Consider the following 109813-nt stretch of genomic DNA (forward strand, 5'->3'; position numbering starts at 1 on the left):
CGCAGGTAGAGGCGCATCGGGCCGGAGTCGTCGACCCCCAGCCCGAGTTCGTGGTGACCGCGTGCTCTCGCCTCCTCCTCGAGCAGACCGAGCATCTGCGTCCCGATCCCCTGGGACTGGAGGCGTTCTGGCCATACCTGCAGGCCGTTGACCTCGGGGCAGCGCGGCACCTCGGTCGCCGCGCATCCGGACCACCGGATCTCGCAGGAGCCGACAAAGGTGTCCGGGTCCTGTCGGCAGGCAGCTAGGAAGTATGTGCTGGTGCCGGCCTCCTGGTGGGAGAACCTCTTCGCATGGGTCCGGCTGTTGCCCGTGGGCGCCCAGGCCTCCAGGGCGGGCAGGTCGGCGGCGGTGCACGGGTGGAGGGCGACGTCGCAGGTCTGCATGCGGTTCATCGTCCGGGATCCATCGCGGCGGGGCCAGGCAATATCCGGTTACTCCGGGATTCGTCCGGCGACGGACGTCGGGGTCGGGCGTGGTCGTCCTCGGCCTCCGGACGACGGCCCTGGTGCCCCGCGGTGACCAGCAGTACGCTCTGGTCGCCACGCACCCCATTCCGGGTGCCCCGTCGAAGAAGGCGCCATGCACGTCCGCCAGTTCCAGGACATCGGCCGCGACGACATCGCCGAGGTGGGCGGCAAGACCGCGAACCTCGGCGAGCTCACCCGGGCGGGGCTCCCGGTACCCCCGGGCTTCGTGCTCACCACCGGCGCCTACCGACGATTCGTCGAGGTCGCGGGGATCCGGGAGCACCTGTTGGATCGGGTGCGCGACCTCGACCCGGAGGACACCGAGGCCGCCGACCACGCCGCGCAGGCCATCGCCGAGCTGTTCACGGGCACGGAGATCCCGGAGGATCTGCGCCGCGAGCTCCTCACGGCACGAGCTGGTCTCGGGGACACCCCCGTGGCGGTCCGCTCCTCCGCCACGGCCGAGGACCTCGAGGACGCGAGCTTCGCGGGCCAGCAGGAGACGTTCCTGCACGTGGTCGGTGACGCGCACCTGTTCGAGGCGGTGCGCGGATGTTGGGCCTCCCTGTGGTCCGCCCGCGCCCTCGCCTATCGCGCACGGCGCGGCATCGACCCGGCCGACGTCGCGCTCGCCGTCGTCATCCAGGAGATGGTGCCGGCGGACGCCGCCGGGGTGCTGTTCACCGCCGATCCCGCCACCGGGCGCCGCACGGAGACCGTGATCAGCGCGGCCTGGGGGCTCGGCGAGGCCGTGGTCGCCGGAATGGTCGACACCGCTCGCGGCCGCATCGCCTCGCGCACCACGGCGGACAAGGCCGTGATGGTGGTCCCCGCCGAGCACGGCACCACCACGGTGGAGGTTCCGTCGCAGCGTCGCCGCGTCCCCGTGCTCAGCGACGCGCAGGCGCTCGACCTCGCCCGCTGGGGCACCCGGATCGCCACGCACTACGGAGCGCCGCAGGATGTGGAATGGGCGCTGGTGGGCACCGGATTCGTCATCACCCAGGCGCGTCCCATCGTCGCCCTGCCGGAACCGGCCGGCCCCGCGCCCGAGAGCTGGGAGGTGCCGCACCGGCATGCCGGCTACTTCCGGGCGAGCATCGTCGAGCAGATGCCCGACCCGCTCACGCCGCTGTTCGCGGACCTCACCGCCGCGCACGTCATCGAGGCGATGATCTCGACGATCACCGACGCCTCCGGCCGCGACGATGTGTTCACCGACCGCGGCGTCGAGTTCGTGACCATCAACGGCTACGCCTACTACTGCTACGCCAACACCACTATGGCGGCGATCTCCGCGAAGTCCGTGCTGTTCGTGCCGCGACTGCTCGGCAAGGGCATCGGCGGGCCGCGGTACTGGCGCGAGACCGCGCTGCCGCAGTATCAGCGAGTCGTCGAGCAGGAGACGGCCGGCGACGTCGCGGACCGGCCGGCGGGCGAGCTGCTCGCCTCCGCAGAGCGCCTGGTCACGGAAGGATTCGCGTACTAAACGTCGGTGCAGACGGTGATCCCACCGGTGGTGATCGCCGAATCCGTCTACACCGCGTTCTGCCGACGGGTCGCGAAGCCCGGCGACCCGAGCCCGGAGACGCTGCTGTTCGGCTACGAGAGCGCACCGATCCGCGCCGAGGAGTCGCTCTACGGCCTGGCCCGCTGGGCTCGCGAGAGGGAGGGGCTGGCGCAGGCGCTCACGGCCTCGGAGACCGTTCTCGAACAGCGACCCGACGGGGTCGACGACGCGGTGTCGCAGGAGTGGCGCGAGCGCTTCGCGGCGCACCTGGCGGAGCACGGCCACGCGATCTACACGCTGGACGTCGTCCAGCCCGTCGCCGCCGATGCCCCGGAGCTGCTGTGGGACGTGCTGCGAATGTACCTGCGCGGCGAGTGCACCGATCCGGGGGTTCGGCGCGCGGCCGCCGTCCGGGCCCGCGAGGAGGGCGCCGACCGGATCCGGGCGCACCTGCGCAGGCCGCTGCGGCGGGTCTTCGATCGCCCGCTGCGTCGGGCCCAGGAGCTCACCCCGATCCGGGAGGATGCCCTGGCCGGAGTGGGGCTGGGCTGGCCCGCGGCCCGTCGGGCCCTACGCGAGCTCGGGCGTCGCCTCACGGCCGCCGGGGCTCTCGATGCGGCCGACGACGTGTTCTGGCTGCGCCGCGACGAGCTCGTCGACCTCGCCGAACAGCTCGACGGCTCCGGACAGCTCGACCTCGCCGGACACCCCGACGGCTCCGGACAGCTCGACCTCGCCGGACACCCCGACGGCGACGGACAGTTCGATGGCGGCGGTCGCCGACTGCCCACACGGGCCGGCCTCGTCGAGGAGCGGCGTGTGATCTGGCGCGGCCAGAAGCTCGCCACCCCGCCCCAGCTGCTGCCCCAGCGCTCCGTGTGGCGGGCCTTCGACCGCTTCATGCCCTCGGCCGGAGAGGGCGGGGACGGCGAGGTGCTCACCGGGATCGGCGGCAGCGGAGGCGCCGTCACCGCGACCGTGCGCGTGCTGAGCGGACCCGAGCAGTTCCGCGACTTCCGGCCCGGTGAGATCCTCGTCGCCGCGATCACCACCCCGGCCTGGACCCCGCTGTTCGCCATGGCCGCCGGCGTGGTGACCGACGTGGGCGGTCCGCTCAGCCACAGCTCGATCGTGGCTCGCGAGCACGGCATCCCTGCTGTGCTCGGCACTGGCACGGCGACCCGGCGCCTGCGCACCGGCCAGCGGGTCACTCTCGACGGATCCGCCGGAACGGTGCGCCTCGCGGACGAGGAGGACTACGGTGACGAGGACGATGGTGACGACGGAGCGACGGGGCCCGCCGCCGCCCGTATATGACGACCCCGACGGGCTTCCGAGCTGGCTGCTCCCCGGTCGAGCCGGCGGCTCCCGACGAAAGGCACGTCATGACCGATCCCGCACAGCTCCTCGCCGCCGCCCATCACGTGCTGCTGCACAACTGGCCCTCGACCGATGTGCCGCACACCCTCGCCCGCGCCGGCTTCGCCGTGACCGTCTTCGGCGGCCCCGCGCCCGACGACGTCTCGGTGACCGAGCTGGTCGACGGACAGATCCTCGACCGCTGGACTGGGGTGAGGCCGGAATCGGCCGACGTCCTGTACGTCTACCCCTGGCCCGGTTTCGAGCTCGAGCGGGATCTGCCGGACGTGGCCCGCACCGCCCGCGAGCTCGGCGCCGGCACGCTCTGGTTCCAATCGGCCCTCACCGAGGACGGGTCGCAGGACGACCACGGTACCTGGGTTCCCGAGGACGACGCCGCACGGATCGACGAGATCGGGGAGGCCGAGGGCCTCAGCGTCGTTCGCGATGCCTACATCGCCGACGTTGCGCGGGAACTCGGGGCAGGACGCGGCTGACCGGAATCGGCCTCGAGCGAGGAGGACCCGGGGTGGTGCATCCACTGGCGCATAGCGTGCAGGCATGCCACTGGGGGAGCTGGCTGCGCGTATGACGCCAGTGGATGCGTTGCCCTCAGCGTCACCCTGGGTCACCACGGGTCACCCTGGGTCACCCTGGGTCACCACGGGTCACCAGGAACGGATCCGGGCCATCTCGTGCGACGACGCCGGGGTCACCAGGCGTAGGCCTCCGGGGCTGGCCCGCCGGGACCGGGGAAGATCTCGTCGAGCGTTGCGAGGTCCTCGTCGGACAGCGTGATGTCGACGGCGTCGATCGCCGAGTCCAGCTGCTCCATCGTGCGCGGGCCGATGATCGGGCCGAGCACGCCGGGCCGGTGCAGCAGCCACGCGAGGGCCGCCTGGCCGGGTGCCAGATCGCGCTCCGCGCAGAACGCCTCCCAGCGGTCCAGCTGCGCGGTGAGGTCAGCCGGGTTGTGGCGGCGGTCGGCGGTGCCGCGGCGCACGCCCGTCTCCGAGCGACCGCCGAGCTTGCCACCGGAGAGCGGTGACCAGGCGATGACGCCCATCCCGTAGTGCTCCGCGGCGGGGAGCACCTCGAGCTCGATGTCGCGGGTGAACAGGTTGTACAGCGACTGCTCGGAGACCAGGCCCAGCGAGTGGCGGGCGCGGGCGGCCTCGTTCGCCTGGGCGAGGTGCCAGCCGGCGAAGTTCGAGGAGCCCACGTAGGTGATCTTCCCCTGGGCGACCAGCAGCTCCATGGCCTGCCAGATCTCCTCCCACGGGGCGGAGCGGTCCACGTGATGCATCTGGTAGAGGTCGATGTGGTCGGTCTGCAGGCGGCGCAGGGACGCGTCGACCGCGCGGCGGATGTTCAGCGCCGAGAGCCCGCGGTCGTTCTTGCCCGGGCCCATCTCGCCGAACACCTTGGTCGCGAGCACAATCTCCTCGCGGCGGCCGCGGGAGGCCAGCCAGCGGCCGATGATCTCCTCGGTCCAGCCGCGACGATCCGCGCCGCCGTAGCCGTTGGCCGTGTCGAAGAAGGTCGCGCCCTGGTCGAGGGCGCGGTCCATGATCGCGAAGGCATCCTCCTCCGCGGTGTGCGGGCCGAAGTTCATGGTGCCGAGGACGAGCCGGGAGACGGTCGCTCCGGTGCGTCCGAGCTGGGAGTACTGCATCGTGATGAGCTCCTCGTGTCGTGGTGTCCCCGCGCCAGGAGCCCGGGGTCCGCCGCCGGAAAGCGTACGTCCGCCGGCGAGCCGTGACCAGGGGAGCTCAGCGCCAGGCCGCGGTGATCTCCGCGACGTGGTCGGCCAGGGCGGCCTGCAGCAGCGGCCCGAAGCTGACCCGATGCACGCCGAGCTCCGTGAGCCGCGCGAGGTCGAGTCCCTCCGGGATCGCGCCGTTCACCGGGTGGGCGGTGACGTTCAGCGGGGTGCTGACCGCGGCGAGCAGTGCTTCGAGCGTCGCGACGTCGGGGACGCCGACGGGGTACAGCGAGTCGGCGCCGGCGGCCTCGAGCAGGGTCAGGCGGGTGATCGCCTCGGCCAGCCGGTCGGGGATCTCCTCCTTGGTCTTGAACACGTCGGTGCGCCCGTTGATGACCAGGTGCACTCCGGACGTATCGGCCGCCCGGCGGATCCCGGCGATGTAGTCGGCGTGCTCCTGCGCCCCGCGCAGCCTGCCCTCGGAGTGCACGGTGTCCTCGATGTTGACGCCGACGGCTCCCGCGTCCAGCACGCGGTCGACGAGCTCGGCGGCAGCGGTGTCGTAGCCGGATTCCACATCGGCGGAGACCGGGACGTCGACCGCGCGGGTGACACGGGCGATGCCTGCGAGGGCATCCTCGAGGCTCATGTCCTCACCATCACCGGCCCCTACGGAGTTCGCGACGGGATGGCTGCCGACGGTCAGCGCTTCGAAGCCGGCGGAGACCGCAGCCTGGGCGGACCAGGCGTCCCACACAGTAGGAAGCACCACCGGGGTGGACCGGTGGTGCAAGGCGAGAAGGGCTTCGGCGCGTTCGCTCAAGGAGGTCATGGGCCCATCACACTCGGGTTCCGTGACCTGGTCAAGGAATCGGGCGCCGGGCCGACATCGACACCCCGTCGTCGCGGTGGGCCGACTCGTCCGTTCAGCGGTCGTACACGTCGCGGCGGTGTCCGAGCGTGACGACGACGACGAGCAGGCGAGTGTCTTCGACGGTGTAGATGATGCGGTAGGCGCCGACGCGTATGCGCAAGCCATCTCGACCCTGTAACGCCTTCGCGCCCGGGGGTCGGGGTTCGGCGGCGAGCAGTGCGATCGCGCCCTGAATGCGGCGACGATCCTGGTGGTCGATGCACTTCAGCGCGCGCAACGCCGCGGGGCGTACCTCGATCTCGTAGGGCACGTAGTCACCACCCGAGATCGCTCTTGACCTGCTCCCAGGGGATGTTCGGTCCCTCCTCGGCCATGGCCGCGTCGAAGGCTCGGGCGTCCTCGGACTCCTCGGCGGCGTCCTTGAGCCGTTCGTACTCCGCTGGACTGAGAACGACCGCCTGGACCTCGCCTCGACGCTCGACGAGGACCGCCTCATGCTGGGCGGTCTCGATGACGGCTGCGAAGCTCTTGCGTGCGTCGGAAGCGCTGATGGTCGACATGTTCTGATTGTACATTTGGACCGACGAAACGTACATGACCTGTGTGGCAAGAGCCTTCCGGACACGCCCTGGACGACATCGCGTACCGCCTCTCGATCTATCGGCCGAGCACGGCTAGAGCTGCATGCTGCTGCGAGGAGCGTCGTACAGCGCGAGCTCGTCGGCCGTCGGAACCTCGAACGCCGCTCTGTAGGCGGCGAGGTGCTCCCGGGTGATCGGCGGGTCCTCCGCGGCGCGAGCGCTGATGCGTCGCCACAGCTCGTCGTCGTCGGCGTCCAGGACGAGGAGTTCGACGCGGGCGCCGAGCGCTCGGGCGCCCTCGCGCAGGCGGTCGCGCTCCTCGCGCCCCCAGGTGCCCCACTCGATGACCACGTCCACTCGCTCCTGGAGCAGCTCCTGAGCGATCCGCCACTGCAGCTGTTCGATGCGCTCGCGCAGGCTCTCGTCCCACTGCGAGCTGCCCAGCCGGGACATCCAGTCGTCGGGGCTGAACCGCGCCGCCCCGGTGGCCTCGACGATCTGGTTTGCGGCGGTGGTCTTCCCGGTGCCGGGGAGCCCGCAGATGATCGTGAGCGTGGGGGGAGCTGCTTCCGGCCTGCGGCGATGGGTCATGAGCACTCGTACCTGGTCGAGCCAGCCGATGCCCAGCAGCTGCCCGTCCGGCAGGGAGTCCTCGTGGTCCCAGCGCCAGGTCGTCACCAGGGCGCGGGACAGGATCCGGCAGTCCTCGAGCAGCTCGAGGTCGACGTTCGGGTAGTTCGCCGCGACCGGCGCCGGCGCGTGGGCGAGGTCGAACTCGACCGGCCCTAGGCAGCAGGTCTCGAGGTCGATGAACAGCGGCCCTCCCACGGCGTCGAGCACATTGCCCGGATGGGGTTCCCCGTGAAGCACCTGCTGGGGCCCGCGCTGACTCACCTCCTCGCCGAGGCTCTGCAGGGTCCCGCGCAGGAACACACGGTCGGCCTCGGGGAGGCGCGGGGTGCGCACCGGGTCGTCGACGAGGGCGAGCGCCTCGGCGACCCGGTCTCCCACTGGCGAGACGTCGAGATCTGCGGCGCGCATCGCGGCATGCAGGCGGGCGAGGGCGCTCGCGTACTCGGCCGCGGGGAGCGCCCGGTCCTCGTGCGGTGCGTAGTGGGTCCACAGGGTGATCTCGAAGCCGTCGCGCGAGTGCACCTGCGGGGGAGTGCGCGGATCGAGTCGGCCGACGGGCGCCCCCGCCGCCGCCAGTCGCAGCACCCGATCCACCTCGATCCGCGCCCCGGTGTGATCAGCGGGCGCGATGCGGGCGACGAGATCGCAGGGCAGTACCCGCACGGTGAGCCGGTTGGAGTCCTGGAGGTCGACGATCTCGTCGGCCTCGAGCCCGAGGGATCGCACCACCTCCATCGCGGCGAGACGGGCGCGGGCTGCCGCGTGAGGATGCATCCGGCTGACGCTAGAGCGGTGGGCGCACGCGCGCAACGCCTTACTCGCTTCCGGTCTCGATCCAGATGTTCGCGGGGTCGCTAGTGCCGCAGACGGTCGGCGAACTCGGCAGAGCCTGCAGGGATCAGCCCGGCGGGGAGCGGAGTTGGCGCAGGACCGCCTGGCACGGGGATTCCGACGATCGCGGTCCAGGTGTCCTGCGGGTGGGGTGCGGGGCCGGGCACGTCGCGCATCATCGCGGACTCCAGCTCCTCGGTGGCGTGCGAGTCGATCAGCAGCACGTCGCCGTCGGCGCTGCGGTCGATGACCGCGGCAAGGCAGGCCTCCATGTCCTCCCGTGCCGTCCGTCCCTCGTGCGGCGTGGACTGAAGGGTGATCTCGATGCCTCCGTCGGGCTCGGGCGGCCAGGCCAGGGCCTGGGCGACGATCACGCCGTCGCGCTCCAGCGCCACGCTGCGATCGGGGTCGAAGCTGCCCTCACCGCCCGGCACGAAGTCCGGGGCGTTCTCTGCTCGCAGCTCCGTCGGGGCAGCCGCCGGGGACCAGCGGGCGTGCTGCGCGGTGTAGTGCTCGACGTACAGATCGAGCATCTCCTCGCGGCGTGCGTCGACCACGCGGCCGGCGTGAAGGCCGTCGCTCGTCGTGCGATGCTCCGCAGCCCAGGCGCGCATCGCATCATCGACCACGTAGCGCCAGGGTGGCATGAGCTGCACGAGCACGCCGCCGTGGCGGGCGCAAAGGTCCAGCAGCTCCGGCTCGTGGGCCGCCGGCTTCAGCCGCAGCGGCAGGGTCGAGACCGCGATCTGGGCCTCGAGCAGCACGTCGGCGACCTCGTCCCACGGCTCGCCGTCCAGGACCTCGAGCACGAGCGAGCGGGAGTCGGGATGGAAGCTGTTGTCGATGCCGCGACAGTGCCCGAGCAGACGGCCCGCCGAGTCGGTGGCGACCACCGAGCGGCAGTTGTCACCCTCCCGCCAGCGATCCGGGAGCAGATCCTCGAAAGCAGGGTCCGCGGAGTCGGCCGGCGTGGCAGGTCGGGTGGTCAGGGTGGGCATGGGCTCAGGGTATCGACGCCCCGACCACTACCCTGGCGCGATGGACACTGATGTCAGGCAGCAGCTGGAGGCGATCCCGGGCCCAGCTGGGGAGAGCATCGTGATCCCGCACCCCGTCGGCACGGCGGTCGCGATCCGCAGCATCCGGGACTTTCCGGATCGGGAGCCGGCAGTCAGCTTCGCCGTCGCCGGAACGGTCCTGCAGGACGACGAGGACCTGATCGTCGTGATGACGTCGCCCGGCTCCGACCGTGCCGCCCGCGCCGGCCGACGGACCGGCCCGCGCGGACGCAATGTCGTCGTGACCGGGTGGGACGGCACCCATGATGTCGCCACCTGGGAGGGGCCGACGGTGGTTCGCGTGCATCCGCGCGGGAGCTGCTGGTCGCTCTGGCGCTGGCACGACGGCGAGAACTGGGTCGGGGACTGGTACGGCAACCTCGAATCTCCCTGGCGGCGCAGCGCCGTCGGCTACGACACCCAGGACTGGGCGCTCGATGTGGTCGGCGAGGGAGTCCCGGGCGCTGAGGGACTGGCCGTCCGGTTCAAAGACGAGGACGAGCTGGACTGGTACGTCGAGCAGGGTGCCTTCAGCCCCGAGCGTGCCGCCTACTTCCGGTCCGTCGGCGCGGAGCTCGCGGAGCTGCTTCGTCGCGGAGGGGGTCTGGTCGGCGCCGACTGGTCCCGGTGGATCCCGCCCCGCGATACGTCGCCCGTGCCGCTTCCGGAGGGCTGGCGCCACCTCGCGGACTGAGCAATGCGCGATGATGTCCTGGTGCCGACGGCGACACCTCGCTCGCCACCCCGATCACAGGAGATCCCATGGCCCACTCGCTCGATCCCACCAAGGCGCTGCACACCTGGTCCGTGTTCCGGACCATGGGGCGGTACGTCGCGCCCGGCTCGGCCCCGTCGGGCGTGCTCACGGAGAACACCTCCGGTGGGGGACTGGACCTGCTCGAGCTGCCCGCTCAGCTCGCCGCGCACGGTTTCACGAGCGCACAGCTGTGCCACTTCTACCTGCCCCGCACCGACACCGCCTACCTCACCGAGGTGCGCGCCGCCTTCGACGCGGCCGGCGTGGACATCGAGTGTCTCCTCGTGGACGACGGGGACGTGACCCATCCCGAGCAGGGCGAGGAGCAGCAGCGCTGGCTGTCGGGCTGGATCGGCGTGGCCGAGCAGCTCGGTGCGCCGCGCGTACGGGTCCCCGCCGGGGACCAGGCCCCGACGCCGGAAACGATCGCGCTCAGCGCCCGCCGGCTCCGGGAGCTCGCCGCCGAGCATCCGGACATCCGGGTGATCACCGAGAACTGGAAGTCGCTGCTGATCGATGCGGCGACCACGCGCCAGCTGTTCGACCAGCTGGGCGGCGAGGTCGGCTTCCTCATCGACACCGGCAACTGGACGGGTGAGGACAAGTACGACCAGATCGCGCAGGTCGCCGGCATGGCGGAATGCTCGCAGGTCAAGGCCCGCGAATCCTCCCCGGGTGTGCTCGACGCCGAGGACCTCACCCGCGCGCTCACCGTGCTGCGCGACGTCGGCTACGCCGGGCGGATCTCCTACGTCTACGCCGGCAGCGACGACGACGAATGGGCCCGCCTCGACGAGATGCACGAGATCGCCAGCACCGTCACCGGCTGAACGCCGATTCCCGCGCTGCCGAGTGGCCCGAGCCGGGCCAGGGGTAGCGTGGCGGCCATGATCGTGATCGGAAACAGAGGAATCACTCTGATCGTGGGAGTGCTCGTCGTGGCGACGATGCTCGTCGCGTACAGCTCCCTCGTCTCGGGCAATGACAAGGTGACCGTCACTCTGGTCGGGATGCTCATCTCCCTGCTGACCGCGGAGTACCTGAAATCCCGTCTGCGCCGCCAGGCCCTGTCTGACGAGGGTGCTGGCGCGCGCGACGGGGCCGAGCCGGCGAAGTAACGCCGCCCGCTCCGACCGGACCCGACCGGACCGGACTGACCCAGCTCGACCTGGCACGCCCCGCCGTCAGCGGCTCAGGGTCAGATCCGCGGCGGTCGTGCGGTCTGTGCCGTCGTCGGCCGCTGTCGGATCCTGCATCGGCGCAGCCGGATCTGCCGTCGGCCCCGCCGGATCCTGCGCCGACCAGTTCGGTCGACGCAGCCCGATCGCCACGAACATCAGGCACAGCGCGCAGATCCCGGCGACGATCACGAGCCCGCCCGTGTAGGGCAGCACCGGGGTGAGTGCGGCGAGGATCGTGGGCAGCAGGAACCCCAGGTAGGACAGTGAATAGTAGACGCCGGTGATCCCGGCGAGGTCGCGCGGGGTGGCGAGGGACTGGGCGATGATCAGCCCGGCCACGACGCACACCCCGTAGGAGGCGCCCAGCAGCGCGGCGACGCCCACGACCATCACGGGGCTGTGCAGGTCGCTCGCCACGGCGGCGAGGATCATCCCCGCGGTCATCCCGCTCATGCCCACCAGCAGGGCGCGTCCGCGGGTGAGCCGGTTCAGCAGTCCGACGGTGCCCTGCGCGAGGGCGCCGATGCCGAGGGTGAGCACGGTCAGCGCGGTCGCGTAGATCGTGGCCGAGTCCCCGATCCGGTCCTCGACGGTGCTGGGCAGGATCGCGTAGGCGACGCCCGCCGCGGCGAACACCCACGGCGCGGCCGGCAGCACGAGGCGCATGAAGACGGGATGCGCGGCCGAGGGGACCCGCAGGTCATCACGCAGCGAGCCCCGGGCGCGCAGCTCACGCGGCAGGCTCTCCGGGGCGGTGAGCAGCGCGGCCGCCGCGAGCAGGCACAGCAGCAGATGGGCGGCGTAGGGCAGCTGGCCGGGCAGCGGCGCGAACTGGGCGAGGGAGCCGGTCACCCCGGCGCCGATCGCGAAGCCCAGGGTGAGGGTGAGCGAGGACCGCTTCGCGCCGGAGATCGCCGTGGCTGTCGCGTCGTGCGCCGGATCGGACAGCTCCTTGATCCAGCTCGAGCCCACCGACATCCCGACCCCCACGCCGATCCCGGCGAGGACGCGGCCTGCGCACAGCACCACGAAGCTCCCCATCCCGGCCGCGAGCAGGGAGCTGGCGATCATGGCGGCGAGGAGTCCGGCGATGGTGAGGGGCTTGCGCCCGTAGCGGTCCGACAGGGCCGCGGCCAGCAGCATGCCCGGCACGATCCCCAGCACATACATCCCCAGCAGCAGGTTCGCCTGCCACGGGGCGTAGCCGCCGAGCGTCTCGTACACGTGCAGCAGCGGGGTGAAGTGGTTGCCGCCCCAGGCGAGCACGAAGCCGGTGGGGGCGACCCGCAGCCAGGAGGCCACCGGCCTGCGACCGTCGCCGTGGCCCGCGGCGTTGTGCACGGCGCGGCTCACGGCGTGACCTCGTAGTGCTCGTGCCCGGAGGTGAGATGGCGCTCGATGAGCGCACGGAAGGTGTTGGTGTCCTGGCGGCGCACGGCGTCGGCGAGTTCCACGTGCTCACGGTGCAGGGCCGGCAGATCGGCCGACGGGGCCGTCACCGCGAGGCGGGAGAGGCGGTAGAGCCGCGGGGCGAGGGAGCCGATGATCCCCTCGACGACGCTGTTGCCCTCGTGACGGATGATCCGCAGGTGGAAGGCGTGATCGTGGACGGCGAACTCCGCGGGGCGGCCGACGGAGCCGGCCTGCTCGGCGAGGGACTCGTCGAGCGCGGCGAGCAGGCTCGTGCGCAGCTCGTCGTCGCTCACGATCCGGGAGACCGCATGGCTCTCGAGCATCGAGCGCACCGACAGCAGCTCGCGCCGCTCCCGCGCCGTCGGGCTCGTGACCAGCGATCCCTTCTTCGGTACCAGGCGCACGAGGCCCCAGCTCGACAGGGTCAGCATCGCTTCGCGGGTGGGGGTGCGGCTCGCGCCGTGCTGCGCGGCGATCTCGACCTCGGTGAGCAGCTCACCGGGTTCGATGTCGCCGTCGGCGATGCGGCGGGCCACGGAGGCGGCGATGCGATCGGCGAGCGGGCGGCTCGGGGACTCGTCATGCCAGGGCAGTTCGAGGGGGTCCATGAGCTCCACCCTAATGCATGCATCAATGGATGCAAGACGATCGGGGTGTGGCTCGGAACTCTCTCGGGGGTGCCATCGCCCGAGTAGGCGAGGGTTCTGGACGCGCTCGCCCCGCTCGCCCCGCTCGCTCTAGTTGGTCTGGTCGCGCTGGTGCGCCCCGCTCCGGTGGACTAGCATCCTCTAATATTCGACAAGGCGAACATTGTGAAGCAGATGATGCGAAGAAAGATGTGTGAGCATGCGTAGACGATGGTGGACGGCGATGGCGAGCGTCTTGGCGGGGGCCCTCGTGCTCGCCGGCTGCGGGCATGACCCCCGCGGCGAGGAGAGCGGGAAGCCGGTCGTGCTCACCACCTTCACCGTGCTCGCGGACATCGCGCAGAACGTCGCCGGGGACGATCTCGAGGTCGAGTCGATCACCAAGGTGGGCGCCGAGATCCACGGGTACGAACCCACTCCTCGCGACATCGCCAAGGCGTCCCGAGCGGATCTCGTCGTGGACAACGGGCTCGGCCTCGAGCTGTGGTTCGAGCAGTTCATGGAGTCCGTCGACGCACCACACGTCGTCGTCTCGGAGGGGGTGGATGTCCTCGACATCACCGGAGATGCCGATGCCGGGAAGCCGAACCCGCATGCCTGGATGAGCCCGGTGAATGTGCAGATCTACGTGGACAACCTGGTCACTGCGTTCAGCGAGCTCGATCCAGAGCACGCCGAGGAGTATGCGGCTCGCGGTGAGGAGTACAGCGCGCAGCTGCAGGACGTCCAGGACGATCTCGTGGCGGAGCTGGAGACCCTGCCGGAGGCGCATCGGGCCCTGGTCACGTGCGAGGGCGCGTTCTCCTACCTCGCCCGGGACGCCGGGCTGACGGAGCACTACATCTGGCCCGTCAACGCCGAGCAGCAGGCGACGCCGCAGCAGATCGCGTCCGTGATCGACGTCGTCGGCGCCCGCGGGATCCCGGCGGTGTTCTGCGAGTCGACCGTCTCGGACAAGCCGATGCAGCAGGTGGTCGCGGCCACAGGGGCGGACTTCGGAGGCACGCTCTACGTCGACTCCCTGTCCGGGCCCGACGGCCCCGTGCCCACGTACCTCGATCTGCTCCGCCATGATGCGGACACGATCGTCGGCGCGCTCGCCGGGGATCCGGCGTGAGCGCGGCGATCAGCGTGCAGGGCATCGTGGTGCGCTACGGCGAGGTCCTCGCGCTCGACGGGGCGAGCATCGAGGTGCCCGCAGGGAGGGTCACGGGACTGGTGGGTATGAACGGCTCGGGGAAGTCGACCCTGTTCAAGGCGATCATGGGCATGGTGCGGCCGGAGGCCGGGGACGTCCGGATCGAGGGGAAGGACCCCCGCGTCGCCCGCCGGGCCGGCCTGGTCGGCTACGTGCCGCAGAGCGAGGACGTGGACTGGACGTTCCCCGTCTCCGTGCGGGATGTGGTGATGATGGGCCGTTACGGACTGCAGGGTGCCACCCGACGGGTGCGACCCGTCGATCGCCGGGCCGTCCAGGAGGCGCTGGAGCGGGTGGAGCTGGCCGACTTCTCCGCCCGCCAGATCGGTCAGCTCTCCGGGGGTCAGAGGAAGCGGGCGTTCGTGGCCCGGGGCATCGCCCAGCAGGCCCGGGTGCTGCTGCTGGACGAGCCGTTCGCCGGCGTCGACAAGCGCAGCGAGGCCACGATGGTCGCGCTTCTGCGGGGCCTCGCCGCCGAAGGGCGCACGATCCTCATCTCCACCCATGACCTGCACGCCCTGCCGCAGCTCGCCGACGAGACCGTGCTGCTGCAGCGCAGGGTCCTCTTCCACGGCCCGGTCGCCGAGGCCCTCGCTCCCGACCGGCTCGCGGAGGCCTTCGGCCTCGATCCGCTCGGCACCCTCGATCGCCCCGGCACCGCGGATCCGCTCGGCATGTCCGGGACGGGAGGCCCCGCATGAGCCCCCTCGACCTGATCCTCGAGCCCCTGCAGTACGACTTCATGGTGCGGGCCCTCGTGGCGACCGTGGCGGCGGCGATCGTGTGCGCCCTGCTCTCGTGCTGGCTGGTGCTGGTCGGCTGGTCGCTCATGGGGGACGCCGTCTCCCATGCCGTGCTGCCCGGCGTGGTGCTCGCCTACGTGCTCGGTGCCCCGTTCGCGCTCGGTGCACTCATCTTCGGCGTGCTGGCCGTGGTGCTCATCGGGGCGATCCGAGGCACGAGCCGGGTCAAGGAGGACGCCGCGATCGGGATCGTCTTCACCACTCTGTTCGCGCTCGGGCTGGTCCTGATCTCGGTCACGCCCAGCCAGACCGATCTGAACCACATCGTCGTCGGGAACATCCTGGGGGTCGGCACGGGGGACCTGTTCCAGATCTGCCTCCTGGCCGCGGTCGCCTTCGTGGTGCTGGTCCTGAAGCGCCGGGACCTCACGCTCTACGCCTTCGATCCCCTCCACGCCCAGGCGATCGGCCTGTCGCCCCGGGTCCTCGGCGGTGTGCTCCTGGGCGTCCTCGCCCTGACCTCCGTCGTCGCGCTCCAGGTGGTCGGGGTCGTCCTGGTGGTGGCGATGCTCATCGTCCCCGGTGCCACCGCGCATCTGCTCACCGATCGCTTCGGACGGATGCTCCTCCTCGCCCCGTCGATCTCGGTGAGCTCCTCCGTGCTGGGGATCCTCCTCAGCTTCTGGCTCGACGCCGCCTCCGGGGGACTCATCGTGCTGGTCCAGGGCGGGGTGTTCGCCCTCGTCTATCTGCTCGAGCCCCGACGCGGGCTGCTGGGGCGCGGGCTCACCGCCCGTCGGCGCCGCGAGCAGAGGCAGTGCGCCGGGTCGCCCGAGCGAGAAGCTCCCGGTGATGGCGCGGCCGTCCTCCCGCGAGGTTCATGAGATCGCGGGCTGCGCGATGACCGAGACCCAGACGGAGCTCGTCGCGGATCGTCCGAGGGACAGGCCCGCAGCGACCCCGCTGAGGGCCACCTCGATCGCCTCGGAGTACGGAGCCCCGGGGCGCACCTCCAGCTCCGTGCCCACCCCGATGCCCTGCTCGGCGAAGTAGGTGAGCAGGTGGGGGTCGTCGTCGGAGATGCGCTCCACCCTGGCGGTCGACCCGATGGGGACCGCGGCGAGCAGCATCGCATCCGGACGGTCCACGCGACCGTCGGAGGTCGGGATGGGGTCGCCGTGGGGATCGCGGGCGGGGTGTCCCAGGTGCTGGTCGATCCGCTCGATGAGGAAATCGGAGACCGCGTGCTCGAGGTGCTCGGCCTCGTCGTGCACCTGGTCCCAGCTGTACTCGAGGACCTCGACGAGGAACGTCTCGAGCAGACGGTGGCGGCGCACCATGGCCAGCGCGTACTCGTGCCCCAGCGCGCTGAGCGCGATGGCGCCGTAGCGGGTGTGCTCCAGCAGGCCCTGCTCGGTCAGCTTTCGCACCGCGTCCGAGACGGTCGAGAGCCGCACCCCGACGCGCGCGGCCAGCGCGGAGGCGGAGACGGGGTCCGCCGACCATTCCCCGAGGCTCCAGATCGCCTTGAGGTAGTTCTGGGTGCTCGTCGAGAGCGTGGAGACTGACATGCTCGAACGCTAGCAAACGGTGGAGTTCGGTCGGACGAACGTGCTCGTCGGATACGATGCACCGTCGGTGCGACGAACAGGGGATGCTCGATGACGACCTGGTGGCCCTGCGTTCGACTGATCGCCGCGGCGCTCGCGCTCGCTGCGATCCTCCGGCAGCTCTCCCTCGCGATCAGCAATGCCCGCGCGGCGGGAACCGCCTGGGGATCCGATGTGCCGACGGTGGTCGCGAACTTCTTCAGCTACTTCACGATCCTGTCGAACGTGAGCTGCGTGGTCGCGCTCGTGCTCGGAGGTGTGTGGCTGCTGCGCCATCGCCGCGGCACCGCGGTGGAGCCCGCCTGGCTCACGACCCTGTTCGCGTGCGCGAGCACGTACATCGTCGTCACCGGGATCGTCTACAACCTGCTGCTGCGGTCGATCTCGATCGCCGGGATCTCGGACGTGTGGACGAACGAGACGCTGCACGTGGTGATCCCGCTCGTGCTCCTGGTCGATGCCGTGATCGCGCCGCGGCGCGGCCCCCTCCCGTGGCGCACGATCGGTGTGGTGGTCGTGTTCCCGATCCTCTGGGCCCTGTACACGATGATCAGGGCGAACCTCGTCACCGGACCGGCGACGGGCGACCCCTGGTGGTACCCGTACCCCTTCCTCGATCCGCACCTCGTCGCAGGCGGCTACCTGGGCGTGGCCGGGTACATCGTCGGTATCGCGGTCGTGATCACAGCGGTGGCCGCGGGCGTGGTGTGGATCGGCCGACGGCGCTCCCGCGACGACGGCTCGGAACACACGGGGCGCTCTGGGCTCGCGGGCCATTCGGGGCCTCCTGAGGTGCGCCCGTGAGCGGCCGCCCGCAGGCTCCTCGCGAGACCCGACGGCTGCAGCTCGACGCTCCTCGCGAGGCAGATCTCGAGGATCTCCACCGCATCTACTCCGACGCCCGTACCTGGACCCACCTGCCCAACGGACGCTTCGCCGACCTCGCGACGACGCGAGGCGCCCTGGACAGGTGGCGGGAGGACTGGCGGGCGCATGGACTCGGCGCCTGGGTCGCTCGGGAGGGCGGCGTGCTGGTGGGGCACGGCGGATGCGCCGTGCGGCAGGACGTGTTCTGGAACCTCGGGTACCGCTTCGCCCCCGAGGCGCAGGGGAGGGGTCTCGCCACGGAGCTGTCCCACGCGGCGATCGCCGCTGCCAGGGAGGTGCATCCTGAGCTCCCTGTCGTCGCGTACCTGCTCGAGCACAACGCGGCTTCCGCCGTGGTCGCCGAGAAGGTGGGGCTCACCCTGCGCCATCGCGGCCCCGATGCCGGCAACCCGGATCCGTCGGCCGTGCGGCTCGTGTACTCCGATCGGGAGCTCAGCGACCAGGAGCTTTCAGCGACGATGCGCTGATCGCGCTGATCGCTCTGATTCCTTGGGTCAGCTCGATCGTTCAGTCGGCCGACGGGACGCCCAGGTGGAAGTCCTGACGGCCAGAGGCGACCCCGTTGATCTGGAGGGAGATCGCGTGCGGCCCGTCGTAGTAGCGGCGGGTGGTGATCGGGCGGAACGAGTGGGCCTTCCGCACCGCGAGCTCCTGCCCGGGGTCGAGGAAGGCCGTGGTGAGCTTGAACGTCTTCGTGCTCTGCGTGCCTCCCGCGGTGGCGTGGTGCACGACGTAGTCGATCATCAGGCGCACCGGCTCTGCGCCGGTGTTGCGCACGCTCGCCCGCAGCTCGATCGTCTCGCCCATCTCGACTCGCTCCTGATCCAGGTGCGGTCCGTCCACCTCGAGGGTGCCGGCGGGGTCCGGGTACCCGAGCAGTGCGAGGGCGGAGGGGTCGCCCCGCTTGAGGAGGGTGCGCAGCGCATGGCGGACGAGCTTCTGCGTCGTCCGTGTCGTCTGCGCCGTCTGCCCTGTCGGCGCATCGGGCCCGCCGGCCTCATCCGTCGCGCCGAGCCACCGGGCGGCCGTGGCCACGACGAGCGCCGGATCGTCGCGGCTGAGATCGTTGAGATGGTTCGCGACGGAGCGTCGCACGTACTCCGACGGGTCGCGGTGGAGGCGGTCGAGGATCGGGATGGTCCGGCCGGGATCCGCGGTCAGGCGCGGAACACGCACCGCCCACGGCAGATACGGACGGGTGCCCTCGGAGGCGAGGCGCCGCACGTGCTCATCCTCCGAGCCCGTCCACACCAGTGCCCGCTCCAGGACCTGCTCGAGGTCATGGCGCATCAGGATCCGCAGCGCGAACTCCGAGCTCAGCAGTCCGGTGAGTTCGGCGAGCAGGTCGAGGGCGTCGGAGGTCGCCTCCGGGCCGCCGTCGGCCGCCGCGGACTCGGCGACGGCGGTCGAGGCCGGCCAGATCATCCAGCCGCGGAACGTCGGCGCATCGCGGATCGCCCGCCGGACCACCGTGGCGAGGTCCGGGTAGGAGTCGCCGAGGTCCTGGAGCATCGCCGCGCGGAGCGCATCGACCCGTTCGCGAAGGCTCAGCGCCGACAGGGACTCGGCGGTCTCGCGGAGGCGGTCCGGCGGCGTGCCGGGGGCGGCCGTCTCGAGCGCGTCGGCGAGATCGAGGGCGGTACGTCGATCGATCATCTCGTCAGCGAACGGCACGGCGCTCCTCGGGTGCAGTGGCGGCGGTGGACCCGGCGTCGGGGCGCTCCCACTTCGCGGCAGGGGCGAACCAGCTGCTCAGCTCGCTGATCAGCTGCTCGGGCTCCGACGCGACGACCAGGGAGGCGCGGAGCTGCGTCGAGAGGAATCCTGCCGCGGTCATCTCGTCGAGGGCGGTCAGCAGCGGCTGCCAGTAGCCCGCGACGTCGTAGAGCGCGACCGGCTTGGCATGGATGCCCAGCTGCTGCCAGGTCCAGACCTCGAACAGCTCCTCGAGCCTGCCCGCGCCGCCGGGGAGAGCGACGAAGGCATCGCCGAGCTCGGCCATGCGCAGCTTGCGCGCGTGCATGTCCGGGACCACCTCGAGGTGCGTGAGGCCCTGGTGGGCGATCTCGCCGTCCACCAGCGACTGGGGCATCACTCCGAGCACCTCCCCGCCGGCCTCCAGCGCGGCGTCGGCGAGGGTCCCCATCAGGCCGACGCGGCCACCCCCGCACGCGATCCCGATACCGGCCTCGGCGAGCCCGCGCGCCAGTCGCGCGGTCTCCTCGGCGTAGACGGGCGAGTTCTCGTGCGCGGAGCCGCTGAAGAGCGTGACTCGTGACAGGTCACGCTCCGCGACGGGCTGTTCTCCGTGGGCGTCGGGCATGGGGTCCTCCGAAGGGTCGGGCAGTCGTGGCAGACGACGAGCCTGCCATGTCCGTCGTCGGCCGTGAGGAGCCCGCCACGATCAGAGCGACCCGTGCCGCCGTGCTGAGTCGCCGATCGGGTCCTCCACCAGGCGACGCAGCGTCGAGCGGCCCAGTGCGGCCATCGGGGGATTCGAGGTGTCGTAGCACCAGACCAGTCCGATGGCCTGCTCGAACGCCCAGGCGGCGCCGCGCTCCCACTCCAGATCGGAGCTGCCCAGATGCTTCCGCAGCAGGTCCCGACGAGGCCCATCGAGCAGGTGCCACGCCGGGACCAGATCGACGGACGGATCCGCCGGGCAGAACCCTCCGGTGTCGAGCACCCCGGTGAGCCGGCCGTCGGCGCAGAGCAGATTCATGGGGGTGAGGTCGCGATGGCACATGACGTCGGGCCCGGACCTGCCCAGTGACCGCCAGCGTGACCAGCGCGCCGCCAGCTCGTCGAGGTCGGCAGCACAGATGTGCTCGGCGTGCCCAGGGGTTTCGGTCTGCTCCAGCAGCTCGTGGGTCCGCTCCAGGCACTGCTGCACCCAGTGGTCATGCGCGGCGAGGTCGCCTCCCCGGCCGAGCGCCGTGAAGCGGCGTCCCCGGGTCGGGGTGGCGTGCAGGGCGGCGAGGAGCTCGGCGAGGTCCCCGGCGGCGGCGTCCGAGCTCGCGACGGAGTCGGGGTCCGCCACGTCGCCGGGAACCCACGTCTGCACGGACCAGGGCATCGGGTACTCCGGGTCGGGATCCCCGATCGCCACTGGCTCCGGGGCGGGCAGAGGGCTGGCGGCAGCGAACTCCGCCATCGCCCGGTGCTCGACCTCGATCGCCGTGCGGGCGTCGCGGGGGTCGGTCAGCACGATCGGGAATCGCGCCGTCAGATCCGGTCCGATGCGGACGATGTGGCTGGTCGTCGCCGTGCTCGCCACCGAACGGACGTCGGAGGGGGTGACCCCCGGGAGCAGGGCGACGAGGAGCCGCTCGGCGACCTCGGGGGAGAGGTCGAGCTCGTTCTCATGCATGGCCATCGGGCGAGCGTACGGCGCAGCGGACCCATGGGGCCACGAGAATTCGCGGCCGATGCAGAGCCCGAGGGCCGCCGCCGGAGCGGAGGGGCTGGCGTGGGGACGGAGGGGCCGACGCGGGGACGGGTGGCCGGCCGTCGGCCCGTGGCTCAGCGGGTGATCGTGACCTGGCCGACCGAGGTGATCGGCGAGACCCGGCCGTCGGCGAGGCGGTACTGGCAGCCGACGATGCCGAGCGCGCCCTCGGCGACCGCGTCGCTGATGACCTTGGACTGGCGCATGAGGGCGTTGATCGTCTCGTCCAGGTGGCGCCTGCCCACGGCGTCGGCATCGATCAGCTCGGGATCCACGTAGGGGCTGATCCGCTGGGAGGCGAACCATTCCTGCTGGACGGCGGGCTGGATCGCCTCGAGCTCCTTCTTGATCGCGGGAGTCGTGGGGCTCGGCGAGGCCGTGGTCTGGTCGATGGCTGCCTTCACCGCACCGCAGGAGCCGTGGGCGAGCACGACGATCACGGCGACGCCGAGCTCGGCGACGGCGAACTCCATGGTCGCCGTCGTGTTCTCGTTGGCGATCTGGCCGATGTTGCGCACCACGAACAGATCGCCGAGACCGCAGTCGAAGAGGATCTCTGCTGCGACCCGGGAGTCCGAGCAGCCCAGGAACGCGGCGTTCGGGGCCTGGCTGCCGGCTAGTTCGCTGCGACGGGCGGCGTTCTGCTGCGGGTGGAGCAGGCGACCCTCCATGAATCGTTCGTTCCCGTGTGCGAGCTCATCCCAGGCCTGCTGGACGGTGACGCGCGAGGTAGTCATGGAGAAAGTCCTCAAGATAGTGCGGGGGTGGCGCGGACGGCCGGGAGGGAGCGGGCTATCGGCCGCGCTCCACCCGCACAATAGACCTGACGACCTCCCGGGCGATCGCGAGGTCCAGCGGAGCATGCGGCTCCGGAACCGCCTCGAGGGGGAACCAGCGCACGTCGACCAGTTCGTCGGAGGGGCCAGCTGCGGGGCGTTCGACGAGGTCAGCGAGGTATACGGCCGCCTGTTCGTGCCGGGGAGGGTTCAGCAGAGAGAACGTGGCGCTGCCACCCCACCGCAGGGTGGCGGGAGTCACCAGCACGCCGGTTCACTCGTCAATGGCCTCGCCCCCACCCGGGAAGCAGAACGGGCTGCTCGGCGTTGCACCGTCCATGACAACACTGGGAATCATCGGCGCAGGACACATCGGCAGCCAGATCGCACGGGCCGCCCTCACGGCAGGGTATGACGTGGTGATCGCGAACTCGCGGGGCCCGGAGACCCTCGCCGACCTCGTGGAGGAGCTCGGCCCGAAGGCTCGCGCCGCGACGGCGGAGGAGGCCGGCTCGGCAGGGGACGTCGTCGTGGTGACGGTGCCGCTGAAGGCACTCCAGCAGATCCCCGTCGAGCCGCTCGCCGGCAAGATCGTGCTGGACACCAACAACTACTACTTCGAGCGTGACGGCCACATCGACGCGCTGGACGCGGGCGAGACGACCACCTCGCAGATGCTGCAGGAGCACCTCCCCACCTCCAAGGTGGTCAAGGCGTTCAACCACATCTTCTCCGCGGACATCACCACGGACACTGCTCCGGCGGGGACCACGAACCGGCGTGCTCTCGCCACCTCGAGCGACTTCCCCGAAGCGGTGGAGCTCGTGACGAGGCTCTACGACGAGATCGGCTTCGACACGGTCGACGTGAGCCCGCTGAGCGAGTCCTGGCGCGTGGAGCGCGACCGTCCCGCCTACGTGGTGCGGCAGACGGCCGACGAGCTGCGCGCGAACCTCGCCACGGCGAACCGCCTGCCCTGAGAATCGAGGTGGGTCGGGCAGTGCCCGAAGGCCCCGCCGCCGGTCAGTTGGTGCTCATGAGGGGCTCCCGTGACCGGCGTCGGGGCCCTCGGCGTCCGGGGCGGGCACCGGCGGCGTCGTCCAGGCCACTGCCACGGAAAGGACGCAGCCCAAGCATCCGGTGACGACCGTCGGGATCGTTCCGATCAGAGCCGCTGAGAGGGCACCGGTCAGGGCACCGAGAGCCTCGCCGCTGCGGGAACAGAACAAGAAGAGTCCCTGAATGCGACCGAGCCTCTCCTCGGGGGATCGCAGCTGTGTCTCGGTGCGCTTGCGAACTTCCCAGAGCGTCCAACCGAATGAATTGAGAAATCGTGCGCCGGCCAAGAAGTACACCTCCTGTCCATCCATGAACACTGCGAGAGGCATGAGGGCCAAGCCGAGCGCTCTCACGGTCGATCCGACGATCAGGTGCTGTCTGAGGGGCAGATGACTCAGGTGGACGGACACCACGCCGGAGAGGATTCCTCCGACGCTTCCTGCTGCGAATATCAACCCCACGAGCATCGCGGTCATGCCGAGTTCACGGACGAAGAAGACCATGATCACCGCGAACGCGATATTGAAGAAATAGAGGTATCCGACCTCCGAGAGGAGCATCGCCCGGACGGTCTTCTCTCCCCACAGGAAGGACGCGGTCCCGCGCAACGACCCTGTGCTTAGGCGTCGACGCTCCCCGCGCTGCCCGTCGGCCGGTGTCATGCATGCCGTAGCGACTCCGGCCAGGGCGTACCCGGCCGATTGCGTGAGGAGCGCGGCGGAGCTCGAGAGAGCGTCGACGACATAGCCCGCCAGGGATGGGCCCGCAGTGCGCGAGAGCCCGTCCGTCACGGCAAGCTTCCCGTTGCGCGGCCCCAGTTCGTCTCGTGCGGACATGGTGGGCAGCAATGCCTGGTAAGCCGTCTCAAACACCATGCTGAGGGCGCCCACCGCGAAGACCGCGCAATAGAGGTAGGCCATGCCGAGCGTGCCGGACATCGCAAGGACGGCAACCGAGGCCAGGAGCGCGGCTCTCAGGACATGGCTGAAGATGATGGACCGCCGGAAGGGGACATGATCGACCAACGGGCTGACGAACACCCCGAGAACGAGCCACGATGCCGAACTGAGGCTGGTCAGGAGACCGACCTGGGCTGGTGACGCATCCAGCGTCAGGACCGCGGTCAGAGGGATGGCGACGATCCCGAACTGGACGCCTGTCAACGATGACGTCTGGGCGAGCCAGAGGAGCCTGAAGTCGCGTGACGAGCTCGACCGGCCGGGTGCGATGGGCATGGGTGTCTCCCGATGCCCACCCTTTCCCTGTTGATGACGAGCGTATTCAGTTGTGTGCAGTCACGGCGCTTCCCTCGCTGCCTGGACCTCAGGTGGTTGCCGAGGCCGTTACGGAGAGGGTAGCTCGCGGAGCATCCCTCGGACCGTGGAACGGCGCTGCCGACCCTAGGGAGGATTCCGCCGTGCAGGTACGTGGACTCCAGCGGATCTCTGGCCGCCCCTCACAGGAGACGAGGGAATGCTGCCACTGCTCCTGCAGAAGCAGCGCGTCTCGCCGGGCGTCAGGCGCGGGCCGCGCGGCGACCGATCGTCACGGCGTACAGGAGCGACATGACGGCCAGGAACCCTGCGCCCACCAGCAGCGCCGTGTGATAGTCGGGCTGCCACACCATGATGCCGAAGGTGAACACGATGAAGACGATCGCGAAGACCTGGCCGACCGGCCACAGCGGCACCGGGAAGGCAAGCTCCGCGCGCTCCTGGCGGGACATGCCGCGCCGGGAGGCGACCTGCGCGAGCAGGATCATCAGCCACACGAAGATCGTGGCGAAGGTGGCCAGGGACGCGACGATCGTGAAGACCTCCGCAGGCAGCGCGTAGTTCAGCACCACACCGACCACCAGCACGCCGAGCAGCGAGAGGGTCGTGACCACGGGGACACCGCGCACCGTCGTCGCCATCACGCGCGGGGCGAGCCGCTCGCGGGCCATCCCTGCCACGACCCGGCCCGCGCCGAAGAGGTCCGCGTTGATCGCGGACAGCGCCGCGGTGAGCACCACGACGTTGAGCAGGGCGGCAGCCCAGTTCACGCCGAGGGTGTCGAAGATCTGCACGAACGGCGACACCTCGCCGGTGATCGATCGCCACGGGTTGATCAGCAGGATCACACCGATCGCGAGCACGTAGAACAGCAGGATCCGCACGGGCACCGTGTTGACGGCCTTGGGGATCGCCGTGGCCGGGTCCTCCGCCTCGGTGCCCGCCACACCGATGATCTCGGTGCCGCCGAAGGCGAACAGCACCAGGATGAACGCGGAGATCATGCCGCCGGCGCCGTGCGGGAAGAAGCCGCCGTCGGCCGTGAGGTTCGCCAGCGGATCCCCGCCGCCGCCCTCGCCGAGGCCGAGCACGAGGATCGCGGCGCCGCCCACGATCATCCCGATCACCGCGGCGACCTTGATGATCGTGAAGACGAACTCGAGCTCCCCGAACCAGCGCACGCTGGCGAGGTTCGCGGCCCCCACGATCAGCAGCGTGAGGATCACCCAGATCCACTGCGCGGTGTCGGGGAACCAGAAGCGCATATAGATAGCGATCGCCGTGAGGTCCGCGAGGCACACGATGAGCATCTCGAAGGCGAACATCCAGCCGGTGATGTACCCGGCCCAGCCGCCCAGGAACCGCCGGGTGTACTCGGCGAACGAGCCCGAGATCGGCATCCGCACCGCCATCTCCCCGAGCGCCCGCAGCATGAAGTACACGACCGCGCCGCCCAGCAGATAGACCAGCAGGACCGACGGCCCGGCCGCCTGGATCGCCCCGGCGGAGCCGTAGAACAGTCCGGTGCCGATCGCGGAGCCGAGCGCGATGAAGTGGATGTGCCGCGCCTTCAGCCCCGGTGCCCGTCGCGTGGTGTCGGGGGCAGTGGAGGTGTTCGTGATCGTGCTCATCGAGGGAGAGTGCTCCGGGAGATTCTGCGCTCGCCGATGGTCGGATCACGCGGTGCGGAGGCGGGGATCCGCCGCGATCACGGTACGTCCGCAGGTCGTCGCGGGCCGCGGATGCCCGGCCTCGTGGGGTGCGAATCACGCTTGGAGTGATCGCCGGTACGGTGATCACCCTGGTCGTCCTCGGCTACCGCATTGGGCGGTGACGGCGCTTCTCGGGGCCCTGCACGGGTCTGCCCCGCTGCTCGGCCGGCGGGTCGACACCGCCGGTGCGTACGGAGTCCTGACCGCCGCCGTCCTCGTTCTCGTCCACTGATACGGGACCGGCCGCATGCCGCGTCGCAAGCCGGGAGCCCCGCAGCCCTGCTGATCGACGGGTGACGACGGCCTCATGACTCGCGTCGCCGAGCGACGATCGGCGGCCACGGGATTAGAGTCGGTGCTCGATGATGGCCTCGTCCCGAGTGGACACGCCGACCCAGTCAGGACCGTCCGATCGCCCGCCGAGGGCACGTCGCACGCACCGTCGAGAGCCGACCCCGATGTCACGTCCAGAGCACGCCGCGACCGAAGACCGCGCCGCAGCGCCCCGAGCCGAACGACGCCTGGTGTGGCTTCTCGGCCCGGCCTTCGTCGCCGCGATCGCCTATGTCGACCCCGGCAACGTCGCGGCGAACCTCACCGCGGGTGCTGACTACGGATATCTGCTGGTCTGGGTGCTCGTCCTCGCGAACGCGATCGCCGTCATCGTCCAGTACCTCTCGGCCAAGCTCGGCCTCGTCACGGGTCGGAGCCTCCCGGAGCTGCTCGGGGACCGTCTCCCCCGCACCGGCCGGCTACTCTACTGGGCACAGGCCGAGATCGTCGCGGCCGCCACCGACCTGGCAGAGGTCATCGGCGGTGCGATCGCCCTGCAGATCCTCTTCGACCTGCCCCTCCTCGTGGGCGGACTCATCGTGGGCATGGTCTCGATGCTCCTGCTCGGCATCCAATCCCGCCGCGGGCAGCGCCCCTTCGAGTTCGTCATCGTCGCGCTGCTCGCCATCATCACCATCGGCTTCGTGGCGGGTCTCCTGATCAGTCCCCTCGACTGGACGGGCGTCGCCCAGGGACTCGTCCCACGTTTTCAGAACACCGAGACGGTGCTGCTCGCAGCGAGCATGCTCGGCGCCACGGTCATGCCCCACGCCATCTATCTGCACTCCAGCCTCGCCCGAGATCGTCACGGTGTCACCACGGATCGGGACAGGATCCGCCGGCTCCTGGTCGCGACCCGGTGGGACGTGCTGATCGCCCTGTTCATCGCCGGGTCCGTGAACATCTCGATGCTGCTGCTCGCCGCAGCGAGCCTCCCGGGAGTCGACGGCACGGACACCATCGAAGGTGCGCATCGCGCGATCACCGGTGCCCTCGGGCCCGTCGTCGGCGTGATCTTCGGTATCGGGCTGCTCGCCTCGGGACTGGCCTCGACCTCGGTGGGCTGCTACGCAGGGGCCACCATCATGGGTGGGCTCCTCCACGTTCGCATCCCGCTCCTCCTGCGACGGGTGATCACCCTCGCGCCGGCTCTGGTCGTCCTCGGCATCGGCGTCGACCCCACCCGCGCGCTCGTCCTCTCGCAGGTGTTCCTCAGTCTGGGCATCCCGTTCGCTCTGATCCCGCTCGCCGTCTACACCGCGAGGCGGAGCATCATGGGGGCCTTCGTCAACTCCCGCGCGCTCACCCTCGCCGCCGGCATCATCACGGTGCTCGTCATCGTGCTGAACATCGCCCTCGTCGCGCTCACCCTCGGCGGCACGCCGTAGCGGGCTGTGCAGGGATCATGTCTGCGATGTGCTGACCGCGTCCGCAGGCCGCCCGGCCGCGCAGGACGCGGCCCTGCGGGGGGCTCTCAGAAGTCCCAGTCCGCATCGCTGGTGTGCTCGGCCGTGCCGATCACGTAGGAGGACCCGGAGCCGCTGAAGAAGTCGTGGTTCTCGTCGGCCCCCGGGGAGAGGGCTGCGAGGATCTCCGGATTCACCCTGGTCTCGTCCGCACCGAATCGAGCCGGGTATCCCAGGTTCATCAGCGCCTTGTTCGCGTTGTAGCGCACGAACGCCGCGACATCCTCCATCAGACCCAGCGGCTCGTACAGCTCGCCCGAATACTGCAGTTCAAGGGTGTACAGCTCCTCGAGCAGAGCGCCGGTGAACTCCTGCATCTCCTCCTGCCTCGCAGCGGTGGCCGCGGCGAGGCCGCGCTGGTACTTGTACCCGGAGTAATAGCCGTGCACCGCTTTGTCCCGCAGGATCAGGCGGATCATGTCGGCGGTGTTCGTCAGCGTCGCCCGGACGGAGAAGTGTAGGGGCAGGTAGAACCCGGCGTAGAGAAGGAGCGAGGACAGCAGGGTCGAGGCGACCTTCCGCTTCAGCGGGTCGTCCCCGTAGTAATGGCGCAGGACCGTTGTGCATCGCTTCTGCAGGAGCTCGTTGTTCACGGCCCACAGGTATGCGCTGTCGATCTCGGGCGTGCTGGTCAGTGTCGAGAAGACGGAGGAGTAGGACCGTGCATGCACGGACTGCATGAAGGCGATGTTCGTGTAGACGGCCTCTTCGTGCTCGGTGCGTGCGTCCTGGATCTGGCAGATCTCGCCGACGGTGGCCTGGACCGTGTCCAGCATCGTCAGGCCGGTGAACACTCGCATCGTCAGGGTGCGATGGTGCTCGGGCAGCTGTCGCCATGCCTGGAGGTCGTTGGACAGCGGGACCTTCTCCGGCAGCCAGAAGTTCGCGGTCAGACGGTTCCAGACCTCGAGGTCCTTGTCGTCCCCGATCCGGTTCCAGTTGATCGGGCGGAGCGGCGTCGAGGGGTCGTGGCGGTATGAGGGGGGTGTCACGGAATCGTCGATCGAGATGCGGGTGGTCGGACGATCAGTCATGTCGATCCTTTGTGGGGTGCGTGGGGTGCGTGGGGTGCGTGTGGTGCAGCAGGACGGGGTCGTGGCGGAGCGTGGGATCCAGCTCTTCCCAGAAGCGGGCCAGGCCCTCGTCGACCTGGGCGACGTCGCTGGCAGTGCCGAGCAGCTCGAACCGGTAGAGGACGGGGACCTGGCATTTCTCGGAGATGACCGGGCCGGCGAGGCAGTAGTCCGCGCCGAAGTTCGTGTTCCCTGCGGCGATCACCCCGCACAGGAGGTGACGGTTCTCGGGGATGTTGAGGAAGCGGATCACCTGCTTCGGGACGGCGGTGCCGGGGTGTCCGCCGCCGTAGGTGGGGACCATCAGCACGAACGGTCGGGCGGCGCGCAGCGTGCCCTCGAGGCGGGGCCGCAGAGGGATCCGGGCGGCGGGCCGATCGAGCTTCTCGGCGAACCGTCTCGTGTTGCCCGAGACGCTGGAGAAGTACACGAGATCTACGTCATCCGGCGCTGGCACCTCCTCCGCTGCGTTCTGCGGCTCAGTCCTGTCGATCCCGGCGGGCATTGAATTTCTCCTCCCTCGCACTGAGGCACTACATCTTGTGCTGCCAGTCCGGCGGGACGGCACATCTAGTAGTAGCACGAGATCCCGTCGAGTACGTAGCAACGACACACCGAAGTTCGTGTCAACGAAGTACTTGCCGCCTCCCCCTCGTGTCGGAGTACCGCAGGGCCCTCTTCCGGGGCGTATGATCACAAAGTTCGTACACACGAACATTACGATGCGTAGAGACGGAGTGTGGTGGGATGAAGCGCCGCGTTGACCGGATGGTGTCGGCCCTGGGCGGAGCTCTGGCGGTCGCAGTGGTCCTGGCCGGATGTGCTGGGGCGGAGCTCGGCGGGAGCCCGACGGACCGACCCGTGGTCCTGACGACGTTCACCGTGCTCCAGGACATCGCGCAGAATGTTGCCGGCGACCACCTCGTCGTCGAATCGATCACGAAGACCGGAGCGGAGATCCATGGCTATGAACCCACTCCGAAGGACATCGCGAAGGCCACCGACGCCGATCTGATCCTCGACAACGGACTCGGTCTCGAGCTCTGGTTCGAGAAGTTCGTCGAGTCGGTCGACGTGCCGCACGTGGTGGTCTCGGACGGGGTCGAGATCCTGGACATCACCGGCGATTCCTCCGCGGGAAAACCCAACCCGCACGCCTGGATGAGCCCGGTCAACGTGCAGATCTATGTGGACAACATGGTCGGTGCGTTCAGCGAGCTGGACCCGGCGCATGCAGCGGACTTCGAGGTCAATGCGGCGACCTACCAGCAGGAGCTGCAGGACATCCAGGACGGCCTCGTCGCGGAGCTCGCAACCCTGCCCGACGACCAGCGGGCGCTGGTGAGCTGCGAGGGCGCCTTCTCCTATCTGGCGCGGGACGTGGGCCTGAGCGAGCACTACATCTGGCCCGTCAACGCCGAACAGCAGGCCACCCCGCAGCAGATCGCCGGAGTGATCGAGACCGTGCGGACGCAGCAGGTCCCCGCCGTGTTCTGCGAATCCACGGTGTCGGACAAGCCCATGCAGCAGGTCGTCGAGGCGACGGACGCGCAATTCGGCGGCGTGCTCTACGTGGACTCCCTCTCGGAGGCCGACGGCCCGGTCCCCACCTACCTCGACCTGGTCCGCTACGACGCGGACACCATCGTCACCGGACTCACGGGGGAGGGCTCATGACCGCCGCGATCGACGTGAGGGATCTGGTCGTGCGATACGGCGAGGTCACTGCCCTGGACGGGGCGAGCCTCGACATCGCGCACGGCCGAGTGACCGGCCTGATCGGGATGAACGGCTCGGGGAAGTCGACCCTGTTCAAGGCGATCATGGGCATGGTCCAGCCGACGGCCGGCAGCATCCGCATCGACGGGGCGGATCCTGCCCTCGCCCGCCTTCGCGGCGTGGTGGGCTACGTTCCCCAGAGCGAGGAGGTGGATTGGTCCTTCCCCGTCTCGGTCCGGGATGTGGTGATGATGGGTCGCTACGGGCACCAGGGCCTGACCAGACGACCGCGCGCCGCGGACCGGGCGGCAGTCGCGGAAGCCCTGGACCGCGTGGAGCTCACCGAGTACGCGGACAGGCAGATCGGCCAGCTCTCCGGCGGGCAGAAGAAGAGAGCCTTCGTCGCCCGTGGGATCGCGCAGGAGGCCCGCATCCTCCTGCTGGACGAGCCGTTCGCCGGGGTGGACAAGCGCAGCGAGGCCACCATCGTCGGACTCCTGCGCGATCTCGCCTCGGACGGCTGCACAGTCCTGGTCTCCACCCATGATCTGCAGGCGCTGCCGCAGCTCGCCGATTCCGCCGTGCTGCTGCTGCGCCGGGTGCTCTTCCACGGACCCGTGAGCGCGGCGCTCGAGCCCGAGATGCTGGCTCAGACCTTCGGCCTGGACCCCCTTGCCCGGGGAGGTGCTCGATGAATCTGCTGGATCTGATCCTCGAGCCCCTGCAGTACGACTTCATGGTCCGGGCACTGGTCGCCACCGTGGTCGCGGCGCTCGTCTGCGCGCTGCTGTCCTGCTGGTTGGTGCTGGTGGGCTGGTCCCTGATGGGAGATGCGGTGTCCCACGCGGTCCTGCCCGGCGTGGTGATCGCCTACATCCTCGGCGCCCCGTTCGCCGTCGGCGCTCTGGTCTTCGGGGTGCTCGCAGTGGTGCTGATCGGGGTGGTCCGCGGCACCAGCCGGGTGAAGGAGGATGCCGCCATCGGGATCGTGTTCACCACGCTGTTCGCCCTCGGGCTGGTGCTGATCTCGGTCACACCGAGCCATACGGATCTGAACCACATCATCTTCGGGAACATCCTGGGGGTCTCGAATGCCGACCTCATCCAGATCGCTCTGCTCGCAGCCGCAGCCTTCGTGCTGCTCGTGCTCAAGCGGCGGGACCTCACCCTGTTCGCCTTCGATCCTGTCCATGCCCAGGCCATCGGCCTGTCCCCGCGTCGGCTCGGCGCCCTGCTGCTGGGCCTGCTGGCCGTGACGGCAGTCGTCGCCCTGCAGGTGGTGGGCGTGATCCTCGTGGTCGCCCTGCTCATCATCCCCGGCGCGACCGCTCACCTGCTCACCGACCGGTTCTCCCGGATGCTCCTGATCGCCCCGACGTTCTCGGTGGCCGCCTCGGTGCTCGGGATCGTCATCAGCTACTGGGTGGACGCCGCCTCCGGCGGCCTCATCGTGCTCGTCCAGGGGGCGATATTCACGCTCGTCTACCTCCTGGCACCGCGGTACGGACTCCTCCCGCGGATGATCAGGGCCCGGCCGGCGACGGTCCGGGCTGCGCCGGAGGTCGGCTCCCGCTCGCCCTCGGCGCCGTAGAGGTCACGTGGAGGGGGCGGGCGGCGGGGTCGAGACCCAGATCGAGTCCGTCGCCGAGCGGCCCAGCGGGACGCGGACGTCCGAGCCGTTCACGACGATCTCCAGCGAGTCCGAGAACGGCGGGCCAGCATGGACGTCGAGCATCGTGCCGACCGTCAGGCCGTGCCCGGCGCAGAACGTGAGGAGCTGCGGGTCGGCGTCGGAGATGCGTTCCACGCGGCCCCGGGCCCCGTCCGGCAGGACGGACAGTGGACGGGCATCGGGACGTTCCACCGCTCCGTCGGCGGTCGGGATGGGATCTCCGTGCGGGTCCCGTCGTGGGTGACCGAGATACCCGTCGATGCGATCGACCATGAAGTCGGAGACGGCGTGCTCGAGGTGCTCCGCCTCGTCATGCACCTGATCCCACCCGTAGTCGAGGACCTCGACGAGGAAGGTCTCCAGGAGCCGGTGCCGGCGCACCATCGCGACCGCGTGCTCCTGGCCCTGCGCGCTCAGCGTGATCGCCCCGTACGGTGCGTGCTCGAGAAGTCCCTGCTCGGTGAGCTTCCTGACGGCATCGGACACCGTGGACAGCTTGACCCCGACGCGGGCGGCCAGCGCCGAGGTCGTGACCGGCTCCTCGGTCCATTCGCGCAGGGACCAGATCGCCTTCACGTAGTTCTGCGTGCTCGGGGTGAGCTGGGATACCGACATGCTCCGCACAGTATCAATCTCCGAACTTCGCAGTCACGAACTCCGAGGTGCCGCCGGCCAGGACGGTCTCACGAGGCGGCGCGGCCGAACCGTTCCGCCTGCCGTGTCGGTCCGGTGACCAGGATGATGTCCCCGGCGTGCAGCACGGTGTCCGCCGTGGCGGCCTGCCAGGGCTCCCCGCGGTGCTTGACGGAGCTGACGGTGACACCGAACCTGCGCCGGATGCCGCTGTCTCCGAGGCGCACACCGGTGTGCTCGGGGCTGACCTCCGTCTTGACCATCGCGAAATCGGTATCGATCTCGATGAAGTCCTGCATGCTGCCGAGCACGATGTGGGCGACGCGGCGGCCCATGTCCTTCTCGGGATAGACGACATGGGGGATTCCGAGCTGTTCGAGGATCATCCCGTGCGCATCGCTGACGGCCTTCGCCCAGATGTGGGGGACGGAGAAGCGCAGGAGGAGGGACGTGACCAGGATGCTGGCCTGGATGTCGCTGCCGATCGCGATCACCACCCGATCGAAGTCGGGGATCGACAGCTGGCGAAGAACGTCTTCGTTCGTGGCGTCCGCGGCGACGACATGGGTCAGCTGCCCGTTGAGGGACTGGACGACCTCCTCGCGGGTGTCGATCCCCAGGACCTCGGCGCCATCGTTCATGAGCTCGAGCGCGAGCGATTGGCCGAAGCGTCCCAATCCGATCACCGCCACCGCGTTCCGGGAGGCGGCACGGGACGGTGTCCTGGTGCCGAAGAGCCTGTGCTTAGCCAATGATCGGCCTTTCCTTGGGGAGGTCGTAGAGAAGGGTGCGCTGTCGCAGCGCGAGCGCGGTGGAGGCGGTGATGGGGCCCAGCCGGCCGATGAACATCAGCACGACGAGCACCAGCTGCGCGGCGACGGGAAGATCCGCCGTGATCCCCGTGGACAGGCCCACGGTGGCGAACGCGGAGACGACCTCGAACAGGACCTCGTCGAGCGAGAAGTCGGTCAGGAGCATGAGCGTGATGGTCGCCGCGGCGACGAGCCCGATGGCCAGCACGATGACGGTGATCGCCTGGCGATGCACGGCCCGGGAGAGCCGTTTGCCGAAGACGGTGACGGCTCCCGCCCCCCGCAGTTCGCTGAGCATGAGGAAGAACAGCACGGCGAACGTGGTGACCTTGATGCCGCCCGCTGTGCCGGCAGGACCGCCACCGATGAACATCAGCAGGTCCATGCCGAGCCAGGTCGCGGGATCCATCGCGCCCGTGTCGACGGAGTTGAACCCGGACGTGCGGGTCTGGACCGACATCGTGAAGCCGTTGAGCAGCCGCAGAGACGGGGCCATGCCTCCCAGTCCGTGGGTTGCTCCATTCCAGGGCCGTGACATACACGGCGCCGGCCGCGAGCAGCAGTGGGGTCGCGGCGACGACGATGCGGGTGTTCATCGTCCAGAGCCGAGGGGTGCCCAGGTGCTTCTTCAGCTGCACCAGCACGGGGAAGCCGACTCCACCGAGCACGGTGGCGATGCTCGCCGTCAGCAGCACGACGGGGTCGTCGTGGAAGGACATGAGGCTGTCGCTGAACAGGGCGAACCCGGCATTGTTGAAGGCGGAGGCCGCATGGAACACCCCCAGCCAGAGGGCGTCCGCCCACGGTTCGTCGTACGTCAGGGCGAAGCGCACGGTGAGGATCGCCGCCGCCACGGCTTCGATCGTGAGGGATATCCGCACGACGCCCAGCACGAGGGCACGCACATCCTCGATGCCGAAGCTCTTGACCTCGGCGGCTGCCGTGAGCTTGGACCGCAGGGAGAGTTTGCGGATCACGGCGATGCCGACCACGGAGGCGAAGGTCATCACCCCGAACCCGCCGATCTGGATGAGCGCGAGGATCACGACCTGCCCGAAGCCGGTCCAATGGGTGGGTGTATCGACCACGACCAGGCCCGTCACGCACAGCGCAGAGACCGCGGTGAAGAGCGCCTCTACGACCGTCGTCCGGCCGGGAGCGTGGGTCGCGGCCGGATGCAGGAGCGCGACGGTGCCGAGGAGCGCGACGACGGCGAACGCGAGGAAGACGGTACGTGCAGGCCGTGGGCGCCGGTCGGAGGCACGGGCCCGGTGATGACCGAGTGATGGCACGCGCGGAATAGTACGCCTCCGCCAGGGGAGGAGCGACGGGGGCGTGTCGAAGTCAGCAGCAGTGGCCGGGTTCGTCGTTCTCGCTCACCAGGGCCGAGACCGGTTGCTTGCAGGCGTCGCCCCTCCAGGCCTCGAGTCCTTCGCGCAGCGCGAAGGCGGCGATGACGAGTGCCGCGAGAGGGTCCGCCCAGGACCATCCCAGGAGGCTGTTGAGCAGCAGTCCCACGAGGAGCGCCGCCGAGAGGTACGAGCAGATCAGGGTCTGTTTCGAGTCGGCGATCGCGGAGGCGGAGCCCAGCTCCCGGCCGGTGCGGCGCTCGAACCAGGAGAACGCCGGCATGATCGCCACGCTCACCGCGGCCAGCGCGATCCCCACCGGGGAATGATCGGCCTCGGCGGCACCGAGCAGGGAGCGCAGTGCATCGATGGTCACGAAGGCGGCGAGCCCGAAGAACGACAGTGCGATGACGCGCAGGGCGACCTTCTCACGTCGGTGCGGGTCGGGGCTCGCGAACTGCCAGGCGACCGCGGCGGCGGAGAGCACCTCGACGATCGAATCGAGCCCGAAGCCGATCAGGGCGGAGGAGGAGGCCACGCGGCCCGCGGCCAGGGCGATCACCGCTTCGAGCACGTTGTAGGTGATCGTCGCGGCGACGATCCAGCGGATCCGCCGCTGCAGAACCAGCTGACGTTCGGGGGAGGCGGAGACGTGAGGGTCGGCGATGTTCATGCGCATCGGCACTCCTGGCCGGTGCAGCAGTCCGGGTCGACCACGAGCATCAGACGCATCAGATCGTCCAGCGCCGATGCGAGATGGGGATCGCTGAGCCGGTACCACGTGTTCCTGCCGTCCTTCACGCCCTCGACCAGGCCGCACCCGCGCAGGCAGGTGAGGTGGTTGGACAGCTTCTGGCGCGAGACCCCGAGGGACTCGGCGAGCTCGGAGGGGAGGGCGGGGGCGCTGCGCAGCGCCAGCAGGATCCGGGCGCGGGTCTCGCCGGACAGGGCGTAGCCCAGGCGGGAGAGGGACGCCGTATGGCTGAGGGTCACGGTCTCGGACATGCATTAAACGATACAGACAAATCTGTACTGTGCAAGATCTGTGGCGTCGGCCCGCCCTCGGATCCGTGGAGTCCTCGCCATGATCCCCGACTCGACGGGCGGGAGTGCTCGATGCAGAACGTGCTCACCATCCCGCGCGGAGCATCATCAGGCCATCGCGAGATGGCGGGACGGCCAGCGGGATCGACGGGTTCGTTTCTGCTCGCCGCTCATTCTCACCGAGGAAGTGTCACCACCAAGAGCCCCGGAAGTGTCACCGATGTCCTGAGGCAGAACCGTCACCGAAGTCCTGCGACACAACGCTGCCGAATGAAGCCCAAGGTCCCGAAAGTGCTCCACGCTCCCCCTTGACGAAGACCATAGGGACACCGCCCGTCGCGTAGGCCGGGGACCTTCGTCACGGGCGTCCGAAATGCCCGAGTGTAGGGTGAATGCATTGGCGGAGGTCTCGAGTTCGGAGGCTCCACCGTCGATCACCGAAGGCCTCCGGCATAGGAGGTTGTGATGCACGACGAAGAGCTCACCCTGGACTCCCCCGTCCCGTATGACCCGGAGTCCCGACAGCTCGGGGTGCTGGTCGGCTACGACGGCTCCGAGCAGTCCATCCAGGCCCTCCACTACGCGGCGCGGGCCGCGCAGCGCCTCGGCACCACCCTGTCGGTGGTCACCGCCTACACGGTCCCGGTGATGATCTACCCCAACATGGCCTCGTTCCCGCCCGAGCCCGACGACGTGGCCAGCCAGGCGGCCGCCGAGATGCTGCTGGAAGAGGCCACGCCTCACCTGCGCGGCTATCCCGGGAAGGTCCAGCTGCGCACCGAGCATGGCGATGCCGCCGGCGTCATGGTGCGACTCTCCGGCCAGGCGCGCCTGGCCGTGGTCGGGGCCCGTGGCCGGGGCGGATTCCTCGGCCTGCTGCTCGGATCCGTCTCCTCGGCGCTGCCCGCCCACTCCCACTGCCCCACCGTGGTCGTTCCCCGCCAGTACGAGATCGGGCAGAGCGAGGGCGCCGCACGCTTCGCCCCGGTGGCGGATGACGCCCCAGTGGTGGCCGGAGTGGACGACTCACCGCGCAGCCAGGCCGTGATCGCCCTCGCTGCGGAGGCGGCGCAGGGGCGCGGGGCGCCGCTGCACCTGCTGATGGTCATGCCCGCCCCGGAGACCTGGGGCGGCATGTACGCGTCGATGCTCCCCGCCGAGGTGCTCATCGAGCGCAAGCGCGCGGCACTCGCTGCCGACCTGGAGGAAACGGCCGCGAAGGTGCGCACACAGTTCCCCGAGATCACAGTGACCAGCGAGGTGCTGCTCTCCGATCCGGCGACCGAGCTGGTGCAGCGGTCGGCCGACGCCCAGCTGACCGTGGTCGGCACCCGGGGCCACGGACGCGTCGCCGGCACCCTGATGGGCTCCGTCTCCCGGTCCGTGCTGCATCGGGCCACCGGACCGGTGCTGGTGGTGCCCGATCTGGACCCAGAGCGGATCACGGCAGGCTCCCACCGGCCGCGCTGAACCCGGCCGCGCTGAACATAGTGAGGAGATCGGACATCGTGTATGGCGTCTTCAGGAGCGTCACGCCCTCGTCAAAGACCGTGTGACGGCGCGGGAAGGGGTCTGTCGAGAAGCACTCCCCTCCCAGCGCGGTCTCGTTCTGCTCTGCCCCGCGCCGATGACCGTCCGCTGTGATCAGCGCGTCGATGGCCGTCCGTCCCTGTGGCATCCTCCGCCCCCGCACGTAGAGTGCTGATGATGCTCTCTTCTCCGGACCCCACCTCGACCTCGCCCCGTGTGCTCGCGGAGGCGACGCGACGCCGCACGTTCGCGGTGATCTCGCACCCGGACGCGGGCAAGTCGACTCTCACCGAGGCGCTGGCGCTGCACGCCCGCCTGGTGGACAAGGCCGGCGCGACCCATGGCAAGGCGAGCCGTGCCGCGAGCCTCTCCGACTGGGGCGAGGTCGAGCGCGAGCGAGGCATCTCGATCACCTCGACCGCTCTGCGCTTCGACTACCACGACGTCGTCGTCAACCTGCTGGACACCCCCGGGCACTCGGACTTCTCCGAGGACACCTTCCGGGTGCTGACCGCGGTGGACTTCGCCGTCATGCTCGTCGACGCCGCCAAGGGCATGGAGACCCAGACCCGCAAGCTCTTCGATGCCTGCCGGCGGCTCGGGCTCCCCGTGGTGACCGTGATCAACAAGTGGGACCGACCGGGCCTGGAGGCCCTCGAGCTCTTCGACGACATCCAGGAGGCCACGGGTCGCACACCGGTCGCCGTGAACTGGCCGGTGGGATATGCCGGGGAGTTCCGCGGGCTGCTGGAGCCCGGGGCAACGGACTACCTGCGGCATGAGGTCGTCGCCTCCGGGGCGCGCCTGGCCCGCGAGGAGATGGTCGACGGCGCCACCGACAGCGGGCTGGGCGAGGAGCTCTGGCGCGAGGCGGTCGAGGGTGCCGGGGTCGCGGCCGAGCTGAACGGGACGTTCGAGGCCCAGCCGTTCCTCGACGGCGAGCAGACCCCGGTGCTGTTCACCGCCGCCGCGGGGAACGTCGGCGTGCGCTACCTGCTGGACTTCCTCCTCGACCACGCGCCGGCACCTCGCCCGCGGCCCGACGACGCGGGGGCGCCCCGGCCCCTCGACGCGGAGTTCTCCGGCTACGTGTTCAAGATCCAGGCGGGCATGAACCCTGCCCACCGCGACCAGATCGCGTTCGTCCGGGTGAACTCCGGCGTGTTCAGCCGAGGCATGGACCTGAAGCATGCGCAGTCCGGTCGCCCGGTGTCCTCGAAGTACGCCCATCACCTCGTCGGACGGAGCCGAGCCACCGTCGATGAATCCTGGCCCGGCGACGTCGTCGGCTTCGTCAACACCACCGGCCTGCACGTCGGGGACACCCTCCATGAGGGCGGCCGCGTCGTCTTCCCGGGCATGCCCCGCTTCGACCCGGAGCGCTTCCGCGTGGCCCGGTCCCTGGACACCGCACGCCACAAGCGCTTCACCAAGGGCCTCGCCCAGCTCGAGGAGGAGGGCGCCATCCAGCTGCTCCGGGACTCGAACGGCAGCCCCGGCGGGCCGGTGCTCGCGGCGGTCGGCGAACTGCAGTTCGAGGTCGTCTACGAGCGGATGCGTCGTGAGTTCGGGGTCGAGATCGCGCTCGATCCGCCGATGCCGTACAGCCTGTCGCGCCCCTTCGCGCGCTCCGAGGTCTCCACGATCGCGTCGATCAGCGGGGTCGAGGTGCTCTACCGGCCCAGCGGCGAGCCCGTCGCGCTCTTCCCGGACCGCTGGCGGCTCTCGCGGGTGATGGAGAACCATCCGGACGTCTTCCCGGAGCAGGTCTCGCGCGTCTGATCCGTGCGGAGCGCCCTCGAGGGTGCTCGAACGATCGGGCGGTGCGCGTCAGACGATGATCGTCCGGCCGGTGTCGACGCCGTCGACCGCGCGGACGAACGCCCTGGCCACCTCGTCGTCGGAGACAGGCCGGCGGCCGGGGAACGTCGCGTGGAAGTGCGGGGAGTTCTCGAGCACGTCGGGGGAGACGACGTTCAGACGGATGCCGCGCGGGGCCTCGGTCGCCGCAGTGGTCACGAAGGATTCGATCGCGCCGTTGGCCGCCGCGGCGGCCGCCGCCGTCGCGATCGGTTCGCGGGACAGGACCCCGGACGTGAGCGTGACCGAGCCGCCGTCGCTGAGGTGCTCGAAGGCGTGGCGGACCACGTCGAGCTGCCCGAGAGTCTTCACGGCGAACGCATCCGCATAGTCCTCGCGCGTGAGCTCGGTGACCGGCTTGAAGGGCACACCACCAGCGGTGACGACCACGGCGTCCAACGGACCGACCGCCTCGAACAGCGCGGCGATCGACGCTGAGTCGGCCAGATCGACCGACGGCTCGCTCGAGCGGGAGGCGCGGACGACCTCGTGCCCCTGCTTCTCGAGCGCGGACGCTGCGACGCGACCGATGTTCCCGGTCGCCCCGATGACGAGCACCTTCATGACGAGCTCCTTCCGATGAGCCGATGGACGGCGCCGGCCCTGTGAGGACGACCGACGTCGGTGAAGCTATCACCGCAGGGGTGCGCGCCGTGTCGGTGGGTGGCGCCGGTCCTCAGGCGAGAGTCTGCGTCAGGCGGGATGTCGTGGCCGAGTGCTCGACGCGGCACAGGGCCCCGTTCACCAGCGGCATGTACGGCGCGACGTGGCCGCATTCGACGTCGGCGAGGAGCGGCACCCCCAGAGATTCCAGGGCGTCGATCACCGCCTCGTGCTGGGTGAGGGTCTCGAGGGACGCAGCGGATGTGCGTCCGACGAGGATGGCCGTCGCGGCGTCGAAGAACCCGCTGAGCCGCATGCCGTGGAGGTTCCGACAGATCTCGGCCGCGTCGTCCCCGGAGGCTTCCACGTAGAGGATCAGGCCGTCGCCGTCCGCGGCCAGCGGCGCGGGGTCGAGATAGCGGGTGCCGGAGAGGTTCGAGAGGGTCTCGATGCAGCCGCCGAGGAGGCGGCCCTCCACGTCGACGTCGCCGCCCAGGGCGTCCAGTCGGCACCAGCTGCCGGGGGTGTCGAGCACGTACTCGTCGACCTCCGGATGCTCGACGTAGTCCACGAACCCGGGCCGATAGGCACCGGGGAAGGACTGCGTGAACGTCGCTCCGGCGGGCAGCTGCACGAGGTTCAGCCACCCGAGCAGACCCTCGGGGATCGCGTACGGGGTGTCCAGGAGGTTCTGACCGTGGATCGTGGCCCATCCCGCCAGCAGGGTCAGCGGGGTGATGAGCGTGGAGATGTCGGAGAACCCGACGACCCACGTCGGCTCCGCCGCAGCGATCGCCTGCCAGTCGAGCAGCGGGATGACGTCGATGGCCAGCTCGCCGCCCCAGGGCGGGACGATCGCCCGGACCGACGGGTCCACCAGCATCCGCTGGAACTCCGCAGCCCGCTGTGCGGCCGGCGCGCTCACGAGTCCCGAGCCGTCCATGCAGGAACCCATCTGCACCTCGAAGCCGGCGTCCCGAACCACCTGCACGGCGACGTCCAGGCGGGGCTGCAGCTCAGCGGGGACACCGGAGGACGGGCTCGTCACGCCGACGACGTCGCCCGGCATCAGCGGGGCGGGAAAGGTTGGACTCATCCGGCTGATCCTACTGAGGCGCGGACGCTGTGCCCCGTGCCCACGGATTCCCGGCTCTCGGATCCCGGAATGATCGAGTCAAGCGGCCGCGACCTGCCGGGCCGCACGACCGCAGTCATCGCGTTGGGTGGTCAGGCTTCAGCGCTTCCGTGGCACAAGCCGCAGCATCTCGAGGACGAGCGGGTGCCGAGCCGGACGACCGGTTCACTCCGCAGCGTCGACCGGTCTTTCGGCGTCGACCGGCCTTTCGACGATGATTCTCGACGCCGCGAAGCCCTGCTCCTCGAAGAAATGATGGGCGTCCGTGTTGAAAGACCACGAGTCCAGGCGCACCGTCGTGGCCGACGCCCGTCGGGCCCGCTCGACGACCTCGTCCATCAGGAGCTCGCCCACGCGCTGGCGGCGGGTCGTCGAATCCACCGCGATGTGATGGACGTACATGGCCGTGTGCGCGAGCTGGAAGGGGGATTCGGGTCGCGAGGTCACCTCCGCCAGCAGGTATCCGAGAGCGTGACCGTCGAGGTCCTCTGCGATGAGCACGATGGCGTGATCGGCGAGGCGCGCGGCCAGGAACTCACGCAGCGCATCGCCGTCCGGCGGGCGGAACAGATCCGGTCGACCCTCGGCGTGGAGAGTCTGCACCTGGGCGGCGAGACCGGTCAGCGCCTCGACGTCGTCGCAGGTGGCATCGCGTGCTCGGATCATCGGACTCTGCATGGCTCGAGGGTAGTGGTGCGCTCAGCGCTCGCGCGCCGCCCCCAGCCAGGACGGGTCACGGCCGGTCAGGCCGAGGAGGCGGTCCATCGGTGGTGCCGTCTCCGGTACCGGCTCGCGCGGGGCGAAGAGCCCCTCGCCCTCCGGCATCGGCGGTAGTGAGGACAGGAAGTCGATGAGGGCGAGCACGTCGTCCTCGGGGGCGTCGAACGGCTGGCCGGTGGCGCGGGCGAGCTCCCAGCCGTGGATCACGAGCTCGTCGAGCACGAACATCCCTGCCGCGGAGGCCAGCAGCGGCACTCCGCCCTCGACCGTCTCCCCCTGCCACGCGGAGGGCGGCGCCCAGGCACGGGCCAAGTCGGCCAGCTGCACGGGGATGCGCTCGCGCCAGTCTGAACGCAGCAGGGCCGCGTCCCCGTCACGCAGCTCGGAGTCGGGCACGGGCTGTTTCCGGGCCGCCGCCTGCAATCCGGTGGACAGGCCGTCGATGTGCTCGAGGAGATCGCCGACGAGGTACTCGGTCGACGGGGTCGGGTGCGTCAGGGCCCCTGCGGGCACGCCCTCGACGATGGAGGCGATCGCGTCGGCGGCGGGGCGGAGGTCTCGCGGTTCAGCCATGGTGACATCGTGGCAGAAGCCGTCGCGGTGCGCGGCGACCTTCCCCGTTCAGGGCAGGGAACCCCGGGAAAGTCAACGTTGTGCATCGGCGTCTGGGTCCCCATAGTTGGTGGGGGTCAGAACGGCGGGGTGCATGGGGGAGCAGATGAGCATGGCAGGTCAGAACGAGGATCAGGCGATCCAGACAGAGGTCGAGCAGCGCGCGCTGGAGGGGATGTACGCGCATCTCGACGCCGATCTGCAGGCACGGGAGACGGCGCGGGACCGCGTGCTGGCAGAACCGGTGGAGAGCCCCGCGGGCACTCACGCGCGGGACCTCGAGTTCCATCGCCTGCAGGACAGGATCGGTCAGCTGCGCGCTGCCGAGCAGGGCCTGTGCTTCGGACGCATCGACCGTGCGGAGAATGGCGACAGCCTGCACATCGGGCGGATCGGTATGCGGACGGACGCCGGGGAGATCCTCCTGGTGGATTGGCGCGCGGAGGCCGCGCGGCCCTTCTACGCGGCGACGATGGCGCATCCGATGGGTGTGCGGAAGCGCCGCCACCTGCGGGTGCAGCAGCGCACGATCGTCGACCTCAGCGACGAGATCCTCGACGGCAGCTCGCCGCTCCCGGAGGACATCGTGGGCGACGGTCCGCTCGTCGCCGCGCTCGGCGGGGCGCGTACCGGGCGCATGCGTGAAGCGGCCTCGACCCTCCAGACGGAGCAGGACCGGATCGTCCGCTCACCGCATCGCGGGATCATGGTCGTCGACGGCGGCCCCGGGACGGGCAAGACCATCGTGGCCCTCCATCGCGCCGCCTATGTGCTCTACGCGTGGCCGTCGGTCGCCGGTCACGGGGTGCTCGTGCACGGACCGAACCAGCGGTTCCTGACCTACATCTCCGACGTGCTGCCCTCGCTCGGCGAGAACGACGTGCAGCTGTCGACCCTGTCGGACCTCGTGCAGGCGGACGCGCGGCGCACCGAACCCGATCACCTGGCGCGGCTCAAGGGCCGCGCCGAGCTCGCGGACGCCCTGGCGACGTGGGTGCGCGACCGGGAGCCGCACGGTGTGCCGCTCGAGCTGCGCACCGCGCACGACGCCCTCGTGCTGGACCCCGCCGTGGTCGACGCGGCCCGGCGCTTCGCGCTGCAGGGCGGGATCGGCCACAACCCCGCCCGCGAGCTGTTCACCGAGGCCATCGTCGAGGACCTCGTCACCGAGCTGGAAGCGCGCGCGATGCAGGAGGACGCCGACTTCGAGCACGAGGCCGAGGCGCTGCTCGGCATCAGCTTCGACCGCCTGGCCGCGAAGGACCTCGGACGCTCCGGGGCGGGCGGCGCGAGCAGCTCGACCGCCGTCATCGACATCGACTGGGAGGCGATCCGCGACGAGCTGCTCGAGGATCCCGGCATCGACCGCGCCGTGGAGCAGATCTGGCCGCGGCTGGAGGCCGAGCACGTGGTGCGCGGCGTGCTCAGGGACCCCTCCGCTCTCGCGACGGTGCTGCCGGATGCCACGGCCGAGGAGCTCGAGATGATCGCGGACGGCGCCCCGGAGGAGTGGTCCACTGCCGATCTCGCCCTGCTCGACGAAGCGCGAGCCCTCGTGGACGGACCGCCCGGCGAGACGTTCGGCCACGTGGTCGTCGACGAGGCCCAGCAGCTCTCCCCGATGCACTGGAGAGTGCTGATGCGCCGCTGCCCGGCGCGCTCGATGACAGTGGTGGGCGACCTCGCCCAGGCGGGCCTGACCACGACGGTGCGGACCTGGGCCGACGCTCTGGAGCCGTTCGTCCAGGACCGGTTCCTCCACCACACCCTGACGATCAACTACCGCACCACGGCCGAGATCCTGGAGACGACCCGGCCGCTGCTGGCGAGGATCGCCCCGGACCAGCAGCTGTCCCGCTCCATCCGCCACGGCGAACCGCCACGGACCGTCACCACGGAGCACGGCGACGTCGTGGCCACGCTGCGCACGCTCATCGGCGAGCTCGGTGCGTCGCACCAGGGTGAGCTGATCGGGGTCGTCGCGACCGCCGCCGAGGCGCCGGCGCTCGAGGCGGCGCTGAGCTCCACGGGGGTCACGGTGCTCGGCGCCCCGGAGGCCCGCGGCCTGGAGTTCGACACCGTGCTCATCGTCGACCCGGCCGCTATGGAGAACGCCGGGGACGCGGGCCTGCGCGACCTGTACGTCGCGCAGACCCGCGCCACCCAGCGTCTGGTCACGATCGTGCCGTGACCCCCACCGTCACAGTGCGTAGGCGTACTGCTCGATGAACCGCGGGGTCGTGCCGAGCTCACGGGCCGCGTGGTTGGCCCAGGAGGGGTCGCGCAGCATCTCGCGCCCCACGAACACGGCGTCGGCCTCGCCGTCGCGGAGGAGCTGGTCGGCGCGTTCGGCGTTCTTCACCCGGCCGACGGCTGCGACCTGCACCGCGGTGTCGCGGCTCAGGCGCGCGGCGTAGCGGGTCTGGTAGTCCTCATCGTGCGGGATCGGGACGACGTCGGAGCCGCCCGAGGAGGCGTCGACGAGGTCCACGCCGTGCTCGCCGGCCCATGTGGCCAGCTGGGCGGACTGCTCGTAGGTCCAGCTCTCGCGGGCGTCCTCGGGGTTCTCCTCCACCCAGTCGGTCGTGGAGATGCGCAGGAAGACGGGCTGGTCCTGCGGCCAGACCTCGCGGACGGCGTCGATGACCTCGAGCACGAGCCGCGCCCGGCCGGCGAGGTCGCCGCCGTACTCGTCGGTGCGCTCATTGGCGAGCGGGGACAGGAACGAGTGCAGCAGATAGCCGTGCGCCGCGTGGATCTCGGCCACCTGGAAGCCGGCCTCGAGGGCGCGGCGCGCCGCCTCGGCGAACGAGGTCACGACCGCGGCGATGTCCTCCCGGCTCATCTCCTGGGGGACGGGACCGCCGGGGAACGCGACGGGGCTGGCCCCGTGCGGCGTCCACCCCAGGGCGTCGGCACCGAGCCAGGCGCCGCCCTCCCAGGGGCGCCCGGTGGAGGCCTTGCGCCCGGCGTGCGCGAGCTGGATCCCGGCGACGGCGCCCTGGGCGCGGATCGCGGAGGCGACCCGGGCGAAGTCGGGGATCTGCGAGTCGTCCCACAGGCCCAGGTCGAACGGGGAGATCCGCCCCTCGGGGGCCACGCCCGTGGCCTCCAGCACCACCAGGCCCGCACCACCGGCGGCGCGAGCGGAGTAATGGGCGAGGTGGAAGTCCGTCGGACGGCCGGCGGCGGTGGCCGACGGGTCCGCGCTGTAGGTGCACATGGGAGACATCCAGGCCCGATTGGGGATCTCGAGGCCGCGGAGCTGGATGGGGGTGAACAGGGTCGTCACGGGAGACGCCTCCAGGGGATTGCCGGTTAGTACGACAGAAAGCGTACTACGAGAAGACTAGTACTATGAGAAGTCGTCCCGACCGACCAGGAGGCGGCAGTGCGTACCCTCGATCACCCCGACGTCCAGGAGATCGCCCTCGACCAGGTGCTCTCCGCGCTCGCGGACCCGATCCGGCGCACGATCGTCGCCCAGCTCGCCGACGGGCACGACGACCAGGCCTGCATCGCCTTCGAGCTCCCGGTCACCAAATCGACCTCCACCCATCACTTCCGCGTGCTGCGAGAAGCCGGCGTGATCTCGCAGCGCTACCGGGGGACTGCCATCCTCAACTGCCTGCGCGAGGACGACCTCGCCCAGCGGTTCCCAGGCCTGCTCGACGCCGTGCTCGCCGCGGAGGCGCCCCGCGTCGGCATCTCAGTGCGGTAGGCAGATCCGATCAGACCACTACAGGGGTTCGCCCCCAGTCGTCTGCATGCGGGAAACAGACGCGCCTGATGGGTGCAGGTCAGCGCCGCCGAGGTCTCGTCGTAGTGGCAGTCTGAGTGGCGGCAGCGACGATCCGATTGTCCTGACTGCCCCGCGGTGCAAAGCTCTTGGCATGCCATCCCTCGTCGAGTCGACCATTGCAGCAGGCTCTCTGTCGGTCACTACGCAGCCTGTTCTCGTCGCGGGGTCGATCACGCTGCGACCCTGGGCAGGCAACGATCTTCCCGCGCTGGTCTCGGCGTATGCGGAGCCTGAGATACAGCGCTGGCATGCCCGTTCGATGTCGCCCGATGAGGCCAGCAGCTGGATCGCGGAGGCCGGTGACGCGTGGATGTCGGAGACTGCAGCGAGCTGGGCTGTCGACGTCGAGGGAACGTTGGAGGGGCGTATGACGCTCAAGCTCGACCTCGTTGATGGAGTCGCGGAGGCGGCGTACTGGACGAGGGCCGCTGCCAGCGGTCGAGGAATCGCGTCCGGTGCGCTGCGCCGGGCGACCACGTGGGCTTTCGAAGTCGGACTGCACCGGGTCGAGCTCGAGCACTCGACGCGGAACCCTGCGTCGTGCCGCGTCGCGACCAAGGCGGGATTCTCCTCAGAGGGGACGCGCCGGGGCAGCGCTCTGCACGCCGACGGCTGGCATGACATGCACGTTCACGGGAGGATCTCAGGCGAAACGTCGCTCGAGCTGGGCGGATAGTTCGAGCTGTCGAGGAGCCGTCGCCAGACGTTCAGTCGATCTGCGAGGCCGCGTCAGGAGCCTCGTCCTGGTTCGGCCGTCTCCACCTGCAGCACCGCCTCAGCGACAAGGCCCGGCTGCGAGATGTACGGCGAATGACTCGTGGCGACCGTCTGATTGGACGTGCAGCGCTCCGCCATGAGGCGCTGCAGGGCTGGATCCACGGCGCGATCCTCCGAGCAGACGATGTAGTGGCTCGGAGCGCTTTTCCATGTCGCGTCCTGAACGATCCCCCGACCGTGGCCGCCTGCCTGGGGCACGAGCAGCGCGGCGGCTCGTTCAGCGTCGCGACGAGAGCAGTCGGCATAGAACAGCTCGATCGCGTCCTCAGGATCGATGCAGGAACCGCCCGACGGATGCGGGCTAACCCACGGGTTGATGAGAGCGTCCGGGCCGCCCAGCTCTGCGCAGGACTCGCCCGCATCGGGGACGAACGCCGCGACGAAGACCTGCGCACACCCGCCATGAACATCCGCGATGACGGCGCCGCCGTAGCTGTGGCCTAGGAGGACGGGTGCGCTCTCGCAGCCGTCGACCACCGCCTGGACCGCAGCGACGTCCTCGGCGAGGGAGCCGCGATGCAGGCGCGGGGTATGGACGATCGCTCCCTCGCGCCGCAGCACGCCGGCGAGCTCCTCCATGTGGGCGGGCTGATGGAAGAGGCCATGCACCAGGACGACGTCGGGCGGGTTCATGAGTTGCAGTAGACCACGGTCCTTTGACGGTCGCTCCGGCCGATGACCGATCGAGGTCAGCGCACGACGTCGTAGACGAGCTTCACCACGCCGTTGGAGTAGGTGGCGCTGTCGCGCAGCTTCAGATCCCGTCGCTCGTGCTCCGAGGTGGGCAGGGCCCGCTTCCCCGTGCCCAGCAGCACCGGGAACAGCAGCAGGTGGTAGCGGTCGATGAGATCCGCTTCGGCGAGACGGCGGGCGAGCTCGGCGCTGCCGTGGATGAAGATCGCGCCACCAGCGCCGTGCTCGTCCCGCTTCACCTCCGCGACGTCCTCGGTGCTGCGGAGGATCCGGGTCTCGCCCCAGCCGTCGACAGGATCCGCCTCGTCGAGCGAGCTCGAGACGACGAGCTTCGGGATGTCCTGGTAGGCGGCGTGATCCGGGGAGCCGTTCCACTCCGGCGCGAAGTCCTCGTAGCTGCGCCGGCCGAACATGAGTGTTGACGTCTCGGCGATCTCCTCGCCCTTCAGGGAGAAGGCCTCGGGGTCCATCGGTGTGCTGAGGACCCAGCCGCCCTGCGGATGCCCCTCGACCACGCCGCCGGGGGAGTCGACGATGCCGTCGAGCGTCATGAAGCCGGTCCAGACCAGTTCGCGAGCCATGATGTTCCCTTGGGGGTCGTGATGGCCGGAGGGCGTCCTCGCCCGGGCGTTCGATGCGCCGAGGCCATCACGTGCACAGTAGTCTCCGTCGGTCGCTGACGCACGCGTCGACGAGCTCGAGGGAAGGGCCGGCTGGTCGGGCAGAGGGGCACACTGGGCCCATGGATGATCGCCCGCAGAACGCCGACATGGCCCGGGATCGCGCCGCGCAGCTCGCCTCGCGCCGCCGCGAGGTGCAGGCGCAGCTGGACGAGGTCGAGCGGGAGCTCGCAGCGCTGCGTCGCACCCGCGAGGGTGCGTCGGACGACGACGAGCACGACCCCGACGGGGTGCCGTTGTCGGAGCAGTGGTCTCGCCTGGAAGGGCTGCGGCTCGCACGGACCGAGGCGCTCGCCGGGATCGACGAGGCGGAGGGGCGCCTGGGACGGGGCGAGGACGGGCGCTGCCGACGCTGCGGAGCCCCGATCGCCCCGGCCCGGCTGGCAGCCCGTCCTGAGGCCACGACCTGCATCGACTGCGCCTCGTGAGCCGCTGCTGAGTATCAGCGAGCGAACGGATGCTCCCGGCGCAGAGCCGCGGAGCAGAACGTCGCCCGGCGCAGGTGCTCGACGTTGTCGGAGACGCCGTGGTGCCGCGCCTCCCAGTAGAAGGAGGCGACGAACCGGGCGTGGGAGATGTCGAGGGCGAGAGCCGTCTCCGCGCCCGCCGCGGTACAGAACGCCCGCACGACGTCCGCCATCGCACCGGTCGGGTCCGGGGCGCTCAGGAGCGACGGCAGCAGGCTGCGCAGTACGGTGTGCGCCTCGTGCTCGAGGGGCCCGGCGACGAAGCAGGGATCGATCGCGATCCACGCGCCGTCGGCGCGGCGCATGATGTTCTCGAAGCTCAGGTCCCCGTGAGTCAGCGTTGCGGAGTGGCATGTGCTCAGCTGCGCGATCCCTTCGACGGCGGCGTCGAAGCTCGCCTCGTCGAGCGCGTGGCCGAGCCGCCTCGCGGTGTCGTGCTGCTGCTCGAGCTGTGCGCGCCAGGCCGCAGTCCCTTCGGCGAGCTGTTGTGCGTCGGTCGGTGCCGGGACGTCCGCGATCCGACAGCTGACGCGCCCGGCGACCGCCGCCGCCTCGACGGCGTCCCAGGACGCGCTCGCCGCGGCGAGCGTCGGACCGGGGACGAGCTCGAGAAGCAGCGCACCGCATGCGAGGTCGGCGTCGAGGAGCCGGACCGCACCGTGCCCGTCCAGCACGGTAAGAGCTCGGTGCTCCGCAGAGGCGTCGGCGATCGGGGAAGCCAGCTTGAGGGCGGCGGGACGGCCATCCCGCCTGGTCACGGGGAGCACGATGCCGGCGCCGCCGTAGGAAGGCGGCCCCGACGACTCAAGCTGCCAGCGGGCTGTCACCTCGTCGCAGAGTGCAGGAAGTGCCTCCAGCCAGGGCCGGCAGGCGGCGTCGTCCTGCGCGAGCAGTCGGGCGCGGAACGTTTCGTCCGGTCCGGGGGCGACGGGCGTCATGCCCGTTCCGGCCTCGCGGGGTCGCTCGGCCCCGGAACGGACGCGGGCTCCTTCCACGGCACGGGGGTCGTCGTCCCCGACTCCCAGTCCCGGCGCAGGATCGCGTAGGCGACCGACGCCAGTGGTGCCCCGCCCTCGACGGGCCAGGACTCGCGGTAGTGCGCCTCCTTCACCCAGCCGCAGTGCAGGAAGGTGCGTCGCATCGCGAGATTGTCCTCGCGGGTCTGTCCCTCGAAGCGCGTCACCTCGGCGAAGTGCTCGAAGACATGGCGCGTGGTCGCGGCGAGGGCCGCGGCGCCCAGCCCCTGGCCGCGGAACTCCTCGGCCAGGCGCAGGTCGAGCATCGGGGTGGGGTCCTCGAGGTCCTCGAGACGCACCAGACCGATGCGGCCCAGTTCCGCATGCTCGAGCCAGAAGCTCCGGGTCTCCTCGCTCTCGTACGCACCGTTGTCGATCGCAGTGGCGACCTCCTCGCGGGTGCGCCGCATCAGCACATGGAAAGGGAAGGAGTGCGAGGTGAGGAAGGCGAGCAGGTCCTCACGATCCGCGCCGCGCGGGGAAAGCCTCCGCACGGTGATGGGCGGGGTGACGGGCAGGGCCGCGGCGCGATCGGTCATCTGTCGACCCTAGAGCTCTTCGGGGCGTTCGGGCTCGTGAATATCGGTGCCGTGACCAGAAGGGGATGGCAGGGAGCGGGACATCTCCTCCGGTGCGGGTCGCTCCACGGCGAAGAGGAAGCAGCCGTACTCGAGGGCGCGGACATGCACGAGCTCGACGGCGGGATCGGCGAAGGCATCGTCGAGCCCGCTGTCGAGCCCGGCGGTGGCATCGGCCGGGATCTCCAGTAGGGCGCCGCTGTGGATGACGCCTCGAGCGTCGTAGCGACGCAGGGTGCGCAGCGCACCAGGACGTGCGTGGGGATAGGTCTCCGCTCCGCCGGGCCTCTCGGGGCCGGAGCACGGATCTGCATGGAGGAAGACCGGGCCGACCTCGTCGTAGGCGCCCGGATCGACCTGCTGAGCGGTCGCCCATCGCCGAAGCGGCGCGTAGCTGACCAGGGCGATGTGCTCTCCGGCCCGGGCGGAGCGGAGGCAGCAGCGCAGCGGGCTGCCCTCCGCGTCGAGCGGAGCGGACGGATCGGAGACGACGAAGGAACGCATCGTCCTGCCTGCATCGTCCCGGTGCCGGAGCTCGGACAGCGCGGCCGGTGGGATCGCTCGAGGGAGGTACCGGGGTGCGGTCGGGCACCTGCCAGGCGGAGTCACTCGCGCGGCGACACGGCGCTCCGATGACTCGGCACGATCATGTCCCGGCCGCGAGTGGCCGGCGAGCAGCCGGGCGCGGAACTCCTCGGACGGCCTCCTGTGCGCACCGGGGACGTGATGGTGAAGGTCTGCTCGACGTGTCCGTCCGGGTGCACGACCTCGTCGAAGTGCACGGGGATCGCGCGCCGCCAGAATCGTGTCGCGGGCGCGTTGGTGGCGAGCTGGGTGATCGACCAGGGTCCCGGGAACGCCTCGAGGATCGTGCGCGCCGCCTGGGTTCCCACGCCGGTCCGACGGTGCTTTCGCAGCACGAAGAACTCCGCCATGCGTGACGGGTTCCCGCTGCGGACCAGCGCGAAGCCCGCGGGGTGGCCGCCCACGCGAATCAGGAAGGCGTGGCGGTCCGACGCGCGCCAGTACTCCTCCAGCCAGGCGTAGTGGAACTCGCCGCGCTCGTCGACGTCGTACCCCGCATGGTCGGAGAAGTCGTAGAGGTAGAGCTGGAGCAGGCGCGCCAGCAGCTCGTGATCCGCCTCGACGGCGCGCGCGATGACCAGGGAGTTCGGGGCGTCCGGAGAGGTCATCCGGTCATGGTAGGTCCGGCCTGCTACGGCCGCACCGGAGTTTCCAGGGCTTCGACGGGCCTGACACGGCGCATCGACACCTCCGTCGGGGGAGCGCATTGATCGCACGCCGTATCGGGAGTGTCGCCGCGGACGAGAAGTTCACGCACTGTTCACGGAGCGCCCGGACGGCAGCGGCACGGCGCGGTCGGACCGATAGCCAGCCGTCAGAGAGGTCTCTCTGCAGGTCACAGATTCGCGAGGTCCACTGGAGCGACTCGTCGGGAGTGGCTCGCCGAGCCGACCTGCGCACTTGTGATCTGCCCGACACCGCGCATAACGTTTCGGTCACGGGCAGATTGCTCGGTCGGCGTGCGGCCGACGGACACGATGGGAGTTCCGTCATGACTGAACAGAACAACTCCGGACAGTTCGGCGCTCAGGACGAGGGGCAGCAGGGCGGCGGCTTCGGCGGCGGCCAGGACCAGCAGGGTCAGCAGAGCCAGCAGAGCCAGAGCCAGGGGGGCCAGGGCGGCTTCGGCGGTGCCGATTCCGGCCAGGAGCGCGACCAGGGCCAGGGCGGTGGCTTCGGCGGCGCCGGCCAGAACCAGGACCAGGGCGGCGGCCAAGGTGGTCAGGGCGGTATCGGTGGCGCGGACGCCGGCCAGGGCCAGCAGAGCCAGGGTGGCGGCCAGGGCGGCCAGGACCAGAACCAGCAGGGCCGGGGGCAAGGCCGGAGTGACAGCCAGGGCGGGTCCTCCCAGCAGGGACAGGGCGGCTTCGGCGGTGTCGACTCCGGTCAGGAGCGCGATCAGGGTCAGGGTGGTGGCTTCGGCGGTGCCGGCCAGAACCAGGATCAGGGCGGCGGCCAGGGTGGTCAGGGCGGCGTCGGCGGTTCCGACTCCGGTCAGGGCCAGCAGGGTCAGGGCGGCTTCTGACGACGAGCCGACGGGCGCCGAGAGCGCTCGCGTGACGACGAGGGGCGGCCCGCAGGCCGCCCCTCGTCGTGTTGCAGCTCTGCCCGCCCGAGATCACCCGTCCTGGCGAGCATCCAGCGCGCGCTGGTGCTCCTGGTAGAACTCGGTCTCGGCCGGCTCGGGGCGGTCCTGACCGTTGAGCAGGCGATGCCACAGCGGGTAGTACGCCGGCTGCTGCGAGGCCAGGGTGATCCGGTCCCGGGCCTCCTGGGGGAGCGTGAGGTCGGCGGCGGCGAGATCCTCCTGGAAATGCTCGAAGGACCGCGCCGCGATCACGGTGCCATCCACCCCGGGGCGATCGAAGATCCACGAGATGACCACCTGGGGGATCGTCCACCCCAGGTCACCGGCGATCTCGTCGAACAGCTCGATGAGGTCGTAGGCGCGACCCCAGTCCGTCACGTGCGGCTCGGGCCAGCCCGCGCCCTGCCGCGTATCGGACGGAGTCTCCTTGCCTCGGCGTACCTTGCCGTTCAGCAGTCCCTCGCCCAGCGGGCTCCACCCGAACGTGGCGACGCCCAGGTCGCGGGCGGCCGGGATGATCTCGTACTCGATCTCCCGCGCCTCGGGCGTGTAGTAGACCTGCTGCGCGACGGGGGCCTCGAGCCCCGCCTGCCGTGCCTCGTAGACCGTCTTGGTCAGCTGCCAGGCGCTGTAGTTCGACACTCCCCAGTAACGCACCTTGCCGGCGCGGATCAGATCGGTGACGGCTGAGATGGTCTCGAGGATCGGGGTCTGCCCGTCCCACTGGTGCATGTACAGCAGGTCGAGATGGTCGGTGCCCAGTCGCTGCAGGCTCTCCTCGACCGCACGGGTCAGGTGATACCTGCTCGCTCCGGACTGATTGGGTCCGTCGCCCGTGGCCGTGCGGGCCTTCGACGTGAGGATGATGTCGTCCCGGCGCGTCCCCAGAGCCTTCCCCAGGACGCGTTCGGCGTCGCCGGCCGAATAGATGTTCGCCGTGTCGACGAAGTTCACGCCGTGGGCGATGGCCTCGTCGATCTGCCGACGGGCGTCGTCCACCGTGAGCCCGGCGATCTTCTCGAAGCCTCCTCCCGAGCCGTAGGGCACGGTCCCCAGAGCCACACGGGAGACGTAGAGACCGGAGTGACCAAGACGGACGTAATCCATGGGAGGCATTCCTCTCGCGCAGTCGCAGGTGACCGTCCCGTGCGGAACGACCAGCGTGCCTGCGACGGTACGTCACCGAGTGCGCCCGGGGAAAGCGGTCTCTCCGACAGGAATCGGCACGACGCGATAGCTCGGTTGCAGCCCTGTTCGGGGACTTCGAGCTGCGGCCCGCGACACTCTCACCGATTCCCCCGATCCGCCCCACCTACGGGCCAAACCGGGGGAATCGCGCCGGCGGGCCCGTCAGATCTCGGGCCGCAGCTCGAACTCCCAAGCGACGACTGCCGATTGCCCGGCCTCGGCGGCGTGGGCGGCGCTGGACGCCCAGGGGTGCAGCTCCCAGATGGTCGGCGGACCGGGGGGCAGTGGCGCGGCCTCAGCGTCGGGCGTGACGATGGCGTCGCCGAGGTACGTCTCGGTGCAGGCTCGCACCACGAACCCGTGCGGCAGGGCGGCCCGCAGGTAGGCGCTGAGGCCATGGCTGTGGCCTGTGATGTGGCCGGTGCGTCCGTCGGGCGACTGCTTGATCAGGGGGAAGCGCGGTGAGCCGATGAAGTGGCCTCGGGTGTCGAGCACCAGCAGATGGCCCCCGGGTCGCATATCCCGCGCCACCTCGGCGAAGAACGGCTCCAGGTCGCTGAGGTGGGTGAGCGCCAGGCTGCACACGACGTGGTCGACGTCGTCGTCGGGCAGCGGCAGACCCGTGAGTTCGCCGCGCAGGAACCGGGCGTCGGGAACGGCCGTGCGGGCGCGAGACAGCATGGCCTCAGAGAGGTCGACGCCGACGACGTCGTGACCGCGGTCCACCAGCTGCTGGGTGACTGCGCCGGTGCCGCAGGCGGCATCCACCACGCGACCCGGTGTCAGGGCATCGAGCATCGGAGCGAGCACGTCGTCGCGCATCGGAAAGGAGCCGTTGTCCTCGCAGCCATAGGTCTCTGCCCAGCCGTCGTACCCGCCGACGACCGGCAGGGGAGGGACGTCGGCCCCGGGTCCGAGCTCGTCGGCGCGGTCGAGGAGGTCGCGCACCTCAGCGATCCGGGCCTCGGTGAACGCCCGGTCGTACTCGCCCGCGAAGGCACGCATGAGGGCCACGCCGTCGAGCCCCAGCAAGTAGGCGAGCGGGTGCTGGTGGATGGTCGCGTCGGTTCGCTCGTCGGGCACGGGGCCATCGTTCGGGGTCGCCCGGCATCGGGCAATCGAGTTATTGCTGCCGCGAGCACCGCGCCAGGTCGAGGAGCATCGCGCGCTGTCGAACTGGGCGTCGAGAACGTCGTCGTGGCTGACCACGGTCACGCCCTCGGGGCCACGTCGAGGTCATGTGTCACCGGGCCAGGGTCCCTTGACAGAATTAGTGAGGGAACTCAGAATTGAGTGCACTCGTGAGGCGTGCAGGGAGGCGGTCAGGCCGTCACCGCCTTCATCGACACCGCACTTCGCCGCTGACCATCGCGGCGACTTCCCCCTTCGCCGACTTCCCGAGGAGAGAGACCATGCGAGCCTTCGCCGTCGACACCTACAAGCAGCCCATCCACGAGGTCGACGTACCCGAGCCCGCCGTAGGCGCCCGGGATGTGCTGATCGAGGTCGCCGCCGCCGGGGTGAACCAGCTCGACGAGAAGATCCGGATGGGCGAGTTCACAGCCATCCTTCCCTACAAGACCCCGCTGGTCCTCGGGCACGACGTCGCCGGGACCGTCGTCCGCACCGGTGCGCAGGTGCAGGGCTTCACGCCCGGTGACCAGGTGTTCGCCCGCCCCCGCGACCATCGGATCGGGACCTTCGCTGAGCGCATCGCCGTCGATCAGGCCGACGTCGCCCCCGCGCCGACCTCGATCACCCCCCTCGAGGCGGCCTCCCTGCCGCTGGTGGCCCTGACGGCGTGGCAGGCACTCGTGATCCGAGGGAACGTGCAGCCGGGCCAGAGGGTCCTCCTCCACGCCGGGGCCGGCGGCGTCGGGTCGATCATGATCCAGCTCGCCAAGCACCTCGGAGCCCACGTCGCCACGACCGCCTCCGGGAAGAACGCGGACTTCGTGCGCGACCTCGGGGCCGACGTCGTGGTCGACTACCGCACCCAGGACTTCGAGAAGGAACTCTCCGGCTACGACCTGGTGCTGGACAGCCTCGGCGGGGAGAACCTCGAGAAGTCCCTGCGGGTGCTGCGCCCCGGCGGGACGGCGATCGGGATCTCCGGCCCGCCCGACCCCGTCTTCGCGAAGAAGGCCGGTCTGAGCCCTGTCGTGCGCCTGGCCGTCGCGGGGCTCAGCGCCAAGATCCGCCCGCAGGCGAAGAAGCTCGGCGTCACCTACGAGTTCCTTCTCATGCAGGCCAGCAGCGAGCAGCTCCGCACGATCGCCGCCCTCGTCGACGACGGCACCCTGCGGCCCGTCGTCGGCAGGACGTACTCCTTCGACGAGACCCCGCAGGCCCTCGAGTCCCTCGCGAAGGGCGGATCGCGCGGGAAGACCGTCATCGCCGTCCCCTGATCCACCTCGCCGAGGACATCCTGGGCCGACGGCCCGGCAGGCTCCGGCGCCCGCGCTCAGATCACGGGGCGGGCTCCGGACGCACCACCAGGCAGGTGCTGGATGCGGTCGCGAGGATGCGCCCCTCGCTGTCCCGGATGTCGGCCTCGGCGAACGCGGCGCTGCGGCCGGCGCGGGTGACCCAGCCGTGGGCGGTGACGGTGCCGGTCTCCGCCGTGATCGGGCGCAGGAACGACACCTTGAGCTCGAGGCTGGTGTATCCCACCCCGGCCGGGAGAGTGGAGTGGACCGCGCACCCGCACACGGAGTCCAGGACGGTGGCGAAGAACCCGCCGTGCACGGAGCCGATGGGGTTGTAGTGCGACTCGTCGGGCTCCGCCGTCATCACCGCGTCTCCCTCGGTCACGGAGACGAATTCGAGCCCGATATGGCTGCTGATCGGCGGGGCCGGGGCCTCGCCCGCGGCGACGGCGCGCAGCTGCTCGAGCCCGGACCGGGCGAACAGTGCCTGCTTGTCCTTCCCGGGGACCTGGTAATGGAGAGTGCGCGACCGCCCCTCGGTCGCTCCCTGCTCGGGCGTCGTCATCATCGCCTCAGGCCTCCTGGGCCGCGGGAAGGATTGCGGCAACCTGCGCCCGGATGCTCGCGACGAGCTCTTCGGTGCTCGATCCGGCGTTGATGGTCGCGCCCAGTTCCATGAGCAGGATGGCCGAGACCACGTGGGCGAGCGTCGCCGCGTCGTCGGCGGAGATCCCTGTCCTCTCGGCCAGGATGCCGGCGGTGGCCTCCTCGGTCTGCGCGACGATGGACAGCGCCTCCGCGTGGTGGGGTTCGGTGGGGTCTGCGAAGGTCATCTCCCGCAGGTAGGTGCGACCGTTGTCGACCTGGACCCGGTTGCAGTGCACCACAGGGGTGAGCAGTGCCATCAGGCCGTCCAGCGCCGTCGTCGCTGCCTCAGCCGCGGTGCGCCCACGTTCCAGCGCCGCGGCGTAGTGGGTGTTCTGCACCAGGAGCAGCAGCTCGCCCTTGGTCCGTGCGTACAGGAACAGGGTTCCGGTGCCGATGTCCGCCGCGTCGGCGATCTGCTGGGTGGTGACCTCATCGACGCCGTGCTCGGCGAACAGTTCGCTCGCGGCCGCGGTGATGCGTTCGAGCTTGGCCTGCTTGTTGCGCTCGCGCCGCCCGAGCGGCGAGGTCACCCCTGACATCGTTCTCCCCCTGGAATAAACTCTGACTCTTCTCAGTTCTGAGTGTAGTCACTGTTGTGTGGACTCGGACGTGCGAGAGCTCATCCTCCCACCTCGGGGCCCGGCCACCCGGCCGCGCACCGGATGCAGCGGCGATCCGTTCGACGTCGAGGAGTCCCCCACTCATGACCACCGCTTCACTCTGGCAGCCGCTCACCCTCGGCCGGGTCGAGCTCCCGCACCGCCTCGCGCTGTCACCCATGACCCGCAATCGGGCGAACCCCGACGGCACCCCCGGTGAGCACACCGCGACCTACTACCGCCAACGCGCCTCGCTCGGGCTGCTGATCAGCGAGGGAACCCAGCCGTCGGCCGACGGGCAGGGGTACCTCAACACCCCGGGGATCCACACGCCCGAGCAGGTCGAGGGATGGCGGGAAGTCGCCGACGCCGTCCACGACGAGGGCGGACACCTCTTCATCCAGCTGATGCACGCCGGCCGGATCTCCCACCCGGACAACACCCCGCACCACCGCCAGCCCGTCGCCCCGTCGGCCCTCTCCGCTGAGCAAGATATGCACACCGCCCACGGGGTCGAGAAGACGCCCGTTCCCCGCGAGCTCGGCACCGAGGAGATCCAGGACGTGATCGGCGAGTTCCGGCACGCAGCCGCCTCCGCGATCGCCGCCGGGGCGGACGGCGTGGAGATCCACGCCGCCAACGGTTACCTCCTGCACCAGTTCCTCGCGCCGAACGCGAACCAGCGCACCGACCAGTACGGCGGCTCGATCGAGAACCGGGCCCGGTTCACCCTCGAGGTCGCCCAGGCCGTCGCCGACGAGATCGGCGCGGACCGCACCGGCATCCGCATCTCCCCGGCCTTCCCACTCGGCGGGCTCGACGAGGGCGACGCCGAGACCGTGCGGGCCCAGTACCGCTACCTGGTGGGCGAGCTCGCCCTGCTGAACCTCGCCTACCTGCACGTTCACCACCTCGGCGACGACGAGCTGCTGCGCTCCTTCCGCGAGATGTGGCCCACCGCGCTGCTCGTCGTCCGCTATGGGCGCGACCGCGACGCGATCGCCGCGGACATCGACGCCGGCCTGGCCGACATGGCGCCGCTGGGACGATTCGCCCTCGCCAACCCTGATGTCGTCGAGCGGCTGCGCAACGATGAGCCGTTCAACGACGTCGACCCCGCCACCCTCTACGTCGGCGGCGCGAACGGGTACATCGACTACCCGGCCCTCGCTCGCGCCTGACCCCACCAGTCCAGTCCAGACCAGATACTGATCGAAAGAGAAGAGCTCATGACTTCACTGAACGGCGCCATCGTCCTCGTCACCGGTGCGAACGGCGGCATCGGCACCCACTTCGTCCGAGAGGCGCTCGCCCGCGGGGCCGCCAAGGTCTACGCCACGGCCCGGAATCCGCGTGAGTGGGACGACGAGCGGATCGTGCCCCTCGCTCTGGACGTCACCGATTCCTCGTCCATCCAGGCCGTGGTCGAGGCCGCGTCCGACGTGACAGTGCTGATCAACAACGCCGGGATCTCCGTGCCCAGCACGGGCCTGCTCACCCACACCGACGAGGAGATCCGCGGCAGCGTCGAGACCAACTTCCTCGGCCCGCTCTTCCTCACCCGCGCCTTCGCCCCGCTGCTCTCCGCGAAGCAGGGCAACACCGCGATCGTCAACCTCCACTCGGCGCTCTCCTGGTACGCCGTCGCCGGGATCTACTCGGCCACCAAGGCCGCCCTGTGGTCGTCGACGAACTCGCTGCGACTGGAGCTGCAGCCTGCCGGTGTCCAGGTCGTCGGAGTGCACGTGGGGTGGGTGGACACCGCCATGGCCGCGCACACCACCGACGAGAAGGTCGATCCCGCAGTGCTCGTCGCCGCAGTGTTCGACGCGACCGAGGCGGGGAAGCACGAAGTCCTGGCCGACGAGACCTCGGTGCAGGCCAAGGCAGGGCTGTCGGCTCCGCTCGAGGTCGTGTACCCGCAGCTCGCCGTCTGACACAGGTCCCGCGCGGGCGGGGAGGCCGGTGCGCGCGAGGCGCCGGCGGCCTCCCCGTCCGTCGAGCTGTCCGGATAGCCGGGTCGGAGCGTCGGACCGGTCGCCGGTCACTTCGGCTCCCTCCATGGGCGCAGTCTTCGACGCTATCGATCCCACCCTGCGGTCATGGATCGAGGATCAGCCCATGTGGTTCGTCGCCACTGCGCCCCTCGGTGCCGATGGCCACGTGAACGTGTCACCCCTCGGGCACGGCACCTTCTCCGTCCTGGACTCCCACAGGGTCGCCTGGGTCGACTTCACCGGCAGCGGCGTCGAGACCATCGCGCACATACGGGAGAACGGCCGCGTGTGCCTCATGTTCACCTCCTTCGACAAGCGGCCGCGCATCGCGTCCGCCTGCACGGCACGGGCACGGTGTCCCTCCCCGGCGACGCGGCGTTCGAAGACGTCATCGCTCGGCATCCCGAGAGCCCGAGCACCCGAGCAGTGATCACCGTGGACGTGACCCGCATCAGCGACTCCTGCGGCTGGGGCGTTCCGATCATGGAAAAGACGGGCGAGCGCGATCTTCTCCGCCTCCAGGCTGAGAAGAAGGGCGTGGCCGGCATGGCCCAGTACCGTGCCCAGCGGAACGCCTGGAGCATCGACGGACTGCCTTGACCGCCCCTGGGTGAAGCGGACGCCCCAGGAGAATCCTCGCGCTGACGGCTTCGTCAGGTGAGCGCAGGCCGAGGCTTCGGATTTCTCGCGATGCTGCTGCGCGAGCGTCCGCGGCGGTCTAGATTCGCCGCATGGGTCTTCTGACATTCAGCATCAACGTCACTCTGGATGGCTGCGTCGATCACCAGGAGGGGATCGCCGACGAGGAGACGCACGCCTACTTCACCCGCCTCATGGACGAGAGCGGCGCGATGCTCTGGGGTCGCACCACCGACGAGAAGATGGAGGACTACTGGCCCGCGGTCGCCCGCGGCGAGGTCGACGCACCACCGGCGCTGCTGGCCTGGGCGCGCCCGCTGGAGGACAAGCCGAAGTACGTCGTCTCGGCGACGCGCAGCGACTTCTCGTGGACCAACAGCCACCACCTCGTCGGCGACCTGCGCACGGCGGTGCAGGAGCTCAAGGATCGAACGCCCGCCGGCGTGCTCGTCGGCAGCGGCACGCTCGCGACGGAGCTGGACCGGCTCGATCTGATCGATGAGTACCGATTCCTCGTCCATCCGATGATCGCCGGCCACGGCCCCACCCTGTACCAGGGCGGGCTGCACAGCACCCGGCGACTCGAGCTGATCTCAGCGGATCCGCTGAGCAACGGCGCGATCACCACGCACTATCGACGGACGGATTGAGGCCCCGTCGCGCGGACGCGTCGCGGCGGCAGGGAGCCAGCGGCGGACGGCACGGAGCCAGCAGCGAGAGGCGTCGTGCGGGCCCTGAGGATGCGGGCGCGGAGCGGCTCGGTCCCGTCGTCCCGACCCCGTGGCAACCAGCTGGCCATCCTTGGCGTTCCCTGGTCAGGCGGCGCATCATGGAGCCATGAGCGAGACGACAACGGCGACGCAGCCCACCATCGACCCGATCCCCGAGGGCCTCGCGGAACGCGCAGCCCTGCTCGGAGGCCCGGAGGGCGTGCTCACCGACGAGCAGATCCACGAGTTCGTCACCGAGCAGATCGCCGGCACCGACTACGACGGCAAGAGCGTCTGCGTGATCATCCCTGACGGCACCCGCTCCGTCCCGCTGCCCAAGGTGCTGCCCGCGATCCACGACGCCCTCGCCGGCCGTGCCAGCTCGGTGACCGTGCTGATCGCGCTGGGCACCCACGCCGCGATGGGCGAGGAGGCGATCGACAAGCTGCTCGGTTCCACCGAGCGCGGGGCGCAGGCCACCTACCCCGAGTGGACCGTCGTCAACCACGCCTGGGACGACCCGGATCAGATCGCCGACCTCGGCGAGATCTCCGCGGAGCGCATCGGCCAGCTCACCGGCGGCCTGCTCACCGACGTCCCGATGCGCGTGCAGATCAACAAGCTGTGCGTCGAGTCCGACGTCAACCTGATCGTGGGCCCCGTGTTCCCGCACGAGGTCGTGGGCTTCTCCGGCGGCAACAAGTACTTCTTCCCCGGCTGCTCGGTGCACGACGTCATCGACATCTCCCACTGGGTGGGCGCGCTCATCACCGCCAGCCGCATCATCGGCGCCCTCGGCATCACCCCGGTGCGCCAGCTCGTCGACGCCGCGAGCGATCTCATCGAGGCCGAGAAGCTCTGCTTCACCATGGACGTCAAAGAGGGCGGCGCGGATCTCGGCGCGATCGCCTACGGCGACCCGCAGGCCGCCTGGGCCGCGTGCGCGAAGATCTCCGCGCTCACCCACATCACCTACGTCGAGAAGCCGTACAAGCGGATCGTCGCACTGGTCCCGGAGATGTACGACGACATGTGGACAGGCGCCAAGGGCTTCTACAAGTCCGAGCCCGTGTGCGCAGACGGAGGTGAGGTCATCATCTACGCCCCGCACATCACCGAGGTCGCCGCGATGCACCCCGGGATCCGCGATATCGGATACCACAACATCGAGTACTTCACGAAGCAGTGGGACCGGTTCAAGGACCATCCCTGGGGCGAGCTCGCCCACTCCACGCACGTCACCGGTCTGGGGACCTACGACCCCGAGACCGGCGTCGAGGAGCAGCGCGTGCACCGCTACTTCGCCACGTCGATCTCCCGAGAGGAGTGCGAGGCGCACAACGTCCTCTACATGGACCCCGCCTCCCTCGACCTCGAGGCGCTGCGCAAGGATCCCGACACCCTCGTGATCGACCACGCCGGCGAAGTCCTGTTCCGCCTGGCCGCAGAACGCGACGGCGCCGCGGACCATGACGGCGCGACGGAGCAGGGCCGATGACCACCACCGACCGCCGCTCCGGCCACCTGACCCTGACGACCACCCCGCGGGACGACACCGACTCCGCGGCGAGGGAACCCGGCTCCACCTCGTCGGCCGCCGGTCCGTCGGCTGTCGATCCGGCGGGCGGGGGCCCTGCGGTGCATCCGGCGTCCCTGTTCGCTCCCGGGCGGCCCGCCTTCGACGTCACCGAGATGACGGTCGGGGCACTCGCCGGGGAGGAGCTCGCCCTGGCCGATGAGGTCTCCGCCCAGCTCGCGGGCGTCGGCCGCCTCGGCGTCGCCTACTCCGGCGGCGTCGACTCCGCGACCCTCCTGGCCCTGGCCGTGCGCGCGCTCGGCGCCGAGAACGTGGTGGCGCTGCTGGGTGTCTCCCCGTCGCTGGCCCGCCGGGAGCGCCGCCTCGCCCACCAGGTCGCCTCGGTGATCGGGGCGGACGTGGTCGAGGTGCACACCCATGAGGGCGAGAACCCCGACTACCAGAAGAACGACGGCACGCGCTGCTTCCACTGCAAGAACGAGCTGTTCACGCGTATCGGTGAGGACATCGTCGGCGCGCACCAGCTCGATGCGGTCGCCTACGGGGAGAACGCCGACGACGCCACCCGGCACGACCGTCCCGGCGCCGGCGCCGCCACCCGGCACCAGGTGCTGCGCCCGCTCTCCACCGCGGGCGTGACGAAGGCGCAGGTGCGGAGCATGGCCCGCGCGCTCTCGCTGCCCGTCGCCGACAAGCCCGCCGCGCCCTGCCTGGCCTCCCGGGTCCCCTTCGGCCAGAGCGTCACCCCGGAGAAGCTGCGCCAGATCGACGATCTCGAGGACGCCGTCTACGAGCAGGGCTTCAGCGACTGCCGTGTGCGCCACCACGGCGCGGTGGGCCGCATCGAGCTGCCCACCGACGAGCTCGCGCGCGCCATGGAGCCGCAGATCCGCGCCGCACTGGTCGCCGCCGGCAAGGAGACCGGGTTCTCGCACGTGACCATCGACCTCGACGGCATCCGCTCGGGCCTGTTTTCCCTGCAGATCCTCAACTCGGGCTCCCGTGGCTGAGAACGCCCAGGGCGCCGGCGGAGATCCGGCCGACGGGCAGATCTCTCCCGCCGACGGGCAGATCGACGGCGTGCTCGAGCTCGACCTCGACCGGGCCCGTCGTCGCGGCGCTCCCGAGGCCGTGCTGTGCGACGCCAAGAGCGTGGACCAGGTCGCCGCGATCGCCCAGGAGTACGCCCGCCTGGCCGCGACCGGTCGCGAGGACCTCGGGCCGGTGCTGTTCACCCGCGCCGACGTGGCCCGCGCCGAGGCGATCCGCGCCGCCCTGCCCGGCGCCTTCCACGACGCGGACTCGCGCCTCCTCGCCTGGCCCGCGGAACTCCCCGAGCCGACGGGAGGCCTGGTCATCGTGGCCTGCGCGGGGACCAGCGACCTGCCCGCGGCCCGCGAGGCCGAGCTGACCGCCCGCTACCTCGGCCGCCCCACGCGGCTCATCGCCGACATCGGCATCGCCGGGCTGCACCGTCTGCTCTCCCGGCTTCCCGAGCTGCGCGACGCGGCCTGTGTGGTGGTCGCCGCCGGGATGGACGGGGCTCTGCCCACCGTGGTCGCCGGCCAGATCAGCGCCCCTGTGGTCGCGCTGCCCACGTCCGTGGGCTACGGCGTCGCGAGCGGCGGAGTCACCGCAGCGCTCACCATGCTCTCGGCCTGCGCGCCGGGCATCGGCGTGGTCAACATCGACAACGGCTACGGCGCCGGCCACCTCGCCGCCCAGATCGCCCGCTGGGCGCCGGAGGCGGGGGAGTAGTCCCTTGCGGTGGGATCAATGCCACCTGGAGAGGCTGTCGGCGGAGTCTTCCGCCGCGGTGGAGCCGGTTGCCACGGCGATCACGAGATCGTAGGCCTTGGCGTAGTCGTGGTGAGGAAGACTGTCACTGGCCGAGTCGATCGAGAAGATCCGCATACCGGGTGCGTCCCGTGGCAGACAGCTCGCTGACCTGCTGCTGGTGTCCGTGTCGGGCTGCGACCTCGCGGATGGCGCGAACGGCTGCCTCCTGGTGGCTCACCCCATCCTTCTCGGCCAGCTCCGCCAGAATCTTCTCGTCAGCGTCGGTCAGATGCAGCGTCATCGCCATAGCCGCAACGGTACCGCTGCAGTACCACGCGCGGACTTCCGGTCGTGACCGCGTCCTCCCGGTGCAGTCCGATGACTTGCATTACTTGTCTGACTGGTTGGTAAAGTAACGAGCATGCCCAGCTTTCGCTCCACTGCTTCCGGGGTGCCCACTGCCCGCTCCGCGTCCACCCGCCCCGCGCATCGTCCGTCCGCCCGCGAGGCGATGCTCGATGCCGTCGAGGCGCACCTGGGGGCGGACGGCACGCTGAGTCTGGACTCCGCCGCCCGCGCGGCCGGGGTCACCAAGCCTGGGCTCATGTACCACTTCGCCACGAAGGAACAGCTGCTCACGGCCATCCTCGACCGCCTCGCGGACCGCTACGAGCGGGAGATGGCGGACGCGGTGTCGGCGCTGACGGGGACGGTGTCGGCCGAGAAGACTGGAGCTGGAGCTGGAGCTGGAGCTGGAGCTGCGCCCGCGAGCAGCGTTCCCGCGGGCCGGGTCATCGCCGAGGCGACCGCCTCGCAGCGTTTCCTGGCCTACCTCGACTGGGCCTGCCAGGCCCCGCTCGGCCCCGCCGACCTCGTGATCTTCGCCGATCCCAAACTGCGGGTCGCGCTCACCGAGCGCTGGCGGGATCAGCTGGATCGCTGGCTCGACGTTCCCGCGGGAACGCCTTCTGGCCGTCGGCGCCGGCTGCTCGCCGTGCGCCTCATGGCCGACGGGCTCTGGTTCGACCGTGCCAGCGGACTGCTCGAGACCACCGCCGCAGAGGCCGATGCCCTGAACGCCATCGCTCAGGATCTGCTCGGAGGTGACGCATGACCGCCTGGCTGCTGCTGGTCGGCGCGATCCTCAGCGAGGTGTCCGCGACGCTATCGCTGCGCGGGGCCCTCGACCAGCCCGCGCTGTACGGAGTGGTCGTGCTCGGCTACGGACTGTCGTTCGCGTTCCTCGCGCTGGTGCTGCGCCGGGGGATGCCCCTGGGGGTCGCCTACGGGATCTGGGCCGCATGCGGCGTGGTGCTCACGGCGATCCTCTCCGCGCTGCTGTTCGGCGAGGCGTTCACGCTGATGAAGGCCAGCGGCGTCGTGCTGATCGCGGCGGGCGTCGCGGTCGTCGAGATCGGCTCGCATCGGGCACGCGGCGCGACGCTCGAGCGACGGGCGGAGGGCGCATGAGCTGGCTCCTGCTCGGCGGCGCGGTCGTGAGCGAAGTGGTCTCGACGCTCGCGCTGCGAGTGGCCTCGGGCGGCCGACGGTCCTGGTACGCCCTGGTCATCGTCGGCTACACCTTCGCCTTCGCGCTGCTGTCCGGATCGCTGCAGGCGGGCATGCCCCTCGGGGTGGCCTACGGAGTGTGGGCCGCGGCCGGCATCGTGCTGACCGCTCTGCTCTCCCGGCTGCTGTTCCGGGAGGCCCTCACGCCGGTGATGATGGGTGGGATGGGACTGATCGTGGCCGGCGTGCTGCTCATCGAGCTCGGCGGTGCGCACTGACGGCGGGGCGCACTGACGCGGCAGGCCCGAGGTCCCGGGGACCACGTGGATCTGGCACAGTGGCCGCGTGACCGGCCCGCCCGTCGGCAGGCGCCGGATGAGCGTGATCACGCAGGAGAGGAGGCGACGTGACCGGAGCGCAGACACCGGACCCTGAAGCGGGCCGGCAGGCTCCGCCGCGGCGACGCCTCCTCGTCCCGATGACGATCCTGCTCGTGACGGCGCTGCTCATCGCGGCCGTCCTCTGGCTCCGGCCGGGCACCGAGGACGACAGCAGCGATCCCCGGAGCGCGACGGAGACGGCCCCTGTCGCCGCGGACCTCCCGCAGCCCTCCGAGGTCGCCCAGCCGGACCTCAGCAGCGCCGAGACCCGCGACCCGGAGGATCTGCTGGCCGACGGCCCGGTCGATGCCCCCGTGGCCCTCGTCGTCTTCACCGACTACCAGTGTCCGTACTGCGCCCAGTGGACCGACGAGACCCTGCCCGCCCTGCAGGAGTACGTCGAGCGCGGGGAGCTGCGCATCGAATGGCGCGACGTGAACGTCTACGGGGAGGATTCCACGCGGGCGGCACGTGCGGCCCTGGCCGCGGCCCGGCAGGGCAAGCACGGCGAGTACCAGCAGGCGCTGTTCGACGGGGGCGAGATCCGTTCCTCCGCGCAGCTCAGCGAGAAGTCGCTGATCGAGCTCGCCGAGCAGCTGGGCCTGGACGTCGAGCAGTTCACGGAGGATCTGCACTCCGAGGAGGTCGCGCGGATTATCTCGGACAATGCCCGGAGCGGCATCGAGCTGGGCGCCATGACGACCCCGTCGTTCGTCCTGGCCGGGACGCCGAGCGTCGGAGCGCAGCCCACCGAGGTGTTCACTGACCACATCGACGACGCTCTCGCGGGGGAGGAGTTCTGACATGGAGATCGGCCTGCTCACGGCGTTCCTCGGCGGCGCTCTCGCCCTGCTCAGCCCGTGCGGCGCCCTGCTGCTGCCCGGATTCTTCGCCTCGACCGTGACCACCCGCGCCGGGCTCGCCGTGCACGGCGCCGTGTTCTACCTGGGGCTCGTGCTCACCCTGGTCCCACTCGGCATCGGCGCGGGCGCTCTGGGCTCCCTGCTCGTGGACCACCGTTCGACGCTGGTCACCGTGACCTCGCTCGTGCTGATCGTGCTCGGAGTGATGCACGCCCTCGGGATCGGTGTCGACCTCGGGCGCCTCGTCCCGGGCATGCGGCGCGCCCAGCAGGCGTCCTCCCGGGGCGTCGGCCTGCCGCGCACGTTCCTGCTGGGCGCCGTCGGCGGCGTGGCAGGGTTCTGCGCGGGCCCGATCCTCGGAGCCGTGCTCACCCTGGCCGCGGGGCAGGGGAGCGTGGTTCGCGCCGGTGTGCTGCTGGCCGTCTACGGCGCCGGCATGGTCGTCCCGCTGCTCGTGCTCGCCGCGCTGTGGGACCGCCTCAGCCCCCGGACGCTGACGATGCTGCGGGGCCGGACCCTCACCGTGCTGGGCCGCCCCCTGCACACCACGGCCCTGGTTACCGGCATCGTGATCATCGCCCTCGGGATCCTGTTCTGGGCCACGAACGGCCTGGTCACGATGCCGTCACTGGTGCCCACCCGGGTACTCGCCCAGTGGCAGGCGAACGCCGCCGTGCTGTCCGACACCGGGATCCAGATCGCCGTCATCCTCGCTCTCGGTGCGCTCGCCCTGTCGCTGTGGTGGTGGAGCGACCGCCGCCGACGCCGCCCCGCCTCCCCGCGCTCCCAGACCCCTCAGGGCTCTGAGGCCTCCCTGGCTTCCGAGACCTCTCAGGGCTCCGAGACTTCTGAGGGCTCCCGTGGCGCTACCGAGGCGCGTCGGCCGGGACCCGGAGGCCGACGATGAGACGCCGCAGCCTCCTCCTGGCGCTCCCGCTCGGTGCGCTCACGCTCAGCGCCTGCGATGCCGAGCCCCCCGGCCCGTCGGAGCCCGAGCCCTCCATCCGGCCGGACCTCGCCGTCGATCCCGCTCCGACCCTGATCGGGGAGAGCGCGGATGTCGTCGACCCCACCACCCTGCGTCTGCCGCTCGAGATGACCGTGATGATCGTGGTGGATCCCGGCTGGACCGCGACACCCCAGGTCATGGACGGGATCTTCCTCGGCTATGACAGCAGCGGGGACCGCCTCCGGTACACCGCCGTCGATCAGGACGGCACCGCACTGTGGTCCGCGCAGCGGCCGCTGAGCTGCACGGACTTCGCCCTGTCCCGGGACGCCGGGGGTCGGGCCGTCGCAGTGCTCACCGACACGACACCGCCGGGCGCAGCGGCCGACGGGACGGCCGACGGGACTGCCGACGGGACGGCCGACGGGACCGCCGACGGGGCTGCCTCGGACGGCGGGGGCTCGACGGACGCGCCGCCGATCGAGGGAGACGCCGAGAGAACGGCGACCGGCTACGACCTGCGCACCGCGGAGACGCTCTGGGGACCGGTCTCCGTGCCCGGCCCGCGGGCGGCCCCCGGGCTGGTCTACGCCGCCGCCGACACCGCCGCCACCACCGACACTGCCGACGCGGGCTCGGCGGACGCTGGCCCGCGCATCGTGCTGTCCGCGGACACCGGTGAGGTGCTGTTCACGGAGAGGGACCTCGACGACGGCCGGATCCTCGCCGAGCACGCCGGCGTCGTGCTCCGCACCGCCGGGACCGACGTGGTCGCCGGCCTCTGGCGCGTCCCCCTCCCGGACGGCGTGGCCCCGTCGGCCGCCCGCATCGCCGGAGCGATCGACGAGTCCACGGGGCAGGCGGTCCTCGTCGGCGAGGAGGGCGTCGGGATCCTCCTGGACATCGCCGACGGGAGCGTCCTCGCCGAGGGCGTCCGGGCCGCCGCCTACGACCACGGCCTGGACGTCACCGTGGTCGCCGCGGGCAGCACCGTCCGAGGCCTCGACGAGGACGGCGAGGAGACCTGGCGGCACGAGGACCCCGAGCAGCTCGTGTTCCTCACCGCCGGGGAGCGCCTCGCCTACGCCCAGCGCCCCGAGGAGGGCACGCTCGTGGTGCTGGACACCTCCCAGGGGCTCATGGTCCAGCCCTACGATGCTGACCTCACCGGGCCGCTCGCCGTCCCCGAGCTCTTCTCCGCGGACGCCGCGACCTCGGTGTACGTCGAGGACACCCGGTACCTCGTGACGACCACACTCGATGAGGAGTACGGCCTGCGCGACTGACCGGTTGCCCGGACGGCCGGTGCTCGACCAGCCGGCGCTCGATAGGCTCAACGCCGATGACGGGCCGAGACGCGGCCCCACCGAGGAGCCCCGTGCCGCACAGACCCCGCACCCGCGCCGCTGATCCCGCAGCGGTCGACGGCGACGTCGTCGGCGACGCCGCCCGGTCGGCGCAAGGTGACATCGCCGGGGCTGCGCCAGGTGACCTCGCCGGGGCTGCGCCAGGTGACCTCGCGATCACCCCTGGGGCCGACGGCGGTCCGCAGCGCGCCGCGATCCGGGACCGCGCCGCGATCCAGCGCCGCACCCTGCACACCCTGATCCTCATGCAGGTCATCGGCACCATCGGGGTCGGAGTCGCCCCGTCCATCGGGGTGCTCCTGGCCGGCGAGGTCACCCAGAACGAGGCCTGGGCAGGCCTGGCCCGCACGGCCAGCACCCTCGGTGCCGCCCTCCTCGGCCTCCCGCTGGGGAATCTGGCCGCCCGGTACGGACGACGGATCGCCCTGGCCACCGGCTGGTGGACCGCCGCCGCCGGTGGCGCCCTGCTCGTGGTCGCCGCCCAGGCGAGCCTGGTCGTCCCGCTGTTCGTGGGTCTGCTGCTGATCGGCGCCGGCAGCGCGGTGAGCCTGCAGGCGCGCTTCGCCGCCACCGACCTCGCCGCCCCCGCCCAGCGTGCCCGCGCCCTGTCGATGGTGGTGTGGGTCGGGATGCTGGGCTCCGTCCTCGGCCCGAACCTCGGCATCCCCGGGCAGTGGATCGGGGACCGCATCGGGCTGAACGTCTACGCCGCGTCCTTCCTGATCGCCGCGGTGGCGCTGGCAGCAGCCGGCCTCGTCGTGGTGGTGCGCCTGCGACCGGACCCTCTGCTCCTGCTCGAGGCCGACGCCCCGGACCCGCAGGCCGTCGCCATGGCGCGCGGCGTCGGCCCCCGCACCGGTCGCCCGGGCACCGGTCGTTCCCGCGCTGACCGCCCCCGCGCAGGTCGCCCCCGCGCCGGCCGCACCCGCCTCATGCTCGCCGAGCTGCGCACCAACGCCCCCGCCCGCTTCGCCGTGGTGGCGCTGCTGACCGCGCAGATCGTCATGGTCTCGGTGATGACCATGACCCCGGTGCACCTGGCCGGGCACGGCGACTCGATCGCGGTGATCGGCCTGACCATCAGCCTCCACGTGGTGGGCATGTTCGCCCTCGCCCCGCTGGTGGGCCTCCTCGCCGACCGGCGCGGCGTGCGCTTCACGATCGTGGTGGGGATCCTCGTGCTGCTGGTCTCGCTGCTGATCGGGATCCTGCGGCCCGACGCGACGGGGTGGGTGATCGCCTCCCTGATCCTGCTGGGCCTGGGCTGGTCGTTCGTGAACGTCTCCGCCTCCGCCCTGTTCAGCACCGTCGTCCCGCCGACGGTGCGGGCCTCCGCCCAGGGCGGCGTCGATGCCCTCGCGAACCTCTGCGGGGCGACCGCAGCCTTCCTGGCCGGTCCGCTGCTGGTCGCGACCAGCTTCGCAACGCTGTCCGCGCTGGCGATCGTGGTGCTCATCCCGCTGACCGTGATGGTCGTGGGCCCCGCCCGGCTGCGCGGCGCAGCGCCCGTGGGCTGATACCGCTCCCTCGCCGCGGCGCGTCCAGGACCGGCAGGGTTGCCGCCGGTTGCCCCACGCCCCGGGGTAGGATCGTCCCTCAGAGAGGGGGCGCGGACGACCCTGCCGGCGCATGACCGGCACGGAGGGGGCGCCCCATCGACAGGCAGCGCCGAGCAGGCGGGGACGGAGCCGGCCAGGTGGCAGACAAGCGTGTGACCATCTACGACGTCGCGAAGACGGCAGGGGTCGCCCCGTCGACCGTGTCCCGCGCCTTCTCCCGGCCCGGCCGCGTCAGCGCCTCCACCCACGCGAAGGTGATGGCCGCCGCCAAGGAGCTCGACTACCGCACCGCCGCCCCGGACTCCCAGGAGCGCGGGCAGCGCCACCATCGTCTGGGCATCGAGATCGCCGACCTCACCAACCCCTACTTCGCCGAGCTGGTCTCCGGCATGCAGGAATCCGCCCATGAGCAGGACTTCCTGCTCCTCCTGCTCGACACCGTCGAGGACGAGGTGCGCGAACGCTCCAGCCTCGAGAGCGCGATCAGCGTGGTCGACGGCCTCGTGCTGTCCGGGACGCGGCTGTCGGACGCGACCCTGAACCACCTCACCAAGCGCATCCCGCTGGTGGTCCTGAACCGCCGCGTCGCCGGCCTGGACTCCGTGACCCCCGACTACGAGCACGGGATGCAGCAGGCCATGGCGCACCTCGCCGAGAACGGCATCCACACCGTCACCTACGTCGCGGGCCCCGTGAACTCGTGGTCCGACGGCGAACGGTGGCGCGCCGCCCGCTCGGCGGCCCGCACCCACGGCCTCGCCGTCCAGCGCCACGGCCCCTTCGCCCCCACCACCGCCGGCGGCGAGCAGGCCTTCGAGGAGCTGCGCGACTCCCTGCCCCACGCCGTGATCTGCTACAACGACCTGGTCGCCTTCGGCTTCCTGGTCTCCGCCCTGCGCGCCGGCGTGCGGGTGCCCTCCGAGCTGTCCGTCATGGGGCACGACGACATCCCCCTGTCGCGGTTCATCGGCGGCGGCCTCACCACCGTGGTCACCCCGAAGCGCGCCCAGGGCCGCGCCGCCGTCGAACGGCTCGTGCGCCGCATCGAGAACCCGTCGGCCCATCGCACCCCGGTCGAGGGTTCGCTCCCGGTGCGCCTCGTGCCGCGTGGCACGACCGGCCCACGTGAGAAGCGCTGAGGCTGTGACCTGCCGATTCGGCCCGTCGGCCGCTGTCAGGATCGGCAACCCGTGACAACCCGTCGGCGGCCCGCGCCCCGTCGCGCCATCATGAGGGCATGAGCAACGACGCCTTTGTGCCGCACCCCGATCGCCTGCTTCCCTCCGACCCCGCCGTGCGGGACATCGCGCGTGGGCTCTATACCGAGATGAAGGATCAGCCGATCGTCTCGCCGCATGGCCACGTCGATCCCCGCCTGCTGCTCGACGACGAGCCGTTCCGCGACCCGACCTCGCTGTTCATCACCCCTGATCACTACGTGAACCGGCTGCTGCACGCCCGCGGCGTGGACCTCGCGGACCTCGGCGTGGGCCGCGGCCCGCTGGACGAGAAGGACTCCCGGAAGGCGTGGCGCCTGCTCGCCGAGCACTGGCACGCCTACGCCGGCACCCCCTCGCGCTACTGGATGGAGCACGAGTTCTCCGAGGTCTTCGGCCTGAAGACCGTGCTGAACCCGCGCACCGCCGACGCGATGTACGACGAGCTCGTCGAGAAGCTCGCGCAGCCCGAGTTCCGGCCGCGTGCGCTCTTCGACCAGTTCAAGATCCAGGTCATGGCCACCACCGACGACCCGGTCGACGACCTCGCCCCCCACGCCGCGCTCGCCGCCGATGACGCCTTCACCGGTCGCGTGATCCCCACCTTCCGCCCGGACAAGTACCTCGAGGCCGGCCGCGCCGACTTCCCCGTGCTCACCGACGCGCTCGGCGAGGCCGCCGGGGTCGACGTCGACACCTACGAGGGCTACCACGAGGCGATGCGCGCCCGCCGTCTCTACTTCCGCGACCACGGCGCCGTCTCCTCGGACCACGCCCACATCGACCCGGGCACCGCGCGCCTGAGCGTCGAGGACGCCCGCCGCCTGTACTCCGCCGCCCGTGCGGGGACAATCCGTTCCGGGGAGGCCACCGCGCTGCGCCGTCATCTGCTCGCCGACCAGGCGCGCCTCGCGGCCGAGGACGGCCTCGTGATGACCATCCACCCCGCCGTGTACCGCAACCACAGCTCGGCGATGTTCAAGAAGTTCGGCCCCGACGTCGGCTTCGACATCCCCGTCGCCGTCGACTTCGTGCACCACATCGCGCCGATGCTCAACGACGTGGGCCACGACCCGAACTTCCGCACCGTGCTGTTCACGATCGACGAGACCGTGTTCTCGCGCGAGATCGCCCCGCTGGCCGGCGTGTACCCCTCCGTGTTCGCCGGTGCACCCTGGTGGTTCATCGATGCGCCCGACGCGATCCTGCGCTACCGCCGCGCCGTCTCCGAGACCATCGGCTACAGCCGGACGAGCGGTTTCATCGACGACACCCGGGCGTTCTGCTCGATCCCGGCCCGTCACGACATGTCCCGCCGTATGGACGCCACCCACCTGGCGGGCCTGGTCGCCGAGCACCGCATGCGTCTCGAGGACGCCCAGGAGCTCGCCGCCATCCTGCCCGATCAGCAGCCGCGTGAGGTCTTCCGCCTCGGCGCCGCGCACGAGGAGAACAACTGATGACCACCCCCAGCCCGTCCGACGAGGGCCGCCTCGTCCACCTCGGCATCGGCAACTTCGCCCGCGCCCACACCCTGGTCGACACCCAGCGCGCCGGCGGCTGGTCCGTCAGCGCCTTCACCGGCCGCACCGCGGCGATGGCCGACGCCCTGAACGCCCAGAAGGGTCAGTACGGCCTGATCGTGCGCGGCGCCGAGGACGATGAGGTCAGCATCATCGACGTCATCGACGAGGTCTACCCGGCCGACGACGTCGACGCCCTGGTGCGCCTGGTCGCCGACCCCTTCACCGCCGTGGTCACCCTGACCATCACCGAGAAGGGCTACAGCGCCGGCAACGACCCCGCGACCTCGGCCCCCGCCCGCCTGGCGCTGGGCCTGAAGGCCCGCCGCGAGGCCGGGGTCACCGAGCCCATCGCCCTGGTCTCCTGCGACAACCTCACCGGCAACGGCGACGTGCTGCGCGAGGCCGTGCTCGCCGCGGCCGACGAGGACACCCGCGCCTGGTTCCCGGACCACGTCGACGTCATCTCCACCATGGTCGACCGGATCACCCCGTCGGCCGACGAGGGCGCCGCCGCGCTCGTGCAGGAGCGCACCGGCCTGGCCGACACCGTCCCCGTCGTCACCGAGCCCTTCACCGAGTGGGTCGTCGAGGACCGCTTCCGCGGCCGTCGCCCCGCCTGGGAGAAGGCCGGCGTGCAGTTCACCGACGACATCGAGCTGCACGAGCTGCGCAAGCTGCGCCTGCTCAACGGCGCCCACACCCTCATGGCCTACGCCGGGCAGGTCGCCGGCGTGGAGCGTGTGGACGAGGCCATCGGCCACCGCGAGGTGCGCGCCCTGGTCGAGCAGCTGTGGAGCGAGGCCCGCGCCACGCTGGACCTCCCCGCCGCCGACCTCGACGCCTACACCGCCGCCCTCGAGGAGCGCTTCCGCAACCCGCGCCTCGCGGACAACCTCATCCGCATCGCGGCCGACGGCACCGCCAAGCTCCCCGTGCGCGCCCTGCCCGTGATCGCCGAACTCGGCGGCCCGGACAAGGCCCCCGGCGAGGTCGCGGCCGTCGCCGCCTGGACCGCCTGGGTCACCGACCGCGTGCGCGCCGGCGAGGACGTCAAGGACCCGAAGGCCCACGGGATCGCGACCGCTGCGGCGATCGAGGATCCGACCGAGCGGGTCACGGCTCTGCTCGCCCTGCTCGACGTGCCCGCCGGTGACCCCCTGGTCGCCGCCGTCGCCGCCGAGGAGCGCCGCCTGCCCCGCCCCTGACGCTGGCGTGCCCTGGGCCTAGACCTGGATCCGGGCCTGGACCTGGACCTGGGCCTGGATCCGGGCCTGGACCCGGACCTGGGCACCTCCGCGGGGCTACTTCATAGTTATGTGCACGTCTCATCCAATATTGGAAAGGGCGTGCACATAACTGTTTGGTAGGAGTCTCGGCTTGGTGCTTGGTGCTTGGTGCTTGGTGCTTGGTGCTTGGTGCTTGGTGCTTGGTGCTTGGGGACCGAGGACCGGGGGCCGGGTGGAGCGGAGCCGGCTCGGTTCAGGCTCGGGGAGCTCCGTGGTGGGCGACGCGGCCGATGAACATCTCGGACTCCTCCAGGTCATCGTCCGACGCGCGGACCACGTTCCATGCTAGCTCGTGCAGCACGTCGTCCTTCCGTCGGTCCTGGCGGTGGCGCTTCTTGTCGGTGCTGTGCCAGAACCCGTCGTACTCGATCGCGAGCTTCTGCTCGGGGTAGGACAGGTCCAGGCGGAAGGTCTCCCCGGTTCCCGGGGCGCGGATGGTCAGGTTCACCACGGGTTCGGCGAAGCCGGCGTCCCGGAGCAACAGCCTCGTCTCGGTCTCCTTGGGCGATTCGACCCGCTCCCGCGCGTCCTCCACAGCAGCACGCACGGCGCTGATCCGGTACCTCGCAGGCGCGTCCTTCGCCATCACCCGGAGCTCCGTCAGTGAGAGGTGCGGCCGCACGCGGGAGTTCGGGCCGACGAGGTGGTCGCAGCAGGCGACGAGCCGCGTGGGGTCGAGCAGCCCGGCGAGTTCGCAGAGCAGGGGTACCGGGGCGCTCAGCCGCACGCCCCGGACGCGCAGGGTCGCGTGATCCTCGGGAGAGGTGTGCATGATCGCGCCATGCCCGGAGCGGCGTCGGCGGCTGCCCGGGACGGAGCAGTGCACGGTCCGAGACGTCGCGTACTCCAGGTTGCGTGGAAGGGGCAGCCCCAGAATCTCCGCCGCCGAGGCGTAGCTGATCACCGCGCCCGGGACCGCCTTCTGCTGGAGGACGCGCGCAGCGAGCTCGAGAGTCGCCGGGGCGTCCGACGGGGTGAAGAAGCCGGGAACCGCTTCGTGAAACTCTCCCGACGTGAGCCGTCGTGGATGGACGCCCCACTCCAGAAGCTCGGCACGACGATGCAGGCTGTGGGGGTTCGGTGACCAACGGGGCGTCATGGCCGTGGAGGCTAGGGCTCTTCGGGAGCGTCGTGGGCACCGGACATGGCTTGTGTGGATGAGATGGCCCTGGGGAGGAACGAGGAGGTGAGCGGTGGTCAGCGCTCTCTCGGTCAGCGCTCTCGGTCAGCTCTTTCTCGGTCTGCTCTTTCTCGGTCAGCTCTCTCTCGGTCAGATCTCTCCCGCGTGCGAAGAGCGGGTCGACGGTGGCAGCCGTGGAGCCGGCGGCCTCCGGTGGAACGGCGGTGCCCGCAGTCCGGCTCCCTGGCCCAGCTCCCAGTCCTCGCCCCCGTTCCCAGCACCCGTTCCCACTCGCTGTCCCCTGTCCCTGTCCCTGTCCCTGTTCCCAGTCCCGGCTCTCTGGCTCCCGTTCCCACTCGCAATCCTCTTGCTACTACAGGGTTATGAGCACGCCAGTTCCAAAAGTGGAAGAGACGTGCTCATAACCCTGTAGTAATCGGGACGGCGGGTGCGGGGATGCTGAGCTTGGGTGCCAGTGCCAGTGCCAGTGCCAGTGCCAGTGCCAGTGCCAGTGCCAGTGCCAGTGCCAGTGCCAGTGCCAGTGCCGGTGCCGGTGCCGGTCAGGACCCGGGCTGATTGTTGCGGGGAGTGGGCTTGCCCTGACCGATCGCGATGAAGGCCGCGCCGATGGCGATGAAGGCGGCGCCAGTGCCGACGTTCCCGGTGACCATGAAGACGACTGCGGCGATCATGAAGACGATCGCGGTGAACGTCATCAGGGTCGAGGAGGAGGTCTGCTTCGTGGGGGTGAGGGTTCGTGAGGTGTTCATGGCTCCAGAGTGCTCCGGCTGAGCACGACGGGAATCCACCCGTGGCATGGTGCGCCCCCGACCAATGTCGCGAGCAGACCGACCGATGGTCTGGGTCCTCGCAGGAACCTCGGTGAATGTGCTCGCGTCGGCACCGTGGGCGCGGCAGAATGGCGCAGCGCCGCTCGCCTGTGCGACGCGACGCCGTGAGGAGAGCATCGATGTCGCAGCACCAGGATCAGCACACGCAGCAGCTTGAGGAACAGCGCAACGACCAGCCGTCCGGAGACCGAGCGGCCACGCACCGCGCGGAGGTGCCTTCGTCGGAGTCACCGGGAGCTCGCACCTGGTTCTCGGCAGAGCGGGCGAAGGCCTTCGTCGATGCCGTGGTCACGATCGCGATGACTCTGCTGATCCTGCCGCTCATGGAGTCCGTGGGCGAGGCGGCCTCGGAATCGCTGACCGCCGCGGACTGGCTCGCCGACCACGGCGGCCAGATGGTGAGCTTCGCGCTCAGCTTCTGGATCATCGCGATGTTCTGGATCCGCCACCATCAGCTCTTCGCCGACGTCGAGCGGGTCACCGCGCGCCTGCTGTGGATCACGGTGGCCTGGATGCTCACGATCGTCTGGATGCCGGTCGCCACGGCGATGTCCGGGCAGATGGAGGGGGAGCCCGTGGTGCAGTCGCTGTACATCGGCACCATGGTGGCGGCGACCGTGGGCACCCTGATCACCCGCGCCTACCTGCACCGGCATCCGGAGCTGCACGAGATCCCACCGGACACGCTGCGTCGCGGGACCCTCGTGGATCTGGCGATGGCCCGGCTGTTCGCGCTCGCCCTGGTCGTGGCGATCCTGGTGCCGGCGATCGGGTACTTCGCCCTGTTCCTGCTGTGCCTCGTGGGGCCCGTCGTGCGGCTCCTCCGACGCACGCCCCTGGGCCGCTGAGTCGCAGACCCGCAGACCCGCTGAGCCGCTGAGCCGCTGAGCCGCTGAGCCGCTGGGCCGATCGTGGCGGCCGCCGGTGCCGTCCCGTCCATCCTGCCGACACGGTCTGGTAGGTCGGATAGCTGAGGGCTATCCGACGCGTCGGACCGCATCACCGGGCGCTGTGCCATCTCTCCCCTCAGCCCGCTCAGCCCGCTCAGCCCGCCCTGCCACCCGAACCGGGGGTCTCGGGTACCGCGACGATGCGGTTCTGGTAGGCCCACACCACGGCCTGCAGGCGCGAACGCACCCCGAGCTTGGGCAGCATCCGCGCCACATGGGACTTCACGGTGGTGATCTCGACGGTCAGCTCATGGGCGATCTCCTCGTTGGACATGCCCTGAGCGAGCAGCCCGAGAATCTCCAGCTCGCGGGTGGTGAGCAGACCGTCGGCTCCCTGGACGGTGACGGGCTGGAGGCTGCGGCGCTGCACGAACTCGGCGAGGATGCGCCGGGTGAGGGCCTGGTCCAGCGTGCCTTGACCAGCGGCTACCTGGTGCACGGCGCGCACGATCACCTCGGGGTCGGCGTCCTTGAGGAGGAACCCCGCGGCGCCCGCCTCCAGCGCCCCGAACACGTAGTCGTCCAGGTCGAAGGTGGTCAGGATGAGCACCGGGATCGGGGGATCCAGCGCTGTGAGCTCCCGGGTGGCCTCGATGCCGTCGAGGACCGGCATGCGGATGTCCAGGCAGGCCACGTCGGGGCGCAGCTCGCGCGCGAGATCCACCGCCTCGCGACCGTCGGCCGCGGCGGCGACCACCTCGAGGTCAGGCTCGGTGCCGAGCAGGCCGGAAAGGCCGGCGCGCACCAGCGGCTGGTCATCGGCGAGCAGGAGTCGGATCATCGGATGGGTGCCCTCCCTGTCGGGACGGTCGATCGACCCGTGACGGTCGGTGGTCCCGGTGCGCTCGGTGGCCCCGGCGTGCTCGATGGTCCAGAGGCGGTCGAGGTGCCGACGCGGTCTCGAGGGATGCTCAGGCGCACCGACCAGCCGCCGTCGGCGGTGGGGCCGTGCTCCAGTCGCGCGCCGATCAGGTCGGCGCGCTCGCGCATCCCGGTCAGCCCGTACCCTCCGGCGTTCGCGGCCCCGGAGGGCGGGGCGCCGGTCGGAACCGGGCAGTTCGGAACGGTGCCACTCGTAACCGGGCCGGTCGAGACGGTTCCGCTCGCGCCGGACCCGTCCGGGCCGGGCCCGCTCGAGCCGTGGTCCCGGACGGTGATCACGAGCTCGGCCGGATCAGCATCCTCGACGGTGACCAGGCACGACGCTCCGGGAGCGTGCATGGCGGCGTTGGTCAGGGACTCCTGGATCATCCGATAGGCGACGAGCTGGGACAGCGGGCCGACGCCGCCCCCGAGCTCGCGACCGTCGGCCGGGACGTGCTGCTCGAGCCGCACGGGCATGCCGGCGTCGGCGCGGGCCTCGACCAGCGCGGGGACCGTTGCCAGGGTCGTCACGGACCGCTCCGCCGGTTCTCCGCCGCGCAGCAGGCCCACCACCCGGCGGATGTCGTCGAGCACCGAGCGGGTCTGGCTGCGCACCTGACGCACCGACTCGTGCGCGGCCTGCGGATCCGTCTCGATCTGACGGTCTGCGGCCGCCGCAACGACCGCGATCCCCGAGAGGTGGTGGGCGGCGATGTCGTGCAGCTCGCGGGCCATCGCCGCGCGCTCCTCGGAGGCTGCGGCGCGCGTCAGCGCCTCGCGCTCGCGGCCCAGCGCATCCCGCTCCCGGCCCAGGGCCTCGCGCTCACGGTCGAGCGCCGCGGACTCCTTGCGCTGCGCCTCACGCGCCGCACGGATCGACGCCAGCGCCAGGGCCACCAGAGCCGTGATGCCTACGACGCCGATGCCCTGCACGAGCGCTTCGCCGAGGGCTCCGGGCATGGTGCTGAGTCCGCCGCGCAGGGCGTTCAGGAGCGTCCCGGCCGCGACCATGAGCGCAGCGAGCAGCAGTGCCGGACGCGCCTGTCGCCACGGACGCAGCGGTGCGGCCAGGAACACCGCCACCACGATCGGCAGGTGCGACAGGGTGTAGGCGACGCCCGGGGCCGGCACACTCAGCGCGAGCGCGAGGGCGGCGCTGACCAGCAGGATCGCTCGAGGCGCAGTGCGGATCCACAGCAGCGCCACGCACTGGAGGGTGACCGTCCCAGCCATCGCCCACCACAACGCCGACCCCGGAGGGCTCACGACCGCCGACGGACCGCTCTCGGCCGCCGCGACCGCGGGGAGGGCGACCAGCAGGGCGATGGCCACCACCCAGGTGACCAGGGCGGTCATGAAGGCGACCGCCCTGGGGGCACCGACGTCGGATGTCATGGGCGAGAGCCTAGTGCGGCGGCGCCGCGATCCCGCCCGACGGGGTTCAGCCCGGGGCTGGGATATCCGAGCCGCCCACGGGTGGCGAGCAGCAGCACGATCGCGGCGACCACGGCCGCGGCGGTCATCGACAGCAGGGAGGACTCCGCATCCAAGGTCGGGAACATCTCCACCGCGAGCACCGACGCGAAGGTGTTCACGCCCGTATGCATCAGCATCGACAGCGGCAACGACTTACCGGTGCGGTTGAAGACCCAGCTCATGACGATGTTGAAGGAGAAGCAGAAGAGGAGGAACTCCACCGGTCGGGTCCAGCTCGCATCCGGCCAGCCGCCCCACTCGGTGAGGAACAGCGGCAGGTGCCACAGACCCCACAGTGGTCCGAGCAGGACCGCCGAACGCAGCGGACCCATCGTGCGCTGCATGCGGGTCAGCGCGAAGTCGCGCCAGCCCGGCTCCTCCGCGAGACCGGTGGTGATCATCTGGAACAGCAGCACCGGAACATAGGCGAGGAGCACCATCGTGGACGGCGCGTGGATCTCGCCGCCGGAGAAGACGAGCCCGGCGATGAGCATCGCGGCCGGCACCGTGAGCAGGGTGATGGCATACCAGCGCCAGTTCACGTTCCAGCGCAGCAGGCGTCCGGCCCAGCGACGCATGCCGGCCCGGCCGTCGACGATCGCGGTGACCAGCAGGGCAGATCCGATCGGGCCGAGATACGCGCCGGGCAGCACGCCCAGCACCTGGCTGCTGCCCAGCACCGCCGGGAACTCGATGCCCCAGACGCCGAGTCCGTTCAACGACAGGATGTACGGAAGCCAAGCCAGCCAGCTCATGCCGTTGGCCAGGAGGAAGAACGCCAGCAGGGGGTGGCGCCGGATGGCGCCGAGCGGGCCGACGCCACCGCTGCGGACGGTGGGGATCGGGGCCGGGGGCCGGTCAGTGATGGTCACGGGAGTGCCTCTCGTCATGGTCGATGCCCGGGGATGAGCATGCCTCAACGCTAGATATCCGTGCAGGTCGCAGCCAGATCACGAAGGATGAACCCGGCAGGTTCCTCCGAAAGGATGCACGCGCCGGTCCCGGCGTCCCGCTGTCCTGCCGTCCGGGCCGCTGGCCTTCCCGTCGGCCGCACCACGCGTCCCGTCGGCCGCACCACCCGCGCCGACGACCGGTCGGTCAGATCTGCCCGGAGCCTCCAGGAACCGCTGGTGAGCTGTGTGTCTGCTCGGCTCGTCCCCGATCCGTCGGCCGAACGAACGGGATTCCTGGCCGGTCCTTCCCGGCAGGCATAGCCTCACCGCACAGGCGGCGGGACCACCCTGGTCCTGCCATCCACCAGGAGGCCCTGATGGCGCGCACCGAGCTGAAGACGGTCACGACCGACATCCCCGCCCGGCTGGATCGGTTGCCATGGTCGCGATGGCACCTGAAGATCCTCATCGGTCTGGGGACCGTATGGATTCTCGACGGCCTCGAGGTCACGATCGTCGGCAACGTGACCACCCGCCTGTCCGAACCCGGAAGCGGTATCGACATCACCGATGCGCAGGCCTCCGGCACCGCCGCCGCGATGTACGTGCTCGGTGCCTGCCTCGGTGCGCTCTTCTTCGGCTATCTCACCGACCGGCTGGGTCGCAAGAAGCTGTTCATGCTGACCCTCGTGCTGTACCTCGCTGCGACCGCGGGCACCGGCCTGGCCACTGACGCCTGGATGTTCTTCATCCTGCGCTTCCTCACCGGCGCCGGCATCGGCGGGGAATACGCCGCCATCAACTCCGCCGTCGACGAGCTGATCCCCGCCTCGCATCGCGGGCGCGTGGACATCATCATCAACGGCTCGTTCTGGCTCGGGGCGATCGGCGGGTCGATGCTCTCCATCGTCGCGCTGAACACCTCCCTCTTCCCGACCGACATCGGCTGGCGCCTGACCTTCGCCCTCGGGCTCGTGCTGGGGCTCGCGATCCTGCTCGTGCGGCGCACGGTCCCGGAGAGTCCCCGGTGGCTCGTGATCCACGGCAGAGAGGAGGAGGCCGAACGACTCGTCGCGGGCATCGAGGACGAGGTGCGCCGAGCCGCCGGCACGGAGCTCGCCGCGCCCAGCGGGTCGATGCGGATCCGTCAGCGTCACGCGATCGGGTTCGGCGAGATCGCCGGCACGATGTTCAAGACGTACCCCAAGCGCTCCACCCTCGGGTTCTCGTTGTTCATCGGGCAGGCATTCCTCTACAACTCGATCACCTTCGGGTTCGCCACGATCCTCTCGTCGTTCTACGACGTCCCCTCAGGCAGCACCGGCTACTACTACGCCGCCATCGCCGCCGGAAACTTCCTCGGGGCGGTGCTGCTGTCGCGTCTGTTCGACACCTGGGGCCGACGCCCGATGATCGCCGGCACCTACCTGCTCTCCGGGGCGCTGCTGCTGATCACCGCCTGGCTGTTCTACGCCGGGATGCTCACCGCCGTGACGCTCACGCTCTGCTGGGCGATAGCCCTGTTCTTCGCGTCCGCCGGCGCCAGCGCCGCCTACCTCACGGTGTCCGAGGTGTTCCCGATGGAGACGCGGGCCCTGGCCATCGCGTTCTTCTACGCGATCGGCACCGCGGCCGGCGGCATCAGCGGACCGCTGCTGTTCGCCAAGATGGTCGAGACCGGGGAACCTCGCGACACCGCGATCGCCTTCAGCATCGGCGCCGGCCTGATGATCGCCGCCGGCATCGTGGCGGTGTTCCTGGGCGTTGCGGCCGAAGGCAAGGGCCTAGAAGCCATCGCCCGACCCCTCACCCAGCAGGACGACGACGAACCGGCCGACGGGGAGCCCGCGACGACGTGATGCGTCGTGGGCCGTGGGCCGTGGGCCGTGGGCCGTGGGCCGTGGGCCGTGGACCGTGGACCGTGGACCCGTGTCGCGCGGCGTCGAACCCGCATGGTGTGTCGGTGAGGCAGCGCTCACCGACACACCACGCAGGCTCGACGCACCAGGCCCGGCCTGCCAGGAGGCGCGCCCCTCAGCCCCGGCCTGACAGGCGGCGCGCCCCTCAGGCGAGGTCGGCGAGCTTCTCGAAGCGCTCGAGGCGCTCGCGGTAGTACTCGGTGTGCGCGGCGACGGGCTCGACGCGGCGGAGCACCGGCACCTCGGCGACCGTCGTGTCGGGGGAGACCTGCTCGAGGGCCATCACGGCGGAGCCGCGCATGGTGGAGCGGGACACCGCGACGTGGTCGATGGGCGCTCCGAGCGCGTCGGAGAGCAGGTGCAGCCAGGCGGGGATCGCCTCGGTCATGCCACCGGAGAGCACGATCCGCTCGGGCTCGCCGCCGGCCTCGCGCATCTGGTCGGCGATGCGCAGGAACGACAGGGCCACGCCCTCCATCGCGCCGCGCAGCATGTCCTCGGCGGTGGTGGAGGCGCCCACATTCGCGAACAGGGCCCGCGAGGAGCCGCGCCACTTGGTGCCGCGCTCGCCCGAGAAGAACGGGACGACCAGCGGGGTTCCCGCTGTCGGCGCGGCGGAGAACAGGGACTTCGTGTCGGTCTCGCCGATCTCGAAGGGGATGTCGAGCTCGTTGCGCGCCCAGTCCAGCACGCGCCCGCAGTCGCTCATCGCGGAGCCGACGAGCGTGCGCTGCGCGTCGAAGCGGTAGGCCCACAGGCCGCTGGGGAGGGTGGGGATCTCGGTGTCCAGGAGCTGACGGATCGCGCCGGAGGTGGCGGTGGAGATCCCCCAGGTGCCGGCGCCGAGTGCGCCGATGCCGAGGTTCGCGGCGAGACCGTCGCCGTTCACCGGCAGCCAAACGGCGCTCTCGAGCTGGGGGATCTCGGTCGCGAGCGGCGTGCCGGTGATCGGCAGGGCGTCGGAGGGATCCAGCGCCTCGCCCATCATCGACAGGTCCACGCCCACGGCCTCGAGCAGCTCGGGGATGTACTCGCCGGTGCGGCGGTCGATCATGCCCGACCAGGCGGCCGACGCCGTGCCGAGCGCCGGGGTGCCCAGCAGCTTGAACGCGACGTACTCGCCGAGCGCCATGAAGCGCTTCGTGCGGGCGAACACTTCGGGGTGGGCCTCGCGCAGCCAGGTCAGGCGGGGCGCGGTGTACGAGGAGTGGAGGCGGGCCCCGGTGCGCTCGTGCAGGTCCTGGACGTCGAGCGTCGTGGCGAGGGCGTCGACCTGGGCGTGGCAGCGGGTGTCCGCGTAGGTGATGCACGGGGTGATCGCGTTGCCGGCGGAGTCGACCGCGACCAGCGAGGAGGCGAAGGTGTCGAAGCCGATGCCGCGCACCTCGCCGGGCAGGTCGCCGTCGAGCACCACGGCCAGCGCGTCGCGGATCTCCTGGACGACCTGGTCGGCGTCGATCGTGCTGGTGCCGTCGTCGGCGACGGTGAAGGAGTGCGCCTCCTTGTGGTGGCGCGTGCCGACCTCGCGTCCGCTGACGTCGTACACGGCGGCGCGGGTGCCGCCGGAGCCGATGTCGATCCCGACGACCAGGGGGCCCTGGGCGTCGTCGGCGGAAATGTTGAAGCGAGGCATGGCTGTCTCCTGCGGTTCGGATGGGTCGCCTGCGCTCCGTCGAGCACCGAGGCGTGAGCGCGCGGCGTCGGACCAGCATACGAGCAGGCCGACGGGGCGTCAGCGGTGCGCCACCGGTTGCCACCGTCCGCACCCGCCGCGCGCAGCAGCGACGCCAGTGCGCGCTGCGCTTCCGTGCGGGGAAGCCCAGCGCGCACTGGCGTCTGCGATCCGGCGGGGGACCGGCAGCCGGGGGTCGGCTACTCGAGCACGGACTGCCCCAGGTACTCGCCCTCGGTGCAGCCCGGCGGGATCGCGAACACGGCCGAGCCGATGGGAGTGGTCCACTCGTTGAGCAGGTCCAGCTGGGCCAGGCGCTGCTGGATCGGGAGGAACTGCCCGGCCAGGTCCGCCTGGAACGCGACGAACAGCTGCCCCGATTCCGAGATCGCCGTGGATCCCGCCGGCGGGGCCACGTCGTAGTTGTACGGCCGGCGGTAGATCTCCTGATGCTCGCCGTCGTCGACCCCGCGGGCACGACGCATGTGGGCGAACTCGGGGATCACGGCGAAGCCGTTCTCGGAGACCTTCTCGAAGTCGGCATGCGAGAACTCGGTGCCGCCGCTCAGCGGTGCCCCGTCGTCCAGCCGGGTGCCGGTGGACTGCTCGCGAGCGGAGCGATCGGCCTCGTCCCAGCGGTCCATGTCCATCCGGATCCGGCGGATCACCATCGAGGTGCCGCCGGCGAAGGGGCCTTCGCCGATCCACACCACCTTGGCGAAGTGCTCGCTGCCCAGCTGCGGGTTCGCGCTGCCGTCGACCTGCCCGAACAGGTTCCGCATCGTGGTGCCCGGGGCCTGGATGCCCGGGGAACGGCGGAACCCTCGCTGCACCCAGCGCACCCGGGTGAAGGAACGGGCGTCCTTGAGCAGCATCCGCGCCGCATGGGACACGGTCAGCGGATCCTCGGCGGCGATCTGCAGCAGCAGGTCACCGCCGGTGAACTGCTCCTCGAGCTCGTCGATCTCGAAGGCCGGCAGCGGGGCGAGCCAGCTGGGCACCTCCCTCTGAGCCCTCTCCAGCAGCCGCGGACCGAAGCCCACCGTGACGGTCAGCGAGGCAGGCTCGGCGGCCAGCTCCGGTTCGGTGTCGGCGAGGGCGGCGCGACCCTGGGTGAGGCGGGCGGCGTCGTCCGTCAGCAGGTGCAGCAGCCGCAGGATGCCCTCCCGGTCCACCTCGTCGTGCAGGTCGAGGGCGAGATAGGTCGCCGAGGCGGGCGCGGGGGTCTCCACCCCCGCCTGGTGGGCGCCGTGGAACGGCACGGTGACGCCACCCTGCGGAGCAGCTCCGGCCGACGCCTCCGATCCGGCCGACGCACTCCCCGTCGGATCAGTCCGCACGACTCGGTCCAGACCGATCGCGGCCGCGCCGACCCCGAGCACCCCGGCGCCGGCAGTGCCCGCGCGCAGGAGCTGCCGTCGGCCCGGGCGCGCGGGACCCCGCGGCGCGGAGGTCACTTGTGCCCCTCGTGCTCGCCGCCGCCGTCGGAGGCCATGCCCGACATGTCCTCGTCGTCCTCGCCGGGCGCGTAGTGCTCCTGGGCCCCGGTGAAGTCCTTGACGGTCGCGGTGAACGCCTGCTCGGTGCCCTCGGAGAACACCAGGGTCAGCTCGAGCGTGTCGCCGGGCTGCAGGGGCTCGGGCAGGTCCATGAGCATGATGTGGTCACCGCCGGGCTCGAGCACGAGGTCCTCGCCGGCGGGCAGGGGGAAGCCGCCCTCCTTCTCCTGCATGCTCATCCCTCCGGAGCCGTCGGAGGTGGTCTCGTGCAGCTGCACCATGTCGGTGGCGGGGGTGGTGACCGCGGTCAGCACGAGGTCGGCGTCCGTGCTGTTGGTGATGGTGCCGAAGGCGGCGGTCATGCCGTCGTCGGCGGCCTTCACCCAGGGGTCGGTGACTGAGATCGTGCCGGATCCCGGGCCGGCGGCGCCGTCCGTGGCGCCGCCCCCGTCCGAGGCGGCCTCGTCGGAGGCACCCGAGCCGTCGTCGGCCCCTGCACCGCAGGCGGCCAGGGGGAGCACGAGCAGGGAGACGAGGGCCGCACGACGGGGCAGTGCGGCAGAGCTGGCCGCAGCGCGGGCAGGGGTGCGGGTGGTACGGGTAGAGCGGGAAGCGTCAGACATGGAGGGGTCCTCTCGGAAGGGCGCCGGAGCGGCCGCGGGCTCGCCGGGCGTGGGCTCGCCGGGGCGAGGGCACGCCGGAGCGTGGGCGGGCTGGAGCGCGGGGAACCGACCCGGGCGATGGTGCCGGGGCCGGGTGATCGACCGAAGGGCCGTCGGAGCGGCGACGCGGGGCGTCGGCAGGGCTCAGGCGGCCAGGACCAGGGGCGGACCGCGCCGCAGCTGGGGGGAGAGGACGGCGCGCCGACGCGGGCGCACCGGGACGGCGACGGGGAGGACTCGCGCGGGGGCGGGCAGCACGAGGGCCGGGGCCGACGACGGCACCCGATGCCGGGTGAGGACGCGGAGCAGGCGGGCCACCAGGGTGAAGGACCCCATGACCATCGACTCGCCGCGATGCAGCACCAGGGCTGTGACCACCGCAGCGATCACGTGCCACAGGAGCATCCGCAGATCGCCGCCGCTGCCGTGCAGGGCGTGCTCGGCCGCGAGACCCACCCCCTGCGAGCTCTCGTGCGCGGCGTGCGGGAGATCCGCGGCGGCGGCCGAAGCCCCTGCATGATGGGCGCCGTGCCCGAGGTGCGACCCGGGAGGGTCGACCATCTGCACTGAGGGATCACCCGGGGTGCCGGCCATGAACAGTCCGTGGAAGAGGGCCTGGCTGGCCAGCACGGCGGTGAGCATCCGCGGCAGGGAGAACCGGGTGCCGGCCAGGACCGTGCAGGCCGCGACGGACAGCCACCAGGGGAGCGCGATGCCGAGCCATGACGGCATCGCGCCGCCGCCCACCAGGTGGCCGCCGAGCGCGACCAGGGTGGCCAGCGTCGCGGCGACGCCCCCGCGCAGCAGGCGCAGGGGAGATCGGCTGGAGGTCACGACCCCTATTCTGCCCTTTCTCAGCGGGGCCGGAGAGAACTGTCCTCGAGATGTTCGAGATCCAGGTTCGGGACCACCATCACGGGGCTCTCGGCGCGCTGCAGCACGGAGCGCGAGACCGATCCGAGCAGAGCGCTCGCGATCCGGCCGTGCCCGCGGGTGCCGACGACCACCAGCTGGGCCCCGGCGGAGCGGTCCAGCAGCTGCGTGGCGGGGTCGGCCAGCTCGGCCTCGCAGGTGACCACCAGGCCCGGGAACTGCCCGCGCAGACGCTCCGCGAAGGCCTCCAGCTCGTCCGTGAGCTGCTCGAGCTGCTGGTCGATGACGGACTGCTCGGGGACCATCGCCGCGTACCAGACGCCCCACGACTCCGGCGGCGGCATCGTCATCACCAGGTGCAGGGGCGCACCGCGCTGATGCGCCGCCTGGGCCGCGAGGAGCGTCGCGACATCGCTGCGCTCGGAGCGGTCCACCCCGGCCACGACGGGCGCGTCATCGGCGAGGGGAGCGAAGCGTGCGGCGCCTTCTCCGGTGCCGATCTCGTACTGGCGCGGGACGACGACGGTGGGGCAATGGGCGTGGGCGGGCAGCGCCGAGGACACCGAGCCCAGGAGGCGGCCGACGAACCCGCCCCGTCCGCGGGCGCCCACGACGGCGAGCTGTGCCCGGGAGGACTGGTGCACGAGCGCACCGGCGGCGTCGCCCTCCGCGGTGCAGAAGTCGACCTCGCCGGGATAGCCGCGCAGCTCCTCCCGTGCGCCTTCGAGCACGCCCTGCGCCGCCGTCTCGCGGACGGCTTCGTCCGGGGGAGAGGGCAGGGAGGCGAGGTTCGTGTAGATCATCGACGATTCCGTGTACGCGCTCAGCACCGTCAGATGGCAGTCGAGGCGCTGGGCGGCCCGCGCCCCGTAGTGCAGGGCCTGGATCGACTGGTCGGAGCCGTCGAAGCCGACGAGGACTCCGAGCGGGCGGTCTGCCGGGTCGACGGGGAAGGGAGCTCCCGAGGTGCGGTCGTCGTCGTGCATCACAGCCTCCTGCGCCCGGGGGCTCTCGGTGACCGACGACGGTGCCCCCGAACACGAAGCCATCGCCGATACCTCCATGGTAGGCGCACGGGGGCCAGCCGGTGGGGGCGAAGGTCCCGTGCCTCCGTGTCCCGTCGTCGGACGTCGGGACAGGGGCCGGGGCGCGCTCGGATGAGGAGGTCTACGCTCGGGACGTGGACCTCTTCTTCACGGCGACGACGATCGAATGGCGCGGCCCCGCCCCGTTCGTGTTCGCGCGCGTGCCCGACGAGGAGGCTGACGCGATCGCCTCCATCGCCCGCGAGGCCACCTACGGCTGGGGCTGCCTCCCCGTGACGGCGCGCATCGGTGGCACCGACTTCACGACCTCGCTGTTCCCGCGGCACGGCGGATACCTCGTGCCGGTGAAGGTCGCGGTGCATCGCGCCGAGCAGGTCGCGGTGGGCGACGAGGTCGAGGTGGAGCTGCACCTCGAGGCGCGCTGAGCCCGTCCCGTCCCGTCCGTGATCGCGCTGTGCGGGAGGCCTGCGGGGCCGCCGATCCGCCAGGTCAGACCTCCGGCTGATCGGGCAGATCGAGCTCCTCGGCGTAGCGGTCGCGCAGCTGGGTCCAGCCGTGCTCGAGAGCGTCCATGCCCACGATCCGGGCCTGGTCGATGCCGTCCAGGCGGGCGTCGAGCACTCCGAGGCACACCTGCCAGCCGGCGATGTAGATCGGCGCGTGCTGCGGATCGGCCAGCTTCATCAGCAGCGTCACCCGGGCTTCGTCGACCAGCCACTCGAGCACGGAGTCGCCCCAGCGGTGGGTCAGTGCATGGCCCCCGGCGGTGGCGAGGACGTCCACGGAGACCGGGTCGTCCTCGGGGTTCTCCCTGCTCAGCACGGGCCCTGGTTCGGTCAGTGCGCGTTCGGGGACGATCGGGGACCAGGTGGCCAGGAGCTCGGGATCGGTGAGGTGCGCCCAGATCTGCTCGGCGGTGCCGGAGAGGTCGACCTCGAGCATCACGGCATCCTCGGTGAGGTCCACGGCGACGGGGAGGTCGGCGATGCGCTGGTCGATGCTGAGCTCGTTCACGGGATTCTCCTTCCGGGCATCACGGCAGCTGCGGCGATGCGGGCGATGACGTCCTGCCATTGTCCACCCGGTCAGCTGACAGGCACAGATCCGGGCAGGGCCCCGGGGTCAGGCGGCCCTCTCGACGAGATGCGTGACGCCCGGGATCTCGGCGGCGCGCTTGGCGGCGACGGCGTGGATGCGCTGGACGATGTACTGCGCGGCCGGGTTCCGGGCGACGGTGCGCCGCACCTGCACTCTCAGCCGACGCCGTGGTGCCGGTGGTGACAGCGGGATCGCCACGATGTCGGGGCGCAGGTTCTGGGCGATGACCGAGGGCTGCACGCTCACGTGGTCGCCGGTGGCGACGAAGCCGAGCACCGTGGGGAAGTCGTTGGGGTTCACGTCGACGCACGGGGAGAACCCGGCGGCTCGGCAGGCGGCGCCTATGCGGTCGAACCAGAACGATTCGAGCGGATCGTCGGTCACCCAGGACTCCTCGGCGAGGTCCTTGAGCTGCACCGTCGGCCGCGTCGCGAGCGGGTGGTCCACGCTCACGAGCGCGACGTACCCCTCCTCGAGGATCTCGTGGATCTCCCAGTCGACGGATTCGACGGGGCCCGTGCCCTCGCCGACGACGATGTCCATGCCGGCTTCGGCGAGGTCCTCGCAGCTGCAGTCCCGCAGGGCGAGCTCGAGCCCCAGGTCCGGGTAGGCGCGGCGCACGTCCCGAGCGAGCTCGGGGATCCAGGTCGCCGCGATCGAGGTCGCGTAGCCCAGGCGGAGGGTGCCGGTGCGGCCGGAGCGCAGATCCTTCACGGTGCGCTCCAGGGCCACGAGTGCATCCAGCGCCGCCCCGGCCTCCGCGGCGAGGATCCGGGCGTGGGCGGTGACGACGATGCCTCGGCCGGAGCGCTCGACGAGCTCGATGCCGGTCTCCCGGCGCAGGCTCGTGAGGTGCTGGCTGACGGCCGACGGGGTGTAGCCGAGCGCCTCGGCGCTGGCACGGATGCTGCCCGTCTCGACGACGGAGCGCAGCACGCGGAGCTTCACGGGATCGAGCATGCCGCGAGCCTACATCCGTTCAGTTGGGCTGAACAGTGCAGAGCGAATCATCGCTTGTGCTTACGGGAGGGTGGGCACAGGATCGAAGCATGCTCTCCGCACTGATCGGCCTCGCCCCCATCCTCCTCATCGCCGTCGTCACCGTTGCCCTCGGAGCGCTCACGCGCCTGCTCGCCGCCCGGATCGTCGGCCCCCGCTCGCCGGTCGACGCCCCGCTGACACCGCTCGAGCGCATCGCCCTGGGCAACGAGATCATCGCCCGTGACCTCCAGCCCGACGGCACCCACCCCGTCGCGCGCTCCGCCGCGCGCGATGCCCGGATCGGGTGGGTCGACGGGCCGGTGCAGCGCCAGGACCTCGCAGTCCGGTACCCCGAGATCGCCGCCCATGCCCTGCGCTGAGCAGTGGCTATCGGGCCGATCAGCGTGCGGCGGTGTGGGCGGTGAGCACATAGCCCTCGGGGCCCACGAAGGTGATCGTCCGTCCGAACGGGGAGTCGCTCGGGGGGCCGAGGATCTGGACGTCGGCTGCGAGGAGCCGGTCGTGCAGGGCCTCCGCATCGTCGACGCCGAACCACATCGCCACCCCGACACCCGGGCGCGGGGAGGCGGCGTCGAGGTCGACCCCGGGTAGGGGCTCGCGCACGGCGAACGGGATCGGGTCGGTCTCGAACACGATCGCCCCGGGAGGGCCTGCCGGTGCGCGCGTCATCCCCAGGTGCCGTTCGAAGAACTGGGCCGCGGCCTCGAGGTCGCGGACCTGGAGGGCGAGGAAGTCGGGTCCGGTGGTGGTCATGGGTCCTCCTGGGATCGGAACTCCTGAATGTCAGGACCCTTATATCGAACGCCGCCCGACGGGGTATGTCAAGATGTTGATATGCAGACTCCCAACCCGACCCGAGCCGACCTCGTCCGCGACGCCGAGGGAGCCGATGACGCCGGCGGCCCCGATCTCGCGCGACGTCTCGGTTACGTGCTCAAGCAGGCGCAGTCCGCTCTGCGCTCCCGCATGGACGGGGCGCTGCGGCCGCTCGGGCTCACCGTCCCGCAGTACGCGTGCCTCGAGCTCCTGGCCTCGGGACCGCTCACCAATGCCGAGCTCGCCCGGGGCGTCTTCGTCACCGCGCAGTCGATGAACTCCGTGGTGAAGTCGCTGCAGGAGCGGGGCCTCGTGGCGCGCGAGGACGTCGCCCCGACCGGCCGGCGCCGCCCCGCGGAGCTCACCGCGCCGGGTCGCGCGCTGCTCGCCGAGGCCGACGGCTCGGTGCGCCGGATCGAGGCGCAGATGATCGACGCGATCGCCGGCAGGGACGCCGATCGCCTGGTCGACGACCTCTCCGCGATCGCCGAGCACCTCCCCTCGGCCGACCGCGGCTGAGCGACGCAGCCAGGAGCCGCCGACGTCGCGCAGACGCCGGCCTCGAACTGGCTGCTCGTCTCGCGCGGGCGGTCGGCTTCACACGGACTGCTCGCCCTGCGCAGACGGTCGGCCACCCGCACGGAGGATTCCGCACGGGTGGCCGGCACCGGTGTGATCGGATCAGACCCGCAGATCAGACCCGCAGATCAGACCCGCGGGACAGACCAGCCCGTCAGCCCTTCGGGCGCCCGAAGCGCGGCGCGGGCAGCGGGGGCGCGGTCGAGGCCGGGTTCTGCGCGAGCAGGTCGAGGGCCTCGGTGATCCCGCGCTCGAGCTGCGGGTCCTGGCCGCCCACCCAGGCGTTCGGCGGCAGCGGCACCTCGATGTCGGGGTCCACGCCGTAGTTCTCGATCTCCCAGTCCACGCCCTCGAACCAGCTGGCGTACTTCGGCTGGGTGACGCCCGTGCCGTCGACGAGGTCGTAGCGGCCGTCGATGCCGATCACGCCTCCCCAGGTGCGGGTGCCGATCACGGGCCCGATCTTCATCGCCTTGGAGACGGCGCCCACGATGTCGCCGTCCGAGCCGGCCTCCTGGTTGGTCACCAGCACCACCGCGCCGCGCGGGGCGAACTGCGGGTAGGTGCCGGGCGTCTCATGGCGCGGGTAGTCCCAGGAGAGCACTCGCCGGGCGAGCCGGTCGGTGACCAGCTGCGAGGTGTGGCCGCCGCTGTTGTAGCGCACGTCCACCACGAGGCCCTCCTTGGTGGTGGCCTCGCGCAGGTCACGGTGCATCTGCGCCCAGCCGGAGGAGACCATGTCCGGGATGTGCAGGTAGCCGAGGCGACCGCCCGAGAGCTCCTCGACCAGGGCGCGGCGCGAGGCGACCCACGCCTGGTAGCGCAGCGCGGAATCGTCGGGCAGCGGGGTCACGGCGACCCGGCGCTCCACGCCGTCGCGTTCGAGCACGAGCTCGGTGGGGGTGTTCGCCGAGCCGACCAGCTGGCCCTGCACGCCGGTCCCGGCCTCGCCCATCGGCCGGCCGTCCACGCGCACGATCGCGTCGCCCACCTCTGCGGCCACACCGGGGGCGAGCAGCGGGGAGCGGGCGTCGGGATCGGAGGAGTCACCGGGCAGGATCCGGGTGATCACCCAGCGCCCGTCGCGGTGCTCGATGTCCGCCCCGAGGTAGGCGGGCAGCATCGGCGGGTCCGCCTGGTACGGGGTGCCCTGCACATAGGCGTGCGAGGTGCCGAGCTCGCCCTGGGCCTCCCACATCATGTCCTGGAAGTCGTCGTCGGTGACCACACGCTCGATGACCGGGTCGTACCAGGAGGTCATCGCGTGCCAGTCCATGCCGTCCATGTCGGCGCGCCAGTACTGCTGCGCCATGATCCGGTAGTTGTCCCAGAGCATCCCGCGGCGCTCCTCGACAGGGTCGACGAACAGGCGCAGCCGCCCGGTGTCGATCACCACGCGCGCCGGGTCCTCGTCCTCGACCTTTCGGGTCGACGGGACCTGCACCCAGCTCTCGCCCTGCTTGAGGACCAGGGTCTCCCCGTCGCCGGAGGCCTCGAGGTCGGTGACGCCCTCGGCGAGCACGGTGAGCTTGCGGTCCGCGAGGCTCCAGTGCTCGAGGGTGGGTCCGGGGGCCTCGCCCTCGACGCCGGCGCGGGTGGTGCCGAGAACCCCCTGCTGGGGATGGCGCAGCCACACGAAGCCGCCGCTGACCGCGGTGAGGTGCGAGTACGAGCCCGAGACCACCGGGAAGGGCACCATCCGTGCCTCCACCGCGTCCATGTCGACGCGGGTGGCGGGCGGCGCGGTCGCCTCGTCGGTGCCCGAGGGGCTGGTCGCGCTCGCCGGGTGGGCCGACGGGGCGGCGGCCAGGGCGCCGCCGGCGCGCGTGGTGCCGGGTCCCTGTGCGCCGGGCCCCTGCGCGTCGTTCCCGTGGGCGGCCGTGCCGGGCCCGCCGGCGCCCTCGGCCAGGGCGCCGTGCCCTGCCGGGTCCTTCGTCGCAGGCTCCGCGGCGCTGCTGCTCCAGCCGTCCGGGTGCGGACCGAACGGATCCGGGGTGGAGCGCTCGAGCGGGATGAGGAAGGGACGCTCGGCGTTGACGAACCCGAGGTCGAAGACCATGTCGTCGTACACGGTCTCGAAGGTGCGCAGCGAGAGCAGCGCCAGGTGCTTGCCGTCCGCGCTGAAGGCCGGGGCGGCGTCCTGGTACTTGCCCGAGGTGAGGGCCCGCCCCATCGGCTCGGCGTCCTCGGTGTCGGAGATCAGCAGGCGGCTGAGCATCCACGAGTTCGGCTCGCTCCACACCAGCCAGCGGCCGTCCGGCGACCAGGCCAGGTCCTGCACCTCGCCGCCGTTGGAGCGGCCCACCTCGCGCACCTGGTCCAGCCGCGGGGGTTCCAGGACCTCGGTCCCGGAGTCGGTTCCGGCACTGGTTCCGCCACCGGGGACGGCCTTCGCGGAGTGCGAGGTGCGCGCCGGATCGGTCAGGCCGCGCAGAGTCACCAGGCGCACCACGTTGTCGTGGGTGGAGATCGCGATCTTGGAGCCGTCGGGGGAGGGGATCGCGTGCAGGATCCGGCCCACGTCCCCGAGGTCGAAGCGGATCTCCTCGCCGCCGCCGTCGAGCCGCGCGAGCGCGAGCACGTCGGAGCCGACGCCGCCGTGCTCCCGGTCCGCGAGCGCCTCGGCATCGGTCACCAGCAGGGCATAGGGGGACCGGCCCAGCGGCCGCACCTCTCGCAGGCGGAGCCCGCAGGTGCCGGCCAGCAGCCGGGCCGGACCGCCGCGGTGGGTGAGGGCGTGGGCGCCGCCGCGCCACTCGACGACGCTCGAGCGGGCGTCGTGCACCGGCCGCATGGCCAGCAGGTTCGAGCTGGCGGGGGCCGGGCGGGGCAGGCGCGCCGCACCGACGCCGGAGGCCAGGATCTCGACCTCGCGCGGCTGTGCGTCCAGGGAGTCCAGGGCGAACAGGCGACCGCGGGAGGTGAACACGATGGTGGTGCCGTCGGTCGAGGGCTCGCGCAGGTAGCCCTCCTCGGAGGTCAGCGAGGTGTGGACCTGCAGGTCGGTGCCGTCGGCCGCGACGGACCACAGGTTCGCGCTCGCGCGGTCGGTGCGGGCCGCGCCGGGGCCGGGGGTGTCCGAGGCGAAGATCAGGCGATCTCCGTACCAGGAGATGCACAGCGTCGAGGCGAGGATGTCCTCGAGCAGCGGCTCCCAGGAGCGGGCGGCGTGCGCGGCGACCGGGGCATCGAGGGCGACGTCCTCGCGGGAGACCCAGAGCTTCACGGCGGTGCCGCCCTGGTAGTGCTTCCAGCTGGCCTGGTCGCGGCGCCACGGGGTGGCGACCACGGTGGTGCCCGACGGGTGGATCGCGACCTCGCCGGAGCGGCCCAGGGGCAGCACCTCGGCATTCCCGTCCAGGTCGATCGCCCACAGCTGCGCATCGCGGGCGATCGGGGCGTTGTAGCTGGTGGTGGCGACGATGCGGCCATCCGGCAACCAGCCGACGACCTTCGTGGACGGCTTGCCCCAGGCGGTCAGCCGGCGCGGCGCGGTGTCGCCCTCGGTCGCGATCACCCACACCTCGGGGCCGCCGGTGGTGCGGGAGGTGTAGGCGACGTGCGTGCCGTCGGGCGAGAAGCGGGGGAAGGCGACCGGGGCGCCCTCGTCGGTCAGGCGCCAGGCCCGGCCACCGGAGAGCGGGGCCAGCCACACGTCGTTCGCGGCGGTGAAGGCGACGAGATCGCCACGGACGTCGGGGTGGCGGAGGTAGGCGGCATGAGCGGGAGTCGAAGGCATGTTCCAACTCTAGGGGTGAGCGGCGCCACGTCGAGGGGATATCTGCCCGGAGCGGACAGGAGATCAGCGGGAGGCGCCGTCAGGCGAGGGCGGAGGCGATCACGGAGTCCGCGCGGTGCAGCGTCACCGCGAGCTCGCCGCGGGTGACGCCCTCCGTGCCGGACCAGTCGGAGGCGGTGAGGGTGCCCGCGAGCATGCCGGCCGCCTCGAGCCAGGAGGCGTCGGCGAGGGCCGACGAGGAGTCTCCGGCTGGCGATGCATCGTTCGTCGGATCCCATGAGGCGCCGATCCCGGCCAGTGCCGGGCGCAGCAGGGCGGTGAGCAGCCTGGCTGTGCAGTCCTGGGTGGCGGGATCCTCCGGATGCACCTTCAGGGAGGCGTCGCCCCACAGGGCGCCGCGGCCGTGCAGCCACAGCAGGGCGGCCGCGCGATCGGGATCCTCGCCGAGGTCGACGATCAGCGCGGGTGTGCCGTCGAGGGGCACGGCCGGGGACCCGGCGAAGCGGTGCAGGGCGAGGGCCAGGTCGCCGCGCATGACGGCGGCACCGGGGGAGTAGGAGTTCCCGTCCAGCGCCGGCTGCACGCCGTTCTCGTCGGCCCAGACCATGGCGTCGACACCCTCCGCGCCGTCCTCGACGTCGGAGAACGGGCTGAGGGCGGAGGCGGCGCCGCCCTGTGCCGCGGCGAGCGGAGCGGGCGCACCGGACCGGGTGAGCAGGGCCCCCGCGCCGACCGCGCCGGTCACCGCGGCCGCAGCCGCCCCGGCGAGCAGGAGGGAACGACGCCCGGGTCGGCGCCGGGCAGCGACGGGCGGGACCGGCGATCCGGCAGAGTCGGCCGGGACGGTCGGAGGGGCGGCAGCGGGCATGACCGGCCGCCCGGTCGTCCGTCCGGTCGTCGGTCCGGTCGTCCGCCCGACGGCGGGGGCACCCGGCCGGCCCACCCGCAGCCGGGGCGGGGCTGGTCGTCTCACAGCCACTGCAGCTCCCTCATCCGGCGCACGATCGCCCAGCTCACGGCGAGGTTGCCCCAGCCGTTGAGGTGGATGCCGTCCGAGGCGATGAGCAGCGGCGGCACCACGCCGCGATCCAGAGCATCCTGCGTTGCGCCCTGCGCGAGCAGCTGCAGCGGCGCGAGCGGGGAGCAGTGCAGGCCCTCCTCGCTGGTGAGCAGCTGCTGGAGGTCCAGGAAATGGTCGCCGTACCGGCGGGCCTGCTCCGCGTTGACGGCGGCGACCGCGTCCCCGGTCGCGGAGCCGTGCGGGTCGTGCTCGGTGCACCAGTGGCCGAGGACCAGCGAGTCCGCCTCCGGAGTCTCTGCCGCATCCCACATGCGCTGCACGTCCCGCAGCACCCCGGAGGTGTCGAGGATGTTGTTCTTGCCCATCCAGAGCACCTGACGCGCCGAGGCCCCGACCTCGGCGAGGGACGACGTGAAGACGCCGCCCGACACCGCCGTGGAGAGGTCGTCTGCCCCGATCCCGACCGGATCGTCGGGCGTGAAATACCAGGTCCCGCTGCTGCCGTCGAGCGTCCCCGCGAGCCCGCCGACCGTGCCGGGGACCTGGATCGGACCGCTCGGCGCGAGGCCGGAATCCAGCGTGACCTCGAGCCGGGCAGGAGCGGACGTCGAGTCCGCCTCCGAGTCGCCGACGGCGTTCAGCCGCGGGGTGTCCAGCCCGCGCAGCAGCAGGGTGTGGGCGGAACGGGTGGCGCCGACGCCGAACGCCCGCACCGGGGTGGGGGAGGCCGAGAGGGCCAGGTGCTCGTGGATCCGCACGGGCAGCGGGGTCGCCTCGGCGCCGCCCTCGGAGCTCATCGAGGAGGACCCCCAGAGCGTCATCGGGCGCGAGTCGGGCTCGGGCTGCAGCAGACGCCGGGAAGCCTCGGTGCCGGTGGCCGAGGAGGCGGGAGCGGCCGGGAGGGGTGCAGCGGGCGCGGCCGGTGCGGCGGCGAGCTGCGGCGAGGGCATCGCGATCCTCCGTGGACGGTGAGGGGCGAGTGCTCCGACCGGCGCTCGCAACTCCCCACCTTACGGGAGGAACCGGTGCCGGCACAGGCCTCGCGCTGTGATCCCCGCAGGTCCGACGGCGACCGGCCCGCGCCGGGCCGACGGCGATCGGCCCGCGCTGGCCGACGGGCCCGCGCGCCCGTCGGCTGCGGGACCCAGCCCCGTCGGCTGCCGGACCCGGCCCCGTCGGCCGTGCAGGTCAGGGGCGTCCCGAGAGGGTCACGCCTCGTGAAGGGCGGGCTCCCCGGCGGGCACCAGGTAGGTGCGGTCGATGCTCACCTCCGCGTCCGGTCGGGTGACTGCGGGGATCGTCTTGAAGTCCACGCGGAGCTCGTCGGTCGAGTACTCCGAGAGCACGTAGCCACGGCGCCCGCGGATGTACTTGATGTGCGGGTTCTCGGCGAGGACGACCTCCTCGCCGTTCACGACGTCGCTGCCGTCGCCACCCGAGGTGATCGACGTGGACACGAGCTCCACGCCCACGGTCGCGGAATCGGGATCCTGGAAGTCGGCCTTCAGCTCGTTGGCGAAGTGGACGTGCACATCCCCGGTGAGCACCACGGGATTGGCGACGCCACGCTCGGAGAACGCGTCCACGAGGGTGTTGCGGCTGGGCCGGTAGCCGTCCCAGCCGTCCGAGGAGACCGTGGTGGTGGGCCCGGCGGCGTTGTCGCGCTTGGCGAAGAAGACGGACTGGGCGAGCAGCTGCCAGGTCGCGCTCGAGTCCGTCATGCCGTCCAGCAGCCACTGCTCCTGGGTGTCGCCGAGCATCGTGCGGGAGGGATCGGCCTGCTCCTCGCAGTCGGTGAACCACCAGGTCTTCCCGCCGTCGTGGCAGGCCTGCAGGTCTCGGTACTGCCGGGTGTCGAGCACATGGAAGGTGGCCAGATCGCCCCAGCTCAGCCGACGGAACAGCTGGATCGACGAGCCCGTCGGGGCGCTCGAGCGTCGCAGCGGCATGTTCTCGTAGTAGGCCTGCTCGGCGGCGATCTTGCGGGCCACCCACGCGTCGGTGGGCACGCCGTCCTTGGGGTACTCACCGGCCCAGTTGTCCTGGATCTCATGGTCGTCCCAGGTGACGATCCACGGCGCAGTGGCGTGCAGCAGCTGCAGGTCGGGGTCCGTCTTGTAGGTCGCGTACCGAAGCCGGTAGTCCTCGAGCGTGGTGCACAGCTTGTTCGGGTGCGTACGGATCTTCCCGGTGCCGGGCCCGCCCTCGTAGATGTAGTCGCCGAGCCCGAACACCAGGTCAGGGCGATCCTCGGCGGCGCGCCGGTACGCGGTGAACCAGCCGCCCTCCCAGTGGGAGCAGGACAGGTGCACCATCCGCAGGTTCCGGGTGCTGCCGCTGGCCGGGGTGGTCAGCGTGCGGCCCACGGGGGAGACGTGGCGCCCGGTGCGGAACCGGTAGAAGAACTCGGAATCGGCGGGGAGGTCCTCGAGCTCCACGTGGAGGCTGTGCGCCTCCTCGGGACGGGCGGTCTCGGTGCCGCGGCGCACGATCGACCGGAAGCGCTCGTCGCTCGCGAGCTCCCAACGCACGTCGATCGGGAGGCTCGGCATGCCGCCGCGGCCGTCGAGCACGTGCGGGTCCACGGCGAGCCGCGTCCACAGCACCACCGAGCTGCTGGTGGGGTCCCCGGAGGCGATGCCCAGCGTGAACGGATCCTTCTCGCGCCAGGTCCCCTCGGCGCTGGCCGGCTGCATGCCGAGCATCCCGGCCGTGGCGAGCGTGGTCAGGGAGGCGCCGGTGAAGATCCGGCGGCTCATCCGACGCTGCCGGGCGAGGTTCGCCCGACGGTCCGGCGCGATGAATCGGGTGGGCTGCTGGGGCTCCTGGCCGAGGAGGCCGCCGGAGAGATCGCTCATGGGGTTCCTGTTCTGGAATGGCACGGGAATCTCATCCTGACCACCTCCGATGCCCCGGACAGACGGTTCTGGGCGGAGCCGACATGATCGTCATCGACTGGCCATCGCCGCAGCCGCGGCCGTTCACGAACGCGCCATGGTCTGCCTGTCTGCCCGTCTGCCCGTCTGCCCGTCCGCTTGTCTGCGAGGCGGCGAGGGCGCGGGTCCGGGGGCTGCAGGCCAGGGCAGCCCATGACGGATGTCATCCGGGGCGGGTGACGGCCGTGTGAGGGCGCGTCGTCGCGGCGGCCGGAGGGTTGTCCCATGACCACGACATCGCAGATCCCCGGCCCGGCCCGATCCGAGCGCTCCACCCCGGGCGGTCCGACACCCGCCGCCACGCCCACTGCCTCCACCACCCCCACGGCCCCGGACGCCGCGAACCGCGTTCTCCCTGCTCCGGCCCGCGGCGGTGCTCCAGGCACACCGCTTGCCATCGACGCCCGCGACATCACGCGCAGCTTCGGCGCGGTGCGGGCCGTCGACGGGGTGTCGCTGCAGGTCGCACTCGGCGAGATCGTCGCCTTCCTGGGCCCGAACGGCGCCGGCAAGACCACCACGATCGACATGGTGCTCGGACTGGGGAAGCCGGACTCCGGGCACGTGAGCGTCTTCGGGGACACCCCGCGCGGCGCCATCGCCCACGGCCTCGTCTCCGCGGTGCTGCAGACGGGTGGTCTGCTCAAGGACCTCACGGTGCGCGCGACCCTGCGGCTGACCGCGAGCGTGTTCGCCGAGGCCCGCCCGGTCGCCGAGGTGCTCGAGCGAGCCGGGATCACGGAGATCGCCGAGCGCCGGGTGGGGCTGTGCTCGGGAGGCCAGCAGCAGCGGCTCCGCTTCGCGATGGCCCTGCTCTCGGACCCCGGCCTGCTCATCCTCGACGAGCCGACCACGGGCATGGACGTCGAGGGCCGTCGGGCCTTCTGGAGCGCGATCCGCGCCGACGCCGACCGCGGCCGCACCGTCCTGTTCGCGACCCACTACCTCGATGAGGCCGACGAGTACGCCGATCGCATCGTGCTCATGGCCCGCGGACGCATCGTCGCCGACGGCACCGCGAGCGAGATCAAGAACCTGGCGTCGGGCCGGGTGGTCCACGCGACCCTCCCCGGCGCGGACCCCGTCGCCCTCGCCGCCCTCCCGGGCGTGGAGGACGTCGAGCTCGGCGGTGACCGCATCGCAGTGCGCACGAAGGACTCCGACGCCGTGGCCCGCCACCTGCTGACCACCACCGATGCCCGCGATCTGGAGATCACGGCGCAGAACCTCGAGCGCGTCTTCCTCGCCCTCACCGCCGACCAGCCCGCAGACGACCAGCCCACCGACAGGCGTGCTGCCCAGCCCGCCGCCGCTCTCGAAGGAGCCCGCTCATGACCACCGCGACCCCCGCCCTCGATCGTGTGCGCCTGGACCGGCGCGTCCCGCCGCTGGGCGGATTCACCCTCACCTACCTCGGCATCGAACTGAAACGGAAGCTCCGCAACCGCCGCACCCTGATCTTCACGATCGCGTTCCCCGTGGTCATGTTCTGCATCATCGGCCTCCCGCTGCGCGAGGAGGCCCTGACCGACACTCCGCTCGCCGCGGGCGGACCCTCCGTCGCCGCGTACATCATGGTGTCGATGGCGATGTACGGGGTCATGATGTCGTCCGTCCAGACCGGCGCCTCCGTCGGCATCGAACGTGCCCAGGGATGGAGCCGGCAGCTGCTGCTCACCCCGCTGAACCCGCTGGTCAACATCGTCATCAAGATGATCGCCGGAATGCTGCTGGGACTGTTCGCCGTGGTCAGCACCTATATCGCAGGAGCCGTCAGCGGGATCGACCTCAGCGCGTTCCAGTGGATCGTGACGGGACTTTCCGGCTGGCTGCTCGCCGGCGCCGTGTTCACCACCCTCGGCCTGATGGTCGGCTATCTGACGCCCGGGGAGAACTCCGCCCAGATCACGAGCCTCGCGACCGTGCTGCTGTCCTTCCTCGGCGGACTGTTCTACCCGGTGACCTCCATGCCCGACGTCCTGCAGGCCATCGCCAAGCTGACCCCGGTCTACGGCATCGGCGAGCTCGCCCGCTCCCCGCTGACCGGCAGCGCCTTCGAGCCGTGGGCACTCGTGAACGCCCTGGTGTGGCTCGCGATCCTGCTCGCCGGCACCGTGCTCGCCTTCCGACGCGACACGAAGCGCGGGTGAGCGGGCCGCGCGGGAACGGCGCCGGAGGAGCAGAATGTCGGTCGCGGGCTCACCAGAGCCCGCGACCGGGGCGCGAGGAGAGCCGATGAGCACGTCGCCGTCGAAGGACCTGGCCGCCGTCGGCCCGGACCCGGACGAACCTGCCGCCGCCGGAGCTTCGGCCGCTCCTCGACCGGCCGATCCCACTGCCCCCGCCGGGCGGCTCGGCCGCCTGCTCGACCCGCTGCGCTCCGGCCGGGCGGCCGGCTGGTACCTCGGAGCAGGGATCGCGCTGATCTGGCTGCTCAGTCCGCTCGCGCTGGTCGTCGACTCTGCCGCCACCACCCTGCCCGCGGGTCTCGGCTTCGCCCTGCTGATCCTCTTCGCGCTGGTGTTCCTGATCAGCAACCCCCTTCAGCAGAGGATGCCCCCCGCGCGGAGACTCGTGTTCCCCGCCCTCCTGCTGCTCCTGTCGCTGTGCCTGCTGCCCTGGTTCGGGGCGTCGGTGCCCTCCTTGTGGACCTACGTCGGGGTGAGCGTGGGAATGGCGGCCCTGAAGTGGCGGTACACCTGGCCGCTGGTGATGGCCCTCGGAGCGGTCGCCTATCTCGTCGAGGGCTCCGCCTCCGGATGGGGCGACGACGCTCTGCAGATGGCCGCGATCATCGTCTCGATCTCGATGATGATGGCGGCGTTCGGCAAGGTCCGGGACACGATGCGCGAGCTGCGCGCCACCCAGCGCGAGGTCGAGCAGCTCGCCGCGGACCGTGAGCGCAGCCGCATGTCCCGCGACCTCCACGACATCCTCGGCCACTCCCTGACCGTCGTGACCGTCAAGGCCGATCTCGCCGGCCGCCTCGTAGACCTCGACCCCGAACGGGCGAAGGCCGAGCTGGGCGAGATCCAGGAGCCCACCCGCGGCGCCCTCGCCGATGTGCGCGCCACGGTCGCCGGGGCCCGACGGATGAGCATCAGCGGGGAGCTCGCCGCCGCCCGCAGCGCCCTCGACGCCGCGGACGTCCGGGCGGATCTCCCCTCGACCGGGGATGCCATCCCTGCGGACCAGCGCGAACTGGCCGGCTGGGTGCTGCGCGAGGGGGTCACCAATGTGATCCGGCATGCCGGGGCGTGCGTCTGCCGGGTGCGGCTGGACGCCGACCGGATCGAGATCGCCGACGACGGCGTGGGGCCGACGGGGGCTGCGTCGACAGGCTCCTCGACCGGGCTGACCGGGCTGCGCGAGCGCGTCGGATCCGCCGGCGGGCGCCTGTCCGTCGGGCGCAGCGACCTGGGCGGATTCCGCCTCACGGTGACTCTGCTGTGAGCGGCGAGGAAGGACGACCATGACCATCCGACTGCTCATCGCCGACGACCAGGGCCTGGTGCGCGGCGCGCTCGCCGCGCTGCTCGGCCTGGAACCCGATATCGAGGTGGTCGCCCAGGTGGGACGCGGCGACGAGGTGCTCGACGCGGTGCGCGAGACCCATCCGGACGTCGCCCTGCTCGACATCGAGATGCCCGGGCTCGACGGGATCTCCGCCGCCGCGCAGCTGCGCGAGGCCGGGGTCGGCTGCCGGGTGCTGATCGTGACGACCTTCGGCCGGCCCGGCTACCTCAAACGGGCGCTCCAGGCCGGGGCGAGCGGCTTCGTCGTGAAGGACACCCCGTCGGCGCAGCTGGCCGACGCCGTGCGCCGCGTCGCCCAGGGGCTGCGGGTCGTGGACCCGGCGCTCGCCGCGGAATCCCTGACCCAGGGCGATTCGCCGCTCACCGAGCGCGAGACCGACCTGCTGCAGGCCGCGCGCACCGGTGGCTCGGTCGCCGACCTCGCCCGCATGCTGCACCTGTCCGAGGGGACCGTGCGCAATCACCTCTCCAGCGCGATCGGGAAGACAGGGGGCCGCAACCGGGCCGACGCCGCCCGCATCGCCGAGGAGAACGGCTGGCTGTAGAGGCGGAGACCGGTCAGCTCCAGTCGTCGTCGACGATCACCGGGGAGTGATCCGAGAGTCGCACGCCGCGGAACTCGCGGTCGACCTCGGCGCGGACGGCGCTGCGGGCCAGGCGCGGCGTGGCCAGGTGGTAGTCCAGACGCCACCCCGCATCCTTCGCGAACGACTGCCCCAGCCACGACCACCACGAGTACGGGCCGTCCTCGCCCGGATGCAGGCTCCGCACCACGTCGACGAGCGTGCGCGGGGAGAGCTGCTGGCCGAACCACTCCCGCTCCTCGGGGAGGAACCCGTCGTTCTGCTGATTCCGTCGCCACGCGGCGAGATCCTGCCGGGTATGCGCGATGTTGAGGTCGCCCAGGAGGAGGAACTCTCGACCCGCGGCGGCGGCCGCCCGTCGGGTGCTGGTCAGATACCGCGAGAATGCGGCCATGAAACCCATCTTCCGGGCATAGCGTGCCCCGCCGTCGGGCGCCTCGCGCATCCGCTCGGGGCGCTGCAGCTCGGCGGGGAGGCCGCCCTTGGGCAGGTAGAGGCAGGCGATCGTGACCGGGGCGTCCGTCAGGTCGACCTCGAGATAGCGGCCGTGGGTGGCGAAGGGGCCGAGCCCGCGGGAGAGCGGGACATGGTCGGGGGAGGCGACGAGCTCCAGAGCAGGCCGCGATCCCGCAGCCTCCGCCGGGCCACCCACCAGCGCGGACCCGCTCCAGGTCCGCACCGCCGCCGGCGGCCGACGGGTCAGCACCGCGACGCCGTTGCGGCCGGGCAACGTGCCCGTGTCGAGGGCGACGTGGAAGTCGCCGAAGGCACCGTCGGGGATCTTGTCCGCCTGCGCCCGCACCTCCTGGAGCGCGACGACGTCGCAGCCCCGCTCGGTCAGCCAGTCGCCGAACCCTCGACGATGCGTGGCACGGATCCCGTTGATGTTGGCGGTCGCGATGCGGAGCATCCCCCGAGGCTACGTGCTGGTCAGTTGATCGGGTCTCCCTGCACCGGCCCCTCCGTGTTGGGCTTCCACCCGAGCGCCGGCGCGACGTGCTCGGCGAAGGACTCCAGGATGTGCAGGTTCAGCTCGACGCCGGCCTGCGAGGGGATGGTGAGCATGAGGGTGTCGGCGGACTGCACCGCGGCGTCGGCCTTCAGCTGCTCGATGAGCTGATCCGGCTCGCCCGTGTAGGACCGGCCGAACGTCGAGCGGGTGTTGTCGATGATGCCGATCTGGTCCGAGTCCTCGCCCGGCCGCATGCCGAACATCCGGCGATCCTGCTCGGTGACGATCGGGAAGACGCTGCGGGAGACGGAGACGCGCGGCGTGTGCTCGTGCCCGGCCTCGCGGAACGCCTCGCGGAAGACGTCGATCTGCTCGGCCTGGAGATCACCGAACGAGGCGCCGGTGGCTTCGGTGAGCAGCGTCGAGCTCATGAGGTTCAGCCCCTGGGCGCCGGTGCGCTCGGCGGTTCCGCGGGACCCGGCGCCCCACCAGATGTGCTGGAAGAGGTCCGGGGACTGCGGCTCGATGCGCAGCGGGGCGTGGGGTGCGGCGTCGGACATGTAGGGCTGCGCAGCTGCTCGGGCCATCGGCTGCCCCTGGATGGCCTGCAGGAACGCCTCGAACTTCGACTGGGCGATGTCCGCCCCGCGCGGTTCCGTGGAGCCGGTGTAGCCGAAGGACTCCCAGCCGCGGTCCGCCGCTTCGGGGGCCCCGCGGGAGATGCCGAGCGCCACGCGGCCGTCGGCGATCAGGTCCAGGGCGGCGGCCTCCTCGGCGAGGTAGAGCGGGTTCTCGTAGCGCATGTCGATCACGCCGGTGCCCACTTCGATGCGCTGTGTGCGCGCGGCGACCGCCGCGAGCAGCGGCATCGGCGAGGCGGCCTGCTTCGCGTAGTGGTGGACGCGGAAGTAGGCGCCGTTGACGCCCAGCTCGTCCGCGCCGACGGAGATGTCGATCGCGTCGTGCAGCATCTGGCGGGCGCTGAGACCGCCCTGCGCGGGGCTGCCGCCGTAGTGGCCGAAACTGAGGAATCCGAAAGCTCGCATGGGGTCACCCTATCCAGTCATTCAGTTTTCAACAAGAGTGCGGTGCGGTGGCCGGGTCCGCCCGCGTCAACCGGCCCTAGAGGCGTCGCGTCGGCGGCCCTTCTCGGGCTCGGGCAGGTCAGGCGTTCTCGGCGTCTCCGCCCACGACCAGTGCGAACATCACGCCGTAGCGGTCCACCACCTGTCCGTAGTGATCGCCCCACGGGGCGAGGGTGAAGGGCATCGCGACGCGGCCCCCCGCCGCCGTGACCGTTTCGATGAGCGTGTGCGCCTGCTCGACCTCGTCGAGGCCGACGAGGAAGGAGTAGACCTCCGATGCGAGCGGTGGCAGCTCCTGGCCCGGCTCGCCGATGCCGTCCCCGCCCGCCACGGTCAGGAGCCCGCCGGTGAGGGTGCCGTGCGCGACCGTGCCGGGTGGCGGTGTGAACGGGAAGTCGGAGAGGTCCGGGAGGTCGTCGTAGAGGGTGACGTCGAGCGAGCCGCCGAACAGCTCGTGCCAGTGCGCGAGGACCTCCGCGGCGTTGTTCGGGAAGCTGATGTACGGAGAGTTCTGCGGTGCGGTCATGGCGTCCTCCCGGGTCGAGGCGGGGCGGCGTCCTCACCGCCCGCGTCCGCGCAGTCTGGCACGTCCCGCACCACCCTTGGCACGTGTTCCCGCGGCGACGGCCTGCGATGTGCGGACGAGACCTGTGCCCCACCTTTCCGCGGGAGCACCCGGTGCAGGGCGGTCGTCCGCGTAGGGTAGGGCGCTTCGCAACCGGACCCCCGCCGCACTCCCGTCGGCTCGTCGGCCGTTGCAGACCTCCTCTCTCTTCGTCGCCAGCCCTTCTGCCCTCCTGCAGTCCCGGCACGGCAGCGCCCTCACAGAACGGACCGCGCCATGTCGCTGGACCCCTCTGCTGACCCCCTCCCCGTCGACCCGCACCCTGCCGATTCCGACGACGCTCCTCACCGCGCCCGGCGCGACGCCTCCGGACCACGCCGCTCCCGGCGCGACGTCGATCGCTTCCCCCGCGCCCCGCATGTCCCCGGCAGCAGCGGCGGCGCCGTGGTGTGGGTGGCCGTGGCGCTGATCGTCGCCCTCCTCGTCGCCGCCGGCTTCTGGCCTGCGCAGCTGAACGCCGCCGCGGGCGTGGCGATGCAGTGGGTGACCACCACCGGCGGCTGGTCGCTGCTGCTGATCCCGCTGTGCCTGATCGTGCTGCTGCTCGTGCTCGCCTGCACCCGCTTCGGCGACATCCGTCTGGGCCCGGACGACTCCCGCCCCGAATACCCCACCTTCGCGTGGATCGCGATGCTGCTGGGCGCCGTGATGGGCATCGGAATGGTCACCTACGGCGTCGCCGAACCGGTCTCCCACCTGGTCACCCCGCCGCATGGCCTCGCCCAGCCCGGCAGCCGGGAGGCCGTGGTCGATTCCCTGCGCTTCACGTTCCTGGACTGGGGGCTGCACGCCTGGGCCGTGTTCGCCACCTTCGGCCTGGCGATCGGCTACTCCACCCACCGCCTCGGGAACAAGGGGCTGGTCTCGCCGATCCTGCGCCCGCTGATCGGCCGTCACGCCGACGGCCCGGTCGGCAAGGCGATCGATGTGCTGGTCATCCTGTCCACCCTGTTCGGCACCACGACCTCGCTGGGGCTCGGAGCCGCCCAGATCAGCCAGGGCATGAGCCGCCTGACCGGCCTCGACCTCACCACGACCGGAGTGCAGCTCCTCATCGTCGCGCTGGTCACCGTGCTGTTCACCGCGTCGGCGATGAGCGGCATCGGGCGCGGGATCCGCTACCTGAGCCAGACCACGATGGTGGTGGCAGCAGCGCTGCTGCTGTTCGTCCTCGCCACCGGTCCCACCAGCTGGCTGATCAACCTCTTCCTCCGCTCGCTCGGCGGCTATGTCGGGGGTTTCGTGGAGATCAGCCTGATGCTGCCCACGGACGGCGCCGACGTGGAATGGATGCAGTCCTGGACCTACTTCATGATGGCGTGGTGGATCTCCTGGGGCGCCTTCGTGGGCATCTTCCTGGCCCGCATCTCCCGCGGCCGCACCATCCGTCAGTTCGTGCTGGTCGTGCTCGGTGTGCCGAGCCTGATCTTCTCCGCCTGGTTCACGGTGTTCGGCGGCTCGGCGATGTTCATGGACCTCGAGCGCGGCACCGGGATCGGCGAGGCCGCGACCGAGAATGTCAACACCGCCTTCTTCGCCCTGCTCGATGAGCTGCCGCTGACGGGCCTCACCTCGGTGGTCGCCGTGGTCCTGGTGATCATGTACTTCGTGACCAGCGCGGACTCGAATACCTATGTGCTCGCCGTGATCTCCTCCGACGGCCGGCTGAACCCCAGCCGTCCGCTCATGGGCATGTGGGGCCTGCTCACCGGTGCGACCGCCGCCGTGCTGCTCTACGCGGGAGGCCTGGAGGCACTGCAGACGGCGGTGATGCTCTCCGCGGCGCCGTTCATCTTCGTGATCCTCGCGCTCGCGGTCTCGCTGGTGATGATGCTGCGCCGCGACCCGCTGGTCCGAAGCCGCGAACGCCGGACCGACGAGGAGTCCCGCCTCAGCGCGAGCTGAGCCGCGGGGCCGACGGGGGACGTCCCATTCCGCGGCCGCGCCTCGGCCCGCGCCGCCTCGCGCCGCCGCGCCTCGCCCCGCGTCGCCGCGCTCCGTGCCGCGCCGTGGCTGGGCCCCGCACCGCGCTGGCCACCGTCCAGCCTGCGCTGTGTGTCGGTGAGAGGAGCCTCAACGACACGTGGTGCAGGCTCGACGCGCGAGATCCGATACGGACGGGATCCGATACGCGCGAGACCCGATACCTGCGGGATTCGATACGTGCGGGATTCGGCACGCGCGGGGTCCGATGCCTGCGGGAATTGATACCTGCGGGATCCGTCCCCTCCGGGGGCGAACAGCGAACGGGCCGGTCCGCGTCGTCTGCGGATCGGCCCGTTCGGCAGAGGTGAGGAGCTCCCTGCTCCCGAGGAGCTCGCAACTCTCGAGGAGCTCCCTGCTCCCGAGGAGCTCCCTGCTCTCGAGGAGCTCGCAACTCTCGAGGAGCTCGCGGCTTCCGAGGGGATCAGCCGGCGTCGGCCTCGGTGGTCTCGGTGGGGCGAGCGCCCAGCTCGGAATCGAGGCGCAGCAGGCCGGAGCCGTCGTCGCCGATCATCTTCACGCGGCCGATGATCTCGGAGACGGTGGACTCCTCCTCGATCTGCTCATCCATGAACCAGTTCAGGATGGGCCGGGAGTCGTAGTCGCCTTCCTTGTCGGCGCTGCGGTACAGCTCACGGATCGCCTCGGAGACCTTCTGCTCGTGGGCGAGCGCGGCCTCGAAGATCTCCAGCACCGAGAGGCCGGGCTTCACCCCGGGAGCCTCGATGGTGCTGATCGCGGAGTGGTTGTCGCGGTCCGAGACGTGCTGGATGAACTTGTTGGCGTGGACGATCTCCTCGTCCGCCTGGTGGCGCAGCCATACCGCGATGCCGGGGAGGTCCTGCTCGTCGGCCTCGATCGCGAGCTGCCGGTAGGTCATCGACGCCGCGAACTCGAGGGTGATCTGGTCCTGGAACTTCTTCTCAAGGTCATTGCTCATCTTCATGGAGCCGACGATAGACCCCTTGTCGTGCGCTGTCAGCCTTGGAGAGCCTTGCCTTGCCTGCGGTTGCGTGCGAGGTCAGGGGTGGGTCTGCGGCTCACGGACGCATCTCCTGGGGGCATGGTCAGCGCAGGGTAGCGCAGCCCTCCACAGCCACCAGGGCGTACAGGTGACCTCCAGGTGAAGCCTCGGTGCGGGCGCGACCAGCGAGCACGGAGCCACGGCGAACACTTCCGGAGCGGCGGATGAACAGTCGATGGACCGCCACCCCGAGGATGCCTGCTCCGCGTCCAATGCGCTCTCGCCGCCTCGACGATTACCTGATTGACCTGCAGTGATGACGGTCGTTCACGTGTGGTTCACCGGGTCGCCGGGAGCGCTGGCGCGGTACGTCGAGCCCTTCCTACGGTGTGGGACGTCGGCCCTCGGAGCG

The 109813-nt window shown here is 71.0% G+C and carries 113 protein-coding genes and 1 pseudogene (1 of these 114 cut by a window edge); 52 read left to right on the forward strand and 62 right to left on the reverse strand.

Features of this window, described 5'->3' with window-relative positions; genetic code table 11:
- Positions 1 to 395: the 5' portion of a GNAT family N-acetyltransferase gene (locus ACT3UL_RS05015; protein WP_444577046.1), read on the reverse strand. The gene continues 145 nt to the left of window position 1, outside the view; only the first 395 of its 540 coding nucleotides appear in the window; it begins with the start codon at positions 393 to 395; its stop codon lies off the left edge, out of view.
- Positions 396 to 582: 187 nt separating this feature from the next.
- On the opposite strand from ACT3UL_RS05015, the gene ACT3UL_RS05020 reads away from it, so the two are divergent.
- The 3 genes from ACT3UL_RS05020 to ACT3UL_RS05030 all read left to right on the forward strand — a co-directional run bounded on the left by ACT3UL_RS05020 (position 583) and on the right by ACT3UL_RS05030 (position 3836).
- Positions 583 to 1959 carry a PEP/pyruvate-binding domain-containing protein gene (locus ACT3UL_RS05020; protein WP_444577048.1) on the forward strand — a complete coding sequence of 459 codons (1377 nt, stop codon included), beginning with the start codon at positions 583 to 585 and terminating at the stop codon, positions 1957 to 1959.
- Between the two features lie 6 nt (positions 1960 to 1965).
- Complete coding sequence (locus tag ACT3UL_RS05025) at positions 1966 to 3297, forward strand: PEP-utilizing enzyme (RefSeq protein WP_444577050.1); 1332 nt, start codon at positions 1966 to 1968, stop codon at positions 3295 to 3297.
- A gap of 68 nt (positions 3298 to 3365) precedes the next feature.
- A complete protein-coding gene (locus ACT3UL_RS05030) occupies positions 3366 to 3836 on the forward strand; it encodes a hypothetical protein (protein ID WP_444577051.1) in 471 nt (156 codons plus the stop codon).
- Positions 3837 to 4051: 215 nt separating this feature from the next.
- Here the strand turns inward: ACT3UL_RS05030 and ACT3UL_RS05035 are convergent, their stop codons facing one another.
- The 6 genes from ACT3UL_RS05035 to ACT3UL_RS05060 all read right to left on the reverse strand — a co-directional run bounded on the left by ACT3UL_RS05035 (position 4052) and on the right by ACT3UL_RS05060 (position 8961).
- The gene (locus ACT3UL_RS05035; protein WP_444577052.1) at positions 4052 to 5014 is read right to left on the reverse strand and encodes an aldo/keto reductase; all 963 of its coding nucleotides are present in this window, start codon (positions 5012 to 5014) and stop codon (positions 4052 to 4054) included.
- A gap of 97 nt (positions 5015 to 5111) precedes the next feature.
- Positions 5112 to 5876, reverse strand: coding sequence for an isocitrate lyase/PEP mutase family protein (locus ACT3UL_RS05040; RefSeq protein ID WP_444577053.1), 765 nt, complete (start codon positions 5874 to 5876; stop codon positions 5112 to 5114).
- A gap of 94 nt (positions 5877 to 5970) precedes the next feature.
- Positions 5971 to 6228, reverse strand: a complete 258-nt coding sequence (locus ACT3UL_RS05045) for a type II toxin-antitoxin system RelE family toxin (protein WP_444577054.1) — start codon at positions 6226 to 6228, stop codon at positions 5971 to 5973.
- A 4-nt stretch (positions 6229 to 6232) separates the two neighbouring features.
- Positions 6233 to 6478, reverse strand: a complete 246-nt coding sequence (locus ACT3UL_RS05050; RefSeq protein ID WP_444577055.1) for a type II toxin-antitoxin system Phd/YefM family antitoxin — start codon at positions 6476 to 6478, stop codon at positions 6233 to 6235.
- Between the two features lie 114 nt (positions 6479 to 6592).
- Positions 6593 to 7906 carry an AAA family ATPase gene (locus ACT3UL_RS05055; RefSeq protein WP_444577056.1) on the reverse strand — a complete coding sequence of 438 codons (1314 nt, stop codon included), beginning with the start codon at positions 7904 to 7906 and terminating at the stop codon, positions 6593 to 6595.
- A gap of 80 nt (positions 7907 to 7986) precedes the next feature.
- Complete coding sequence (locus ACT3UL_RS05060; RefSeq protein ID WP_444577057.1) at positions 7987 to 8961, reverse strand: hypothetical protein; 975 nt, start codon at positions 8959 to 8961, stop codon at positions 7987 to 7989.
- 40 nt (positions 8962 to 9001) lie between these two features.
- Between ACT3UL_RS05060 and ACT3UL_RS05065 the strand changes: the two genes are divergently transcribed.
- The 3 genes from ACT3UL_RS05065 to ACT3UL_RS05075 all read left to right on the forward strand — a co-directional run bounded on the left by ACT3UL_RS05065 (position 9002) and on the right by ACT3UL_RS05075 (position 10896).
- Positions 9002 to 9715 carry a DUF402 domain-containing protein gene (locus ACT3UL_RS05065; RefSeq protein WP_444577058.1) on the forward strand — a complete coding sequence of 238 codons (714 nt, stop codon included), beginning with the start codon at positions 9002 to 9004 and terminating at the stop codon, positions 9713 to 9715.
- Between the two features lie 68 nt (positions 9716 to 9783).
- A complete protein-coding gene (locus tag ACT3UL_RS05070) occupies positions 9784 to 10608 on the forward strand; it encodes a sugar phosphate isomerase/epimerase family protein (protein ID WP_444577060.1) in 825 nt (274 codons plus the stop codon).
- Positions 10609 to 10665: 57 nt separating this feature from the next.
- Positions 10666 to 10896 carry a hypothetical protein gene (locus ACT3UL_RS05075; RefSeq protein ID WP_444577061.1) on the forward strand — a complete coding sequence of 77 codons (231 nt, stop codon included), beginning with the start codon at positions 10666 to 10668 and terminating at the stop codon, positions 10894 to 10896.
- 66 nt (positions 10897 to 10962) lie between these two features.
- On the opposite strand, the gene ACT3UL_RS05080 is transcribed toward ACT3UL_RS05075, so the two are convergent.
- A complete protein-coding gene (locus ACT3UL_RS05080; RefSeq protein ID WP_444577062.1) occupies positions 10963 to 12312 on the reverse strand; it encodes an MFS transporter in 1350 nt (449 codons plus the stop codon).
- Complete coding sequence (locus ACT3UL_RS05085; protein ID WP_444577063.1) at positions 12309 to 12980, reverse strand: GntR family transcriptional regulator; 672 nt, start codon at positions 12978 to 12980, stop codon at positions 12309 to 12311. The genes ACT3UL_RS05080 and ACT3UL_RS05085 overlap by 4 nt, the downstream gene beginning before the upstream one ends.
- Positions 12981 to 13242: 262 nt before the next feature.
- On the opposite strand from ACT3UL_RS05085, the gene ACT3UL_RS05090 reads away from it, so the two are divergent.
- Genes ACT3UL_RS05090 through ACT3UL_RS05100 form a run of 3 tightly spaced genes read left to right on the forward strand, consistent with a single transcriptional unit; the run spans position 13243 to position 15844 of the window.
- Positions 13243 to 14136, forward strand: a complete 894-nt coding sequence (locus tag ACT3UL_RS05090) for a metal ABC transporter substrate-binding protein (RefSeq protein WP_444577064.1) — start codon at positions 13243 to 13245, stop codon at positions 14134 to 14136.
- Positions 14133 to 14918: a metal ABC transporter ATP-binding protein gene (locus ACT3UL_RS05095; RefSeq protein ID WP_444577065.1), complete on the forward strand. Its 786-nt coding sequence runs from the start codon at positions 14133 to 14135 to the stop codon at positions 14916 to 14918. The genes ACT3UL_RS05090 and ACT3UL_RS05095 overlap by 4 nt, the downstream gene beginning before the upstream one ends.
- Positions 14915 to 15844 carry a metal ABC transporter permease gene (locus ACT3UL_RS05100; protein ID WP_444577066.1) on the forward strand — a complete coding sequence of 310 codons (930 nt, stop codon included), beginning with the start codon at positions 14915 to 14917 and terminating at the stop codon, positions 15842 to 15844. The genes ACT3UL_RS05095 and ACT3UL_RS05100 overlap by 4 nt, the downstream gene beginning before the upstream one ends.
- Here the strand turns inward: ACT3UL_RS05100 and ACT3UL_RS05105 are convergent.
- The gene (locus ACT3UL_RS05105; protein ID WP_444577067.1) at positions 15839 to 16531 is read right to left on the reverse strand and encodes a metal-dependent transcriptional regulator; all 693 of its coding nucleotides are present in this window, start codon (positions 16529 to 16531) and stop codon (positions 15839 to 15841) included. The two genes, ACT3UL_RS05100 and ACT3UL_RS05105, sit on opposite strands and share 6 nt — an antisense overlap.
- Before the next feature lie 90 nt (positions 16532 to 16621).
- Between ACT3UL_RS05105 and ACT3UL_RS05110 the strand changes: the two genes are divergently transcribed.
- Together ACT3UL_RS05110 and ACT3UL_RS05115 are read left to right on the forward strand one after the other, a co-directional pair.
- Positions 16622 to 17374: a Pr6Pr family membrane protein gene (locus tag ACT3UL_RS05110; RefSeq protein ID WP_444577068.1), complete on the forward strand. Its 753-nt coding sequence runs from the start codon at positions 16622 to 16624 to the stop codon at positions 17372 to 17374.
- Positions 17371 to 17925 (forward strand): GNAT family N-acetyltransferase, encoded by a 555-nt coding sequence (locus ACT3UL_RS05115; protein WP_444577069.1) that lies wholly within the window; start codon positions 17371 to 17373, stop codon positions 17923 to 17925. Before ACT3UL_RS05110 ends, ACT3UL_RS05115 begins: the two co-directional genes overlap by 4 nt.
- A gap of 40 nt (positions 17926 to 17965) precedes the next feature.
- On the opposite strand, the gene ACT3UL_RS05120 is transcribed toward ACT3UL_RS05115, so the two are convergent.
- From ACT3UL_RS05120 to ACT3UL_RS05140, 5 genes are all read right to left on the reverse strand, one after another.
- Positions 17966 to 19114, reverse strand: a complete 1149-nt coding sequence (locus ACT3UL_RS05120) for a DNA alkylation repair protein (protein WP_444577070.1) — start codon at positions 19112 to 19114, stop codon at positions 17966 to 17968.
- 4 nt (positions 19115 to 19118) lie between these two features.
- Positions 19119 to 19781 (reverse strand): LOG family protein, encoded by a 663-nt coding sequence (locus ACT3UL_RS05125; protein ID WP_444577071.1) that lies wholly within the window; start codon positions 19779 to 19781, stop codon positions 19119 to 19121.
- An 81-nt stretch (positions 19782 to 19862) separates the two neighbouring features.
- Positions 19863 to 20834: a phosphotransferase gene (locus ACT3UL_RS05130; RefSeq protein WP_444577072.1), complete on the reverse strand. Its 972-nt coding sequence runs from the start codon at positions 20832 to 20834 to the stop codon at positions 19863 to 19865.
- A 146-nt stretch (positions 20835 to 20980) separates the two neighbouring features.
- Complete coding sequence (locus tag ACT3UL_RS05135) at positions 20981 to 21643, reverse strand: carbonic anhydrase (RefSeq protein ID WP_193118793.1); 663 nt, start codon at positions 21641 to 21643, stop codon at positions 20981 to 20983.
- A gap of 55 nt (positions 21644 to 21698) precedes the next feature.
- On the reverse strand, positions 21699 to 21950 hold the full coding sequence (locus ACT3UL_RS05140) for an NUDIX hydrolase (protein WP_444577073.1): 252 nt from the start codon (positions 21948 to 21950) through the stop codon (positions 21699 to 21701).
- Positions 21951 to 21966: 16 nt separating this feature from the next.
- On the opposite strand from ACT3UL_RS05140, the gene ACT3UL_RS05145 reads away from it, so the two are divergent.
- Positions 21967 to 22662: an NADPH-dependent F420 reductase gene (locus ACT3UL_RS05145; protein ID WP_444577074.1), complete on the forward strand. Its 696-nt coding sequence runs from the start codon at positions 21967 to 21969 to the stop codon at positions 22660 to 22662.
- A 54-nt stretch (positions 22663 to 22716) separates the two neighbouring features.
- On the opposite strand, the gene ACT3UL_RS05150 is transcribed toward ACT3UL_RS05145, so the two are convergent.
- On the reverse strand, positions 22717 to 23976 hold the full coding sequence (locus tag ACT3UL_RS05150; RefSeq protein WP_444577075.1) for an MFS transporter: 1260 nt from the start codon (positions 23974 to 23976) through the stop codon (positions 22717 to 22719).
- Between the two features lie 281 nt (positions 23977 to 24257).
- Positions 24258 to 25646 (reverse strand): amino acid permease, encoded by a 1389-nt coding sequence (locus ACT3UL_RS05155; RefSeq protein WP_444577076.1) that lies wholly within the window; start codon positions 25644 to 25646, stop codon positions 24258 to 24260.
- Positions 25647 to 26185: 539 nt separating this feature from the next.
- Between ACT3UL_RS05155 and ACT3UL_RS05160 the strand changes: the two genes are divergently transcribed.
- The gene (locus tag ACT3UL_RS05160; protein ID WP_444577077.1) at positions 26186 to 27448 is read left to right on the forward strand and encodes an Nramp family divalent metal transporter; all 1263 of its coding nucleotides are present in this window, start codon (positions 26186 to 26188) and stop codon (positions 27446 to 27448) included.
- An 86-nt stretch (positions 27449 to 27534) separates the two neighbouring features.
- Here ACT3UL_RS05160 and nrdF read toward each other — a convergent pair whose 3' ends face one another.
- Positions 27535 to 28560, reverse strand: coding sequence for a class 1b ribonucleoside-diphosphate reductase subunit beta (nrdF, locus tag ACT3UL_RS05165; protein ID WP_444577078.1), 1026 nt, complete (start codon positions 28558 to 28560; stop codon positions 27535 to 27537).
- Positions 28553 to 29104, reverse strand: coding sequence for a class Ib ribonucleoside-diphosphate reductase assembly flavoprotein NrdI (gene nrdI, locus ACT3UL_RS05170; protein ID WP_444577079.1), 552 nt, complete (start codon positions 29102 to 29104; stop codon positions 28553 to 28555). The genes nrdF and nrdI overlap by 8 nt, the downstream gene beginning before the upstream one ends.
- A 242-nt stretch (positions 29105 to 29346) precedes the next feature.
- Between nrdI and ACT3UL_RS05175 the strand changes: the two genes are divergently transcribed.
- The 3 genes from ACT3UL_RS05175 to ACT3UL_RS05185 are packed head-to-tail and all read left to right on the forward strand — an operon-like array spanning position 29347 to position 31909.
- Positions 29347 to 30276 carry a metal ABC transporter substrate-binding protein gene (locus ACT3UL_RS05175; protein ID WP_444577080.1) on the forward strand — a complete coding sequence of 310 codons (930 nt, stop codon included), beginning with the start codon at positions 29347 to 29349 and terminating at the stop codon, positions 30274 to 30276.
- The gene (locus tag ACT3UL_RS05180) at positions 30273 to 31013 is read left to right on the forward strand and encodes a metal ABC transporter ATP-binding protein (RefSeq protein WP_444577081.1); all 741 of its coding nucleotides are present in this window, start codon (positions 30273 to 30275) and stop codon (positions 31011 to 31013) included. Before ACT3UL_RS05175 ends, ACT3UL_RS05180 begins: the two co-directional genes overlap by 4 nt.
- Positions 31010 to 31909 (forward strand): metal ABC transporter permease, encoded by a 900-nt coding sequence (locus ACT3UL_RS05185; RefSeq protein ID WP_444577082.1) that lies wholly within the window; start codon positions 31010 to 31012, stop codon positions 31907 to 31909. Before ACT3UL_RS05180 ends, ACT3UL_RS05185 begins: the two co-directional genes overlap by 4 nt.
- A 3-nt stretch (positions 31910 to 31912) precedes the next feature.
- Here the strand turns inward: ACT3UL_RS05185 and ACT3UL_RS05190 are convergent, their stop codons facing one another.
- From ACT3UL_RS05190 to ACT3UL_RS05215, 6 genes and pseudogenes are all read right to left on the reverse strand, one after another.
- Positions 31913 to 32605 (reverse strand): metal-dependent transcriptional regulator, encoded by a 693-nt coding sequence (locus ACT3UL_RS05190; protein ID WP_444577083.1) that lies wholly within the window; start codon positions 32603 to 32605, stop codon positions 31913 to 31915.
- A 68-nt stretch (positions 32606 to 32673) separates the two neighbouring features.
- On the reverse strand, positions 32674 to 33375 hold the full coding sequence (locus ACT3UL_RS05195; protein WP_444577084.1) for a potassium channel family protein: 702 nt from the start codon (positions 33373 to 33375) through the stop codon (positions 32674 to 32676).
- Positions 33368 to 33931, reverse strand: a complete 564-nt coding sequence (locus tag ACT3UL_RS05200; RefSeq protein WP_444577085.1) for a potassium transporter TrkG — start codon at positions 33929 to 33931, stop codon at positions 33368 to 33370. The genes ACT3UL_RS05195 and ACT3UL_RS05200 overlap by 8 nt, the downstream gene beginning before the upstream one ends.
- Before the next feature lie 85 nt (positions 33932 to 34016).
- Positions 34017 to 34727 (reverse strand): annotated as a pseudogene (locus tag ACT3UL_RS05205) (potassium transporter TrkG); the annotation flags it as partial.
- A 52-nt stretch (positions 34728 to 34779) separates the two neighbouring features.
- Positions 34780 to 35457, reverse strand: a complete 678-nt coding sequence (locus ACT3UL_RS05210; RefSeq protein ID WP_444577306.1) for a cation transporter — start codon at positions 35455 to 35457, stop codon at positions 34780 to 34782.
- On the reverse strand, positions 35454 to 35789 hold the full coding sequence (locus tag ACT3UL_RS05215; protein ID WP_444577086.1) for an ArsR/SmtB family transcription factor: 336 nt from the start codon (positions 35787 to 35789) through the stop codon (positions 35454 to 35456). The genes ACT3UL_RS05210 and ACT3UL_RS05215 overlap by 4 nt, the downstream gene beginning before the upstream one ends.
- A 504-nt stretch (positions 35790 to 36293) precedes the next feature.
- On the opposite strand from ACT3UL_RS05215, the gene ACT3UL_RS05220 reads away from it, so the two are divergent.
- On the forward strand, positions 36294 to 37298 hold the full coding sequence (locus tag ACT3UL_RS05220) for a universal stress protein (protein ID WP_444577087.1): 1005 nt from the start codon (positions 36294 to 36296) through the stop codon (positions 37296 to 37298).
- A gap of 237 nt (positions 37299 to 37535) precedes the next feature.
- Entirely contained in the window at positions 37536 to 39140 is a 1605-nt protein-coding gene (locus tag ACT3UL_RS05225; protein WP_444577088.1) for a peptide chain release factor 3, read from the forward strand.
- Between the two features lie 48 nt (positions 39141 to 39188).
- On the opposite strand, the gene ACT3UL_RS05230 is transcribed toward ACT3UL_RS05225, so the two are convergent.
- The 4 genes from ACT3UL_RS05230 to ACT3UL_RS05245 form a co-directional block, all read right to left on the reverse strand.
- The gene (locus ACT3UL_RS05230; RefSeq protein WP_444577089.1) at positions 39189 to 39782 is read right to left on the reverse strand and encodes a short chain dehydrogenase; all 594 of its coding nucleotides are present in this window, start codon (positions 39780 to 39782) and stop codon (positions 39189 to 39191) included.
- A 112-nt stretch (positions 39783 to 39894) separates the two neighbouring features.
- On the reverse strand, positions 39895 to 40917 hold the full coding sequence (locus ACT3UL_RS05235) for a S66 family peptidase (protein ID WP_444577090.1): 1023 nt from the start codon (positions 40915 to 40917) through the stop codon (positions 39895 to 39897).
- A 204-nt stretch (positions 40918 to 41121) separates the two neighbouring features.
- Positions 41122 to 41634, reverse strand: coding sequence for a GNAT family N-acetyltransferase (locus ACT3UL_RS05240; RefSeq protein WP_444577091.1), 513 nt, complete (start codon positions 41632 to 41634; stop codon positions 41122 to 41124).
- A 21-nt stretch (positions 41635 to 41655) separates the two neighbouring features.
- On the reverse strand, positions 41656 to 42249 hold the full coding sequence (locus tag ACT3UL_RS05245) for a TIGR03086 family metal-binding protein (protein ID WP_444577092.1): 594 nt from the start codon (positions 42247 to 42249) through the stop codon (positions 41656 to 41658).
- A gap of 151 nt (positions 42250 to 42400) precedes the next feature.
- Here ACT3UL_RS05245 and ACT3UL_RS05250 point away from each other — a divergent pair, with 151 nt between their 5' ends.
- Complete coding sequence (locus tag ACT3UL_RS05250; protein ID WP_444577093.1) at positions 42401 to 44479, forward strand: HelD family protein; 2079 nt, start codon at positions 42401 to 42403, stop codon at positions 44477 to 44479.
- Positions 44480 to 44488: 9 nt separating this feature from the next.
- Here the strand turns inward: ACT3UL_RS05250 and ACT3UL_RS05255 are convergent, their stop codons facing one another.
- Positions 44489 to 45580: an NADH:flavin oxidoreductase/NADH oxidase gene (locus ACT3UL_RS05255; RefSeq protein ID WP_444577094.1), complete on the reverse strand. Its 1092-nt coding sequence runs from the start codon at positions 45578 to 45580 to the stop codon at positions 44489 to 44491.
- Between the two features lie 99 nt (positions 45581 to 45679).
- Here ACT3UL_RS05255 and ACT3UL_RS05260 point away from each other — a divergent pair, with 99 nt between their 5' ends.
- On the forward strand, positions 45680 to 46009 hold the full coding sequence (locus ACT3UL_RS05260; protein ID WP_441449222.1) for an ArsR/SmtB family transcription factor: 330 nt from the start codon (positions 45680 to 45682) through the stop codon (positions 46007 to 46009).
- A gap of 172 nt (positions 46010 to 46181) precedes the next feature.
- On the forward strand, positions 46182 to 46766 hold the full coding sequence (locus ACT3UL_RS05265; RefSeq protein ID WP_444577095.1) for a GNAT family N-acetyltransferase: 585 nt from the start codon (positions 46182 to 46184) through the stop codon (positions 46764 to 46766).
- A 53-nt stretch (positions 46767 to 46819) separates the two neighbouring features.
- Here the strand turns inward: ACT3UL_RS05265 and ACT3UL_RS05270 are convergent, their stop codons facing one another.
- Positions 46820 to 47500: an alpha/beta hydrolase gene (locus ACT3UL_RS05270; RefSeq protein ID WP_444577096.1), complete on the reverse strand. Its 681-nt coding sequence runs from the start codon at positions 47498 to 47500 to the stop codon at positions 46820 to 46822.
- A gap of 56 nt (positions 47501 to 47556) precedes the next feature.
- Positions 47557 to 48141, reverse strand: a complete 585-nt coding sequence (locus ACT3UL_RS05275) for a dihydrofolate reductase family protein (RefSeq protein WP_441449225.1) — start codon at positions 48139 to 48141, stop codon at positions 47557 to 47559.
- Between the two features lie 161 nt (positions 48142 to 48302).
- Between ACT3UL_RS05275 and ACT3UL_RS05280 the strand changes: the two genes are divergently transcribed.
- Positions 48303 to 48668 carry a TraR/DksA family transcriptional regulator gene (locus ACT3UL_RS05280; protein WP_444577097.1) on the forward strand — a complete coding sequence of 122 codons (366 nt, stop codon included), beginning with the start codon at positions 48303 to 48305 and terminating at the stop codon, positions 48666 to 48668.
- Between the two features lie 14 nt (positions 48669 to 48682).
- On the opposite strand, the gene ACT3UL_RS05285 is transcribed toward ACT3UL_RS05280, so the two are convergent.
- From ACT3UL_RS05285 to ACT3UL_RS05300, 4 genes are all read right to left on the reverse strand, one after another.
- Positions 48683 to 49645: an aminoglycoside phosphotransferase family protein gene (locus tag ACT3UL_RS05285; protein ID WP_441449228.1), complete on the reverse strand. Its 963-nt coding sequence runs from the start codon at positions 49643 to 49645 to the stop codon at positions 48683 to 48685.
- On the reverse strand, positions 49642 to 50262 hold the full coding sequence (locus ACT3UL_RS05290; RefSeq protein ID WP_444577098.1) for a GNAT family N-acetyltransferase: 621 nt from the start codon (positions 50260 to 50262) through the stop codon (positions 49642 to 49644). Before ACT3UL_RS05290 ends, ACT3UL_RS05285 begins: the two co-directional genes overlap by 4 nt.
- Positions 50263 to 50271: 9 nt before the next feature.
- Complete coding sequence (locus ACT3UL_RS05295; protein WP_444577099.1) at positions 50272 to 50805, reverse strand: DUF1203 domain-containing protein; 534 nt, start codon at positions 50803 to 50805, stop codon at positions 50272 to 50274.
- 101 nt (positions 50806 to 50906) lie between these two features.
- Positions 50907 to 51494: a GNAT family N-acetyltransferase gene (locus ACT3UL_RS05300; protein ID WP_441449231.1), complete on the reverse strand. Its 588-nt coding sequence runs from the start codon at positions 51492 to 51494 to the stop codon at positions 50907 to 50909.
- Between the two features lie 383 nt (positions 51495 to 51877).
- Between ACT3UL_RS05300 and ACT3UL_RS05305 the strand changes: the two genes are divergently transcribed.
- Positions 51878 to 52411: a hypothetical protein gene (locus tag ACT3UL_RS05305; protein ID WP_444577100.1), complete on the forward strand. Its 534-nt coding sequence runs from the start codon at positions 51878 to 51880 to the stop codon at positions 52409 to 52411.
- 93 nt (positions 52412 to 52504) lie between these two features.
- On the opposite strand, the gene ACT3UL_RS05310 is transcribed toward ACT3UL_RS05305, so the two are convergent.
- Together ACT3UL_RS05310 and ACT3UL_RS05315 are read right to left on the reverse strand one after the other, a co-directional pair.
- Positions 52505 to 53581, reverse strand: coding sequence for an aldo/keto reductase (locus ACT3UL_RS05310; RefSeq protein ID WP_444577101.1), 1077 nt, complete (start codon positions 53579 to 53581; stop codon positions 52505 to 52507).
- 243 nt (positions 53582 to 53824) lie between these two features.
- The gene (locus tag ACT3UL_RS05315) at positions 53825 to 54745 is read right to left on the reverse strand and encodes a class I SAM-dependent methyltransferase (protein ID WP_444577102.1); all 921 of its coding nucleotides are present in this window, start codon (positions 54743 to 54745) and stop codon (positions 53825 to 53827) included.
- 329 nt (positions 54746 to 55074) lie between these two features.
- Between ACT3UL_RS05315 and ACT3UL_RS05320 the strand changes: the two genes are divergently transcribed.
- Positions 55075 to 56070, forward strand: a complete 996-nt coding sequence (locus ACT3UL_RS05320) for an NADP-dependent oxidoreductase (RefSeq protein WP_444577103.1) — start codon at positions 55075 to 55077, stop codon at positions 56068 to 56070.
- 61 nt (positions 56071 to 56131) lie between these two features.
- On the opposite strand, the gene ACT3UL_RS05325 is transcribed toward ACT3UL_RS05320, so the two are convergent.
- Together ACT3UL_RS05325 and ACT3UL_RS05330 are read right to left on the reverse strand one after the other, a co-directional pair.
- A complete protein-coding gene (locus ACT3UL_RS05325; RefSeq protein ID WP_444577104.1) occupies positions 56132 to 56659 on the reverse strand; it encodes a PaaI family thioesterase in 528 nt (175 codons plus the stop codon).
- 4 nt (positions 56660 to 56663) lie between these two features.
- Positions 56664 to 57278, reverse strand: a complete 615-nt coding sequence (locus ACT3UL_RS05330) for a TetR/AcrR family transcriptional regulator (RefSeq protein ID WP_444577105.1) — start codon at positions 57276 to 57278, stop codon at positions 56664 to 56666.
- Between the two features lie 164 nt (positions 57279 to 57442).
- On the opposite strand from ACT3UL_RS05330, the gene ACT3UL_RS05335 reads away from it, so the two are divergent.
- From ACT3UL_RS05335 to larB, 8 genes are all read left to right on the forward strand, one after another.
- Complete coding sequence (locus ACT3UL_RS05335) at positions 57443 to 58519, forward strand: alkene reductase (RefSeq protein ID WP_444577106.1); 1077 nt, start codon at positions 57443 to 57445, stop codon at positions 58517 to 58519.
- A gap of 48 nt (positions 58520 to 58567) precedes the next feature.
- The gene (locus ACT3UL_RS05340; protein ID WP_444577107.1) at positions 58568 to 59275 is read left to right on the forward strand and encodes an SDR family oxidoreductase; all 708 of its coding nucleotides are present in this window, start codon (positions 58568 to 58570) and stop codon (positions 59273 to 59275) included.
- Between the two features lie 124 nt (positions 59276 to 59399).
- Complete coding sequence (locus ACT3UL_RS05345; RefSeq protein WP_444577108.1) at positions 59400 to 59765, forward strand: pyridoxamine 5'-phosphate oxidase family protein; 366 nt, start codon at positions 59400 to 59402, stop codon at positions 59763 to 59765.
- Positions 59762 to 59935: a hypothetical protein gene (locus tag ACT3UL_RS05350; RefSeq protein WP_444577109.1), complete on the forward strand. Its 174-nt coding sequence runs from the start codon at positions 59762 to 59764 to the stop codon at positions 59933 to 59935. The genes ACT3UL_RS05345 and ACT3UL_RS05350 overlap by 4 nt, the downstream gene beginning before the upstream one ends.
- 131 nt (positions 59936 to 60066) lie before the next feature.
- Entirely contained in the window at positions 60067 to 60624 is a 558-nt protein-coding gene (locus ACT3UL_RS05355) for a dihydrofolate reductase family protein (RefSeq protein WP_444577110.1), read from the forward strand.
- Positions 60625 to 60811: 187 nt separating this feature from the next.
- Complete coding sequence (locus tag ACT3UL_RS05360; protein WP_444577111.1) at positions 60812 to 62182, forward strand: lactate racemase domain-containing protein; 1371 nt, start codon at positions 60812 to 60814, stop codon at positions 62180 to 62182.
- Entirely contained in the window at positions 62179 to 63231 is a 1053-nt protein-coding gene (gene larE / locus ACT3UL_RS05365) for an ATP-dependent sacrificial sulfur transferase LarE (RefSeq protein ID WP_444577112.1), read from the forward strand. The genes ACT3UL_RS05360 and larE overlap by 4 nt, the downstream gene beginning before the upstream one ends.
- A complete protein-coding gene (gene larB / locus ACT3UL_RS05370; protein ID WP_444577113.1) occupies positions 63224 to 63979 on the forward strand; it encodes a nickel pincer cofactor biosynthesis protein LarB in 756 nt (251 codons plus the stop codon). Before larE ends, larB begins: the two co-directional genes overlap by 8 nt.
- A 124-nt stretch (positions 63980 to 64103) precedes the next feature.
- Here the strand turns inward: larB and ACT3UL_RS05375 are convergent, their stop codons facing one another.
- Positions 64104 to 64307, reverse strand: a complete 204-nt coding sequence (locus ACT3UL_RS05375; RefSeq protein WP_193119583.1) for a CopG family transcriptional regulator — start codon at positions 64305 to 64307, stop codon at positions 64104 to 64106.
- A gap of 114 nt (positions 64308 to 64421) precedes the next feature.
- Here ACT3UL_RS05375 and ACT3UL_RS05380 point away from each other — a divergent pair, with 114 nt between their 5' ends.
- The 10 genes from ACT3UL_RS05380 (at position 64422) to ACT3UL_RS05425 (ending at position 74575) form a co-directional block, all read left to right on the forward strand.
- On the forward strand, positions 64422 to 65114 hold the full coding sequence (locus ACT3UL_RS05380; protein WP_444577114.1) for a TetR/AcrR family transcriptional regulator: 693 nt from the start codon (positions 64422 to 64424) through the stop codon (positions 65112 to 65114).
- Complete coding sequence (locus tag ACT3UL_RS05385; protein WP_444577115.1) at positions 65111 to 65470, forward strand: DMT family transporter; 360 nt, start codon at positions 65111 to 65113, stop codon at positions 65468 to 65470. Before ACT3UL_RS05380 ends, ACT3UL_RS05385 begins: the two co-directional genes overlap by 4 nt.
- Positions 65467 to 65787 carry a DMT family transporter gene (locus ACT3UL_RS05390; RefSeq protein WP_444577116.1) on the forward strand — a complete coding sequence of 107 codons (321 nt, stop codon included), beginning with the start codon at positions 65467 to 65469 and terminating at the stop codon, positions 65785 to 65787. Before ACT3UL_RS05385 ends, ACT3UL_RS05390 begins: the two co-directional genes overlap by 4 nt.
- 128 nt (positions 65788 to 65915) lie before the next feature.
- Complete coding sequence (locus ACT3UL_RS05395; RefSeq protein ID WP_444577117.1) at positions 65916 to 66692, forward strand: DsbA family protein; 777 nt, start codon at positions 65916 to 65918, stop codon at positions 66690 to 66692.
- Between the two features lies 1 nt (position 66693).
- Entirely contained in the window at positions 66694 to 67659 is a 966-nt protein-coding gene (locus ACT3UL_RS05400; RefSeq protein ID WP_444577118.1) for a cytochrome c biogenesis CcdA family protein, read from the forward strand.
- Positions 67656 to 68987 carry a hypothetical protein gene (locus ACT3UL_RS05405; protein WP_444577119.1) on the forward strand — a complete coding sequence of 444 codons (1332 nt, stop codon included), beginning with the start codon at positions 67656 to 67658 and terminating at the stop codon, positions 68985 to 68987. Before ACT3UL_RS05400 ends, ACT3UL_RS05405 begins: the two co-directional genes overlap by 4 nt.
- A gap of 92 nt (positions 68988 to 69079) precedes the next feature.
- A complete protein-coding gene (locus ACT3UL_RS05410; protein ID WP_444577120.1) occupies positions 69080 to 70585 on the forward strand; it encodes an MFS transporter in 1506 nt (501 codons plus the stop codon).
- Between the two features lie 179 nt (positions 70586 to 70764).
- Positions 70765 to 71766 carry a LacI family DNA-binding transcriptional regulator gene (locus ACT3UL_RS05415; protein ID WP_443351627.1) on the forward strand — a complete coding sequence of 334 codons (1002 nt, stop codon included), beginning with the start codon at positions 70765 to 70767 and terminating at the stop codon, positions 71764 to 71766.
- 98 nt (positions 71767 to 71864) lie between these two features.
- The gene (gene uxaC / locus ACT3UL_RS05420; protein WP_444577121.1) at positions 71865 to 73304 is read left to right on the forward strand and encodes a glucuronate isomerase; all 1440 of its coding nucleotides are present in this window, start codon (positions 71865 to 71867) and stop codon (positions 73302 to 73304) included.
- Positions 73304 to 74575 (forward strand): mannitol dehydrogenase family protein, encoded by a 1272-nt coding sequence (locus ACT3UL_RS05425; protein WP_444577122.1) that lies wholly within the window; start codon positions 73304 to 73306, stop codon positions 74573 to 74575. The genes uxaC and ACT3UL_RS05425 overlap by 1 nt, the downstream gene beginning before the upstream one ends.
- Before the next feature lie 274 nt (positions 74576 to 74849).
- On the opposite strand, the gene ACT3UL_RS05430 is transcribed toward ACT3UL_RS05425, so the two are convergent.
- Both ACT3UL_RS05430 and ACT3UL_RS05435 read right to left on the reverse strand, forming a co-directional pair.
- Positions 74850 to 75755: a DUF559 domain-containing protein gene (locus ACT3UL_RS05430; protein ID WP_444577123.1), complete on the reverse strand. Its 906-nt coding sequence runs from the start codon at positions 75753 to 75755 to the stop codon at positions 74850 to 74852.
- A 581-nt stretch (positions 75756 to 76336) separates the two neighbouring features.
- Positions 76337 to 76546, reverse strand: a complete 210-nt coding sequence (locus ACT3UL_RS05435; protein WP_444577124.1) for a hypothetical protein — start codon at positions 76544 to 76546, stop codon at positions 76337 to 76339.
- Positions 76547 to 76746: 200 nt separating this feature from the next.
- Here ACT3UL_RS05435 and ACT3UL_RS05440 point away from each other — a divergent pair, with 200 nt between their 5' ends.
- Positions 76747 to 77475 carry a TMEM175 family protein gene (locus ACT3UL_RS05440; protein WP_444577125.1) on the forward strand — a complete coding sequence of 243 codons (729 nt, stop codon included), beginning with the start codon at positions 76747 to 76749 and terminating at the stop codon, positions 77473 to 77475.
- A gap of 196 nt (positions 77476 to 77671) precedes the next feature.
- Here the strand turns inward: ACT3UL_RS05440 and ACT3UL_RS05445 are convergent, their stop codons facing one another.
- The 3 genes from ACT3UL_RS05445 to ACT3UL_RS05455 are packed head-to-tail and all read right to left on the reverse strand — an operon-like array spanning position 77672 to position 80789.
- Positions 77672 to 78358: a response regulator gene (locus tag ACT3UL_RS05445; RefSeq protein ID WP_444577126.1), complete on the reverse strand. Its 687-nt coding sequence runs from the start codon at positions 78356 to 78358 to the stop codon at positions 77672 to 77674.
- A complete protein-coding gene (locus ACT3UL_RS05450; protein WP_444577127.1) occupies positions 78355 to 79836 on the reverse strand; it encodes a sensor histidine kinase in 1482 nt (493 codons plus the stop codon). The genes ACT3UL_RS05445 and ACT3UL_RS05450 overlap by 4 nt, the downstream gene beginning before the upstream one ends.
- Positions 79833 to 80789: a CPBP family glutamic-type intramembrane protease gene (locus tag ACT3UL_RS05455; RefSeq protein ID WP_444577128.1), complete on the reverse strand. Its 957-nt coding sequence runs from the start codon at positions 80787 to 80789 to the stop codon at positions 79833 to 79835. Before ACT3UL_RS05455 ends, ACT3UL_RS05450 begins: the two co-directional genes overlap by 4 nt.
- A gap of 398 nt (positions 80790 to 81187) precedes the next feature.
- On the opposite strand from ACT3UL_RS05455, the gene ACT3UL_RS05460 reads away from it, so the two are divergent.
- Positions 81188 to 82669 (forward strand): MFS transporter, encoded by a 1482-nt coding sequence (locus ACT3UL_RS05460; RefSeq protein WP_444577129.1) that lies wholly within the window; start codon positions 81188 to 81190, stop codon positions 82667 to 82669.
- Between the two features lie 205 nt (positions 82670 to 82874).
- Here the strand turns inward: ACT3UL_RS05460 and ACT3UL_RS05465 are convergent, their stop codons facing one another.
- The 5 genes from ACT3UL_RS05465 to ACT3UL_RS05485 all read right to left on the reverse strand — a co-directional run bounded on the left by ACT3UL_RS05465 (position 82875) and on the right by ACT3UL_RS05485 (position 88421).
- Entirely contained in the window at positions 82875 to 84362 is a 1488-nt protein-coding gene (locus tag ACT3UL_RS05465; RefSeq protein WP_444577130.1) for a gluconokinase, read from the reverse strand.
- 239 nt (positions 84363 to 84601) lie between these two features.
- A complete protein-coding gene (locus ACT3UL_RS05470) occupies positions 84602 to 85858 on the reverse strand; it encodes a Dyp-type peroxidase (protein ID WP_444577131.1) in 1257 nt (418 codons plus the stop codon).
- Complete coding sequence (locus ACT3UL_RS05475; RefSeq protein ID WP_444577132.1) at positions 85855 to 86523, reverse strand: copper chaperone PCu(A)C; 669 nt, start codon at positions 86521 to 86523, stop codon at positions 85855 to 85857. Before ACT3UL_RS05475 ends, ACT3UL_RS05470 begins: the two co-directional genes overlap by 4 nt.
- 183 nt (positions 86524 to 86706) lie before the next feature.
- A complete protein-coding gene (locus ACT3UL_RS05480) occupies positions 86707 to 87396 on the reverse strand; it encodes a hypothetical protein (RefSeq protein ID WP_444577133.1) in 690 nt (229 codons plus the stop codon).
- A 20-nt stretch (positions 87397 to 87416) separates the two neighbouring features.
- Positions 87417 to 88421: a universal stress protein gene (locus ACT3UL_RS05485; protein ID WP_444577134.1), complete on the reverse strand. Its 1005-nt coding sequence runs from the start codon at positions 88419 to 88421 to the stop codon at positions 87417 to 87419.
- 194 nt (positions 88422 to 88615) lie between these two features.
- Between ACT3UL_RS05485 and ACT3UL_RS05490 the strand changes: the two genes are divergently transcribed.
- Positions 88616 to 88906 (forward strand): DUF1905 domain-containing protein, encoded by a 291-nt coding sequence (locus tag ACT3UL_RS05490; RefSeq protein ID WP_444577135.1) that lies wholly within the window; start codon positions 88616 to 88618, stop codon positions 88904 to 88906.
- A gap of 64 nt (positions 88907 to 88970) precedes the next feature.
- Here the strand turns inward: ACT3UL_RS05490 and ACT3UL_RS05495 are convergent, their stop codons facing one another.
- Together ACT3UL_RS05495 and ACT3UL_RS05500 are read right to left on the reverse strand one after the other, a co-directional pair.
- Positions 88971 to 89495, reverse strand: a complete 525-nt coding sequence (locus ACT3UL_RS05495; RefSeq protein ID WP_444577136.1) for a hypothetical protein — start codon at positions 89493 to 89495, stop codon at positions 88971 to 88973.
- Positions 89496 to 89603: 108 nt separating this feature from the next.
- Positions 89604 to 90539, reverse strand: a complete 936-nt coding sequence (locus ACT3UL_RS05500; RefSeq protein WP_444577137.1) for a LysR family transcriptional regulator — start codon at positions 90537 to 90539, stop codon at positions 89604 to 89606.
- 89 nt (positions 90540 to 90628) lie between these two features.
- Here ACT3UL_RS05500 and ACT3UL_RS05505 point away from each other — a divergent pair, with 89 nt between their 5' ends.
- Positions 90629 to 90940, forward strand: a complete 312-nt coding sequence (locus tag ACT3UL_RS05505; RefSeq protein WP_444577138.1) for a hypothetical protein — start codon at positions 90629 to 90631, stop codon at positions 90938 to 90940.
- Between the two features lie 19 nt (positions 90941 to 90959).
- Here the strand turns inward: ACT3UL_RS05505 and ACT3UL_RS05510 are convergent, their stop codons facing one another.
- The gene (locus ACT3UL_RS05510) at positions 90960 to 91334 is read right to left on the reverse strand and encodes a VOC family protein (protein WP_444577139.1); all 375 of its coding nucleotides are present in this window, start codon (positions 91332 to 91334) and stop codon (positions 90960 to 90962) included.
- Positions 91335 to 91415: 81 nt separating this feature from the next.
- Between ACT3UL_RS05510 and ACT3UL_RS05515 the strand changes: the two genes are divergently transcribed.
- Positions 91416 to 91916 (forward strand): MarR family winged helix-turn-helix transcriptional regulator, encoded by a 501-nt coding sequence (locus ACT3UL_RS05515; protein ID WP_444577140.1) that lies wholly within the window; start codon positions 91416 to 91418, stop codon positions 91914 to 91916.
- Between the two features lie 214 nt (positions 91917 to 92130).
- Here ACT3UL_RS05515 and ACT3UL_RS05520 read toward each other — a convergent pair whose 3' ends face one another.
- The 4 genes from ACT3UL_RS05520 to ACT3UL_RS05535 form a co-directional block, all read right to left on the reverse strand.
- Positions 92131 to 95715, reverse strand: coding sequence for a S41 family peptidase (locus ACT3UL_RS05520; RefSeq protein ID WP_444577141.1), 3585 nt, complete (start codon positions 95713 to 95715; stop codon positions 92131 to 92133).
- A gap of 79 nt (positions 95716 to 95794) precedes the next feature.
- Complete coding sequence (locus ACT3UL_RS05525; protein WP_444577142.1) at positions 95795 to 96583, reverse strand: hypothetical protein; 789 nt, start codon at positions 96581 to 96583, stop codon at positions 95795 to 95797.
- A 101-nt stretch (positions 96584 to 96684) separates the two neighbouring features.
- The gene (locus ACT3UL_RS05530) at positions 96685 to 97686 is read right to left on the reverse strand and encodes a hypothetical protein (protein WP_444577143.1); all 1002 of its coding nucleotides are present in this window, start codon (positions 97684 to 97686) and stop codon (positions 96685 to 96687) included.
- Positions 97687 to 97944: 258 nt separating this feature from the next.
- Positions 97945 to 99594, reverse strand: coding sequence for an alkaline phosphatase D family protein (locus tag ACT3UL_RS05535; RefSeq protein WP_444577144.1), 1650 nt, complete (start codon positions 99592 to 99594; stop codon positions 97945 to 97947).
- Positions 99595 to 99897: 303 nt separating this feature from the next.
- Here ACT3UL_RS05535 and ACT3UL_RS05540 point away from each other — a divergent pair, with 303 nt between their 5' ends.
- From ACT3UL_RS05540 to ACT3UL_RS05555, 4 genes are all read left to right on the forward strand, one after another.
- Positions 99898 to 101007 carry an ABC transporter ATP-binding protein gene (locus tag ACT3UL_RS05540; RefSeq protein ID WP_444577145.1) on the forward strand — a complete coding sequence of 370 codons (1110 nt, stop codon included), beginning with the start codon at positions 99898 to 99900 and terminating at the stop codon, positions 101005 to 101007.
- Positions 101004 to 101822, forward strand: a complete 819-nt coding sequence (locus tag ACT3UL_RS05545; protein WP_444577146.1) for an ABC transporter permease — start codon at positions 101004 to 101006, stop codon at positions 101820 to 101822. Before ACT3UL_RS05540 ends, ACT3UL_RS05545 begins: the two co-directional genes overlap by 4 nt.
- Before the next feature lie 85 nt (positions 101823 to 101907).
- Entirely contained in the window at positions 101908 to 103125 is a 1218-nt protein-coding gene (locus ACT3UL_RS05550) for a sensor histidine kinase (protein ID WP_444577147.1), read from the forward strand.
- A 19-nt stretch (positions 103126 to 103144) separates the two neighbouring features.
- Positions 103145 to 103753 (forward strand): response regulator, encoded by a 609-nt coding sequence (locus tag ACT3UL_RS05555; RefSeq protein ID WP_444577148.1) that lies wholly within the window; start codon positions 103145 to 103147, stop codon positions 103751 to 103753.
- Positions 103754 to 103766: 13 nt separating this feature from the next.
- On the opposite strand, the gene ACT3UL_RS05560 is transcribed toward ACT3UL_RS05555, so the two are convergent.
- The 3 genes from ACT3UL_RS05560 to ACT3UL_RS05570 all read right to left on the reverse strand — a co-directional run bounded on the left by ACT3UL_RS05560 (position 103767) and on the right by ACT3UL_RS05570 (position 106355).
- Positions 103767 to 104702 carry an exodeoxyribonuclease III gene (locus ACT3UL_RS05560; RefSeq protein WP_444577149.1) on the reverse strand — a complete coding sequence of 312 codons (936 nt, stop codon included), beginning with the start codon at positions 104700 to 104702 and terminating at the stop codon, positions 103767 to 103769.
- 20 nt (positions 104703 to 104722) lie between these two features.
- Positions 104723 to 105790: an LLM class flavin-dependent oxidoreductase gene (locus tag ACT3UL_RS05565; RefSeq protein ID WP_444577150.1), complete on the reverse strand. Its 1068-nt coding sequence runs from the start codon at positions 105788 to 105790 to the stop codon at positions 104723 to 104725.
- A 118-nt stretch (positions 105791 to 105908) separates the two neighbouring features.
- Entirely contained in the window at positions 105909 to 106355 is a 447-nt protein-coding gene (locus ACT3UL_RS05570; RefSeq protein WP_444577151.1) for a VOC family protein, read from the reverse strand.
- 315 nt (positions 106356 to 106670) lie between these two features.
- Between ACT3UL_RS05570 and ACT3UL_RS05575 the strand changes: the two genes are divergently transcribed.
- Positions 106671 to 108359, forward strand: a complete 1689-nt coding sequence (locus ACT3UL_RS05575; protein WP_444577152.1) for a BCCT family transporter — start codon at positions 106671 to 106673, stop codon at positions 108357 to 108359.
- 502 nt (positions 108360 to 108861) lie between these two features.
- On the opposite strand, the gene ACT3UL_RS05580 is transcribed toward ACT3UL_RS05575, so the two are convergent.
- Complete coding sequence (locus ACT3UL_RS05580) at positions 108862 to 109383, reverse strand: ferritin (protein WP_444577153.1); 522 nt, start codon at positions 109381 to 109383, stop codon at positions 108862 to 108864.
- Between the last annotated feature and the right edge of the window lie 430 nt (positions 109384 to 109813).

This window comes from Brachybacterium sp. 107 (assembly GCF_052379725.1).
Taxonomy (GTDB): domain Bacteria; phylum Actinomycetota; class Actinomycetes; order Actinomycetales; family Dermabacteraceae; genus Brachybacterium.

Coding starts and splice junctions, on each gene's coding strand:
- ACT3UL_RS05020 (WP_444577048.1), top strand. CDS start 583: ATGCACGTCCGCCAGTTCCAGGACATCGGCCGCGACGACATCGCCGAG.
- ACT3UL_RS05030 (WP_444577051.1), top strand. CDS start 3,366: ATGACCGATCCCGCACAGCTCCTCGCCGCCGCCCATCACGTGCTGCTG.
- ACT3UL_RS05035 (WP_444577052.1), bottom strand. CDS start 5,014: ATGCAGTACTCCCAGCTCGGACGCACCGGAGCGACCGTCTCCCGGCTC.
- ACT3UL_RS05040 (WP_444577053.1), bottom strand. CDS start 5,876: ATGACCTCCTTGAGCGAACGCGCCGAAGCCCTTCTCGCCTTGCACCAC.
- ACT3UL_RS05050 (WP_444577055.1), bottom strand. CDS start 6,478: ATGTCGACCATCAGCGCTTCCGACGCACGCAAGAGCTTCGCAGCCGTC.
- ACT3UL_RS05055 (WP_444577056.1), bottom strand. CDS start 7,906: ATGCATCCTCACGCGGCAGCCCGCGCCCGTCTCGCCGCGATGGAGGTG.
- ACT3UL_RS05060 (WP_444577057.1), bottom strand. CDS start 8,961: ATGCCCACCCTGACCACCCGACCTGCCACGCCGGCCGACTCCGCGGAC.
- ACT3UL_RS05065 (WP_444577058.1), top strand. CDS start 9,002: ATGGACACTGATGTCAGGCAGCAGCTGGAGGCGATCCCGGGCCCAGCT.
- ACT3UL_RS05070 (WP_444577060.1), top strand. CDS start 9,784: ATGGCCCACTCGCTCGATCCCACCAAGGCGCTGCACACCTGGTCCGTG.
- ACT3UL_RS05075 (WP_444577061.1), top strand. CDS start 10,666: ATGATCGTGATCGGAAACAGAGGAATCACTCTGATCGTGGGAGTGCTC.
- ACT3UL_RS05085 (WP_444577063.1), bottom strand. CDS start 12,980: ATGGACCCCCTCGAACTGCCCTGGCATGACGAGTCCCCGAGCCGCCCG.
- ACT3UL_RS05090 (WP_444577064.1), top strand. CDS start 13,243: ATGGCGAGCGTCTTGGCGGGGGCCCTCGTGCTCGCCGGCTGCGGGCAT.
- ACT3UL_RS05100 (WP_444577066.1), top strand. CDS start 14,915: ATGAGCCCCCTCGACCTGATCCTCGAGCCCCTGCAGTACGACTTCATG.
- ACT3UL_RS05105 (WP_444577067.1), bottom strand. CDS start 16,531: ATGTCAGTCTCCACGCTCTCGACGAGCACCCAGAACTACCTCAAGGCG.
- ACT3UL_RS05110 (WP_444577068.1), top strand. CDS start 16,622: ATGACGACCTGGTGGCCCTGCGTTCGACTGATCGCCGCGGCGCTCGCG.
- ACT3UL_RS05120 (WP_444577070.1), bottom strand. CDS start 19,114: ATGATCGATCGACGTACCGCCCTCGATCTCGCCGACGCGCTCGAGACG.
- ACT3UL_RS05125 (WP_444577071.1), bottom strand. CDS start 19,781: ATGCCCGACGCCCACGGAGAACAGCCCGTCGCGGAGCGTGACCTGTCA.
- ACT3UL_RS05130 (WP_444577072.1), bottom strand. CDS start 20,834: ATGGCCATGCATGAGAACGAGCTCGACCTCTCCCCCGAGGTCGCCGAG.
- ACT3UL_RS05135 (WP_193118793.1), bottom strand. CDS start 21,643: ATGACTACCTCGCGCGTCACCGTCCAGCAGGCCTGGGATGAGCTCGCA.
- ACT3UL_RS05145 (WP_444577074.1), top strand. CDS start 21,967: ATGGCCTCGCCCCCACCCGGGAAGCAGAACGGGCTGCTCGGCGTTGCA.
- ACT3UL_RS05150 (WP_444577075.1), bottom strand. CDS start 23,976: ATGCCCATCGCACCCGGCCGGTCGAGCTCGTCACGCGACTTCAGGCTC.
- ACT3UL_RS05155 (WP_444577076.1), bottom strand. CDS start 25,646: ATGAGCACGATCACGAACACCTCCACTGCCCCCGACACCACGCGACGG.
- ACT3UL_RS05160 (WP_444577077.1), top strand. CDS start 26,186: ATGTCACGTCCAGAGCACGCCGCGACCGAAGACCGCGCCGCAGCGCCC.
- nrdF (WP_444577078.1), bottom strand. CDS start 28,560: ATGACTGATCGTCCGACCACCCGCATCTCGATCGACGATTCCGTGACA.
- nrdI (WP_444577079.1), bottom strand. CDS start 29,104: ATGCCCGCCGGGATCGACAGGACTGAGCCGCAGAACGCAGCGGAGGAG.
- ACT3UL_RS05175 (WP_444577080.1), top strand. CDS start 29,347: ATGAAGCGCCGCGTTGACCGGATGGTGTCGGCCCTGGGCGGAGCTCTG.
- ACT3UL_RS05180 (WP_444577081.1), top strand. CDS start 30,273: ATGACCGCCGCGATCGACGTGAGGGATCTGGTCGTGCGATACGGCGAG.
- ACT3UL_RS05185 (WP_444577082.1), top strand. CDS start 31,010: ATGAATCTGCTGGATCTGATCCTCGAGCCCCTGCAGTACGACTTCATG.
- ACT3UL_RS05190 (WP_444577083.1), bottom strand. CDS start 32,605: ATGTCGGTATCCCAGCTCACCCCGAGCACGCAGAACTACGTGAAGGCG.
- ACT3UL_RS05200 (WP_444577085.1), bottom strand. CDS start 33,931: ATGGCCCCGTCTCTGCGGCTGCTCAACGGCTTCACGATGTCGGTCCAG.
- ACT3UL_RS05210 (WP_444577306.1), bottom strand. CDS start 35,457: ATGAACATCGCCGACCCTCACGTCTCCGCCTCCCCCGAACGTCAGCTG.
- ACT3UL_RS05215 (WP_444577086.1), bottom strand. CDS start 35,789: ATGTCCGAGACCGTGACCCTCAGCCATACGGCGTCCCTCTCCCGCCTG.
- ACT3UL_RS05220 (WP_444577087.1), top strand. CDS start 36,294: ATGCACGACGAAGAGCTCACCCTGGACTCCCCCGTCCCGTATGACCCG.
- ACT3UL_RS05225 (WP_444577088.1), top strand. CDS start 37,536: ATGCTCTCTTCTCCGGACCCCACCTCGACCTCGCCCCGTGTGCTCGCG.
- ACT3UL_RS05230 (WP_444577089.1), bottom strand. CDS start 39,782: ATGAAGGTGCTCGTCATCGGGGCGACCGGGAACATCGGTCGCGTCGCA.
- ACT3UL_RS05235 (WP_444577090.1), bottom strand. CDS start 40,917: ATGAGTCCAACCTTTCCCGCCCCGCTGATGCCGGGCGACGTCGTCGGC.
- ACT3UL_RS05240 (WP_444577091.1), bottom strand. CDS start 41,634: ATGCAGAGTCCGATGATCCGAGCACGCGATGCCACCTGCGACGACGTC.
- ACT3UL_RS05245 (WP_444577092.1), bottom strand. CDS start 42,249: ATGGCTGAACCGCGAGACCTCCGCCCCGCCGCCGACGCGATCGCCTCC.
- ACT3UL_RS05250 (WP_444577093.1), top strand. CDS start 42,401: ATGGCAGGTCAGAACGAGGATCAGGCGATCCAGACAGAGGTCGAGCAG.
- ACT3UL_RS05265 (WP_444577095.1), top strand. CDS start 46,182: ATGCCATCCCTCGTCGAGTCGACCATTGCAGCAGGCTCTCTGTCGGTC.
- ACT3UL_RS05270 (WP_444577096.1), bottom strand. CDS start 47,500: ATGAACCCGCCCGACGTCGTCCTGGTGCATGGCCTCTTCCATCAGCCC.
- ACT3UL_RS05275 (WP_441449225.1), bottom strand. CDS start 48,141: ATGGCTCGCGAACTGGTCTGGACCGGCTTCATGACGCTCGACGGCATC.
- ACT3UL_RS05280 (WP_444577097.1), top strand. CDS start 48,303: ATGGATGATCGCCCGCAGAACGCCGACATGGCCCGGGATCGCGCCGCG.
- ACT3UL_RS05285 (WP_441449228.1), bottom strand. CDS start 49,645: ATGACGCCCGTCGCCCCCGGACCGGACGAAACGTTCCGCGCCCGACTG.
- ACT3UL_RS05290 (WP_444577098.1), bottom strand. CDS start 50,262: ATGACCGATCGCGCCGCGGCCCTGCCCGTCACCCCGCCCATCACCGTG.
- ACT3UL_RS05295 (WP_444577099.1), bottom strand. CDS start 50,805: ATGCGTTCCTTCGTCGTCTCCGATCCGTCCGCTCCGCTCGACGCGGAG.
- ACT3UL_RS05300 (WP_441449231.1), bottom strand. CDS start 51,494: ATGACCTCTCCGGACGCCCCGAACTCCCTGGTCATCGCGCGCGCCGTC.
- ACT3UL_RS05305 (WP_444577100.1), top strand. CDS start 51,878: ATGACTGAACAGAACAACTCCGGACAGTTCGGCGCTCAGGACGAGGGG.
- ACT3UL_RS05310 (WP_444577101.1), bottom strand. CDS start 53,581: ATGGATTACGTCCGTCTTGGTCACTCCGGTCTCTACGTCTCCCGTGTG.
- ACT3UL_RS05320 (WP_444577103.1), top strand. CDS start 55,075: ATGCGAGCCTTCGCCGTCGACACCTACAAGCAGCCCATCCACGAGGTC.
- ACT3UL_RS05325 (WP_444577104.1), bottom strand. CDS start 56,659: ATGATGACGACGCCCGAGCAGGGAGCGACCGAGGGGCGGTCGCGCACT.
- ACT3UL_RS05330 (WP_444577105.1), bottom strand. CDS start 57,278: ATGTCAGGGGTGACCTCGCCGCTCGGGCGGCGCGAGCGCAACAAGCAG.
- ACT3UL_RS05335 (WP_444577106.1), top strand. CDS start 57,443: ATGACCACCGCTTCACTCTGGCAGCCGCTCACCCTCGGCCGGGTCGAG.
- ACT3UL_RS05340 (WP_444577107.1), top strand. CDS start 58,568: ATGACTTCACTGAACGGCGCCATCGTCCTCGTCACCGGTGCGAACGGC.
- ACT3UL_RS05345 (WP_444577108.1), top strand. CDS start 59,400: ATGGGCGCAGTCTTCGACGCTATCGATCCCACCCTGCGGTCATGGATC.
- ACT3UL_RS05355 (WP_444577110.1), top strand. CDS start 60,067: ATGGGTCTTCTGACATTCAGCATCAACGTCACTCTGGATGGCTGCGTC.
- ACT3UL_RS05360 (WP_444577111.1), top strand. CDS start 60,812: ATGAGCGAGACGACAACGGCGACGCAGCCCACCATCGACCCGATCCCC.
- larE (WP_444577112.1), top strand. CDS start 62,179: ATGACCACCACCGACCGCCGCTCCGGCCACCTGACCCTGACGACCACC.
- ACT3UL_RS05375 (WP_193119583.1), bottom strand. CDS start 64,307: ATGGCGATGACGCTGCATCTGACCGACGCTGACGAGAAGATTCTGGCG.
- ACT3UL_RS05380 (WP_444577114.1), top strand. CDS start 64,422: ATGCCCAGCTTTCGCTCCACTGCTTCCGGGGTGCCCACTGCCCGCTCC.
- ACT3UL_RS05385 (WP_444577115.1), top strand. CDS start 65,111: ATGACCGCCTGGCTGCTGCTGGTCGGCGCGATCCTCAGCGAGGTGTCC.
- ACT3UL_RS05390 (WP_444577116.1), top strand. CDS start 65,467: ATGAGCTGGCTCCTGCTCGGCGGCGCGGTCGTGAGCGAAGTGGTCTCG.
- ACT3UL_RS05400 (WP_444577118.1), top strand. CDS start 66,694: ATGGAGATCGGCCTGCTCACGGCGTTCCTCGGCGGCGCTCTCGCCCTG.
- ACT3UL_RS05405 (WP_444577119.1), top strand. CDS start 67,656: ATGAGACGCCGCAGCCTCCTCCTGGCGCTCCCGCTCGGTGCGCTCACG.
- uxaC (WP_444577121.1), top strand. CDS start 71,865: ATGAGCAACGACGCCTTTGTGCCGCACCCCGATCGCCTGCTTCCCTCC.
- ACT3UL_RS05425 (WP_444577122.1), top strand. CDS start 73,304: ATGACCACCCCCAGCCCGTCCGACGAGGGCCGCCTCGTCCACCTCGGC.
- ACT3UL_RS05430 (WP_444577123.1), bottom strand. CDS start 75,755: ATGACGCCCCGTTGGTCACCGAACCCCCACAGCCTGCATCGTCGTGCC.
- ACT3UL_RS05435 (WP_444577124.1), bottom strand. CDS start 76,546: ATGAACACCTCACGAACCCTCACCCCCACGAAGCAGACCTCCTCCTCG.
- ACT3UL_RS05440 (WP_444577125.1), top strand. CDS start 76,747: ATGTCGCAGCACCAGGATCAGCACACGCAGCAGCTTGAGGAACAGCGC.
- ACT3UL_RS05445 (WP_444577126.1), bottom strand. CDS start 78,358: ATGATCCGACTCCTGCTCGCCGATGACCAGCCGCTGGTGCGCGCCGGC.
- ACT3UL_RS05450 (WP_444577127.1), bottom strand. CDS start 79,836: ATGACATCCGACGTCGGTGCCCCCAGGGCGGTCGCCTTCATGACCGCC.
- ACT3UL_RS05460 (WP_444577129.1), top strand. CDS start 81,188: ATGGCGCGCACCGAGCTGAAGACGGTCACGACCGACATCCCCGCCCGG.
- ACT3UL_RS05465 (WP_444577130.1), bottom strand. CDS start 84,362: ATGCCTCGCTTCAACATTTCCGCCGACGACGCCCAGGGCCCCCTGGTC.
- ACT3UL_RS05475 (WP_444577132.1), bottom strand. CDS start 86,523: ATGTCTGACGCTTCCCGCTCTACCCGTACCACCCGCACCCCTGCCCGC.
- ACT3UL_RS05485 (WP_444577134.1), bottom strand. CDS start 88,421: ATGCACGACGACGACCGCACCTCGGGAGCTCCCTTCCCCGTCGACCCG.
- ACT3UL_RS05500 (WP_444577137.1), bottom strand. CDS start 90,539: ATGCTCGATCCCGTGAAGCTCCGCGTGCTGCGCTCCGTCGTCGAGACG.
- ACT3UL_RS05505 (WP_444577138.1), top strand. CDS start 90,629: ATGCTCTCCGCACTGATCGGCCTCGCCCCCATCCTCCTCATCGCCGTC.
- ACT3UL_RS05510 (WP_444577139.1), bottom strand. CDS start 91,334: ATGACCACCACCGGACCCGACTTCCTCGCCCTCCAGGTCCGCGACCTC.
- ACT3UL_RS05515 (WP_444577140.1), top strand. CDS start 91,416: ATGCAGACTCCCAACCCGACCCGAGCCGACCTCGTCCGCGACGCCGAG.
- ACT3UL_RS05520 (WP_444577141.1), bottom strand. CDS start 95,715: ATGCCTTCGACTCCCGCTCATGCCGCCTACCTCCGCCACCCCGACGTC.
- ACT3UL_RS05525 (WP_444577142.1), bottom strand. CDS start 96,583: ATGCCCGCTGCCGCCCCTCCGACCGTCCCGGCCGACTCTGCCGGATCG.
- ACT3UL_RS05530 (WP_444577143.1), bottom strand. CDS start 97,686: ATGCCCTCGCCGCAGCTCGCCGCCGCACCGGCCGCGCCCGCTGCACCC.
- ACT3UL_RS05535 (WP_444577144.1), bottom strand. CDS start 99,594: ATGAGCGATCTCTCCGGCGGCCTCCTCGGCCAGGAGCCCCAGCAGCCC.
- ACT3UL_RS05540 (WP_444577145.1), top strand. CDS start 99,898: ATGACCACGACATCGCAGATCCCCGGCCCGGCCCGATCCGAGCGCTCC.
- ACT3UL_RS05545 (WP_444577146.1), top strand. CDS start 101,004: ATGACCACCGCGACCCCCGCCCTCGATCGTGTGCGCCTGGACCGGCGC.
- ACT3UL_RS05550 (WP_444577147.1), top strand. CDS start 101,908: ATGAGCACGTCGCCGTCGAAGGACCTGGCCGCCGTCGGCCCGGACCCG.
- ACT3UL_RS05555 (WP_444577148.1), top strand. CDS start 103,145: ATGACCATCCGACTGCTCATCGCCGACGACCAGGGCCTGGTGCGCGGC.
- ACT3UL_RS05560 (WP_444577149.1), bottom strand. CDS start 104,702: ATGCTCCGCATCGCGACCGCCAACATCAACGGGATCCGTGCCACGCAT.
- ACT3UL_RS05565 (WP_444577150.1), bottom strand. CDS start 105,790: ATGCGAGCTTTCGGATTCCTCAGTTTCGGCCACTACGGCGGCAGCCCC.
- ACT3UL_RS05570 (WP_444577151.1), bottom strand. CDS start 106,355: ATGACCGCACCGCAGAACTCTCCGTACATCAGCTTCCCGAACAACGCC.
- ACT3UL_RS05575 (WP_444577152.1), top strand. CDS start 106,671: ATGTCGCTGGACCCCTCTGCTGACCCCCTCCCCGTCGACCCGCACCCT.
- ACT3UL_RS05580 (WP_444577153.1), bottom strand. CDS start 109,383: ATGAAGATGAGCAATGACCTTGAGAAGAAGTTCCAGGACCAGATCACC.